Source organism: Vibrio sp. TRT 21S02 (assembly GCF_050113675.1).
Taxonomy (GTDB): Bacteria; Pseudomonadota; Gammaproteobacteria; order Enterobacterales; family Vibrionaceae; genus Vibrio.
Window position 1 is genome coordinate 285020 of the sequence record NZ_JBNJOI010000001.1, and the last position, 115343, is coordinate 400362.

96 protein-coding genes (1 of these 96 cut by a window edge) are annotated in these 115343 nt (G+C 44.1%); 46 read left to right on the top strand and 50 right to left on the bottom strand.

Features of this window, described 5'->3' with window-relative positions; translation table 11 throughout:
- From ACQEXU_RS01375 to ACQEXU_RS01385, 3 genes are all read right to left on the bottom strand, one after another.
- Positions 1-834, bottom strand: partial view of an ABC transporter permease gene (locus tag ACQEXU_RS01375; RefSeq protein WP_427009366.1) — the beginning only. 864 nt of this gene lie to the left of the window's left edge; the window shows 834 of its 1698 coding nt (coding positions 1-834); the start codon lies at positions 832-834; its stop codon lies beyond the left edge, outside the window.
- A 28-nt stretch (positions 835-862) separates the two neighbouring features.
- Complete coding sequence (locus ACQEXU_RS01380; RefSeq protein WP_427009367.1) at positions 863-2011, bottom strand: ABC transporter substrate-binding protein; 1149 nt, start codon at positions 2009-2011, stop codon at positions 863-865.
- A gap of 192 nt (positions 2012-2203) precedes the next feature.
- Entirely contained in the window at positions 2204-2650 is a 447-nt protein-coding gene (locus ACQEXU_RS01385; RefSeq protein WP_367986661.1) for an META domain-containing protein, read from the bottom strand.
- A 201-nt stretch (positions 2651-2851) separates the two neighbouring features.
- Between ACQEXU_RS01385 and ACQEXU_RS01390 the strand changes: the two genes are divergently transcribed.
- Complete coding sequence (locus tag ACQEXU_RS01390; protein WP_427009368.1) at positions 2852-3100, top strand: DUF1289 domain-containing protein; 249 nt, start codon at positions 2852-2854, stop codon at positions 3098-3100.
- 14 nt (positions 3101-3114) lie between these two features.
- Here ACQEXU_RS01390 and ACQEXU_RS01395 read toward each other — a convergent pair whose 3' ends face one another.
- Together ACQEXU_RS01395 and rarD are read right to left on the bottom strand one after the other, a co-directional pair.
- A complete protein-coding gene (locus tag ACQEXU_RS01395) occupies positions 3115-3336 on the bottom strand; it encodes a hypothetical protein (protein WP_427009369.1) in 222 nt (73 codons plus the stop codon).
- A gap of 231 nt (positions 3337-3567) precedes the next feature.
- The gene (rarD, locus tag ACQEXU_RS01400; protein ID WP_427009370.1) at positions 3568-4467 is read right to left on the bottom strand and encodes an EamA family transporter RarD; all 900 of its coding nucleotides are present in this window, start codon (positions 4465-4467) and stop codon (positions 3568-3570) included.
- 287 nt (positions 4468-4754) lie between these two features.
- Here rarD and ACQEXU_RS01405 point away from each other — a divergent pair, with 287 nt between their 5' ends.
- The 3 genes from ACQEXU_RS01405 (at position 4755) to ACQEXU_RS01415 (ending at position 6011) form a co-directional block, all read left to right on the top strand.
- Entirely contained in the window at positions 4755-5117 is a 363-nt protein-coding gene (locus ACQEXU_RS01405; RefSeq protein ID WP_367986657.1) for a PilZ domain-containing protein, read from the top strand.
- Between the two features lie 70 nt (positions 5118-5187).
- Positions 5188-5658 (top strand): OsmC family protein, encoded by a 471-nt coding sequence (locus ACQEXU_RS01410; protein ID WP_367986656.1) that lies wholly within the window; start codon positions 5188-5190, stop codon positions 5656-5658.
- 32 nt (positions 5659-5690) lie between these two features.
- Positions 5691-6011 (top strand): heavy metal-binding domain-containing protein, encoded by a 321-nt coding sequence (locus ACQEXU_RS01415; protein ID WP_367986655.1) that lies wholly within the window; start codon positions 5691-5693, stop codon positions 6009-6011.
- Positions 6012-6136: 125 nt separating this feature from the next.
- On the opposite strand, the gene ACQEXU_RS01420 is transcribed toward ACQEXU_RS01415, so the two are convergent.
- Complete coding sequence (locus ACQEXU_RS01420) at positions 6137-8497, bottom strand: cytochrome c peroxidase (protein ID WP_427009371.1); 2361 nt, start codon at positions 8495-8497, stop codon at positions 6137-6139.
- A gap of 443 nt (positions 8498-8940) precedes the next feature.
- Here ACQEXU_RS01420 and rplY point away from each other — a divergent pair, with 443 nt between their 5' ends.
- Complete coding sequence (gene rplY / locus ACQEXU_RS01425) at positions 8941-9219, top strand: 50S ribosomal protein L25 (RefSeq protein WP_367986653.1); 279 nt, start codon at positions 8941-8943, stop codon at positions 9217-9219.
- Positions 9220-9411: 192 nt separating this feature from the next.
- Here rplY and ACQEXU_RS01430 read toward each other — a convergent pair whose 3' ends face one another.
- Both ACQEXU_RS01430 and ACQEXU_RS01435 read right to left on the bottom strand, forming a co-directional pair.
- A complete protein-coding gene (locus tag ACQEXU_RS01430) occupies positions 9412-11418 on the bottom strand; it encodes an HD domain-containing phosphohydrolase (protein WP_427009372.1) in 2007 nt (668 codons plus the stop codon).
- Between the two features lie 110 nt (positions 11419-11528).
- Entirely contained in the window at positions 11529-12341 is an 813-nt protein-coding gene (locus ACQEXU_RS01435) for a nickel-binding protein (protein ID WP_427009373.1), read from the bottom strand.
- 304 nt (positions 12342-12645) lie between these two features.
- Here ACQEXU_RS01435 and ACQEXU_RS01440 point away from each other — a divergent pair, with 304 nt between their 5' ends.
- Complete coding sequence (locus ACQEXU_RS01440; protein WP_427009374.1) at positions 12646-15420, top strand: DUF1565 domain-containing protein; 2775 nt, start codon at positions 12646-12648, stop codon at positions 15418-15420.
- Between the two features lie 117 nt (positions 15421-15537).
- Here ACQEXU_RS01440 and ACQEXU_RS01445 read toward each other — a convergent pair whose 3' ends face one another.
- Entirely contained in the window at positions 15538-16422 is an 885-nt protein-coding gene (locus ACQEXU_RS01445) for an alpha/beta hydrolase (protein ID WP_427009375.1), read from the bottom strand.
- 123 nt (positions 16423-16545) lie between these two features.
- Here ACQEXU_RS01445 and ACQEXU_RS01450 point away from each other — a divergent pair, with 123 nt between their 5' ends.
- From ACQEXU_RS01450 to ACQEXU_RS01460, 3 genes are all read left to right on the top strand, one after another.
- Positions 16546-17427 carry a LysR substrate-binding domain-containing protein gene (locus ACQEXU_RS01450; protein WP_427009376.1) on the top strand — a complete coding sequence of 294 codons (882 nt, stop codon included), beginning with the start codon at positions 16546-16548 and terminating at the stop codon, positions 17425-17427.
- 252 nt (positions 17428-17679) lie between these two features.
- Positions 17680-17850 (top strand): hypothetical protein, encoded by a 171-nt coding sequence (locus ACQEXU_RS01455; RefSeq protein WP_427009377.1) that lies wholly within the window; start codon positions 17680-17682, stop codon positions 17848-17850.
- A 127-nt stretch (positions 17851-17977) separates the two neighbouring features.
- On the top strand, positions 17978-18814 hold the full coding sequence (locus tag ACQEXU_RS01460; protein ID WP_427009378.1) for a DMT family transporter: 837 nt from the start codon (positions 17978-17980) through the stop codon (positions 18812-18814).
- Positions 18815-18864: 50 nt separating this feature from the next.
- Here ACQEXU_RS01460 and ACQEXU_RS01465 read toward each other — a convergent pair whose 3' ends face one another.
- Positions 18865-20310: a mannitol dehydrogenase family protein gene (locus ACQEXU_RS01465; protein WP_427009379.1), complete on the bottom strand. Its 1446-nt coding sequence runs from the start codon at positions 20308-20310 to the stop codon at positions 18865-18867.
- Between the two features lie 187 nt (positions 20311-20497).
- Here ACQEXU_RS01465 and manD point away from each other — a divergent pair, with 187 nt between their 5' ends.
- The 10 genes from manD to ACQEXU_RS01515 all read left to right on the top strand — a co-directional run bounded on the left by manD (position 20498) and on the right by ACQEXU_RS01515 (position 30257).
- Positions 20498-21706, top strand: coding sequence for a D-mannonate dehydratase ManD (gene manD, locus ACQEXU_RS01470; protein ID WP_427009380.1), 1209 nt, complete (start codon positions 20498-20500; stop codon positions 21704-21706).
- A gap of 18 nt (positions 21707-21724) precedes the next feature.
- Positions 21725-22411 (top strand): FadR/GntR family transcriptional regulator, encoded by a 687-nt coding sequence (locus ACQEXU_RS01475; RefSeq protein ID WP_427009381.1) that lies wholly within the window; start codon positions 21725-21727, stop codon positions 22409-22411.
- Positions 22412-22418: 7 nt separating this feature from the next.
- Positions 22419-23432 carry a Zn-dependent oxidoreductase gene (locus tag ACQEXU_RS01480; protein ID WP_427009382.1) on the top strand — a complete coding sequence of 338 codons (1014 nt, stop codon included), beginning with the start codon at positions 22419-22421 and terminating at the stop codon, positions 23430-23432.
- Between the two features lie 38 nt (positions 23433-23470).
- A complete protein-coding gene (locus ACQEXU_RS01485; protein ID WP_427009383.1) occupies positions 23471-24433 on the top strand; it encodes a TRAP transporter substrate-binding protein in 963 nt (320 codons plus the stop codon).
- A 125-nt stretch (positions 24434-24558) separates the two neighbouring features.
- On the top strand, positions 24559-25146 hold the full coding sequence (locus ACQEXU_RS01490) for a TRAP transporter small permease (protein WP_427009384.1): 588 nt from the start codon (positions 24559-24561) through the stop codon (positions 25144-25146).
- Positions 25146-26420: a TRAP transporter large permease gene (locus tag ACQEXU_RS01495; protein ID WP_367986633.1), complete on the top strand. Its 1275-nt coding sequence runs from the start codon at positions 25146-25148 to the stop codon at positions 26418-26420. Before ACQEXU_RS01490 ends, ACQEXU_RS01495 begins: the two co-directional genes overlap by 1 nt.
- Before the next feature lie 16 nt (positions 26421-26436).
- Positions 26437-27372 (top strand): sugar kinase, encoded by a 936-nt coding sequence (locus tag ACQEXU_RS01500; RefSeq protein ID WP_427009385.1) that lies wholly within the window; start codon positions 26437-26439, stop codon positions 27370-27372.
- 10 nt (positions 27373-27382) lie between these two features.
- Complete coding sequence (locus ACQEXU_RS01505; protein ID WP_367986631.1) at positions 27383-28012, top strand: bifunctional 4-hydroxy-2-oxoglutarate aldolase/2-dehydro-3-deoxy-phosphogluconate aldolase; 630 nt, start codon at positions 27383-27385, stop codon at positions 28010-28012.
- 170 nt (positions 28013-28182) lie between these two features.
- Positions 28183-28914: a glycosyltransferase family 2 protein gene (locus ACQEXU_RS01510; RefSeq protein ID WP_427009386.1), complete on the top strand. Its 732-nt coding sequence runs from the start codon at positions 28183-28185 to the stop codon at positions 28912-28914.
- A gap of 17 nt (positions 28915-28931) precedes the next feature.
- The gene (locus tag ACQEXU_RS01515) at positions 28932-30257 is read left to right on the top strand and encodes an LssY C-terminal domain-containing protein (protein WP_427009387.1); all 1326 of its coding nucleotides are present in this window, start codon (positions 28932-28934) and stop codon (positions 30255-30257) included.
- 13 nt (positions 30258-30270) lie between these two features.
- Here ACQEXU_RS01515 and ACQEXU_RS01520 read toward each other — a convergent pair whose 3' ends face one another.
- From ACQEXU_RS01520 to ACQEXU_RS01570, 11 genes are all read right to left on the bottom strand, one after another.
- Positions 30271-31626 carry an ATP-binding protein gene (locus ACQEXU_RS01520; protein WP_427009388.1) on the bottom strand — a complete coding sequence of 452 codons (1356 nt, stop codon included), beginning with the start codon at positions 31624-31626 and terminating at the stop codon, positions 30271-30273.
- Complete coding sequence (locus ACQEXU_RS01525; protein ID WP_367986627.1) at positions 31616-32275, bottom strand: response regulator transcription factor; 660 nt, start codon at positions 32273-32275, stop codon at positions 31616-31618. Before ACQEXU_RS01525 ends, ACQEXU_RS01520 begins: the two co-directional genes overlap by 11 nt.
- A 9-nt stretch (positions 32276-32284) precedes the next feature.
- Positions 32285-32683 (bottom strand): PepSY domain-containing protein, encoded by a 399-nt coding sequence (locus ACQEXU_RS01530; protein WP_367986626.1) that lies wholly within the window; start codon positions 32681-32683, stop codon positions 32285-32287.
- 107 nt (positions 32684-32790) lie between these two features.
- Positions 32791-34527 carry a DEAD/DEAH box helicase gene (locus ACQEXU_RS01535; protein ID WP_427009492.1) on the bottom strand — a complete coding sequence of 579 codons (1737 nt, stop codon included), beginning with the start codon at positions 34525-34527 and terminating at the stop codon, positions 32791-32793.
- A 161-nt stretch (positions 34528-34688) separates the two neighbouring features.
- Positions 34689-35405, bottom strand: a complete 717-nt coding sequence (locus ACQEXU_RS01540) for a glutamine amidotransferase-related protein (protein ID WP_427009389.1) — start codon at positions 35403-35405, stop codon at positions 34689-34691.
- 15 nt (positions 35406-35420) lie between these two features.
- Positions 35421-36587: an iron-containing alcohol dehydrogenase gene (locus ACQEXU_RS01545; protein ID WP_427009390.1), complete on the bottom strand. Its 1167-nt coding sequence runs from the start codon at positions 36585-36587 to the stop codon at positions 35421-35423.
- Complete coding sequence (locus tag ACQEXU_RS01550; protein WP_427009391.1) at positions 36587-37978, bottom strand: aldehyde dehydrogenase family protein; 1392 nt, start codon at positions 37976-37978, stop codon at positions 36587-36589. The genes ACQEXU_RS01545 and ACQEXU_RS01550 overlap by 1 nt, the downstream gene beginning before the upstream one ends.
- Positions 37979-38009: 31 nt before the next feature.
- Positions 38010-39377: a glutamine synthetase family protein gene (locus ACQEXU_RS01555; protein ID WP_427009392.1), complete on the bottom strand. Its 1368-nt coding sequence runs from the start codon at positions 39375-39377 to the stop codon at positions 38010-38012.
- A gap of 44 nt (positions 39378-39421) precedes the next feature.
- Positions 39422-40474, bottom strand: coding sequence for a TRAP transporter substrate-binding protein DctP (gene dctP, locus ACQEXU_RS01560; RefSeq protein WP_427009393.1), 1053 nt, complete (start codon positions 40472-40474; stop codon positions 39422-39424).
- Between the two features lie 62 nt (positions 40475-40536).
- Positions 40537-41859, bottom strand: coding sequence for a TRAP transporter large permease (locus ACQEXU_RS01565; protein WP_367986620.1), 1323 nt, complete (start codon positions 41857-41859; stop codon positions 40537-40539).
- The gene (locus ACQEXU_RS01570) at positions 41856-42401 is read right to left on the bottom strand and encodes a TRAP transporter small permease subunit (protein ID WP_427009394.1); all 546 of its coding nucleotides are present in this window, start codon (positions 42399-42401) and stop codon (positions 41856-41858) included. Before ACQEXU_RS01570 ends, ACQEXU_RS01565 begins: the two co-directional genes overlap by 4 nt.
- Before the next feature lie 246 nt (positions 42402-42647).
- Here ACQEXU_RS01570 and ACQEXU_RS01575 point away from each other — a divergent pair, with 246 nt between their 5' ends.
- The 4 genes from ACQEXU_RS01575 (at position 42648) to ACQEXU_RS01590 (ending at position 46356) form a co-directional block, all read left to right on the top strand.
- Entirely contained in the window at positions 42648-43508 is an 861-nt protein-coding gene (locus ACQEXU_RS01575) for a MurR/RpiR family transcriptional regulator (protein WP_427009395.1), read from the top strand.
- 92 nt (positions 43509-43600) lie between these two features.
- Entirely contained in the window at positions 43601-44302 is a 702-nt protein-coding gene (rsuA, locus tag ACQEXU_RS01580; protein WP_427009396.1) for a 16S rRNA pseudouridine(516) synthase RsuA, read from the top strand.
- 180 nt (positions 44303-44482) lie between these two features.
- Positions 44483-45694, top strand: coding sequence for a Bcr/CflA family multidrug efflux MFS transporter (locus ACQEXU_RS01585; RefSeq protein WP_367986616.1), 1212 nt, complete (start codon positions 44483-44485; stop codon positions 45692-45694).
- Positions 45694-46356 carry a DUF2913 family protein gene (locus ACQEXU_RS01590; protein ID WP_367986615.1) on the top strand — a complete coding sequence of 221 codons (663 nt, stop codon included), beginning with the start codon at positions 45694-45696 and terminating at the stop codon, positions 46354-46356. The genes ACQEXU_RS01585 and ACQEXU_RS01590 overlap by 1 nt, the downstream gene beginning before the upstream one ends.
- Positions 46357-46394: 38 nt before the next feature.
- Here ACQEXU_RS01590 and ACQEXU_RS01595 read toward each other — a convergent pair whose 3' ends face one another.
- Complete coding sequence (locus tag ACQEXU_RS01595) at positions 46395-47831, bottom strand: DUF2867 domain-containing protein (protein WP_427009397.1); 1437 nt, start codon at positions 47829-47831, stop codon at positions 46395-46397.
- Between the two features lie 48 nt (positions 47832-47879).
- On the opposite strand from ACQEXU_RS01595, the gene ACQEXU_RS01600 reads away from it, so the two are divergent.
- The 5 genes from ACQEXU_RS01600 to nhaA all read left to right on the top strand — a co-directional run bounded on the left by ACQEXU_RS01600 (position 47880) and on the right by nhaA (position 55058).
- Entirely contained in the window at positions 47880-49310 is a 1431-nt protein-coding gene (locus tag ACQEXU_RS01600; RefSeq protein WP_427009398.1) for an MATE family efflux transporter, read from the top strand.
- 123 nt (positions 49311-49433) lie between these two features.
- Positions 49434-50105: an ABC transporter ATP-binding protein gene (locus ACQEXU_RS01605; RefSeq protein WP_367986612.1), complete on the top strand. Its 672-nt coding sequence runs from the start codon at positions 49434-49436 to the stop codon at positions 50103-50105.
- Complete coding sequence (locus tag ACQEXU_RS01610; protein WP_427009399.1) at positions 50086-52539, top strand: ABC transporter permease; 2454 nt, start codon at positions 50086-50088, stop codon at positions 52537-52539. The genes ACQEXU_RS01605 and ACQEXU_RS01610 overlap by 20 nt, the downstream gene beginning before the upstream one ends.
- Positions 52540-53664 carry a lipocalin-like domain-containing protein gene (locus ACQEXU_RS01615; RefSeq protein ID WP_427009400.1) on the top strand — a complete coding sequence of 375 codons (1125 nt, stop codon included), beginning with the start codon at positions 52540-52542 and terminating at the stop codon, positions 53662-53664.
- Positions 53665-53915: 251 nt separating this feature from the next.
- Positions 53916-55058 carry a Na+/H+ antiporter NhaA gene (gene nhaA, locus ACQEXU_RS01620; protein WP_367986606.1) on the top strand — a complete coding sequence of 381 codons (1143 nt, stop codon included), beginning with the start codon at positions 53916-53918 and terminating at the stop codon, positions 55056-55058.
- 44 nt (positions 55059-55102) lie between these two features.
- On the opposite strand, the gene ACQEXU_RS01625 is transcribed toward nhaA, so the two are convergent.
- Positions 55103-55717 (bottom strand): OmpA family protein, encoded by a 615-nt coding sequence (locus tag ACQEXU_RS01625; protein WP_367986604.1) that lies wholly within the window; start codon positions 55715-55717, stop codon positions 55103-55105.
- A gap of 2 nt (positions 55718-55719) precedes the next feature.
- Entirely contained in the window at positions 55720-57033 is a 1314-nt protein-coding gene (locus tag ACQEXU_RS01630; RefSeq protein WP_427009401.1) for a TolC family outer membrane protein, read from the bottom strand.
- A 285-nt stretch (positions 57034-57318) separates the two neighbouring features.
- Between ACQEXU_RS01630 and ACQEXU_RS01635 the strand changes: the two genes are divergently transcribed.
- The 4 genes from ACQEXU_RS01635 (at position 57319) to nspC (ending at position 67547) form a co-directional block, all read left to right on the top strand.
- Complete coding sequence (locus tag ACQEXU_RS01635; RefSeq protein WP_427009402.1) at positions 57319-61548, top strand: VCBS domain-containing protein; 4230 nt, start codon at positions 57319-57321, stop codon at positions 61546-61548.
- Positions 61549-62059: 511 nt separating this feature from the next.
- On the top strand, positions 62060-64939 hold the full coding sequence (locus tag ACQEXU_RS01640; RefSeq protein WP_427009403.1) for a pyridoxal phosphate-dependent class III aminotransferase: 2880 nt from the start codon (positions 62060-62062) through the stop codon (positions 64937-64939).
- A 15-nt stretch (positions 64940-64954) separates the two neighbouring features.
- Complete coding sequence (locus ACQEXU_RS01645; protein WP_427009404.1) at positions 64955-66208, top strand: carboxynorspermidine synthase; 1254 nt, start codon at positions 64955-64957, stop codon at positions 66206-66208.
- A gap of 199 nt (positions 66209-66407) precedes the next feature.
- Positions 66408-67547 (top strand): carboxynorspermidine decarboxylase, encoded by a 1140-nt coding sequence (nspC, locus tag ACQEXU_RS01650; RefSeq protein ID WP_427009405.1) that lies wholly within the window; start codon positions 66408-66410, stop codon positions 67545-67547.
- Between the two features lie 59 nt (positions 67548-67606).
- On the opposite strand, the gene ACQEXU_RS01655 is transcribed toward nspC, so the two are convergent.
- The gene (locus tag ACQEXU_RS01655) at positions 67607-68119 is read right to left on the bottom strand and encodes a glycine cleavage system protein R (RefSeq protein WP_367986593.1); all 513 of its coding nucleotides are present in this window, start codon (positions 68117-68119) and stop codon (positions 67607-67609) included.
- 195 nt (positions 68120-68314) lie between these two features.
- A complete protein-coding gene (locus ACQEXU_RS01660; RefSeq protein ID WP_367986592.1) occupies positions 68315-69211 on the bottom strand; it encodes a DUF3943 domain-containing protein in 897 nt (298 codons plus the stop codon).
- Positions 69212-69509: 298 nt separating this feature from the next.
- On the opposite strand from ACQEXU_RS01660, the gene ACQEXU_RS01665 reads away from it, so the two are divergent.
- Together ACQEXU_RS01665 and ACQEXU_RS01670 are read left to right on the top strand one after the other, a co-directional pair.
- Positions 69510-70751 carry a CinA family nicotinamide mononucleotide deamidase-related protein gene (locus ACQEXU_RS01665; protein WP_427009406.1) on the top strand — a complete coding sequence of 414 codons (1242 nt, stop codon included), beginning with the start codon at positions 69510-69512 and terminating at the stop codon, positions 70749-70751.
- Positions 70752-70999: 248 nt separating this feature from the next.
- Positions 71000-71254: a hypothetical protein gene (locus ACQEXU_RS01670; protein WP_367986591.1), complete on the top strand. Its 255-nt coding sequence runs from the start codon at positions 71000-71002 to the stop codon at positions 71252-71254.
- 38 nt (positions 71255-71292) lie between these two features.
- Here ACQEXU_RS01670 and yfaE read toward each other — a convergent pair whose 3' ends face one another.
- The 4 genes from yfaE to ubiG form a co-directional block, all read right to left on the bottom strand.
- Positions 71293-71571, bottom strand: coding sequence for a class I ribonucleotide reductase maintenance protein YfaE (yfaE, locus tag ACQEXU_RS01675; protein ID WP_367986590.1), 279 nt, complete (start codon positions 71569-71571; stop codon positions 71293-71295).
- A complete protein-coding gene (nrdB, locus tag ACQEXU_RS01680) occupies positions 71571-72704 on the bottom strand; it encodes a class Ia ribonucleoside-diphosphate reductase subunit beta (RefSeq protein ID WP_427009407.1) in 1134 nt (377 codons plus the stop codon). Before nrdB ends, yfaE begins: the two co-directional genes overlap by 1 nt.
- A 63-nt stretch (positions 72705-72767) precedes the next feature.
- Positions 72768-75050, bottom strand: a complete 2283-nt coding sequence (gene nrdA / locus ACQEXU_RS01685) for a class 1a ribonucleoside-diphosphate reductase subunit alpha (protein ID WP_427009408.1) — start codon at positions 75048-75050, stop codon at positions 72768-72770.
- A gap of 456 nt (positions 75051-75506) precedes the next feature.
- Positions 75507-76214, bottom strand: a complete 708-nt coding sequence (gene ubiG, locus ACQEXU_RS01690; RefSeq protein ID WP_367986586.1) for a bifunctional 2-polyprenyl-6-hydroxyphenol methylase/3-demethylubiquinol 3-O-methyltransferase UbiG — start codon at positions 76212-76214, stop codon at positions 75507-75509.
- Positions 76215-76501: 287 nt separating this feature from the next.
- Between ubiG and gyrA the strand changes: the two genes are divergently transcribed.
- The 6 genes from gyrA (at position 76502) to ACQEXU_RS01720 (ending at position 84898) form a co-directional block, all read left to right on the top strand.
- Positions 76502-79132, top strand: coding sequence for a DNA topoisomerase (ATP-hydrolyzing) subunit A (gene gyrA, locus ACQEXU_RS01695; protein WP_427009409.1), 2631 nt, complete (start codon positions 76502-76504; stop codon positions 79130-79132).
- Positions 79133-79265: 133 nt separating this feature from the next.
- A complete protein-coding gene (locus ACQEXU_RS01700; protein WP_427009410.1) occupies positions 79266-79895 on the top strand; it encodes a LysE family translocator in 630 nt (209 codons plus the stop codon).
- A 68-nt stretch (positions 79896-79963) separates the two neighbouring features.
- Complete coding sequence (locus ACQEXU_RS01705) at positions 79964-80224, top strand: hypothetical protein (protein WP_367986583.1); 261 nt, start codon at positions 79964-79966, stop codon at positions 80222-80224.
- A gap of 208 nt (positions 80225-80432) precedes the next feature.
- A complete protein-coding gene (locus tag ACQEXU_RS01710) occupies positions 80433-82316 on the top strand; it encodes a methyl-accepting chemotaxis protein (RefSeq protein WP_427009411.1) in 1884 nt (627 codons plus the stop codon).
- A 160-nt stretch (positions 82317-82476) separates the two neighbouring features.
- Positions 82477-84018, top strand: a complete 1542-nt coding sequence (locus tag ACQEXU_RS01715; protein ID WP_427009412.1) for a YjjI family glycine radical enzyme — start codon at positions 82477-82479, stop codon at positions 84016-84018.
- Between the two features lie 10 nt (positions 84019-84028).
- On the top strand, positions 84029-84898 hold the full coding sequence (locus tag ACQEXU_RS01720) for a YjjW family glycine radical enzyme activase (protein WP_427009413.1): 870 nt from the start codon (positions 84029-84031) through the stop codon (positions 84896-84898).
- Here the strand turns inward: ACQEXU_RS01720 and ACQEXU_RS01725 are convergent.
- The 3 genes from ACQEXU_RS01725 to ACQEXU_RS01735 form a co-directional block, all read right to left on the bottom strand.
- Positions 84895-85812 carry a LysR substrate-binding domain-containing protein gene (locus tag ACQEXU_RS01725; protein WP_427009414.1) on the bottom strand — a complete coding sequence of 306 codons (918 nt, stop codon included), beginning with the start codon at positions 85810-85812 and terminating at the stop codon, positions 84895-84897. The genes ACQEXU_RS01720 and ACQEXU_RS01725 overlap by 4 nt on opposite strands.
- A 154-nt stretch (positions 85813-85966) precedes the next feature.
- Entirely contained in the window at positions 85967-87070 is a 1104-nt protein-coding gene (locus tag ACQEXU_RS01730) for a phosphoribosylaminoimidazolesuccinocarboxamide synthase (protein ID WP_427009415.1), read from the bottom strand.
- 280 nt (positions 87071-87350) lie between these two features.
- Positions 87351-87740, bottom strand: a complete 390-nt coding sequence (locus ACQEXU_RS01735) for a hypothetical protein (protein WP_427009416.1) — start codon at positions 87738-87740, stop codon at positions 87351-87353.
- 580 nt (positions 87741-88320) lie between these two features.
- On the opposite strand from ACQEXU_RS01735, the gene ACQEXU_RS01740 reads away from it, so the two are divergent.
- Positions 88321-89505 (top strand): hypothetical protein, encoded by a 1185-nt coding sequence (locus ACQEXU_RS01740; RefSeq protein ID WP_427009417.1) that lies wholly within the window; start codon positions 88321-88323, stop codon positions 89503-89505.
- Between the two features lie 115 nt (positions 89506-89620).
- On the opposite strand, the gene ACQEXU_RS01745 is transcribed toward ACQEXU_RS01740, so the two are convergent.
- Positions 89621-89866, bottom strand: a complete 246-nt coding sequence (locus tag ACQEXU_RS01745) for a hypothetical protein (protein WP_427009418.1) — start codon at positions 89864-89866, stop codon at positions 89621-89623.
- 379 nt (positions 89867-90245) lie between these two features.
- On the opposite strand from ACQEXU_RS01745, the gene ACQEXU_RS01750 reads away from it, so the two are divergent.
- Positions 90246-90617 carry a VOC family protein gene (locus ACQEXU_RS01750; protein WP_367986575.1) on the top strand — a complete coding sequence of 124 codons (372 nt, stop codon included), beginning with the start codon at positions 90246-90248 and terminating at the stop codon, positions 90615-90617.
- 57 nt (positions 90618-90674) lie between these two features.
- Positions 90675-91163: a hypothetical protein gene (locus ACQEXU_RS01755; protein WP_427009419.1), complete on the top strand. Its 489-nt coding sequence runs from the start codon at positions 90675-90677 to the stop codon at positions 91161-91163.
- Between the two features lie 56 nt (positions 91164-91219).
- Here the strand turns inward: ACQEXU_RS01755 and ACQEXU_RS01760 are convergent, their stop codons facing one another.
- The 7 genes from ACQEXU_RS01760 to murQ all read right to left on the bottom strand — a co-directional run bounded on the left by ACQEXU_RS01760 (position 91220) and on the right by murQ (position 96503).
- The gene (locus ACQEXU_RS01760; RefSeq protein ID WP_427009420.1) at positions 91220-92071 is read right to left on the bottom strand and encodes a MurR/RpiR family transcriptional regulator; all 852 of its coding nucleotides are present in this window, start codon (positions 92069-92071) and stop codon (positions 91220-91222) included.
- A 27-nt stretch (positions 92072-92098) separates the two neighbouring features.
- On the bottom strand, positions 92099-92935 hold the full coding sequence (locus tag ACQEXU_RS01765; RefSeq protein ID WP_427009421.1) for a sulfite exporter TauE/SafE family protein: 837 nt from the start codon (positions 92933-92935) through the stop codon (positions 92099-92101).
- Positions 92936-92952: 17 nt separating this feature from the next.
- Positions 92953-93387, bottom strand: a complete 435-nt coding sequence (gene agaF, locus ACQEXU_RS01770) for a PTS galactosamine/N-acetylgalactosamine transporter subunit IIA (protein ID WP_427009422.1) — start codon at positions 93385-93387, stop codon at positions 92953-92955.
- Positions 93388-93454: 67 nt separating this feature from the next.
- The gene (locus tag ACQEXU_RS01775) at positions 93455-94291 is read right to left on the bottom strand and encodes a PTS system mannose/fructose/sorbose family transporter subunit IID (protein ID WP_427009423.1); all 837 of its coding nucleotides are present in this window, start codon (positions 94289-94291) and stop codon (positions 93455-93457) included.
- A 1-nt stretch (position 94292) separates the two neighbouring features.
- Entirely contained in the window at positions 94293-95066 is a 774-nt protein-coding gene (gene agaW / locus ACQEXU_RS01780; protein ID WP_426953077.1) for a PTS N-acetylgalactosamine transporter subunit IIC, read from the bottom strand.
- A 2-nt stretch (positions 95067-95068) separates the two neighbouring features.
- The gene (gene agaV / locus ACQEXU_RS01785; protein ID WP_427009424.1) at positions 95069-95551 is read right to left on the bottom strand and encodes a PTS N-acetylgalactosamine transporter subunit IIB; all 483 of its coding nucleotides are present in this window, start codon (positions 95549-95551) and stop codon (positions 95069-95071) included.
- Between the two features lie 25 nt (positions 95552-95576).
- A complete protein-coding gene (murQ, locus tag ACQEXU_RS01790) occupies positions 95577-96503 on the bottom strand; it encodes an N-acetylmuramic acid 6-phosphate etherase (RefSeq protein ID WP_427009425.1) in 927 nt (308 codons plus the stop codon).
- Between the two features lie 303 nt (positions 96504-96806).
- Here murQ and ACQEXU_RS01795 point away from each other — a divergent pair, with 303 nt between their 5' ends.
- From ACQEXU_RS01795 to ACQEXU_RS01805, 3 genes are all read left to right on the top strand, one after another.
- Positions 96807-99992 (top strand): DUF7594 domain-containing protein, encoded by a 3186-nt coding sequence (locus tag ACQEXU_RS01795; protein WP_427009426.1) that lies wholly within the window; start codon positions 96807-96809, stop codon positions 99990-99992.
- Positions 99993-100535: 543 nt separating this feature from the next.
- Positions 100536-103097, top strand: a complete 2562-nt coding sequence (locus ACQEXU_RS01800; protein ID WP_427009427.1) for a polysaccharide lyase family 8 super-sandwich domain-containing protein — start codon at positions 100536-100538, stop codon at positions 103095-103097.
- Positions 103098-103183: 86 nt separating this feature from the next.
- Entirely contained in the window at positions 103184-103888 is a 705-nt protein-coding gene (locus ACQEXU_RS01805) for an HAD family hydrolase (RefSeq protein ID WP_427009428.1), read from the top strand.
- Positions 103889-103929: 41 nt separating this feature from the next.
- On the opposite strand, the gene ACQEXU_RS01810 is transcribed toward ACQEXU_RS01805, so the two are convergent.
- The 9 genes from ACQEXU_RS01810 to ACQEXU_RS01850 form a co-directional block, all read right to left on the bottom strand.
- On the bottom strand, positions 103930-104388 hold the full coding sequence (locus ACQEXU_RS01810; protein ID WP_427009429.1) for a cytochrome c3 family protein: 459 nt from the start codon (positions 104386-104388) through the stop codon (positions 103930-103932).
- A 4-nt stretch (positions 104389-104392) separates the two neighbouring features.
- Positions 104393-104953, bottom strand: a complete 561-nt coding sequence (locus ACQEXU_RS01815; RefSeq protein ID WP_427009430.1) for a cytochrome C — start codon at positions 104951-104953, stop codon at positions 104393-104395.
- A 57-nt stretch (positions 104954-105010) separates the two neighbouring features.
- A complete protein-coding gene (locus ACQEXU_RS01820; protein ID WP_427009431.1) occupies positions 105011-106054 on the bottom strand; it encodes an ethylbenzene dehydrogenase-related protein in 1044 nt (347 codons plus the stop codon).
- Between the two features lie 143 nt (positions 106055-106197).
- Positions 106198-106734 (bottom strand): copper-resistant cuproprotein CopI, encoded by a 537-nt coding sequence (copI, locus tag ACQEXU_RS01825; RefSeq protein ID WP_427009432.1) that lies wholly within the window; start codon positions 106732-106734, stop codon positions 106198-106200.
- Positions 106735-106811: 77 nt separating this feature from the next.
- On the bottom strand, positions 106812-109949 hold the full coding sequence (locus ACQEXU_RS01830) for an efflux RND transporter permease subunit (RefSeq protein WP_427009433.1): 3138 nt from the start codon (positions 109947-109949) through the stop codon (positions 106812-106814).
- Complete coding sequence (locus ACQEXU_RS01835; RefSeq protein WP_427009434.1) at positions 109946-111655, bottom strand: efflux RND transporter periplasmic adaptor subunit; 1710 nt, start codon at positions 111653-111655, stop codon at positions 109946-109948. The genes ACQEXU_RS01830 and ACQEXU_RS01835 overlap by 4 nt, the downstream gene beginning before the upstream one ends.
- Before the next feature lie 18 nt (positions 111656-111673).
- Positions 111674-113047, bottom strand: a complete 1374-nt coding sequence (locus ACQEXU_RS01840; protein WP_427009435.1) for a TolC family protein — start codon at positions 113045-113047, stop codon at positions 111674-111676.
- A gap of 89 nt (positions 113048-113136) precedes the next feature.
- Positions 113137-113538 carry a hypothetical protein gene (locus ACQEXU_RS01845; protein WP_427009436.1) on the bottom strand — a complete coding sequence of 134 codons (402 nt, stop codon included), beginning with the start codon at positions 113536-113538 and terminating at the stop codon, positions 113137-113139.
- Positions 113539-113984: 446 nt separating this feature from the next.
- Positions 113985-115091: a M20/M25/M40 family metallo-hydrolase gene (locus tag ACQEXU_RS01850; RefSeq protein WP_427009437.1), complete on the bottom strand. Its 1107-nt coding sequence runs from the start codon at positions 115089-115091 to the stop codon at positions 113985-113987.
- Positions 115092-115343 lie beyond the last annotated feature (252 nt).

Sequence of the window (115343 nt, forward strand, 5' to 3'; positions counted from 1 at the left end):
AATGAGCTTTTCGAGCACAATAATCACAAGCATAAGCAGGCTAGCAGTGATAAACAGGATGACCGCACCAGCTGCTGCGCGAGGTAATAGTGATAGATCTGGGTCGTTAAACCATTGCCAAACCAAGACGGCAAAGGTTGGTGGATTATTAGGTCCTAAGATGAGGCTGAGGTCGACCACAGAAACGCCATAAGCCATCACGGCAAACAAGGCAAAGCGCATTTTAACTAACCATTGTGGGAATACCGCTTTCCACCACATTTGGTTCGGTGTGTAACCCAAAGAGGCGCTGACTTTGGCAACGTTCTCTATTTTCAGCTGTTGCAATACTGGAATGCTCATCAAAAGCAAAAAGGGCACTTCCTTAAAGGAGAGTGCGATGGTTAATCCAAGCGCGTAAGGGTCGTTGACTAACCACGCGGTATCTTGAGTATTCAATTCAATGCCAAAGCTTTGGCTGATCAAGCGTGCAAGCATGCCTGTTGGAGCGAATAGAAAAGCAAAACCGATAGCAAAAGCCACGTGAGGCATCGCTAATAAAGGGGACAAAAGGTTTTCTACTTTTCGCCAGTGACGATTGAGCCATAGCTGCTGCAATATCGCAAAGCAAAACAGACAGGATAAATAGGTACTAAAAAATGCGCTGGCGATAGTGAGTAAGAGAGATTGCTCATACCCAACCCAATTGAACACTTGTAAATAGCCTGCTAATGAAAGCTGATCTAATCCAATTGGGGGAATATAACTAAGCGAAGACGCCAGTACACCAACTAACCCAGGAATGGTTGGTGTAATGCAGAGGATGATCAAAAATAAGTACGCCGCTCGAAACATCTGGCTTTGTCTCTCTTAGTTATTCTAATTAATTGCCGTAGCGCTTTTGCCACTCGGTCTCTAACGCGGTTTGCCAGCTTGGATGTGGCTCTGCAACCGATTTAAACAGCTTGGTATTTTTTGCGCTGCCAGTGACGTATTGGTTTTCTAACACTGCAGGGTCACCCCAGATAGACAAATCGCCTTTACGTGATTGAGCGTCAGGGCTTAGCAGGAAGTTAATCGCAACGAGTGCTCCTTCTTTTGCCTTTGCATTCCAAGGTATGGCGAGGAAATGGATGTTAGACAGTGCGCCTTTTTCCATGGCGTAGGCACGCGTGGTTTCTGCTAGAGTGCCATTGGCTTGAGCTGAAAATACCGCATTTGGATTAAAAGTTACGGCAAGGTCAACTTGGCCATCATCAAGCAGTTGAACCATTTCTGAGCTGCCCGCAGGGAACTGTTTGCCTTGACGCCAAGCTACCTTATGGAAAGCATCTAAGTATTGCCAAAGTGGTTTGGTGATCATCGCGAAATCGACATCACTAGCCGGTTTCTGAAGTACAGGATCGTTACCTGTGAGTTCAATCAATAGTGCTTTAAGGAAACTGGTGCCATGGAACTCAGGAGGGCGAGGGTAGCTAAGGCGGTTTGGAAACGCCTGTGCGTAGCTCAGCATTTCAGCAAAGGAAGCGGGTGGGTTATTTAGCTTCTTCTCATCATAAATAAAGACAAGTTGTCCTACACCCCAAGGGGCTTCTAACCCTTCTGTCGGCTCAGAAAAATCGCTATCAACCGGAAGGGATTTATCAACGTATTTCCAGCTCGGTAAATCAGTGACAAATGGGCCGTGAAGCAGCTGGTTAGCTTTCATCGATTTAAAGTTTTCACCATTTATCCAAACCATATCAACGCTGCCACCACTATTTTTCCCCGCGGCTTTTTCAGCGATAAGGCGTGTTGTTGTTTCGGCGATATCCGTGACTTTTACGTGAACGAGTTTAATACCGTATTGCTTTTGCAGCTCATTGCCCGCCCAGCGAATGTAGTTGTTAATCTCCTGACTACCGCCCCATGCATGGAAGTAAACGGTTTGTCCTTGTGCTTTGTCAGTGATCTGTGGCCACTCGGCAGAGGGTTGTGAGAAGGCTTGAAACGAAAAAATGAGCGCGAAAAATGAGGTAATCAACCTTATCATAATGATCCTTTCCATGAATAAATTCGGTAACTTTTGTTGTAGACCGGACTTCGTCCGTAATCTATTCATTATGACGTAAATTTTTGCTTTTTTTTAACTAATAGGTCTATTTGTTATCTGTTTGTTTAAAAGTCCGGCATGCGGGCACAAAAAAAGCAGCCATTGGCTGCTTTTTTAAGAGGAATGAGCGACTTAGTTTTTCCAGTCGTTCAGTTTAAATGTCAATGTGTGTGCATCATTCTTAAGCACCAACCCGTCTTTAGTTAGGGTCATGTCACTCCATTCCATTAGAGTGTTTGCCACAGTTTGCTCTACGTCCATGATGTCACCAATACACATCTTCATGGTCATGCCCATTTTTTCAATGCGGAATTGGTTGTTTTTAAGCTCTGCTTGGCCAAAGAAGTTGTTACAACCTGCGTTGCCGTTAGCCGTCATTTTTTCGCCAACTTCAAGGCGAGGTGCTTTTTGGCGTTCGCTAGTTTCGATTGCTTTGCCATCAATGCTGACGAGTTCCCAGTTATGGTGTTGTAGATCTTGAGCTGTAATTTGTTTCACATCGCCTCCATTGCTTGCGCACGCTGTCATCAGTACAGGTAGTGTGATTGCTGCAAGTAATGTTTTTGAACTAAGCTTCATATTAATAAACTCCAGTATTTGGAAACCACTGCCAAATCGATAGTTTGGCTGTTAATGGGCGCATTATATAGTTAATAAAACAGTGTTTTTGTCAGCGTAAAGTCATAGTTTATGACTATGGAAATATTCAAAGTATTGATTACATTTAATTTATGGGTATTGTATAACTTAGCTATACGGTTTAAATAGTAAGAGGCAAGCATGGAGCAGCTCGAGTTTTTTACTGTCCCTAATCCTTGTGTAGGTGTTTGTACAGTAGACGAAAAAGGCTACTGTCAGGGCTGCATGCGCAAGCGTGAAGAACGTTTCCAATGGTTGGAGATGACGCCAGCTCAGCAGCTACATGTGATAAAGCTATGCCGTCAGCGTTATCGCCGAAAAATCGCGCAAGGCAAATTGGCTCCAGAAATGACTCCAGAGCCACAAAATCCTCAACAAGACCTTTTTTAAAGTAGCGTCAACGCTTACTTCAAGCCCCATTTATCGCTAACCCAGCCACCAGCATGGTCATCGAAATGGTTCCCTACAAAGCGATTATTTTGCTCGATGTTTTGCTCGCATTCCGGTTTGGAGTCCAACAGCTCTTGAATATAACTAGCCATCGGATCGCCACTACTTAACCGCTCTTGTCTTACTGCGACTTCTTTAATGAGTTGAAGACGAAAAGTGTTGCTTGCACGTTTCATGTAATGACCCTCCTAGTTGGAATGACTAATAGGAAAAATTAGGACTAGAGAGGTAAAACGTCAACCTGTTTAGAGGGTGGTTTAGATAAATTTTCTTTTTCGAGATTAAAATGTGACCAGTTATTGAAACTAAATCTGGATAAAAGATAATATTATCCAGATAATTAGCTAATTTTATGTGCCACAATACTGTCACATAAAGTTCATATTTGTCATTTGTAACGATGGATGTCAGGTCGAGTTTCGTGCGCTACGTTTTGCTCGGCGGATAATCGCTTCAATCACAATCAGAAATAAACCAGCCCAAATCATTGAAAAACTGATTAGTTTCACTTCATCAAAAATCTCACCAAATATAAATACAGCGAGTAAGAACTGGATTGATGGTTCGATATATTGCATCAGGCCAACATTTGACATGTCTGTCATACGTATAGCAATGGAGTAAAACACCAGAGGAATGAGCGTTGCAGGCGCCGCTCCTATATATAATGCAAGTACTTCCCACCCTTGGGATAGGGATTCTGCGCCAAAGGTGTATGACTTGTATGTCATGTAAGCAAGTGCAAAAGGTGCGAGTACGAGTGCTTCAACAAATAAACACGTGCTCCAGTCGTAAGTGATTTTCCTCTTATACCAACCGTATAACGTAAAAAATACCGCCATTAATAGCGCAATCACAGGTACTTGACCGTATTGGTAAACCTGATATCCAAGCCCAACGGTCGCTAAAACCAAAGCGACACGTTTGCCGAGCGAAAGATGTTCACCTAATACAAGAACGCCAAGCGCAATCATAGTGATTGGACTGATGAAAAATCCAAGACTTGCGTCAATCACTCGGTCATGAGTCATCGCCCAAGTAAATGCAGCCCAAGAAATAGACATAAGTGAGCTGGCAAGAAATGTCAGCTTTAATGCCTGCTTGTTGGCCCAAATCTTTTTGAAATCGGGCAGTTTTTTTGTGATTAACAAAACAATCAATGCACCGAAAGGCACAGAAGCAAGTAATCTTACCGCTAGCAGTTCGTCTGTCGCTGCTTGAGGAAGAAACTGGTAATACAATGGTAACAATCCCCACAAGACAAAGGAGAAAGCTGCCATTGAGTTTCCAAGGCGTGGATTGTTCATGGTGTTCAAATATAAGAGGGAAAGATGTTCGATTTTAGGGCTAATCTGGCACAAGTAAAGTGAATTGTAGCACGAAGATTATACTTTATAGTTTTATGGTCTGTTGTTTGGTCTGAAGACACTGTTGAACCTTTGGTTGCTGTTCAAGTTTCATGATTTTACACACGAATTTAAAGTTGTTAATTCAATTGTCGATACTTATAGTTAACTGGTTTAGAATTAAAGAGTATTAAACGCATTTATATTTCAACGTTCGTTTGGAGCGGTGCGGAAAGGAGTCATCAGGCATGAGTGAAATGTCATTTGAGCAAAAGCGACAGTATTATCGGTTGAAATACCCTCGCCGAGCACGTCCGTATGTTCGAATTGAAGAGCGTTTGTTCTCTGTAACGGAAGTTTCTGAGAAAGGGCTAAGAGTGCTAATGGGGGATTTACCTGCACTCTATCGAGGGCTGAGCCTGTCTGGTAAGTTAAGTTTATCTGGTAATCGGACCATTCACTTTGAAGGGGCCATACTACGTTTTGACAAAGATGAAGTGATCCTTCAGCTTTCAAAAGGGCCAAGCTTCAAAAATATGGTAGAAGAGCAGCGCCGTATACGTCAGAAATACCCATCCTATTTCGCTCGACTTCGTCAGCAAGCAGCATAATCATAATTAACACAAAGGCAGGTTTTACCTGCCTTTGTTGTCTTTGTACAACGTGTCTAAGGAAAGGACTATGTCAGAATACACGGCGGTGGTCAGTTGGCAGCGTCAAGCCGCAGAAACTTTTACAGATAATAAATACAGTCGAGCACACCAATGGGAGTTTGATGGTGGCGTGATTGTACCGGCTTCTGCATCGCCTCATATCGTCCCATTACCCTTGTCGGTGGAAGAAAATGTGGATCCTGAAGAGGCATTTATTGCGGCCTTATCAAGCTGTCATATGTTGGTGTTCTTATCGATTGCAGCCAAAAGAAATTATGTGGTTGAACAATATGTTGATAGTGCGGTCGGAGTATTAGAACCCGATGAAAATGGAAAAACCGCAGTGACAAAGGTTGCACTGCGTCCAAGTATTCGTTTTTCTGGCGAGCGTAAACCGACGTACGAGCAGCTGGAGAAAATGCACCATGTCGCTCACGAAAACTGTTTTATTGCGAACTCAGTAAAAACAGACGTAACAACAGAGATAATCTTTAACTAGTGATAGCTCTTAGCCATACATAAGGAGTCACAATGCTCAAGACAACAACATCCACTGTGGACGGAAAACAAATTGACCAATACCTCGATGTGGTCGTGGGTGAAGCCATTCTTGGTGCCAATATTTTTAAAGATCTATTTGGTGCGATTCGCGATGTAGTTGGCGGGCGCTCCGGAGCGTATGAACGTGAAATGGGAAAAGCGCGTCAAATTGCTTTTGATGAAATGGAAGCGAGAGCAAAAGAGCTTGGCGCCGATGGTATTGTTGGCATCGATATCGATTATGAGGTCGTTGGGCAGGGTGGCAGCATGATGATGGTAAGTGTCAGCGGTACCGCCGTTCGTTTCAAATAAGTAGGCCTAACTCAAAACTAAAACAGCCATGATGATCCATGGCTGTTTTCTTTATGGCTTAATATGCCGTTATTGTCTGATAGTCCGTGGCACTTTGTTCTGTATTTTGAGCTCTCTCTACTGAATTAGTGAGCAATGCCCATTTCTTCGGCAGAAGCACTGTCTGTGCGCACATCGCTAGAGACTGCTGACATGAAAGCATTCAGTGCCATTAACTCCTTGTCTGTCATACCCAGACGTTGAATTAAAGGTGACACTTCAGGGAAGTTTTTGTCATATTTTCCAGCGTATTGAGGGAAGTTACCACTGCGATTTCGCGTCATCCCATTGTTATACATCGCTAATAAACCAACGACACGGTCGGCTTTTGGGATCACCGTGGCAAGCTTAAACAAACCAAGGTGTGTAGTTGGGTCAGTGGCTTTGATGTCTCTTAGCATAGGTACACGGAACTTGCCCATGTCTTCAGGGCGATAAGTCACGTTGAAGCGACCTCTGTCTTCAAGGCTACGACCGTAATAAGTTAATCCAATGTTCTCAAATTGCTGGTTACTCATCATTGGGCCGCTGTGACAGTTCATACAACGTGCTTTTGTTCGGTACAAATGCAATCCATGTAGCTGCTCATCATTTAAAGCAGTAGCGTCGCCTTTTAGAAAACGGTCAAAGTCGCTTTCTTTGCTAATGATTGTACGTTCAAACGTGGCAATTGCTTTCGCAATTCGATCTAAAGTGATCACATTATCGCCGAACGCAGCTTCAAACAGTGGGGCGTATTCAGCGGCATCATCCAGCTTCGTTACCAGCTCATTATGAGGAAGTCCCATTTCAATCGGGTTCGCAATTGGATGGAGTGATTGTTCTTCCAAGGATGCGACTCGGCCATCTAGAAACAGCGTTTGATAATAAGCTGTATTAATGATCGTCGGTGTATTGCGTGGTCCTTTCTGCCCGTTAATTCCGACCGCTTGTCTTATCCCATCAGCCCATCCTTTAGCAGGATCGTGACAGCTGGCACAAGAAAGTGAATTATCTTTTGAAAGCCGTGGGTCAAAAAACAGTTTTTTCCCTAACGCAACTTTTTCACTGGAATATGGATTGTCTTGAGGAAAAGGTACCGCTGGCTTTAATCCTAGCTCTTGCCATGCGACACCGTCATCAACCGTAGGAGCGGGCCATTGTGAAGGATCTTGGCTGTAATCGGTTCGCAACTTGGCCATATCCACAGGAGTATCCGTGGCAGGAATATTGAACCACATTTCATAAGGGGTGAAGCTGTGGAGCAATATTTGAGCTTTATCTTCTCTGGTTGCAGGGGAGATTTGAAGTGCTCCAGAGTTGACATTAGCAATCGCAATCTCATGATTTTCATCGACAACCCAAAAATTACTCTGACCGTTTACTGCAGGGAATGTTAGGGGAAAACCAAACTCTGCTTCTTTAAACAACTTACTTAGCTCTTTAACAGTTGGAAGTTTCCAATTGTTTACCTGACATAGGTACGATTGATTGATGGAAGACACTAAGTTTGTGGCTGTGTCAGCATCAATGTCCGCCACAGAATCATTGTTCGAATACCAAAGGCGCGTACCATAGTCACGGCTAGAGACTCGGCGAATATCGTCAACACAGGTCCAAGGCGTTTCCTGATAGCTCAGTGTTTGCGCTTGTATCGGCCATGCGCGTTCATCTAAACGCAGAAAACTGGTTGACTCAGGGTTCTCTGGTTCTTCGATGTTAAACAGATCTCGTTTCGCCTGATGGATCTCATCACTGTTTGTGGCGAAAAACGCACGCTTTACGGCTTCATCTTTCACGAAGTCTGCCATCATGTCATAGCTCGATGGATAGTAGAGCTTGGATGGGTGCTGGTGGATAACCTCCGTCGCGACCATGAGGTCTTGCACATTCTGTTGGTAGGAACCAAGTGCACTATCCGATGTCATTTGCGCAATTTCTTCGTCAGATAAGGCTTGATCGAAGTTCTTATCGGCAAGCGCGTATTCTGCGGTGGACTGTAACGTGATTTGAGCAAGGGGAGTGTCAACTTCATTACTGCGATATACATTGGGCTCTGCCGAGTGAGACATCGCCTTACGCTCAGAGATGGTTTCTAGGGTATCAACATCCTCACTAAGGTATTTATAGGTATCGACACTCATCGCTACGGAAACTTGAAGAGGGGAGTCTAACGCAACTCCGGGTGGGATCTCCGCTTGTATTTCCCCGGCATTGTCAACCGTTCCACTGAGCGTCCAGTTGGTTTGAGGTTGTTGAATGACATAGTCGCTACCAGCAGCTTCGTTGTGATCAACATGTGCGCGAAACAAGAAACTATGTTGGGTTTCGGCTGGTTTTTCTGGTGGGATCACGTCAACAGGTTGAGAAGAGGTGTTGTGATCATGGCAGCCAGAAAGGAGAGCAAGTGAGCTAATTATCACGGCTTGCGTGACAACCACTGAATGTAATTTTATTTTGTTTTTCATAATGCAAATGATAGTGATTACTGTTACGTTTACTTTCGCGGAGGAAGGTAACCATTTCCACGGGGTGCTTCAAATATTTGATATAAGTAATGATGTTTTTCTCATATTTGAACCCGATTAATATTGGGTGGAATGGGCCATGAGGAGAGGGAAATTGAATAAATATGAGGTTGAGAGCTGCGAGGTTATGGGAGAAATTTAACACTGAGTAGGTGGTCTAAAAATAGTCAAAACCGACTCTTTGATTACTTTGTTAGCACAAAGAGTCAAAACACAGTGTTAAAAGAGATTTCCTTTGCCAGTTTCTCTTGTTTTGGAGCTGATTGAATGATAGTATCCGCGCTCGTTTTGACAGTAATAACTTATTACTTGTTGAAACCATACCACATCACAAGGTCGCATTGTGACGTGAAGTTTTTTACTATTTTTTTGAGAGTAATACTATGAAATTTGAAGCAGTAGTACGTACTGAACTAGGTAAAGGTGCGAGCCGCCGCCTACGTCACGCTGGTCAATTCCCTGCTATCGTTTACGGTGGTGAGGCTGCGCCAGTATCAATCGCTCTAAACCACGACAACGTTGTTAACCAAATGGACAAGCCTGAGTTCTACGAAGGTATCGTTCTAGTGATCGACGGCGCTGAAGTAAAAGTTAAGCCACAAGACGTTCAACGTCACGCTTACAAGCCAAAAGTTGAGCACATGGACTTCATCCGTATCTAATTCCCCACCAAGGAATTATTCGGATTTAATCCAAACCTTTTGCATATAAGATAATCGGCTTTACCAACCGAGACATCTAAAAATTCGAAACCCCGATGCTACCAACATCGGGGTTTCACCGTTTTTGAGCCCTCAAAATACTCTCAACGTCCCTTTGGTGCTTATTTTAAGAGTCTAAGCATTCGATGATATTTAGCTATGATCAAGTAGATCAAAATCACACACATGGTGATGGAAATTACCGCACTCATTACAGTCATTTTTGTACTGCTTATTTTTGATTGTGAGATAGGCTTTTGTATCAATAAATAGCTTCACTAAATCACCATTTAGCTGACCTTTTTCAGCCTCATTGAATAGAATCTTAAACGCAATATCGTTGGGAAGTGCGTTTTTGTACGGTCTATCAGAGGCAGTTAGCGCGTCATAGATATCACACACGGTCATAATTTGGGAAGCGAGTGGAATTTGTTGACCCGTTAAGCCTCTTGGATAACCACTACCATCTATTTTTTCATGATGTGCACCAGCAATGTGAGGTATGTCTTGAAGGTCTTGCGTCCAAGGGATCTGTTTTAAGAATGTTTCAGTGTGGATGACGTGAGAGCGTATCTCTTCCATCTCACTCAAGGTCAGGCTCCCTTTAGGAATCGATAATGCGTGTAGCTCATCTTCAGTGATGAGTGGTGCCAGCATACCACGGTCATCAACAGCATGATAAGCATGGATCTGTTGCAGATTATCTGAGACCGACTCTGGCAACACAGCTGGTTCATTGGCTTGTAAAATGTCGAGCCAAAACTGTTCTAGTTGAGAGATTTGTTGTTGAATGTCTTCTAATTTTCTAAGGGTAGAGTGCGAGTTCTGAGCGGGCATTTTACCAAACAACTTAAGTTCGATTTCGGCTCGCTGACGAAGCAAGGTTTGTTGTGTGAGGCGAATACGATATTTAATAATATCCAATTGATGGTCAGTTAGCTTTTTCGCTTTGGTTAACACGGACTCTTTAACACCTACTTTACCAAAATCATGCAGTAGGGCGGCGTACTTTAGTTGGCGCAACTCTTTTTTACTCAGATGCTGATTTTGATACTGCTTAAGGTTTGAGTTGGCTAAGCTGTGGGCTAAAGCAATCGAGAGGTCAGCGACGCGGAACGAGTGACCACTGGTGGTTGGATCTCGTTGCTCAATGGCAGTAACGGAAGCTTGCACAAAACCTTCAAATAAGCGGTGAATACTTTCAATCAAGCGCCGGTTTTCTATCGCAATTGCAGACTGACTGGCTAATGCGCGCAGCAAGGGGCAAATATCTGGCTCAAAAGGAATGACATTTTCTTTGGTCACCGAGTGGGAAGAGAGTAATACCTCTGCACGCCTAGTGTGATTAATAAACTGCAATACACCAATGATCTCTTGCTGGTGATTGAAGATGGGGATTGCCAATAATGATTGGCAGCGGTATCCAGTCACATGGTCAAAAATAGGGTTGAATTGGTAGGGTTTATCGTGAATATCGTAGACATCAGTAATATTTACTTCATGGCCATGGATAGCCACATACCCAGAGATGCTACTGTCATTAAGTTCAAACCGTTGCTCCTTAAAATCAAACTCAATAGATGCATTCTGAGTGAGTTTGAGTACTAAGTGGCGATTTTGTTTGTCTTGATCATCAAGTAAGAATAGCGAAGCTGCATCACAAATCGCCAGTTTTCTCCCTTCATCTAAAATCCGATTCAACAAGGCGCTCAAACTCTTTTCAGCGGAGAGTGCAATGCCAATCTCAGTAAGCCGAGTCAAGCTAGTACTTTTACTACTTAGCAGCTGCTTAAGTTCTTGCTGCTGAACCTGTTGAGTATGAAGTAGTAGGGCTGACTCGATATGCTTAAGGGTAATTCTTTTGTTAAAGCCACTAGGCACGTATAGGTCCGCTTCAACCTCAAGGTGTTGCTCTGCAAGGATGATGAGAAACTGTTGGTTACGCCATTGATTGATGGTTGATAATGTCAAAGTCTCAATAAGAGTTTGATCTAAGATAAGTAGGGTAGGCGTAAGATTAAGGATTTCGTGCTCACTACTGACTTCGACGCAACGCAAACATCTGCGATTTAACTCACGCGGTATGACGGTTGAAGCAAAGCCGCTACCGTGTGCGATCAGCAGTTTGCCAAGTGCGTTCTTATCATCGGTTAGCTTCATGACAACTCCCATTTGAACTGATGTCGACTCATTCAGTTTGCGCCAATAGACTCTGCCGCATAGAGAGGTTGTGATAAAGGGTTAATGAGAGTAGAGCCTAATTTAACTTGTTAGATGACCTGATAAACCATAGTAGGTTCGTTAAATCCTTTAAATTGCTTTTCACCAAATTCGCGAAACTGGAATTGACCGTTAGAACAACTTTGCCTAACTAAGTCGACCACCAGTATTTGGTCTGATTCAGTAGCATCACAAACCCTTGACGCCATTTGTACTGCGCTTCCAAATAGATCGTTGTTTTCTTCGACAGGTTCACCTGCGCTTAATCCGATACGGACATGCATACTTTGTTCAGGCTTGCTTATGTTGTGTTGATTGAACGCCAACTGAATGTCTTTCGCACATTCAACAGCATTGTCGGCTGAAGTAAAGGAGACCATGAACCCATCGCCAGTATGCTTAATTTCACGCCCATCATGTGCTTTGATGGCATTGCGAGTGATAACGTTGTGAATACGTAACAAGTGCATTGATTTTTGGTCGCCTAACTCGGTCGTCATGGCGGTAGAGCCGGCAAGGTCTGTAAACATGATGATGCGAAACGCACTGTCTATTTCTGTTGATTGGTGCGGCTCAGAGGCGACTGGGTCTTCGATGCGACCCAAAAATAGTTTAACCACATCAGCATCAACGGGAATGATTTCTCCGGGGATATCGCCATGCGCCTCTTGGTGGACTTGTTTTATTACCGATTCACTTTCCGCTTCGACTAAGCAAAAGGTGGTGCCTCGCGTTTCATCAAACCAATATGTGACAAATTTGACGCCATACTTATCTTGAATGTCTAAGTCTTTTTGATGAGCTAATTCAATCGCTTCTCGGGTGGGATTTTCTGAAAAGTGGCGATCCATAAATAGAGGCATACTGAAGAACTCCCGATGCTGACTGTTGAATTAACCATAGCACAAGTAAATACGCTGTGATGAGTTTGCTCGTATTATGCAAAAACCTGTCAAGATTAATAAAATGAGAGCTCAAAACAACTCTTGGTCTTCTTAACGGTTACATATGCGCTGTAATTGTTGTACCACACCGAACAGTGAACCAATATCCCAACTGAAAAATGGGATATTAGAAGCGCCTCGCATGGGTAAACTTTCGTTCGATTTGTTTTGCTGTGTATAACTACTCTTTTTGTTGATTTTATTATCAAAAAAAGGAAGCAGTATGAAGATTAATGCGCTGAGCTCGGCCATTCTGATACTTTTTGTTAGCACTCAAGCGTCTGCCGATGACATCGTGTGGATACCCGGAGAGACGACGGTATCAAATGGTGACGTTGTTATTTATCAAGGGGAGTGTTACCAAGCTCAAAATAACCCCGGTAAGTGGGAAACACCTTCACAACAATCGAGTTGGTTTTGGATTCCAACTACCTGTTCGGGCAATGTTGAAGCACCAACTTGCCCCGAAGGTACGGTATTGGATAATGGCCAATGTGTTGAGCAACCACTGGTTTGCCCAGAAGGTACGACACTTGAAAATGGCGAATGCATTGCTGAGCCACCGATGCAAGACACCTCTGCAACGCCATGGGTCGCAGGAGAAACAAAAGTCTCGAATGGAGAGATTGTTGTGTATCAATCTCAATGCTACGAGGCACAAAACAGCCCGGGAGTTTGGGAAACACCAAGCAATAGTTCTTGGTTTTGGTCAGAAGTGAGTTGTCCGACGTCAGAACCAAGTACACCCGTTACGTGTGATGATGGCTCTGAAGCACCTTCGTTAGACTTATGCTCAACTGAGAGTCTTGCTCACTTATTTGTTAGCCCTTTGGGGAATGACAATAACGAAGGTACACAAGCGGCACCGTTGTTAACGTTGAAAAAGGCCTTAGCAAAAGCTCAACCTGGTAACGTGGTGGAGTTGATGCCGGGTGTGTATCAGTCTGCACAGATCATTGATAAAGTCCGTGGCACGTTAGACAAGCCGGTCACGATTCAGGGTAATGCCGCCACGTTTGATGGCACTGTCGCCATCAATACGCCTTGGGTGCAGCATGCTGGTAATATCTATAAAACACAATTCAACCAAGACATTTGGCAACTGTTTATCGACGACAAAGTGGTGATGTCTGCACGTTGGCCCAATGCACAGTTTGATGACGGTTCTCTTTGGGATATGAAGAAAACTTGGCGTCATCAAGCTCCTGAAAGTACGTTTGGACTGATGATTGATGAGCGTCCTTATCAAAGTATTACCGTCAAATCGAGTGGGAACGAATATGTGCATTTACCAGTAGGGGTTAATGAACAATCACTCGCTGAATCAGGAATCGATGCCACCGGAGCCATTGCCATTATGAACATTGGCTCGTGGTTAAACTGGGCGCAAGTGGTTGATAGCCACGTTGTTGGCTCCAATCAGTTTAGCTACAGTACTGATTTTTCAGGTTCAGGAACTGCAATGAGTAAAGCGGCCAATTCGATGTTGGCTACAGGGACTTTCTGGCAGAATAAGAATGGCAAATATGAAGAGGGTCATTACTACCTTGAAGGAAAACTGGAGCTGCTAGACAGTGAAAATGAATGGTTTTTTGATAAGTCTACCAAAACGGTATACCTGTGGGCACCAAATGGCACAGACCCGAACACACTTAACGTGAAAGGCAAGGTTCAAACCTATGGTCTGACGGTACGTAACTCTGCGCATGTCACTTTTAAAAATATTAACTTTTTTGCCACGGCGTTTACGGTTATCAGCTCAAACAACATCACTTTTGATTATATTGATGCAAAATACTACGCATATTCAAAAAGGATGCTTGGCAGTTTAACACGTCCAGATACCATTAAGTTCATCAACAACAATCCAGAAATTACTCAAACCAACAATATGATCATCAATAGTCATCTAGCCTATACGGATGGCCCAGCATTGGAGATGATCAAAGAAACAGGGAATAGCATTGACAATAACCTGATCCATGACATCGACTATTCCAACCTAGGAACTGGTGGTGAAGGCTCGATTAATATGGCTTCGCAGAGTAAACAGATTGCCTTCACTAACAATACGTTCCACACCGCAGGGAATTCTGAAGGTGTCCGGGTCGGGGCGGAATCTGTTGTGTCAGGCAACCATGTTTATAATACAAGCTTACTCCAGCATGACGGTGCAGCCATCAATGTTGGGGTTTCAGAACAAGCAGGGACAGAGATTGCGTATAACTGGGTCCACGACAGCGACAAAGCGGGTATCCGTTTTGATGGTGTCGAAGGTGCATCAAAGATGGGGCAGGATGGGCAAGTACACCATAATGTGGTGTGGAATACTCAGTTCTCAATCATCAAAGGTGATAGACAAGCAACTTATAACAACACAATGTTCAATAACCAGATTGTTGATCTAATCATATTCAACAAAGAATCGGCTGGTGGTGTGAATCATCAATCAGAAACGTTAAATAACTTGATCGAAACGCTCCAAGGACGCAAATCGGGGACACAAGAACAACTGGTTGTTCCAGGAACCGTCAGCAGCAATATAGAAGTACCCAACCAAGTAGAATCGTATTTGCGTGGAGCAATATGGGGAGATTTCCGACCTATATCGGATCTGTTGATTGATAAAGGAACCGCCAATAGTGTGCTTGCCAACATTACATATCAAGGCGTGGCTCCAGATATTGGCGCTTATGAAGATGGGGAGGCGTATTGGGTGCCGGGTCATGTTACCCAAGTTGCGACTAATCCTGTGCCGTTTAATAACTCCGCTAATGTTGCGACTAGTGTAGAACTGCTGTTCAACATTGATAAAAACTCAAGTTACACTGTTTTGTTTGGGACAGAGCTAGGGGGATTGACGGAGTTAACACCGCAAGAAGGCCGATATTTCGTGACGGCGTTGAACCCAAACACTACTTACTTGTGGAGAGTGGACTCCCAAGCTAACGGTGGAAGCGATGAAGGTACAACATGGCGCTTTACGACTGCACCTTAAATACCGCACTGTAATTAATTAAGACAAAAATGGCTGCCATTTGGCAGCCATGGTATATCTAAAAAGCTCAAAGATCTTCAGCTTAGGTTCCCTTATCTGATAATACTTCCTATGGCTTTAACGGTAGAACTTCACCAATTTCTCAACAGCTTGATCTACATATTCAGGTACATCGTATAGCCCAATGTGGTTTGCTCCTTTGATGTACGTTAACGCTTTAGGTTCGTTAGCCGCATCAAACATCTGTTTGCTTTCATATGCTGAATCCGCCTGTGTTCCAACAATCATTAACAGTGGGGTTGGTGCTATCTGATCTGCGATATCTAAAGCAGAAAAGTTAACGAGACTCTCATATGACCAAGGGAGGAATTTACTTTCATAGAGGCCTTTAGCACCACGATCGGTCATGTAGTATTCATAGAACTCACGGAAGAGGCGAGGCATTTCTGGATCATCAGATTGAGGTGCATGAGGTAGGTAGTCAATTTTCCCTGTCGTTAAGTAACGTTCTCTTGTTTTATTCGCTAGTGCGAGAAGTTCTAAGATACCTTCACGTCCCATAATGCTGTGATAAAACCCTCGATGATCGAAATAAGCGCTTACCGTGGCGAGCGATTTTACGCGTCTATCCGTGGCGACGGTATGTGCCAAATACCCACCACCAGAACAAACACCTAATGCATGAATCTCTTTGACATAGTCGAGCGCTGCCAAAAATGTGATGGCATTTCGGCAGTCTTCCGCTTTATTGAATGGATTTTCATGGAATCTGGGCTCGCCTTCACTTGCTCCAAAAGTAGCATGGTCAAACGTTAGTGCAACAAATCCTTGTTCAGCAAGCTTTTGTGCGTAAATTTGAACCGTTTGCTCTTTTACTCCCGCCTGCGGTGCCGCAATGATCACGGCAGGACGTTTGTCATGAATTTCTTTCGGCTGATGAAGTTCTGCTGCAATTCGGTTGCCATTGCTAAAAAAGAACACATTTGTTTTTAATGCAGTCATTGTGAAATATCTCTTGTTCATAATCATGTAGGTAGTCTGAGGTCTCCCTCTTCACTTTGACTATGATAAGTAGCCATATTAGTGTGATATATACATCCATTACAAAATGACTGTTAACTAAAAATGAACAATATCTCTTGGAGAGGCATTCGCGCATTTATATATGTTGTTGAGCAGGGCAGTTTCACGGCGGCTGCTGATGCTTTAGGAGGGTCAAAAGCCAATATTAGTCAGTTAGTTACCGAATTAGAGAGTGCGTTAGGTGTTCCTTTGTTATATCGCACCACTCGACGATTGCGTTTGACGGATCTTGGCGAAGGCTACTATCAGCGATGCAAAATTGCGATGTCACAACTAGATGCCGCATCTGAATGGGCAACAGAATCGAGAAGCGAATTGAAAGGGCGCATTCGTATGAATTCGGTTGGTGGTCCTATTGGTGAAGATTTGATTGCACCTTTGGTCATGAGCTTTCAAAAGCAGTATCCGGATATAGAGGTTGAGCTGGACTTTTCAAATCAGCGCGTTGACTTAATTGAAGAACAATATGATTTGGTATTACGGGTAGGAACAATGCCCGATTCCACTTTAATTGCGCGTCATTTATGTCACCTAACAACGCACTATGTCGCAAGCCCAGACTTTATCAAGCAATATGGCCCCATAGTGACTCCGGAAGATCTAAGGTCGTGTCCATTGATTCATGGAAGTGTTGAACATTGGATACTAAATAAAGGGGCAGAGCAGCGCATTATTCACACCAATAAAGGGATGAAAACGGCGACAGGAAGGACAATGAGGCAGGCTGCTATTGCTGGCTTAGGTGTGACACGGCTGACAGATGTTTATTGTCATTCTGATATTGAAAACGGCAGACTCGTAGAAGTATTACCTGAATGGAAAGAACAAACGCCTTTGTCGTTAGTTTGTCCACCAACAAAATATCAATTGCAACGCATTCGAACATTAATAGATTGGATTATTGAGCGATTTGAGAAGAAGTAAATGAAGATAAAGCCTATGCATTATTGTTTGGCGGACTGACTATGCGTCTTCTAGATGGTAAGCAAACTAAAATCAATGACATTGTGAAATGGATTCTTGAACTTACTGATGCTAAGTAAAATTAAGTAGTAGGTTCATAAGCGTTGAATGTGTGCATACCAGATAACCGTTTCGAGCCACCGTCATACCATATAACCCTGAGTATATCCGCAAACTATACTTATTAAGGGTGATTGATTTGAGGGTTTGAAAATGGATTTCACCGAGAAACTCAAGCTACGGGGCAAAGCTGAAGAAGATATTTACTTTGCAAAGCTAGATAGGGAACTGATTGAAGCAATGCACGAAAAACAAAAGCGTGAAGAGGAGTTACAACCAGAAGGGGGAAGTGAGTTTCGTGTTCCATCTGGGGCAAATAAATAACCTCTTTTGAAGTGAGTGAGGGTTTAAGTAGAGATTGTAGAGCTGAGTAAGACGCCGTAGACTGCGTTGTGGAAAGCAACCACATAAGAGTGCAGGGAGGTGCCTTATTATTAAAGCCGTATTCTGGATGCTGGGCACACTTGCGTCATTTTGTCTAATGGCTGTAGGAGCAAGAGAACTAAGTGGAGTGGTTGGTACGTTCCAGATTCTGTTTTTCCGCAGCGTGATTGGTTTATTCGTCGTTAGTGTGGTGATTCTTAGCCTTGGTAATTTTGCGCTGTTTAGTTCCCGACGAATGAAACTTCATAGCACCCGCAACATCTTTCACTTTGCCGGGCAATATGGCTGGTTCGTGGGGATTGGTTTATTGCCGCTTGCGGAAGTGTTTGCGCTTGAGTTTACGGTTCCCTTATGGACACTACTTATTGCCTGCATGTTTTTGAATGAAGCGTTAACTAAACGAAAACTGTTGTCCATCGTGATGGGCATTTTGGGCGTGATTATCATTGTTCAACCCGGTGTTGAGGTGATGAATATCGCGTCGTTGATTGTGTTAGGGGCAGCGGTAGCCTATGCCGTTTCTCATGCCTCAACCAAATCACTGGCTTCTACCGAACATCCATTAACGATCTTGTTTTACATGTGTGCTATCCAATTACCCATTGGTTTTAGTTTTGCCATTTTTGATTGGCAGTTTCCTAATCAAACGCAATGGTTGTGGATTGTTGTGATCGGTCTCACCGCCATGTCAGCTCACTACTGCATGACCAAAGCGATGCAGTTTGCGGAAGTCAGCACTGTGGTGACGATGGATTTTCTACGCCTACCTTTGATAGCGGTTGTTGGCGTTCTACTTTACTCAGAACCGTTTGAATTGTCGCTGTTGATCGGTGCTGCTTTGATGTTGGCAGGGAATCTGATTGGTTTATACAAGGGGCGGGCGGCAAAAGTGACTCAATCCTGACTGGACCAGAAATAAGGCCGCTAGATGATGCGGCCTTATTATGTTGTAGTTTATTGCTGCACCAAAAAAGCCACCGCTTTTTTAGCGCCAACACGGTCCAATAATAAAGAGCTTTCAGTAATGGCCTTGATGAAAGAAACATTGGTGCCAATTTCACAAGGAAAGATACTTTGATTGCTTAGCATATGAGTAACACGTGCGTCGACATGAGTGTGTCGATCAAAATCCGCTTTTAACTGTGTGGCCTGAGGATCTCGTACATCAATCACATTACCTTGTTCATCAACGCCACCCACGTATTTTATCCAAGCTGCGATGGCGAGAGCGGTAAAAGGATAAGCTCTATCTGCCTTTAGGTGTTGTTGGACTGATTCCAACAAACGTTGAGGAAGTTTCTGACTGCCATCCATGGCAATCTGCCAAGTTCGATGCTTGATATTTGGGTTGCAATAGCGCTCTATTAAAGAGTGGGCATACGCGCTCAAGTTAACGTTATCAGGCATGTTGAGTGTGACAGCTTGTTCGCTCATCATCAGTCGATAGGCGGCTTGTTTAAATTGTTCGTCTTCCATGCAATCAGCAATGTGCTCGTAGCCAGCTAAATACCCCAAATAGGCTAAGAACGAATGTGACCCATTGAGCATGCGCAACTTCATCTCTTCATAAGGAAGCACATTTTCTACCAATTCTGCGCCGACCAATTCCCATTCTGGTCTACCTGCGGCGAAGTTGTCTTCAATGACCCATTGTCTGAACGGCTCACAGATGATCCCGCAAGGTTCGTGAAAGGCAAGTAAAGTATCAATTTCCTGTTGTGATTCAGGAGTTAGCGCGGGCACAATTCGGTCAACCATGGTTGATGGAAAAGTAACATATTGTTCAATCCATATCGCAAGCTCGGGGTCAACGGTTTGGGCAAAATCGACCACTGCATTACGTGTAATTACCCCATTTTCTGGCATGTTGTCGCAAGATAAGACACTAATAGGAGATAAGTTTCTCCGTTTTCTAAGTTGTAACCCTTTCACAATACAGCCAATTGCTGACTTAGGAGAATTGAAATTGTCTAGGTCAATTCTGATGAAGTCACAAGTGGGATCTAACCGCTTTGTTTGTAGGCTAATCCCATACCCTTTTTCAGTAATGGTAATAGAGACAATACGGGTTGTTGGTGCCGCAATTTGCTCAACGACCGCCTCGCTGCCGTCGAGGGCAATATGCAATGAACCACAAACACTATTCACCGTTTTGATCACTGGAACATTGCTGCCTTTTTCTATCACATGAAACTGATGACCCTGTGCTCTCAGGTTCTTGATAAGCTCTTGGCCCCCAAGCAAATTGATTTCACATATTCCCCAATTAGAGTTGCCAAGTCGTGCCAGTTCGTCGGTATAAAGGGCTTGATGAGCGCGGTGAAATGCGCCAAATCCAATATGGACGATCTGTGGGGTGAGTTTTTCCTTTCTATAAGTTTCTGATTCTGTCGGCTGCATGTTGTGATCTCTTTACCTGTTAGATTGATGACCATTTTGATTTCAAATTTATAAAAATTAGTGATCAAGATCGTTAAAATTGTACAGACCAATTTTTGATTGTTGGTTTTACAATATTGATCACAAAATAAACCACAAGATCGGTATTTAATAGTTTCATCAATTAAATGCTTGGAAACGCCACTCAATGAAAATTACAAATGCGAAGGTCATCGTCTGTTCACCTGGTAGAAACTTTGTCACCTTGAAAATAGAAACAGAATCCGGAATTTATGGCATTGGTGATGCGACAGTTAATGGACGTGAGTTGGTGGTGGCCAAGTATTTGGAAGAGTATGTGATTCCATCACTTATTGGCCGAGATGCTGGACGAATTGAAGATATCTGGCAGTTTTTCTTCAGAGGGTATTACTGGAGAAAGGGCGTAATCGATATGAGCGCCATTGCTGCCGTTGATATGGCACTTTGGGACATTAAAGCCAAAGCTGCTGGTATGCCGTTGTACCAATTACTCGGTGGTAAGAGTCGTGAATATGTGAATGCCTATACTCACGTAAATGGTGAAACGGTAGAAGACGTCTTAAATGGCGTAGAAAAAGCGATAGCGCAAGGTTATCGATACATTCGTATTCAATGTGGTGTGCGTGGACTGGCTAAAACTTACGGTGTGGCGAAGAAGGGTGAAGCGTATGAACCCGCCAGTGCCAGCTTGCCAGAAGAACATGTCTGGAATACCACAAAATACTTCAATTGCGTTGAAGAGGCTTTTAAAGCCGTACGAGAAAAATTTGGTTGGGAGATTGAGTTACTAACGGATGTTCATCACCGCTTAACGCCAATCGAAGCCGCGCGTTTAGGTAAGTTACTTGAACCCTACCAGCTCTTCTGGATGGAAGATGCAACGCCAATTGATAACCAAGAGAGCTTCCGCTTAATACGCGAACACACCACGACTAAATTGGCAGTCGGTGAGGTTACTAGCTCTATTTATGATGTCAAAGATCTCATTACTAACCAATTAATCGACTATATCCGAACCACTATTGTTCATGGTGGTGGCATTACCCATGTTCGTCAGATCGCCCATTTGGCAGCTTTGTACCAGATCAAAACCGGTTTCCACGGTGCGACCGACCTTTCTCCTGTCACGATGGGATGTGCGCTTCATTTAGGTACGGCGATCAATAACTTCGGCATTCAAGAGCACATGGCGCATTGTGAATTGACCGAATCGGTGTTCTCTCATGCCTATCGTTTCGAAAATGGTGCGTTTGAACCGGGAGAAATAGCGGGACATGGAGTAGACATTAACGAGGAGCTTGCCGCACAATATCCATACAAACGAGCGGCTTTACCAGTCAACCGCTTAGAAGATGGAACGCTCTACCCTTGGTAATGAAGAAAGAGGTTAATTGTGTCGGTTAATGAACGCCTGTACATCAAAGTTGCGTCAGATATTTTGGCGAAAATTCAACAAAAAGAAATAGAAGTGGGTACACGAATTCCCCCAGAAAGAAAGCTTTCTGATGAGCTGGGGGTGAGCCGGACGGTCATTCGCGAGGCGATGGTGTATTTAGAGCTTATCGGCGTTGCGGAGATCAAAAAAGGATCGGGCGTCTACGTGGTCAATGATAAGCCGATTCAACTGCCAAGTGATTTGCCAGAAGTAACGCCGTATGAAGTGACGTTTGCGCGTCGCAGTTTGGAATCTCAGTTAGCAGCTTTAGCGGCTGAGCACGCAACAGACAAATTGATCGGCGAGTTAGAAAATTGCTTAGTTTTAATGGAATCTGCGAAATGTTTTTCCACTGCTGAACTTAGAAAAAGTGCTTCTGTGGATGCGGATATGCAATTTCATAAATTGATCGCACAGGCAAGTAACAACCCATTTTTAATTAAGTTTCATGAAGAACTGATGAAGCATCACATGGGTGGAACTATGTGGAACCGACTCAACATCATGGCAGATGAACCCGCAGAGCGAGGCATTTGGACAACTGATCATCGCGTCATATTTGAGGCGATTAAGGCCAGAGACCCGAAAGCGGCGTTTGAGGCGATGGAAAACCATCTAAATAATGTAATCACTGAAATTACATAGGAAAATTATGAAAGCGCTTGTTATCGAGAAACCAAACCAGAGCAACTTCCATCAAAGAGAGCTTCCTCATTGTGGGGCAGACGAAGTTGTCATTAAAGTGGCTTATGCCGGGATATGTGGCTCTGATATGCATATCCTTCACGGAGATAATCCGTTTGTGGTGTATCCGCGTGTCAGTGGACACGAATTTGCTGGTGAGGTAGTAGAAACAGGCGAACAAGTGACCCACTTAGCGAAAGGTGATCAAGTTGCGATTGATCCGGTGATCAACTGCAACGAGTGCCCTCAATGTCGTCGCGGTCGCGCAAACTGTTGTATCAATCTTCAAGTAATAGGTGTGCATCGAGATGGTGGTTTTTGCCACTATCAGGTTGTTCCGGCCAGTAATGCTTATAAAGTTGCTAGCCACATACCGCTGCGCAAAGCCGCCCTTATTGAACCATACACCATTGCCGCAAATGTATTTGAAAGGCTCAATCCCAGCTCAGGTGACTCCATTCTTATTTACGGTTCAGGCGTAATCGGCCTGACCTTAGTTCAGGTTGCGAAAGTCCTTAATATTCCTTCAATTGTGGTGGATTTGGTCGATGAGAAACTCGCTAAAGCCACCCAGTTAGGTGCATCTCATGTGATTAATGCGAGTCGCCAAGATGTCGAACAGGAAGTGTTGAAACTGACCGACGGGCAAGGTGTTCCATTGATTGCTGATGCTGCGTGTATACCATCTTTGTTGCCCCAAATTCTCAAGCTCGCTGCGCCTGCTGGCAGTGTCTGCTTACTGGGCTTTTCGAGTGAACCAAGTGCACTAGCACAAATTGAAGTGATCAAAAAAGAGCTCACCATTGTTGGCTCACGGCTGAATAACAAGATGTTTCCCCGAGTGATATCGTGGTTAGAAGAAGGGAAGCTCAATACAGAAGAAATCATTAGTCATGAGTTTGAATTTGAAAACTTTTCCGAGGCGTTTGCTCAAATAGAACAACGCCCGGAGAGCACGATGAAGGCATTAATTTGCTTCTGAAGAACCTCTTACCCTCTATAACTTAAGAGATTATAACTATGAAATTGATTTCGACTATATCGCTTGTTGCTGCGTCAATACTTTCGGTTTCCACTTTTGCAGCGGATTACACCTTAAAGCTTGGTCATGTAGCAAATGAAGAGCATGTATGGCACAAGGCATTTGAGCAATTTGCTCAAAACGTGGATGAAAAATCGAAAGGTCGCTTGAACATCGAGATTTACCCGAACTCTCAGCTTGGCGCTGAGCGTGATGTGATCAGTGGTATTCAGTTAGGTACCGTTGATATGACCATGAGTGGCGAGACTCTGCAAAACTGGGCGCCTAAGGCGGCATTACTTGCAGTGCCATACGCACTACGAGACAGCGAGCATCTGGCTAAAGTGGCAAATGGTGAAATTGGCCAAAGTATTGAGAAAGAAATCACTGCTCGAACAGGGTTAGTGCCAATTGCTTGGTTTGAGCGTGGCGCGCGTAATTTAACCAGTAACAAACCGGTGAAAACGCCAGAAGATCTTAAAGGGATGACGGTACGTGTGCCGAATGTGCCAATCTTTGTGTCAGTATGGAGCAAACTTGGTGCGAAACCGACACCAATGGCGTTCAGCGAGGTGTTTACTGCGCTGCAACAGGGCACAGTTGATGCACAAGAGAACCCACTTTCATTGATCAAAAGTGCATCGTTTTTTGAAGTACAGAAATACGTCAATAAAACAGAGCATGTCAGAAGTTGGATTTACGTGTTAATCGGTCAGCAGCAACTCAACAAACTCCCTAAAGATCTGCAAGAGATTTTGTTGCAGAGCGCTAAAGACATGCAGAGCTACGAGCAGAAGCTGGCGACAGAAGCGGAAACAAAATTGGTTGGAGAACTGCAAGCTAGCGGCATGACATTTGTCGATGTGGATCAAGACAAGTTCCGTGAAAAAGCCCTACCAGCGGTCAAAGCGAGCCTAAAAGGCGAAGTTTTAGACCTATTTGAGAAAATTCAGAAACTATAATCAATAAAATAAGGGGAGTATTTGCTCCCCTTGTTATTCGTAATAATAAAAACTCTATCTAATTAAATATAAATAATTGTTTGATTTTTAATGGGAAATAGCTAAGCCCTAGCGTAGGGCTATATATGCTAAATTTTGTTTGCTTGTTATTTTATAGGCAGCAATGGAATGGAACAATGAATATAACTGAGCCCGAAAAATTGCCAAATCAATCTCGAGGAATGGGCATTATTGCTTCTCTGAGTATTGGCATTGAAAAGTTTCTGAGTGTCATTTCAGTGACCACGCTGGTTTTATTATGTGGCGTGGTACTGCTACAAATCTTTGCGCGGCTATTTCTGGAAACGCCCCCAGTATGGACGGAAGAGCTTTCGCGCTACTTATTTATTTTTCTGGTTGCTTCTTCGGTTGGTATTGCTTATCGAAGAGGGGAACTTGTTTCTGTCGATCTTTTTTACAATGCGCTTTCTGACAGAGGTGCATTGATATATCGATTTACCTCTGCACTCTTTATTGCCTCCTTTTGTATTATCTTAATTCCTTATGCAATTCAGTTTGCCATGATCGGTAAATTTCAATCATCACCAACCATGTATTTTCCAATGAGTTATGTGTTTTATTGCACGGTTATTATCTTGGGGAATATCGCTTTGTTTGCAACGCTTTCATTTATTAAAGCTTGCCTTGAATTATTGGTTAAGAGGGTCAGCTAATGGAAGTGTGGATCTTATTTCTCGTCTTTTTTGCCTTACTCGCTTTAGGTGTGCCGATTGCGATTACATTAGGGGCTGCGTCATTAACGTATTTGTTTTTGATGGAGATACCCTTCACCGTGGTGCCTCAAAAAATGTATGCCGGCATGGATAGTTTTGTTTTGCTGTGTGTACCGGGATTTATCCTTGCGGGTAACTTGATGAACCGTGGCAACATTACCGAACAAATCATTAATTTAAGCAACGCAATGGTTGGCCATATCCGTGGTGGTTTGGGGCTGGCTAACGTTGCCGGTTCAATGCTGTTTGGTGGTGTTTCTGGAACCGCTGTTGCGGATACCGCAAGCATTGGTGGGGTGATGATCCCGGGAATGTCGAAAGCAGGCTATGACACACCGTTTTCAGCGGCGGTGACTGCTGCGTCTTCGACCATCGGGCCGATTATCCCTCCAAGTGTGCCGATGATCATTGTAGGAACGCTAACGGGTATCTCTGTCGGACAAATGTTTTTAGCTGGCGCTATCCCCGGTGTGTTACTTGGGGTAGGTATGATGATCACGGTTTATATCTTGGCCATCAAACGAAATTATCCTAAAGAGCAAAAGGTTGGCTTTAAGCAACTCTTGGTAGAGATGCGTAAAAGCAGTTGGGCAGTATCACTTACCTTATTGATTCTGGTTGGCATCATCGGTGGTTTCTTTACCCCAACGGAAGCATCAGTGGTTGCGGCTTTCTATGCATTAATCATTGGGTTATATGTTTACCGTGGTTTGAAATGGCGTGACGTTCCACAAGTATTGGTCGCGACAGCCGTCACCAGCTCGTCTTTGTTGATTTTAGTTGGGTTAGCCAATGTGTTTGGCTGGATTTTAACCTCAGAACGCATTCCACAGATGATTGCTGATGCCATTTTAAGCCTCAGTGAAAACAAAATTGTAGTGTTGCTCATCATCAACTTGGTGCTGCTGTTAGTGGGTTCATTTATGGAGACCATTGCGGCGCTAATCATTTTGTTCCCAACCCTGCTTGGGGTTGCGACATCAGTTGGTGTGAATCCGGTGCATTTCGGCATTATTGCTGTATTGAATTTGATGATTGGTTTATCAACACCTCCGGTGGGCGTCTGCCTCTTTGTTGCTTCATCCATCGGTAATATTTCGATGGAGAAAGTCGCCAAAGCCATCATTCCTTTCCTTGTATGTAACATCATTGTGTTGTTGCTTGTCACGTATATTCCGGCATTGTCACTCTGGCTGCCTGGACTATTTTATTGAGCATAGGAGAGCAGCAATGGAGCCGTTTAAAATCGCAATCATTGGTGAGTGTATGGTAGAGCTGCAGCGTCGAGGCGTCAGCCTTAAGCAGAGTTTTGGCGGTGATACGCTAAATACTGCGTTGTACCTTGCAAGGCTTGCTGATACGAAAAAACTGGGTGTGAGTTATGTGACCGCACTGGGTGAAGATCCATTTTCACAGCAAATGCTGCAAGCGTGGCAAGCGGAGGGCGTTGACACACATTTAGTGCTGCGTTTGAAAGATAAAATGCCCGGGCTTTACCACATTGAAACAGATGATAACGGCGAGCGTCGTTTTTTCTATTGGCGGAGCGATTCGACCGCCAAATATATGTTTGAGCAACCTGAGTCGATATATCTGATCGAAGCACTTATGACTTACCATGCCGTTTATTTAAGTGGTATTACACTTGCCATATTGACAAAACAAGGGCGTGATACGCTTTTTGAAGTGCTACAAACCTTTAAGCAGCGTGGCGGTAAGGTATTTTTTGATAACAATTATCGGCCGTTATTATGGGCGTCAAAAGATGAAGCAGAAAAATACCATCGTGAGATACTGAAGCTGACGGATATCGCTTTACTGACTTTTGATGATGAGCAAGCGCTATTTGGTGATGAGAAAGTCGAGCAATGCATCACCAGAGCGAAGCAGCTAGGCGTCGCAGAAGTGGTGGTTAAGCAAGGAGACAAAGCTTGTATCGTGGTGAGTGAAAACGGAATGGATCATATCTCGCCAAACAAAGTGGAGAGTGTCATCGATACGACCGCTGCGGGAGATTCGTTTAGCGCTGGGTATCTTGCTCGGCGGCTTACCGGTGGCAATCCTGCTCAGTCAGCGATAATGGGCCATAAATTAGCGGGTGAAGTAATTCAGCATCGTGGGGCGATTATTCCCAAGTTTGCTACCCCAACTATTGATGAAGTGTAGGGAGATTGTAATGAGTACTTTAGATGAACAACTTGCCCGATTTAAGGTAATCCCAGTAATTGCGATTAATCATATCGAGCATGCCATCCCACTGGGGAAGGCATTGATGGATAACGGCCTTCCTTGCGCTGAAATTACGTTTCGTACGGAATGTGCTGCCGAAGCCATTGCCATCATGCGCCGTGAGTTTCCTGATATGGTTATCGGGGCGGGGACAGTGTTGACGAATGAACAAGTCGATCAAGCCGTGGAAGCCGGAGTGGATTTTATTGTCAGCCCTGGTTTTAACCCAAGAACGGTGCGCTACTGCCTAGAAAAGGGCGTGCCGATCGTTCCTGGGGTAAATAACCCAAGCCTCGTTGAGCAGGCAATGGAGATGGGGCTGCGTACCCTCAAATTTTTCCCGGCAGAGCCTTCTGGCGGTGTTGCCATGCTAAAAGCACTAAGTGCCGTTTATCCGGTTAAGTTCATGCCAACAGGTGGTGTGAGTATCAATAATGTGGCGGATTATTTGTCAATCTCTTCCGTGTTAGCTTGTGGTGGGACTTGGATGGTGCCAAGCCAGTTAATGGAAGAGGGCAATTGGCAAGAGCTCGGACAATTGGTGAGTGATGCCGTACATTTGGCAGAACAACTTTAATTTTCTATGACAGCGCTCCCGCTCACACCTGAGAGGGAGCATCTTATTTTTCCCTTCTGCGTTGCCGTTTCTCACGGCTGAACTGAATCTGAACAGATAACTCAGTCTTAATTAAGCCACACCATTTTATTCTTGTGTTGAATATTAAACATGAGCACAAGGAGTCTATTATGGGACCGTTAAGTATTGTTGTTATTACACTAAATGAAGAAAAACGAATTGGACGATTGCTGGACGATCTAAGCAAGCAAATGTATCGAGATTTTGAGGTTATCTTAGTTGACTCAAATAGTGACGATGCAACCTGCGATATTGCTAAAGCGTATGCTGCGTCACTACCGAAGTTAGTGATCCATAAAATGGAAGAGCGTGGTGTAAGTCTCGGGCGTAATACTGGTGCGACGCTGGCAGAGCATCAGAGATTATTGTTTCTAGATGCGGATGTGCGATTGGCACCTGACTTTCTTTCTCGTTCAATCACTTTGTTGGAAGAGAAGAAGCTGGAAGTTGCTGGCGTTTACATGAGTGCAAAATCACTCCCGTTAAATCACAAGCTGGGTTATGGACTGTTTAATCTCGGCTTTTTCGCCACACAATTTGTTTTCCCTACCGCGGTGGGTGCGTGTTTATTCTCGACACGTCGAGTTCATGATGAAATTGGCGGTTTTGATGAGCAAATCGTGCTGTGTGAAGATTGTGATTACGTTAAACGTGCTTCAAAGACATGGCGTTTTCGTTTTCTGCCCGTCAGCTTTGAATTTGACCCTCGCCGACTAGAGCAAGAAGGTTCACTAAAAATGGGGGCGACCTACCTTAAGGCGAATCTACGTCGAATGTTCTTTGGTGAAATGCGTAATAGCGAAATGGAATATCAGTTCGGCCATTACAAAGAACAGAAATAAGGTAGAAGGGCAATAAGATGGTAGAAGGATTCGGCCTATTTTTCGGCGCATTGTTTGATGCGCTGATTGGCCCCAATTTATTTGTTCCCGGTGAGCCATTCTTCCTTGCAGCGGGCTACCAGCTCTTTCAGGGGATCTGGACAGGTGTCATCGCAGTTGTGCTTGGTGCATGGCTGGGTGATCAACTCAGTTATTTAGCGGGCCGACGATTTGGCTTGAATGGTCAAAAACGTTTAGTGCGTTGGCAACCTAAATTGCGCCGCGTGTTTGCGCGGTGTCGCCTGCTCTTGCACAAGAGAGCGAATTATATTTTGGCCTTTTCTCGTTTATTAGGGCCATTGGCTTGGGTCGTTCCATTTATTGCAGGAAGTTACAAAGTGACATGGTCACGTTTCTCGCTGTTCTCCATGATTGGTCTGATACTTGGTGTGGGGCAGTTTGTGTTGTGGGGTTATCTGCTTGCACTTGGCGTGGGCTCGTTCACATGGTGGGATACCGCATGGGCATTTGCGCAGGAGCATTGGTTATTGCTCGTGAGTGCTGGCGCTTCTCTTCTGTGTTATTGGTATGGCCGACGTAAGCAATGGCGATTCACTTTACTAAAAAGTAGCGCTGTATTTGTACTCGGTGTGGCGTTTGCTAATTACAGTTACTTTTTCTGGTACGCCGATGACAATATAGCGCCGCAGAGCGCGGCTGTGGATGTTTTTAATCGTGATTTAAGCTCGGACCCGAGTCATTTCAAAGTGTATGCCGGGCAAGCGTCATACTTCAATGCACAGCCTATCAATGTCGCGTATGTTGGTGACAATCCTGCTGATTTAATGCGGAGCTTAGGTTGGATTGAAAACAAAACGTTTTCACGAAACGAAATTGAATGGAAAGATTACCTTGCTTTGCTGAAAGCCAGTACGCCACCTGTATCTGACCTATTTTGGCGTGGTGTACCTCAAGAGTCTGCTTACCAGAGACCGGGAGATTTGTTGACGAGAAGCCACATTCGCTGGTGGCAAAGTGGTTTGGATTCAGCGACAGGCGAACGCATTTGGCTCGGTGCGGTCAGCTATGATGATGGCTTAAAGATCACGCCGTACTCTGGCATCGTGACGATTCTGCATAGCATCGATCCGAATGTTGATAAGGAGCGTGATTTGCTTGCTCAGAGCATAACAGGTGATTTGAGAAGTGGCTGGGAAATGGGCTATTACAGTGCCAACTCAGTGGCTGTATTAGATAAAGATCACGACTATTTTTCAGATGGGAGAGTACTCGTGGTAGGGAAATCACTGGCCCAAACACAATTAGCTGCAAATGTTGAGATTGCAGGAATTGAGAGTTATTAGCCAAGCCCAGCGCTTAACGCTGGGCTTTGGTGACCTTCTTAAGTTTTAAAGTTGCTTGTAAGCCCCCCATACTACTGTCACTGAGTGACAGATCACCTCGGTAACTGTGGGCCATTTCACACACAATGTTTAAGCCAAGGCCAGTTCCTGGTGTGGTTTCATCCAGGCGAACACCACGTTGAATGGCATGCTTTCTTTGCTGCTGCGGAATGCCCGGGCCATCGTCACACACATGGATGTTGATAAAGTCATTACCCAGTTCTTCGCTGTACACACGAATAATTGAGCCCGCCCATTTATAGCCGTTTTCCAGTAGGTTCCCGATCATTTCATCAAAATCAGTTGGATCGACAGCGACTTCAAGGTCAGTATCCAGCTCATTAATTAACACCACTTCACGCTGGGCATACACTTTATCAAAGGCCATAGAGATGGTATCGACGCGATCGGATGGGTTTACTTTCACTGAGAGAATATTGGCCGATCCTGCCATACGAGCGCGCCCTAAGTGGTAATCAATTTGGCTCTGGATTTGCTCGACAGGAACAGACAGACGCTGTTTCTCTTCATCACTAAGTGCGGTGATATCATTTTTCAATACCGATAGTGGCGTTTTCAGCGCATGAGATAAGTTTCCTGCGTGCTGACGAGCTCGTTCCAATAACTCTTGATAGTGGAAGAGTAACGCATTGAGATCCGACACCAATGGCGAAACTTCGCTTGGATAATCTTCCTCTAAGCTATCTCGTTTACCTAACCGAAGTTGGGACAGTTCATTGTGCATTTTGTTGAGTGGTCTTAAAGACCAACGCACCTGCAATTCAACAAAGATAAGCACCCCAGCAAACAGCAAACCGAGAATGATCCAAAGTTGGCTCACCAAACTGGTTAACGTGTGTTCGAGCGGGTCTTCATCTAAACCAATAATGATTTCAACGGGGTGTGTAAAATCAGGTAGATAAATGGCTTGGCTGATATAGATCAGTTTTTCATTCTTTGCGCCACGGACAATTTCCTTCAATCCTTTTTGTTCCACTTGGATATCACGGTCCCAAAGTGAACGTGATCGTAGAACCTGATTGTCTGTTGAGGCGGACCAATAAAGGCCACTGTATGGGCGGTTAAATCGTGGGTCTGAGAGTCGACTGTCTAGCGTGAGGCGTCCATTTTTATCCACTTCAATGTTCGCAGTAATCTCATCCATGGATAAGTTCAGCTGGCTTTTGACATCATTGATCAGGTAATCGTTAACTAATCGTGGAATACCAATACCAGCGGCGAGGATCATAGCGCTTAACCATAGAACAGCCGCCAAGAAAAGGCGGCTTTTTAAACTGAGTCGTTTGAATCGAGAGCGGTTAATTTGCATTGAGTTGATACCCTAAACCACGCACTGTCTTGATGATTTTCGGGGCGATTTTCTTACGAATGCGGCCAATAAATACTTCGATAGTATTGGAATCGCGGTCGAAATCTTGTTTATAGATGTGTTCTACCAGTTCGGTTCGGGAAATGACCTTTTCAGGGTTATGCATAAAATAGGCAACGACCTTATATTCCAGAGCCGTCAGGCTAATGGCTTGTCCTTGCCACATCACTTTTGAGCTGCGAGTATCAAGGCTTAAATCGCCAATTTGCATGATAGGAGATGCATTTCCTGAGGCTCGGCGTAGTTGAGCGCGAATGCGGGCAATAAGTTCAACCACTTCAAAGGGCTTAGTCAGATAATCATCGGCACCAGCATTTAAGCCCTCAACGCGCTGGGTTAAGGTCTCGCGAGCGCTGAGTATGATGACCGGAGTATTGATGTTTTCGTCTCGGATACTTTTTAGTACGGTGAGGCCATCGAGTTTTGGTAGGCCTAAATCAAGTACAATGACGTCCCATTCTTCAGAGGTAGCGCGATAGAGTGCGTCGATACCATCCTGCGATAACTCTGGAACCCAGCCTGCTTGCTCCAATGTTTCACAAATTTGTTCCCCTAGGCGAGGGTCATCTTCTACTACGAGTATTTTCATTATTATTCTCTATTTTTTGATTACGTTGCGAAGGTTACGGCCTTTAATTTCGATCATTTCTAACGTGGCAGCATTGTATTCCACTTTAATGACGTTGTTGTCATGCACTAGTTTAAGTTCATAGACCCATTCATCATCGTCTTCATCCAACTCGACCTTAATAAGGCGGCCATTAAGCTCTTGGTCGATGGTAGCGTAGAGTTCAGAAAACGGTTTAATCAAGCCACTTTGCACGGCTTGATACACTTCGTCTTGATCTTCATCGATCTCCACGCGAGTTCCTGATTTATAGGCATCTTGCACCAGCTCGTGACCGTCTGGCTGATGCTGTGGCTCGGCAAACACCGGTGAAGCGATAAGCCCAATGAGTAGCAGAGACACAATACTTTTTACCTTGTTAATCAGCATATTGATACCTTCAGGGGAAAGACACTCTGAGTATAAATGAACGAGAATGAATAGAAAGTGAACGGTGCCTATTAATTGCTAGGGTCCCTTCACTTTGGCCTCAAAAATTAACGTAGCTCGTCTTCAAAGATTTTATCGCGCATTTTCCAAAACCGTCCGACCTTTCTGGCAATGACAAATTGAGGTGGACGAAAGCGATGTTGATGGGAGACCACCTTGGTTGGGGAGGCTTCTTCGAAAGGACGATGTTTATCAGCAAGGTGAGGGCGGACAAATTGATCTTTGAAGGTCTGTTTCTGTTTTTTTGTCGTCAGAGGCCAGAACTCATGGACTTGGGCTTGATTATCGCCGATGTAAGTCACTTTGAGCTGTGACTTGCCATTTTGGTCTTTATGCACGTTTAAATCCATTTCTAGGCACTCAAATACCAGTGCGTCTTTAAGGTTTAACGCTTCCTTAAGCTTTTTATCTGGGTCAACAAGTGTGGCGTCACATTCATGACATATACGAGCGGCAATGTCATTGTCTGCACCACATTCGCCGCAATATTTCGCTCTGAAGCGATAGCCACAGTGCTCTCGCTCGCCGGTTTCTTCATCGGTAAAAAAGCCCTGGCAACGGCGGCCAAAATGTTCCAGTAAGAAACCGTTCGAATCTAATTTTCCCCAGAAGTTATTATTAAACCCGCAAGCAGGGCAGGGAATAGTAATGATTTCACTGTCTGAGTCAGGTTTTGGGTCGCCCACTTCAGGTTGGTATAAATCATAGCTGTTGCCTGCGTAATCAAGCACCAAGCATTCCGTTTTCCCGGGAGAAAGTCGTAAACCGCGTCCGACAATTTGTTGATACAAACTGATCGACTCCGTCGGACGGAGTATTGCGATCAAATCTACGTGTGGTGCATCGAAACCCGTCGTTAAAACCGAGACGTTGACAAGGAATTTGACCTCGCGGTTTTTAAAGCGAGAGATGATGTCATCACGTTCTTGGGTCGGCGTATCGCCAATAACTAAGGCAGTTTCTCCCACAGGCAACAGGCCAAATATCTCTTGAGCATGGCGTACGGTTGCGGCGAATACCATAATGCCTTGTTTGTCTTTCGCAAGGTGGATGATCTGCTCAACAATTTGAGGGGTGGCACGCTTGGCTTGGTCGATCACCATATCCAGTTCCGCTTCTTTATAGCGTCCTGTACTTGCTGGCTTGAGTTGTGAGAAGTCATAACTCAGCACTGGAGCATCCATCATTTTTGCTGGGGTAAGGAAGCCTTCATCAAGTAAGTAGCGAATCGGCAGTTCAAAAATACAGTCTCGGAAAAAACGAGTGTCTTCAGAGCGAACTAACCCACGTGTGTGGTATTGGTAAATCCAGCCCATGCCAAGACGATAGGGCGTTGCAGTGAGGCCCAAAACCTTCATTCCGGGGTTGAGCTCGCTTAAATGGCTGATGACTTTTTGATAGCTGCTGTTTTTTTCGTCCGGGACACGGTGACATTCGTCAATAACCAATAAGGAAAACTGGTTTTTGAAAGCATCTAGGTTACGAACGACCGATTGTACAGAGGCAAACACCACTTGTTGATCGGTCTCTTTTCGGCCAAGTCCGGCGGAAAAAATCGCGCCTGTTAATCCATAGCCTTCATACTTTGCATGGTTTTGTTCTACAAGCTCTTTTACATGAGCCAGCACCAACACGCGTCCTTTAGCAAGCCTTGCTAACTCGGCGATAACCAGACTTTTTCCCGCACCCGTTGGCAGAACAATCACCGCTGGCGTAGTGTGTTTACGAAAGTAATGGATAACCGCTTTGACTGAGTCGGCTTGATAGGGGCGTAAGGTGTACATTGGGAGTGTGGATTCATTCAACAACAGGGACATCGGCATTCATCATACCTGACCAAAGCGTGATGAGGTATCCACATTGCTGACAAATCTATCTTAAAGCCCCATTTTTGTATCGGCTGTTTTTGTGATTCTTTCTGCGATTATGCTTCGCGAGGGTATTATCATGGCGTTTGTTTGGCCTCATTGATAAAGTTCAACATCCACTGGGTGACCAATAACCCGTCGGTGGGCAGTTTCAACGAGGTTACGCCTTTGGCTTGAACAGCTAATGGAATGGCGTCTTTCCTTACCTCAATCAATGCTTTGGAGTAGGGGGCGCAAAATTCAGGATGGGCTTGAATACCCAACGCCTTTGAACCGACTTGCATCATTGATATAGGACAAAAGTCATTTCCTGCTAATACCACTCCGTCTTCTGGCAATGAGAGCACTTGATCTTGGTGGCTAACCAGTAAGTTGACCTGTGTTTGAAACGGCACCATCCATGTTTTCGGTGTGAGGATTGGGGTGGTAGCAGCGCCAACACCCCAACCAACTTGTGCTTTTGCAACCATTCCTCCGAGGGCTTTTGCTAACATCTGATGACCAAAACAGATCCCGATGAAGGGAATATGCGCATGATAAATCTGGCGAATTAACTGCTCCAGTTCATTTATCCATTGTTCGCTATCCAGTACGCTGGACTTACTGCCAGACGTGATATAAGCATCACATTCATGAATATCAGTTGGAAACTCTCGCTTATTGACCCAATAAAACCGTAAATTGAGCTGGTTATCTACAGCGTGCAATAGTTTCTGGAACATGTCTTTATAGCTACCATATTCGCCTTCTAATGCTGGATTTACGTTGTCGCAGATTAATACGCCAATTTTCATTGCCATCACCATTTATTATTGTTGTGATTTTTGACCTGTCAGTGCATACATAAACAGTTGCGTGTACTCTTCCGCCGTAAACGGTATTGGATTACCACCTGCCGCCGCGTCTAGTACCGCGAGCTCACCTACTTTATTAGCCTCATCGGCGTTAATTCCTATTTCGGTAAGTGTGTGAGGAATATCTAGGATTTCTCGCATGCTTAGGACCCACTGATGAACCGCTTCAAACCCCGGTGACTGAAGTGATAACGCTCTGGCGAGCACCACCATTTTGTCTTCAATCTCTGAGCGATTGGCCTCCAGCACATAGGGCATCAAAATGGCGTTGAGTAAGCCATGATGTTTGTCGTACAGACCACCTAATGTATGAGCCAGCGCGTGCATCGCTCCCAGTCCCTTTTGAAAGGCTGTAGCGCCCATGCTTGATGCGACCAGTAGCTGAGTACGGGCGTTGATGTCGTTACCGTCAAGAAAGGCGGGGTATAAGAAGTGTTTTATCAGCTTCATTGACTCGATCGCGATGCCATCTGCCATTGGGTGATAACCCGGTGCACAATAAGCTTCCAAGCTATGGGACAGCGCATCCATTCCCGTTGCTGCTGTGATGTGAGCCGGTAGTCCAATGGTAACAAGCGGGTCTAAGAGTACTTGTACAGGCATCATTTTCGGATGGAAAATAATTTTTTTAACGTGGGTAGTTGCATCCGTAATCACCGACGCTCGACCAACTTCAGACCCCGTTCCTGCGGTGGTAGGAATCGCGATCACCGGGACAATTTTTGACTCGTCAGCTTGTGCCCAATTGTCACCAACATCTTCAAAATTCCAAAGAGGTAGAGTTTGGCAAGCGCATAAAGCAATGGCTTTGGCGGCATCCAAACTCGAACCACCACCAAAAGCGATGATGCCATCATGAGCGTTGGCATTGTAGGCATCGATTCCGTGATTGATATTGGTATCGGTTGGGTTGCCTTGAATGTCGGAAAAAACCTGTATCTTGATATCTTGCTGCTGACATTGCGTGACGAGGTTAGTCACGATGTCGAGTCCGGCTAGAAACGGGTCTGTGACCAGCAAAGGTGCATGCATATTGAGCCTTTTACAATGCTCAGGCAGAGCATCTAATACGCCTTCGCCGACACTGATTGACGTGGGATAGTTCCAGTTTGTGAAAGTCATCAGCCTTCTCCCAATGTTTTAATATGGAATGATTTTGGACGAGTTAACATGTCAAAGCCGATCTGAGAAAGCGTGCAACCTCTACCTGAGTTTTTGATACCGGTCCATGCTAGTTCTGGGTCGAGATAGTCACAGCGATTGACAAAAAAGGTGCCGGTTTCGACTTGTTCTCCCAGTTTCACACCAAGTGCTTCATCAGAGGTAAAAATAGAAGCGGTGAGGCCAAATTCTGAATCGTTCATTAATCGGATGGCTTCATCATCATCGGCGACGGCTTGAATACCAACGACAGGGCCGAAGGATTCCTCCGTCATTACACGCATTGAATGGTTCACCTGAGTTAGGATTTGCGGTGCGAGATAAGGCGTGCCAATCGCACTGGCTGGAAACAATGCTTCATCGATATGAGGCTCGGCCCCTTGACTGATCGCTTCTGCAATTTGCTCTCTCACAAAATCAGCCGCTTCAGTGCGAACCAGTGGACCCAGAGTGATGTGACTGTCGGTTGGGTTGCCAAGTTTATACTGCTTAGCTAGTGTTACCGCTTTTTGCACAAACTCGTCATGGATAGATTGATGAACATAAATTCGCTCGATGCCGCAACAAGATTGTCCTGAATTGAAAAATGCACCATCAACCAACGTGGCGACCGCGTGTTCAAGATCTGCATCTTGACGTACATAGGCTGGGTCTTTGCCACCCAGCTCTAAGCCAACACCAATGAAACGGCCTGCCGCATTTCGTTCAACCATCGCACCACCTGCTACAGAGCCAGTAAAGGCAACGTAGTTGATTTTGGGGTGTTGGATCAGTTTTTCCGTTGAAGGATGATCGGTGTGCAGATATTGAAACACACCGTTTGGAATTCCCGTATTTTTAAAGGCTTCAACTAAACGTTCTGCACATAATGGGGTTTGTGCTGAATGCTTAAGCACCACACTATTGCCTGCCAATAAGGCTGGAATTACTGCATTGATCGCTGTTAAGTAGGGGTAGTTCCACGGTGCGATAACCAATACAGTGCCAACAGGGACCCGTTTGATGTAGCGCTGAAAGCCAGATTTTTGTGGCAATTGAATATCAGCAAGTGCGGCTTCAGCTTGCTCAATCATCGAAAGGGCGCGCTCTGCGACACCATGGACTTCCCCTTGGGTGTAGCTAATGGGCCTGCCCATCATCATTGTGATCTCTTGAGCAATCTGCTCTTTTTGAGCGACAAAGTTTTCAATCGCTTGTGTGCAAATGGCTTTGCGTGTATCCAGCGGTAAATTTTGCCACTGCTTTTGACTTAATGACGCTGTGCTCACGGTGGCTTCAATCTGCTCGGCAGTGGCTAGCGGGCGTGTTACACAGACCTTATTGTCGATTGGCGATAGGGTATTTTGTTCCATGCGTTTTTAACCTATTCAGTCGTGTCATTGATCAGATGATTTCGAAGTAGCGTTTCAGTTCCCAGTCGGTCACAGCTTTTCTAAACTCTCGTTCTTCCCATTCACGGCTGGCTGCAAAGTGGTCAACGAATTCATCACCTAAGACTTCTCTGGCATGTGAAGAGGCTTTTAGCCGTTGAGCAGCATCCCATAATGTAGGTGGAAGTTTTAGTTCTTCAGGAATCTCTTGGTCGTAAGCGTTACCTACAATAGGTTCGCCCGGCTCCCATTTGTTGATGATGCCGCACAAGCCACTGGCCAGCGCGGCAGCGAGTGCGAGATACGGATTCCCGTCAGCCGCCCCGATGCGATATTCCACACGTTGGCTTTTGGAAGAGCCGGGGATCACGCGAAGGGACGTCGTGCGGTTTTCAACCGCCCAAGTGGCATGTGTAGGAGCCCAGAAGCCCGGGATCATGCGTCGATAACTATTGACGGTTGGGGCGACCATGCATAAAAAATCGGGCATTAAGCGCTGTAATCCTGCAACAAAGTGACGTTGAAGAGCACTCATATTGTGTTGGCCATTCGGATCGTAGAAAGCAGAGCTGCCATCTTTGTTTTGCAGCGAAATATGAATGTGGCCGCTTTGGCCGGGACAGTCATTACTCCATTTCGCCATAAAGGTCGCCATCAAATCATTTCGTTGGGCCAGTACTTTTGTGTAGGTTTTGAAAAGGGCCGCTTTATCTGACGCGTTCATTGCCGAGTCTACCGATAGTGCTGCTTCAATCACACCGGGGCCGGTCTCAGAGTGGATCCCTTCGATAGGGAAGTCCATGGTCTGGCTTAAGTCTAAGAGTTGTTGATAGAGCTCTAGGTACGTCGAGTTTCGGATCATGGAATAGCCGAACCAGTCGGGTGTAATTGGTTCAAGATCGTGATAATGCTTTTCCCTAACCGAGTGAGGTGTTTCGTTGAACACAAAAAATTCATATTCGAAGGCAGCAAAAGCATTCAGGCCTAAATCATCATATTGTTTTAATACGCGGTTCAAGGTTGCTCTTGGGCATACTAGTGACGCTTTGTCATCGAATTCTGCAATAAAAAGCAGCATGCCTTCTTCATCCAAAACATCGCGGCAGGTGTCTGGAAGAATCACTACAGGCGCGTCGGGGTAGCCTGTGTGCCAGCCGGTGTAGGTGGTGTTGTCGTAGAGCTGGTCCTTTGCATCCCAGCCTAAAACCACATCGCAAAACGCAAAGCCGTTATCCAGTGAAGAAAAGAACTTGTCTTTCGACATGTACTTTCCGCGCATAATCCCATCGTTATCGAACAGACCAACTTTGACATGGCTTAAGCCACGTTCTTCAACAATTTTTTTGGCGTCTTCGATGGTTTTAACTGATCTTGCATCCATTTTATTGTCCTCTGGGCACCGGCATGATGCCGGTGCATTCCCTATTAGCTGTAGCGGTACGGTTTTCCTGCTTTTTCCATATCGGCGGCATACTGCTTAAAGATGTCGACGACACGCTTCGCTCTGGGGCTGGTTTTGGCAATCTCATCCCAAAACACCAGAGCTTCTTGTTCAACAGTTTTCCATTCGTCATCCGGAATGGTGGTTAACTCAAGTTTTGTTCCTTCTACACGAAGCTTAGCTTCTCCGCCCCAATACCAATGTTGTCGGTAGTAGTGCGAACTATCCATGCATAAACGCCATAGTGTTTTCAGGTGTTCAGGAAGTGCATTCCAGCGCTCACTATTGGCAAAGAACGATCCGCACCATGCTCCGGAGATGTTGTTGGTCAAAAAGTACTTAGTCACATCAGCCCAGCCGACGGTGTAATCCTCGGTGATACCTGACCACGCAATGCCATCGAGCTCTCCCGTTTGGATCGCCACTTCGACGTCTTCCCACGGTAAGGTCACGGGAATAACGCCAAAGCGAGACAAAAAGCGACCAGCTGTTGGGAAGGTAAACACGCGTTTCCCTTTGAGGTCAGCTAGGCTTCGAATCGGTTTGACGGTGGCAAAGTGGCATGGATCCCACGCCCCAGCGGACAACCAAGTTACACCTTTGACTTCGCCATAGGCTTCCTGCCAGATCTCTTTTAAGCCGTATTGCTCAAACAGGACGGGAACATCAAGGCTGTAGCGAGTTGCAAATGGGAAGTAGCCACCAAATACAGAGACATCAACCGGAGCAGCAATGGAGTCATCGTCACTTTGTACTGCGTCAATGGTTCCGCGTTGCATTGCTCGGAACAACTCACCGGTTGGTACAAGTTGATCGGCGTAAAACAGCTCGATGACCATTTCACCATTGGCAGCTTTGTTAAACGCATCCACAGCAGGCTTAATGACATGTTCGCCAAGTGCAGGTCCGGCATAGGTTTGCAAGCGCCATTTTATGGTTTTCTTGCTGTTAGCGATGGCGGGAGCACCGACAATTGCGGTCGCACCAACGGCCGAAACCGCTCCTGCTTTTTTAAGGAAATCTCTTCTACTAGACATGGTTTATTCCTCCGTGGAATGCGTTTGCTTGTCCAAGTTAAAGGTCGTTACTTAGGTCATAGTTATTGGCCGTAGTGGTACTGCGGAAGCCATAAAGCCAATTGTGGGAAAGCCATCACCAGAATCAGCCCGAATATCATGATGAGCACGAAGGGGATGATTGAGACGTAGATGTCTTTCAGCGAAATTTCTGGGGGTGCCATAGCACGCATGAGGAACAAGTTGTAACCGAAAGGCGGAGTCATATAAGCAATCTGACAGGTAATGGTGTAAAGCACGCCATACCAAAGCAAATCAAAGCCTAATGCACCGACCAAAGGCACGTATAAAGGCGCGACGATCACCAGCATTGCTGTGTCATCGAGAAATGTTCCCATGATGAGATAAGACAATTGCATCAAAAGCAGCACTTGCCATGGCGTGAGATTTAATCGCTCAATAAAGAATGCTTCGATGGCTTTAACTGCGCCAATACCATCAAACACTGCGCCAAAACATAATGCTGCTAGTATGATCCACATAAACATGCAGCTAATGGCAAGGGTCTTTCTTAAGGTTTCTTCCATGACATTTCGAGTCAGGCGCTTCTTTGCGATCGCAGCGATGGTAGCGGCAACCGCGCCCACAGCGGAGCTCTCAACCAAGCTTGTGACTCCCAGCAGAAACAGCCCCGTCATGGAAACAAAAATCAAAAGTGGTGTGATGCCTGCGCGCAATAGCAATAGCTTCTCTTTCAAGCTAACGTTTCGTTCTTCTTCTGGTAGCGCAGGACCCAGCTCCGGGCGTAGCTTACAGCGTATGACGATATAGATAATGAACAGGGTGGCCATAAGCAACCCGGGAAATACACCGGCAAGCCAGAGTTGTCCAACGGGTTGGCGCGCAATCATGCCATAAAGAACCAACACCACGCTGGGGGGCACTAAAATACCAAGCGAGCTGCCTGCTTGAATGACACCGGTGACCATAATTTTGTCGTAACCACGTCGAAGCAGTTCGGGCAACGCAATGCTTGCGCCAATCGCCATACCTGCGACACTGAGTCCATTCATTGCAGAGATAATCACCATCAGTCCAATGGTGCCGATAGCGAGGCCGCCATTTAGGTTGCCTGTCCATACGTGGAACATGCGATAGAGGTCTTCAGCAATGCCAGATTCCGACAACATGTATCCCATGTAAATAAAGAGTGGGAGTGTGAGCAGTGGGTACCATTTCATGAGCTTAATAGCTGAACTGAAAGCAATTTCAGAGCCACCATTCCCCCAAAGCAAAAGGGCTGCGATCACTGCAATTGACCCAATGACGGCAAACACACGCTGACCCGTCAGCAGCATTAGCATCATCGCTGAAAACATAAGAAGTGCGATCATTTCGTAGCTCATGAGTTTGCCTCCGTCTTATTTCCATAAACAACGGTGGCGATATCTCTCAACCAAACTGCGATTGCTTGAAGTAACATGAGAAATACGCTGACGCACATTATGATTTTTATCGGTGCCATGTAAGGCCGCCATGCTGAGTAGCTACGTTCACCATACTCAAGGGCATAACTGGTACTGGATAACCCTCCGTAGAGAAGGATCGCAAGGTAGGTGATTAACATGATCACCGTAATGCTATCGATGATGGCTTTTTTGCGGACACTCCAATTGCCATAAATAAGATCCATGCGAACATGGCTATGCAGCTGCATGGAATAAGGGCCACCCAACATATAAAAAGCCACCATGACGAATTGGGCCATTTCAAGTGTCCACAAAGAAGGGTAGAAAAACGTTTTGGACACGGATGAGTAGAGCAAAATACCGATCATTACGAAAATGAGGTACATGGCAAAACGGCCAACTTTACGATTAATCGCCTCGACAACCTTCACAAACTTAATGATGGGTTTAGGCAATGAATTGATGGGATCTGGCTTCATTAACAACTCCATTTTCTTACTGATAGCACAAGAAACTACATGGCTTCTCTCTATGCTTTTCTGAACTTAAATTGATCATTTTTTGTTAATGAAAGGTTAAATATTGATCAATTTGTATCCATAATTACAGAAATTATAATTCTGTCAATATAATTACAGAAAATATTTTTTTAATTTTTGATAGGGTGTAATTTTTGTTACAATCCTACTGTTGGCGAGTCATATTCATTAGGTGGCATGAGAAATATGTTGAAAGTTTCGGAAAGAATTAAAGCGGGTTTTGCTTCGCTCACTCGGGCAGAAAGACAGTTAGCGAATGTGATGTTAGAGAATTACCCGGCATCCAGTTTGGGGACGGTTGTATCGCTGTCGGAGGCGGCAAAGGTTTCTTCTCCAACCGTGGTTCGTTTGGCGAAGAAGCTTGGGTTTTCAGGTTTTCCAGACATGCAGCGCAGTATTCATGAAGAAATAGGGGATACCTTAAAAAGCCCAATTGAGAAGCATGCATCAATCCAAAATGTGGATGAAAAACTGCATTTACTCGATAGGTTTGCCGACATGGCCGTCAATAATATACGCCAAACCGTTGGCCAAATTGATGAAGCCATGTTCAACCAAGTGGTTGATATGTTGAGTGATCAAGAACGTTCACTTTACATCGTGGGCGGCCGGATCAGCCACTCCATTGCTGAATATATGTTTACTCATATGCAGGTAGTGAGAGCGAATGTCACCATGGTGGGGCCGAATGCAAATTGTTGGTCACATTATGTGATTAATATGAAACCCGGAGATACCTTAGTCGTGTTCGATGTTCGCCGTTATGAGAATGATATTCTTACCTTGGCAGAGCTCGTACGAAGCCGTGGTGTAAGTGTGATTCTGTTTACGGATCAGTGGGGATCTCCGGTTGGAAAACTGGCGCAACATGTTTTTCATGCACGGATAGAAGCGCCATCAGCATGGGACTCAACCATTGCGATTACATTTTTGGTTGAAGCCTTAGTAGAAGCGGTTCAATCAGCGACGTGGTCTGAAACCAGCAATCGAATGCGAGATCTGGAAGGATTGCTCGATAAAGCAAAATTGTTCAAAAAGTTTGTGTGACTTAAACAATCAATAATCAGTTGTATCGCGAAACCATTCAACTAAATAAAGAAAGGTGTCTATAATACCTGCCCTGATGAGATGAGGTATTCATGCGTTTAGATAAATATTTGTGTGACGCGTTAGGCGCAACACGTAAAGAAGCCACCAAGATCATTAAAAGTGGTGATGTCACCGTTAACGATGTGATGCAAAAAAGTGGCTCTTATAAAGTCACGGAGTCCTGCGTTGTTGAGTGGCAAGGGCGCGAGCTCGCAAAGCCGGGGCCACGCTATATCATGTTGTTCAAGCCTGATGGTTTTGTGTGTTCGCATGAAGATGGATTCAACCACACTGCGTTTGTTTTGCTCGATGAAGTGAAGATGGAAGACCTGCACTTTGCTGGCCGTTTAGATGTGGATACCACGGGTCTTGTACTGATCACAGATGATGGTCAATGGTCTCATCGAATCACCTCGCCAAAACACAAATGTGAGAAAACATATCGTGTGTGGTTAGCTGATCCTATTCAGCCTGATTATTGCGAGAAATTTGCCGAAGGCATCGAGCTTCGTAATGAAAAAGAGCCGACTCTACCTGCGCAATTAACCATCATTGATGAGGAAGAGAAAGAGGTCTTGCTGACCATTCATGAAGGAAAATATCACCAAGTAAAACGGATGTTTGCAGCTTTGGGGAACAAAGTAGAGCATCTGCATCGTGAGCGTATTGGTGAGATTATTTTGGATGAAAATCTAGAACCGGGTGAGTACCGTAACCTTACTCAAGAAGAAATTGATTCGGTGTGGAAATAATCATTCTTAAGCAAGAATAACTCTTGTAGGAAATACTTTAATTCCTATTGGGAACTAGTCAATAGCACGAAAATACGTCAAGATCGCATAGTGACTATCAGCATATTGAGCATGCTGATTTTTATTTCGTTTGGTTGCAGCAGGGAGCGCTGCATTCACACGCAACCAATCAGGAGACTTATGTCAGATAACTCTGCGGCAATGAACCCTTCTTCGGCACCTAAAATCAGTTTTTTGCTCTTCCTTGTGCTTGGTGCCATTGGTGCACTCACACCTCTAGCGATTGATATGTATCTTCCGGCGATGCCAACCATCGCAAAAGATCTTGGTGTGACTGCGGGCCAAGTTCAGATCACGTTAACAGCATATACAGCTGGTTTTGCTCTTGGTCAGCTTATTCATGGTCCGCTTGCCGACAGCTTTGGCCGTCGCCCTGTATTAATCGGCGGTGTGTTTTTCTTTGGTATTGCCGCCATTGTCAGTGCAACAACGCAAGATATCGAATCACTTACGTATGTGCGTGCCGCACAAGGTTTTGCTGGTGCCGCGGCAGCAGTGATCATCCAAGCGGTGGTGCGAGACATGTTTGACCGCGAGGACTTTGCTCGCGCTATGTCGTTTGTCACTTTGGTTATTACCATTGCACCACTTGTGGCTCCAATGATCGGTGGACACGTAGCAATTTGGTTTGGTTGGCGTTCTATTTTTTGGATTCTAGCTGCGTTTGCGGTTGTCGTTATTATGCTGGTTTTCTGGAAAATTCCAGAAACCTTAGCGGTAGAGAAACGCCAACCGTTACGTTTAGGGGCAACCATACGTAACTACACCAGTTTGTTTCGCAATCCTGTTGCCATGGGACTGATCCTTTCTGGGGCGTTCTCTTTTGCAGGCATGTTTGCATTTTTAACCGCTGGTTCTTTTGTATATATCGATTTATATGGGGTTCAACCGGATCAGTTTGGTTATTTATTTGGCTTGAACATCGTTGCGATGATCATCATGACCAGTATTAACGGTCGAATGGTGAAAAAAGTGGGTTCACATGCCATGCTTCGATTTGGCTTAGCTGTGCAGTTGCTTGCGGGTGTCGGGTTGTTTGTTGGCTGGCTACTTGATCTTGGATTGTGGGGCACCGTACCATTTGTCGTTTTATTCATTGGTACCTTATCTACTATTGGCAGTAACTCAATGGGGCTGTTGCTGAGTGGTTATCCGCATATGGCGGGCACCGCATCGTCTTTGGCAGGCACATTGCGTTTTGGTACAGGGTCACTAATTGGTGCTATCGTGGCTGCCATGCCAAATGGGGTCGCGTGGCCAATGATTGTTGTTATGTCTGCCTGTTCTGTAATATCGGCAGCTTGGTATTGGATTTTTGGAAGAAAGGCTTAATGTCTGTATACACAATTGAAATACAAAAACTTGTAAATAGCGCATTAGCTGAGCTACGTGCTGAGCATCAATCAGGGAAACTGGCCGATGCACCAGTCTCTAATAACCATTTTCTGGTTCGTTGGGTTACAAAGGCTTTAAAAGGACAGCGTTTTGATCGCTCTGTGGTCGGGGATTTAACTCGCTGGCAAAAAGCAGGACGTTCAAAAGGTAACGATGCTGGGTTAATTTTTATCTTCAAGCGTATTTCTGCCTTTTACGCCAGTTTCTTTACGGAAGGAGAAACACCAGCAGCAATCACCGATAAACAAATCGAAGCTTTCTTGGATGCTATGGAAGCATCAGAATGGGAAGTTTCAACAGGTGAGCCTTTGGTGAATTGTGGCAAAGTTCAGATTTTTACGGAAGGTCAAAACTCATTAGCCCTTTGCTCGGAGCAGTGTGAAGATTGCTTCGATAATGAAACGCTGGTAAAACCGATGAGTTGGTTTGTCCGTGGCAACCATGCAGAGTTTGTGGAAAAGGCAACCGCAGCGGGCTTTATGGTGCATAAGGTAACGGATTATAAATCGAACGTTAAATATCACGGTGAATACCTTATTTTCCCAGCAAATATGGGAACACAATTGGCTGAAATTCCATTGTCGTTTAAAGCGGATTAAGGCTCGTTTACGAGTCGTTGAACAACCAGCAGTGCCTTTTACTGGGGCTGCTGGTTTGCTTTTTGTGCAATTGCTTTGACCATACCTTTAAAAATAAACAAGTGTGCAGGCATCATGGCAAACCAGTAGAGCAGACCAAGAAACCCTTGCGGGTGCCACCAAGCTTTTACGGTTAACTCGGTTCCTTCGTCGCACTCTTCTAATGTAAATTCCAGCCTCCCCAGTCCCGGTCCTTTCATTCCAAATAATAGGGAAAGAAACTGGTTCTCTTCACAGCGAATCACTTTCCAAGAGTCGATATGATCACCCACTTTCAACTCTGGTCCAGGTGGTGAGCAACGAACGGGTCTTTGTCCGCCAAACAATACATCAAGCCACTCTCGAGTCCGCCACAACGCATTAGCAAAAAAATAGCCTTCTTTGGGGCTGCCGATCTGTTTCACTACTTGCCATAACTGCGCCTTACTCAAACCTGTTTTAATACTGGCTCCAGTTTGTTTTGGATAATACCCGTATCCGGGTTGCCAACGGCTGAGCGCAGCAGGATCGAACCCCCATACATTACTACGAATGAATTTACCTTCATGTGCAATGCTTTGTTCGACCATCTCTTTATAGGAAATGAGTGGCTGGGGGTACTTTTCTTCTAGCTCTTGGCTGTTCGCCACATAATCATGCTCAAGCCCGGCAAGGAGCGCTTGACCAATGCTGGAGGGGACAGAAGTCACCATTCCAAGCCAATGAGAGGCCATTTTTGGGGTAAGTAATGCCGTTGACCATAACCTGAAAGGGCGCTTTGCTGTATCACAAATGATTTTAAATTGTTGTCGATAGCTAAGGGTATCTGGGCCACCTGCTTCATAGATGTGGTGGCATGTTGGATTTTCTTTGGCAAGCTCTAACAGGTAATGGTTTAGGTTATCTAAGGCGATTGGATTTGCTTTGGAGTCGACCCACTTAGGCGCTATCAAAATAGGGAGGTTGTAGACAAAATCCCGCATGATTTCGAAAGCCGCCGATCCTGGACCAATAATGACACCAGCGCGCACTTCAGTGATAGGAATACCAGCCTGACGAATGATCTCGCCTGTCATTCGGCGTGCTTTTAAATGTTCTGAGTTTCCAGTTTGGGGTTGAATCGCACTGAGGTAAATCACATGTTTGACCGAGCTTCCTTGAAGAGCAAGCTTAAAGTTTTCTGCCAAAGAAAGTTCGTAGTCGATAAAATCATACCCATGAGCCATGCCATGAACGAGGAAAAACACCAGCTCAAACTGAGGGATAAGTTGCTGGGTTTCTGAAAGGTCAGCTAAGTCGAGGTATTGAATGTTGATATTGGCATGCGGTTCGGTTCGTGCTTGTAAATAGTTGACGTGACGGGAAGCTGCAGTGACACAATAGCCTTGCTGTGCGAGTTTTTTTAAAAGTTGTGAGCCAACGTAGCCTGATGCTCCCAATACCAGCACTTTTTTCATCAATATCCCTTATGAAACTCGTGGTTGTTTTATAATCTACACCGTATAATGGTTAACTTGCTTTTCTCAATATTTTCAAGGCGTTGTACGCTAGGTGGTGTTCAAGTGTTAGCTTCTCAAGTTCTCTTCCATACTCGAGGTGATTTTTTACGCCGCCTCATTGCTATCGCACTGCCTATTACATTGCAAAGTATCATGTTTTCTAGCCGTGGTCTTGTTGATGTACTCATGCTGGGTCAGTTAGGTGAAGCTGAAATTGCAGCAGTTGGTGTTGCTGCTCGGGCAACTTTTGTTACGACAATTATGTTAGTAGGCGTGACAACGGGGGGAGCCATGCTCACCGCGCAATATTGGGGAGCATCTGATAGAAACGGTGTACGAGAAAGTACCGCGTTAACCTGGCTAGTCGCGATGTTCTTTGCGGCCTTTACGGTTGCGTTATTTGTTCTCTTTCCTAGTCAAATTATGGCGTTAACAACGGATGATGCTGAAGTCATTGCGTTAGGAAGTGAATACCTTGTTGTAACTGCGGTAACAATGTTTGCTGTGGCTTGCGTTGCGAGTATGGCAGTCGGCTTACGGGCGATGCACAAGCCAGGTATCAGTACCTTCTTTAGTGGTATTGGTATTGTGTCTAACATTTTCCTTAACTGGGTGTTTATTTTCGGTAAGTTGGGCTTCCCACCTATGGGGATCAAAGGCGCTGCGATTGCGACAGTATGCAGTGGTGCTATTGAAGTCGGTACCTTATATGGCTACTTATATCTGAAAAAACATTTGCTGGCTTTTGGTTGGGCTGACATTCGTGCGGTGATGTTGTGGAGCAAGGTTACCCGTTTCCTTAAGTTATCAATGCCAACAACATTTAATTTTTTAGCATGGGCTGGGGGGTTATTTGTTTACCATGCCATTATGGGGCACTCTGGTGTTCAAGGGTTGGCTGCCTTATCGGTGATGACACCTGTTGAATCCATTGCTTTAGCAATGATGATAGGGCTTTCGAATGCGGCTGCGGTATTAGTTGGAAACCAGTTAGGTGCTAAGAATTATGACCAAGTGTATTACCAAGCACTTGGTATGACTGTGCTTAATTTAATCGTTGCGATTGTTGTTGCGATCCTGCTTTATCTTTGCCATAGCTTAGTTTTAGACGCCTTTAGTGCGTTGACAGCGGAAACGCGTGCATTGTCTGAAAAATTTATTGTCATTCTAAGTGTTGGTATCGTTCTTCGCGCTATTCCCATGATGGTGATCGTTGGGGTGCTGAGAGCGGGAGGCGATGTGAAGTTCTGTCTCTATCAAGATTTGATTGCACAGTGGGTCATTGGTATTCCCGTAGCAGCATTTGCTGCAATGAGCTTGGGGTGGAAGCCTGAATGGATTTATGTTCTGTTTCTCACTGAAGAAGTGATCAAATGGGGTGGCTCGCTATACCGTATGAAAAGCAAGAAGTGGATGCGAAATTTGATTGAAAATTAGACATCGCACGACCAGTTATTGCAAATAAATGCATATCTTGTGATCTAGTATCCAAAAAGCTTCCTACTGTGCGTGATTTAGTGTAGATTCTCATACCTCTTTGAAGCAATTGTGAGACAGTTAATGTTACAGCTGACAGACCTGTGTAAAGGCTATGTAGATGGCGGTGAATTTCATCCAGTTTTACAAGGTGCTGAACTGTCTCTTAAGCAAGGTGAACAAATTGCGTTGATGGGAGAAAGTGGGTCAGGCAAGAGTACATTACTGAACCTTATCGCTGGCTTAGACACGGTCGATTCTGGTGAAATTTGCTTTCCAAAATTTACCATGCATCAAGTCTCAGAAAGCAAACGTACCGCCTACCGCCGTAATAACATCGGTCTTATCTTTCAACAGTTTAACTTGCTTCCTACCTTAAATATTGCTGATAACATTCGCTTTTGTCGCCAACTCAAAGGTCTACCTGATGATCAAGGGTTATGGCGTCAGATTTTGTCCGCGTTAGATTTAATGCCACTCCTAGGCCGTTATCCTGAAGAAGCCTCTGGTGGGCAGCAACAGCGCGCAGCTATCGCTCGTGCTCTCTACATGGAACCCAAATTGTTGTTAGCGGATGAGCCAACAGGAAGTTTGGATGAACGTAATGCTGAAGCCGTGATGCGTTTGCTCACCACACTTACTCGCCAATTAGAGTGCACTCTATTGCTTGTCACCCACAGTGAGAAAGTTGCCGAACACATGGAAGGTCGCGTGCGCCTGCAAGGAGGGCAGCTGCATGTTATGGCCCGTAATTAAAGCATTACTTGGCCATTACAGACGTTATCCTTTTCAAATTCTTCTTGTCTGGCTAGGTCTTACTCTTGGTGTCTCTTTACTCGTTGGAGTGACGGCAATCAATGATCACGCTCGGCAAAGCTACGAGCACGGCGAAAAGCTATTTTCTAATCCACTTCCTTATCGCATTCGCTCTAAACACGAAAACAATAAAATTCCTCAGGGCTTCTATATTCAGTTACGCAGGGATGGCTTTAACCAATGTGCGCCATTTTCCAGTCTTCGATTGAATAATAATGACGGTCATGACTTGACCTTGGTGGGTATTGATCCTGTTGCGATGCTGCAGCTTCAACCCGGCATCCATCTTGATGATTTATCAACATTAGAGTTGATGAATCCCCCATACCCCATTTTAGTCAGTAACGATTTAGCGAACCATATGGGGTGGGAAGACAACGACTTTATCACTCTGGAAGATGGTAGCCGCTTAGGTCCATTGTATGTTGATCAAAAACACATGCTTAATGGGACGCGTATTATCGCTGATATCTCGTTACTGCGTATGCTTGATCGGACATCGGGCATCTCTGTTATTGCTTGTGGCGAAATGTCGCAGAAAAAACTCAATAAACTAAAAGACAGCTTGCCAAATGGCATGCTGATGTCACGCAGCTCACGTGCAGAGCTTGAGTCTTTGACGGAAGCTTTCCATATGAATTTAAGTGCGATGGGGATGCTAGCGTTTCTTGTTGGACTGTTTATTTTCTATCAAGCGATGTCTTTGTCTCTTATCCAGCGTCAGCCATTGGTCGGTACGCTTCGCCAAACTGGGGTTTCAGGTTGGCAATTAACTCAGGCTTTGTCTTGTGAGTTGGTGGTATTGGTTTTATTAAGCTGGGCATGCGGGAATATTTTAGGCACCTTGCTTGCAAACCAACTTCTCCCTTCAGTATCTGCGAGTCTTGGTGATCTTTATGACGCGAACGTTGGGCTAGCCATTCAGTGGAGCTGGCGTTCATCCGGATACAGTTTGGGAATGACAATCATTGGTGCCTTTGTCGCGTGTGCATGGCCGTTGGTGCGTTTACTGCGCTCGCAACCAATTCGACTGACGGCTCGTTTGTCGCTAGTACGATTTGCAGGTACGGAATTTACACTTCAGGCGTTGTTATCGTGTGCGCTTTGTGTGGCTGCGATTGCTATCTATCAAGCACCGCAAAGCCAAGAGTCTGGTTTTGCCATTATCGGCTTAATGCTACTCAGTGTTGCATTGTTTACCCCGTATATTATTTGGAAAGTGTTCAATAGTTTCTCTTATTCACTGCGTTGGGTAAAAGTACGTTGGTTTTTCGCTGATGCAGCAGCCAGCATGAGCTATCGTGGTATTGCAACGATGGCATTTATGCTGGCTATGGCGGCTAATATTGGTGTTGAAACCATGGTTGGCAGTTTCCGCGATACGACAGACAAATGGCTGAGTCAAAGGCTGGCTGCGGATCTTTATATCTACCCGAATAATAATGCGGCAGCACGAATGAGCGGCTGGCTTTCAAATCAACCTGAAGTGTCATCAGTGTGGTGGCGCTGGGAAGATGAAGTTCAAACAGACCAAGGCCCGCTACAGGTAGTGAGCTCTGGTGCGTCTGAGGGTGAATTAGACTCTCTTACTGTAAAATTAGGCGTGCCAAATTACTGGTACCATTTACACCATTCAAAAGGGGTGATGGTCAGTGAGTCGATGGCGATTAAGCTGGATATCCGACCTGGTGACTATATTGATTTAGGTGAACAACTTGGCGGTGGTTGGCAGGTTGTTGGTGTGTATTACGACTATGGAAATCCTTACCATCAAGTTCTATTGTCTCACCGAAATTGGCTGTATTCGTTAGCAGGAAGTGGCAGCGTTGCGCTTGGCGCAGTACTCAAAGATGGAGTTAATCCAGATGGGCTTAAACGTCGATTAGAATCCGTGTTCCGAATCGATTCTGATCGCGTGTTTGATAATAGCCACATTCATAAGCAAGCTATGCGGGTGTTTGATCGTACATTCTCTATTGCGGATACCTTAGGTAATATCACGCTGGTTATCGCCGTGTTTGGCATTTTCTTTGCGACCTTGGCTGGTGAAGTCTCGCGGCAAAGGCACATTGCCTTGTTACGCTGTTTAGGAATGTCAGGCAGAGAGCTCTTGTTGATGGGTGGTTTGCAACTGTTTGTATTTGGCGCAATTGCTGTCGTAATTGCGATGCCCTTAGGTTTGCTACTTGCTCAATTAGTGGTTGATATCGTCATCAAGCAATCATTTGGTTGGACGTTGCAACTGCAGTTTATTCCACACCAGTATTTGCAATCGATCATTTTGGCAATGGTTGCACTCATGATTGCTGGTGCGATTCCCGTGACTCGTTTAATTAAAAATACCCCAATGAAGCTATTAAGAGATGCGCTGTAAATGAAGGCTAGGCAAAACATAAAATCAGTGCTGGTGTTAGTTTTTGTATTTGCATTGCTAGGAGCGTGTCTCGCAATCTATCACGCATGGGACAAGGTCTTTGCGAAAGCGGGGAGCTCTGATGATGTGACGGCGGTATTCTCACAGGCCCAGAAGAAAGTATTTGAACCAGTACTACCCAATGAACCCGTGGTCTTGCCTGATGACTTTCAATTTCAAAATGAATATCAGCATGAATGGTGGCACTTTTTTGCAAATGTGACAGATCAGTTTGGTGAATCTTACGGTATTCAGTGGAGTTATTTCCGCATCGCGAATGATGAACATCAGCGAACTGGGTGGCAAAACCCTCAGCTCTATGTCTCTCACGTTGTGATTTCAAACCAGTATAAAACATGGAAGGAACAACGCATTGCTCGAGGTGGTATTGGCCAAGCGGGAATGACACAAAAACCGTTTCGTATTTGGATCGATAACTGGAGCTGGCGTTCACTTGGTATGACCCCATTTCCAGGGCAATTACAAGCGGCTACAGATACGTTCCGCTTAGATCTTCGAACCATGGCGTCAGGGCCATTTGTCTTGCCCGGTGACAGAGGTTATGTCGAGAAGCATGACTTACTACCTATTGCATCATATAACCTTTCCGTTCCCTTCTTGAATGTAAACGGTTACCTGCAACTGACCAATGGGAAAGTATTGAAAGTTCAAGGTTCGGGTTGGATGAGCAAGGAATGGGGCAGTGGTCTGATGGCAGAAGGTCAGCAGGGTTGGGATTGGTTTGTGATCCATTTAGATGGTGAAAGAACGTTGTCAGTCAATCGCTATCGCCATGAAATGCAACTTCCCCATGTATTTGGCACACTCTCTACCAATGATGGCAAGGTGATTACACTTACGGAAGAGCAACTACAAGTGAATCCGTTGCGTAATACGACGTTATCCAATGGCAAAGTGCTTCCATTGGATTGGGAGATAAAAGTGCCAGCCTATGGGATTGATGTGACCACAAAACCAATGAACACAGAAAGTTGGCTGCCATTTGTGATCCCGTACTGGGAAGGGGCAATTGTGACGGAAGGTTCCCACCAAGCTAAGGGCTTTATGCAATCAACAGGCTATTAAGCATAAATAATTGAGACATGAGTCTAAATAACTTTGAACGCAGCTTTTGACAGGATCAGGAGCTGCGTTTTTAATATTAAGTAATATAAGGATAACTGGATAAGGAATATACGCACTATGATGGTGTTTTTATCGGAAAAACCGAAATATATACTCCGAACAAGCGATTTTTCCTGTAGAAAGGTTATCGATACACTCATCACTATTCTTGGTTAATCGTTTATTAACACAATAAATATAAGGGCGATATCATGAGCGATATTATTCGCGATTTCTTCAAAATGGAGTCTGCTGGTGGCATTCTTCTGGTAATTGCAGCAGCAATTGCGATGACCATTGCAAACACTCCTCTTAATGAAACTTATCAAGCTTTCTTACATTCTTATGTGTTTGGTATGTCTGTCTCGCATTGGATCAATGATGGTCTAATGGCGGTCTTCTTTTTACTTATTGGTCTTGAAGTTAAACGTGAGTTACTTGAAGGCGCATTGAAGTCAAAAGAGACAGCAATCTTCCCAGCGATTGCCGCTGTCGGTGGTATGTTAGCACCGGCACTTGTCTACATCTTGTTTAATGCTGGTGATGCTCAAGCGATTCAAGGGTGGGCGATCCCAGCAGCTACCGACATTGCTTTTGCACTTGGTATTATGGCGCTACTCGGTAAGCGTGTTCCAGTCAGCTTAAAAGTGTTCTTGCTTGCACTTGCGATTATTGATGACCTTGGTGTTGTCGTTATCATTGCACTGTTCTACACCGGTGACCTATCAACAATGGCGTTGATGGTTGGCTTTGCAATGACCGCGGCGCTGTTTGTGTTAAACGCCAAACATGTGACGAAACTGACGCCCTATATGATCGTAGGTGCCATCCTTTGGTTTGCAGTACTGAAATCTGGTGTTCACGCGACACTGGCGGGTGTGGTGATTGGTTTTGCTATTCCATTGAAAGGGAATGCAGGAGAGAAGTCGCCACTAAAACACATGGAGCATGCATTACACCCATATGTAGCGTTTTTCATTCTACCTTTGTTCGCATTCGCTAACGCAGGTATTTCACTAGAGGGTGTCTCAATGTCAGGCTTAACCTCTATGCTACCGCTAGGTATTGCGCTTGGACTATTGGTTGGTAAACCATTAGGGATCTTCTCGTTCAGCTGGGCGGCAGTTAAGTTTGGTGTGGCGAAGCTACCTGAAGGCATCAACTTTAAACATATATTTGCTGTGTCAGTGTTATGTGGTATCGGCTTTACTATGTCGATCTTCATCTCTTCACTGGCATTTGGTCAGGTAAATGTTGAGTTTGATACTTACGCTCGACTAGGTATTTTGATGGGCTCAACTACCGCAGCAATATTGGGATATATCCTTCTCCATATATCATTACCTAAAAAGTAAACTAAAAAGCGCTCCCAAATGGGAGCGCTTTTACATTCGACGACTTATTTTTCAATTTTGGAGAAAATAGTCCACTCATCAATAACCCTTTCAGTTAAACCAACAACCGTCGCAGTTACTTTTCTATTAACGGCATGAGAAGCAGGATCATCACCCTCTGCTTCTAATCGTGTTTCTCCATAACCTACAATACGAACACGTTTAGGGTCGACACCGTAATCGAGAAGCAGCGTTTCGACTGCATGGGCTCTACGTTTGGAAAGCGCCAAGTTATATTCTGGAGAGCCGACTTTGCTGGCAAACCCCTGAATTTCAATCGATGCGGATGTATATTGTTCAAGAAAATCTGCCATTGTTGCAATTTGTTCAGTGAAGACAGGGTTAATTTCATCTGAGTCGTGGGAGAACAGAATACGCAGCTGTCGCTCATCTTCTTCTCTAACTGTTTCACCACAACCCTCATTGTCCACTTGCGCACCTTGTGGTGTTGCAGGACATATATCACGAGCATTAACCACACCATCTCGATCATCATCTTGCAAATCCGCAATCTGATCTGCAGCTGGGGTATCGATGTAAGTGTACTCTTCCTCTGCATTGGCTGTTGCCAGTAGGAGAGAGCAAAGAGTACAAGTGGTGACAAAAAAGGCATTAGTCATAATTAGTACTCCATTGGTCTTGTCCATTCTTCAGGTATATCGACAAGGAGTGCATCCAGTAACCCTCCTGTCGCGTTCATTACGCGGTATTTTGCATACTGTTCAGCGTAATGTGCATCTAAATAGTCTTTCCGTGCTTCAAACAATTCATTTTCGGTGTTGAGTAAGTCCAGTAAGGTACGCTGGCCAATTTGGTATTGCTTTTCGTAAGCAATCACTGTGTCTGATGCGGCATCAACATGGTCAGCAAGGAAGTTTTTCTGTTGTAGAGTTAGGTCGAGAGCACTCCACGACAGGCGCAAGCTTTCTTCAACTTGACGGTACGCGTTTTCCCTTAAATCTTTTGCACGATTCAGTTGGTATGCAGAACGCTCAGATAAGGCACTATCACTTCCACCATTGTACAAGTTGTATCGCATGCGCAGCATCGCAAGGGTTTCTTCACGAGTACCCTCATCACCGGCGGCGTCGTTACGCCATGTCTGACTGGCTTCAATTGAGAAGGTTGGGTAGTAGTTACCTTTCGACTGTTTATATTGGAAGCGGGCTGAATCAACATCGGCTTTTGCAATTTTAATAACAGGGTGATTATCGAATGCATCATCAAGCGCATCTGTTAATGATAGAGGAATCTTTGAAGCATCAGCGCGAGGATAGATCAGGCCAATGGGCTCTTGACCCACAAGACGTCGGAATTGGGTATGGGTGTCAACTAGGTTATTTTGTGCTGCAAGCAAGTTACCATGAGCTTTGGCAACACGAGCTTCAACTTGCGTCAAGTCTGCTGTTGAACCTATTCCTGAATCGGCTCTGCGTTTTATATCTCTGTAAATATCTTTATGAACGGCAAGGTTACTCTCCGAGAGGGCCAGTACTTCGGTTGCTTTCACGGCATCTAAATAAACCTCTGTGACTTGTAATGCGATGTCAGAAGCATCTGCGAGGATTTGAAGGCGGATGGATTCGGCATCCGCGGCAGTACGGTCCATGTCGTTCAACGTTGCTGAACCATCCCATATCAGTTGAGTCAGCGTTATTGACGCCTCTTTACGGGTTAAATCAGTATTTTCTCGTCCGCTTGAACTTACTGGGTCAATACCCTCGTAACCTATACCTGCATCTAAATCTAAGCTGGGTAGGTATGCACCGCTTGCGGCATCATGTTGTTTAACGACGCTGGCATATTCATTAAAGATGCCTTTGATTTCAGGGTTAGTCGCCAAAGTGATCGCGACGGCTTGTTCGAGTGTTTGAGCCTGAGTATGTAGGCTGAAGGCCACCGAACAGCTTAGCAATATGGATGATTTCCAGTTCACTGTTCTTCCCTCGTTCGTTTATGGATTTGAGTCGGTCAGCGTGTAATGAAATGACCATGCATTCTTGTTATTTAATGGAAGCTTAGATTACTTGAGAGATATTTGAGAATTTAATCACGCGATATAATAGAAAAGATTATTGACTTTGCATTTATTTCGTTTGGACTTTCTTATTATCGAGTTGAATGTCGGTATTTGCTGCCCTAGTTTTACAAGTAGGATAGGTGGTGAAGCTGTGTCTGTTTGTCTGTGAAGATGCGACTCACCTTAATAGGGACAGACGCTATGAATACTGCAACTCTCGCTCCATTCGTGCTTGCGAACACGACGATTGTGATTGATACGAACGGACAAATTCGTCCATTGCTGCCTGGCGAAATTCCGGGACCGGGAGAGGTCATTGTTACTGTAGGGCGTGGAGCTACTGCGGCAACAGAGTCTTCAACAGAAGGGGCTTCTTTTCCTGATATAAGCGCTGAATTTGTGCAGGATGGAGGTACAGGTTTACCGTTGGATCTCGACAGTGAAATTGCGTCGATCATTGAACAAATTGAAGAAGGGGTCGACCCGACTCAAAATGAAGACTTCGCAACAGCCGCTGGTGGACAAAATGGTTCAAGCTTGACTGGTTCAGGCGATATTGACCGAACTGGGGCTGAAACTCAGGCCGAGACCTTCTTCGATACGTCAGGTCTGGAATCTCAAGGATTGTCTGAAACTCAAAGTTTGGCACTCATCGATGTTGTTGAAGAAAGTTTGGTTAGCTCGCAAGCAGTTATTATTGGTGACGATAACGTTGCAGTATTTGAAACTGACGAACCTGTTGTTGTTGAAGGCACGCTTATCGCAACGGATACCGATGATCCTACCTTTATCCCGCAAACAGACACTCCCGGAACCAATGGTCTGTTTTCGATTGATGAATTTGGTAACTGGACTTTTGTCGCAAACAGCGCATTCGATGAATTGAATGTTGGTGATGCTTTAAGTGAAGATTTTGAAGTGACCGCCAGCGATGGAACCGTTAGTACGGTGACTGTCACTATTAATGGTACCAATGACTTACCAGAATTCAGTCCTAACGATGGTGACCAGTATTCCTTTAGCTATGAGGAAGGTACAGCAGAAGGTGTCACTGTAGGGCAGGTATCTGCGACTGACCCAGACAATGAAGTATTAGCTTTCAGCATTAGCAGCAATATTACCGATGGTGAAGGTAATGATCTTTACCAAATTGATCCGGTAACAGGAGAGATCAGCTTAACCGCTGAAGGTGCAGCTGCATTTACAAACGACTTTGAAGTACTAAATAATGCTCACAACTTAGTGGTAACTGTTATTGAAGTTGATGGACTGGGAACCCCTCAGTCGGTTGATGTTGACGTTGTATTGAATGAATTAAATATAGACGACAATGCCCCAATCTTTAACGACACTAATGGTGATGGAGACTACGTCTTTAGCTACGATGAAAACTCCTCTGATGCTTACGTGATAGGTACCGTTTCTGCAACCGATGCGGATGGTGAAGACGTCACCTACAGCATTAAAACCAACGTTTATGATGCGAGCAATAACCCCCTCTTTGAAATCGATGAACTGACTGGTGAAATCAGTCTGACAGAAGATGGTGTAGCTGCATTTAGCAACGATTACGAAACACTGGCGAATACTCATAACCTAGTCGTGACCGCGACTGAAGTGGATGGGTTAGGTGAGGTTAAAACCAGCGATGTTGATGTGATCCTTAATGAACAGAACCTTGACGACAATGGCCCAATCTTTAACGACACCAACGGTGATGGAGACTACGTCTTCAATTATGACGAAAACTCCACTGATGCTTACGTAATAGGTACTGTCTCAGCAACCGATGCAGATGGAGAAGATGTCACCTACAGCATTAAAACCAACGTTTATGATGTTGATAACAAACCATTATTTGAAATTGATGAGCTGACCGGCGAAATCAGCCTGACAGAAGATGGTGTAGCTGCATTCAGCAACGATTACGAAACGCTGGCGAATACTCATAACTTAGTCGTGACCGCAACCGAAGTGGACGGATTAGGTGAGGTTAAAACCACCGATGTTGATGTGATCCTTAATGAACAGAACCTTGACGATAATGGCCCAATCTTTAACGACACTAATGGTGATGGAGACTACGTCTTCAACTACGATGAAAACTCCTCTGATGCTTATGTGATAGGTACTGTCTCAGCAACCGATGCGGATGGTGAAGACGTCACCTACAGCATTAAAACCAATGTGTTTGATGCTGATGATAATCCATTGTTTGAAATCGATGAGCTGACTGGTGAAATCAGTCTGACAGAAGATGGTGTAGCTGCATTCAGCAACGATTACGAAACACTGGCGAATACCCATAACCTAGTCGTGACCGCGACCGAAGTGGATGGGTTTGGTGAGGTTAAAACCAGCGATGTTGATGTGATCCTTAACGAACAGAACCTAGACGACAATGGCCCAATCTTTAACGACACCAACGGTGATGGAGACTACGTCTTCAACTACGATGAAAACTCCTCTGATGCTTACGTGATAGGTACCGTTTCAGCAACCGATGCGGATGGTGAAAACGTCACCTACAGCATTAAAACCAATGTTTATGATGCGAGCAATAACCCCCTCTTTGAAATCGATGAACTGACCGGTGAAATCAGTCTGACAGAAGATGGCGTAGCTGCATTCAGTAATGATTACGAAACACTGGCGAATACTCATAACCTAGTCGTGACCGCGACTGAAGTGGATGGGTTAGGTGAGGTTAAAACCAGCGATGTTGATGTGATCCTTAATGAACAGAACCTCGACGATAATGCACCAGTGTTTGACCCAAATGATGGCGATCAGTATGCATTTACCTATGAAGAAAATAATACTTCTGATCACATTATAGGAACGGTGTCTGCAACCGATGCTGATGGTGAAGACGTTACGTATAGCATCAAAACTAATATTAAAGATGGTGATGGTAACGATCTGTTTGCTATTAACAGCACAACTGGCGCAATCACGTTAACAACATTTGGTGCCTTAGCTTTCACGAACAATTATGAAGCGTTGGCAAATGTTCACACCTTAGTTGTGACAGCGACAGAGGTTGATGGTTTTGGTATTCAGAAATTTACTGATATCAATGTTGAGCTTAGTGAGCTCAATGTCAATGAACTGCCTATGGCTGAAGACTTTTTGGTTGATGCGGGAAGTGAAGCCATTGTACCCATTGTGTTCGACTCGGATATAGAGAGTGAAGACCATATTTCAGATGAGGATGATGACTTCACGGGAACTCAAGTCAATATCATGCTTACCTCATTACCTCAATATGGTGTGCTTTTATACACCGATGATATGGGCGTGACTAGAGAGTTAACTGAAGCGGATTTACATGTCGTTGGAGAAGCCATTGATGCCAACAAGCTATTGGATCCGAACAATATTGTTTATGTTCCCGGTGCCGGTGACCCATTTGAGTTGGGGTATAGCGGCGATCCTAACGATGTTGTTGTTGGTGAAGATGGCTTCTATAACTGGGGTGACTATGTAAGTGACTCAGAACGGCTTATTACACTAGACAATGGCAATACTATCACTATTACACTCGTAGATAATAATGACAAACCTTTGACACAGTACGATGGCCAGCAACCCCATGTCGGCTTTGGTATTGGCGATAGTGATGGTCAGGGAATGAATAAAGAAGAACGCTTGATTATTGATTTATCTAATAATCCGCTTGAGGTTGTGACGTTTGGCTTAGATGGTATGGGAGCTGAGTTTAACGCAAACAGTGATGTCTATATTGAGGTTACGTTTACTTTAGCTGATGGTTCGACTCACACCGAGCAGTATCAAAAAGATCCTGGTGATACTGGTCATGACCAGATTCTTTATGAGTTCACTTACTCTTCGCCAGACAACCCTATAGTATCGATGGAAATGTCATCAACGGGTGGGAATTGGGAACTACGGTATATTACAGGTACTCAGGATATTACTGAAGATGTGACCTTTGATTACCTCGCTGTTGATTCTGAACTCGCTTTAAGTGAGGAAGCTACGGTCACTATTGATGTATCAGAATCACCAGCATATCAAGTGTTGTCAGCTGCGAATGGTGATGCATTGAACTCCGAACTAGGTAATGAAGTGATGGTTGGTGATGACAATGCAAACGTCTTCAGTTGGTTGGACGACACTTTAGATAGTGGTACTGACATCATCAAAGACTTTGTCCTCGATGAAGATATTATCGATTTAGATGATGTGCTTGATGATACAGATAGCCTTGATGTTGATGAGCTGATCACCAATATGGATGTGGAAATTGTTGATGACGATCTTGCGCTTATCATTGAGCATGAAGATGGCGAGCAAACCATAATCTTGGAAGATGGTGCCAATATATTAGGGGATTATATAGCGCCAGATAACACCTTTGACTCAGTAGAGTTGTTGTCACAAATCATAAAGAACGATGCAGCATAGGAGTAACTTGAGGCCGTTCAGTTGAATGGCCTCTTTTTTAATTTGCATCAACATTCTGGACTCGCATCACTAAAAATCCTTTGCAATTTTAATGATTATTATGTTATTTTCGCGCGCAATCTCGGATGTGAGCCCATAAAGTGGCGCTCTGGGGGATACGCGTATAAATATTCGGGCTGAGTAATTATACGTAGGGTAGGTATCGGCAAGTCCTTTTGTCGATAGACGGGATACTTAATGTCGTGGAATCGGCATGTGAATGGGAAACCCAACATTGAACTCATTTAACAAACACACATTAATCAGCTTCATACTTCCAAAATGCCCTGTTCTGCAAAACAGTTGCATCACTGAACCTTGAATTCCTGAAATAGAATTAACCATCTATAACTGATGGTCGTTTTCTCGTACCCGTAATTTACGCTACGAGGGATTAAGTGTATCTGCACGTCATATCTTAACTACAAGAGATAAGCGTGTTGTATGTATTGATTGTTTCAAGGGGCATAATATGAGCACCGCCTTTGAAGTCGATAACAACGCTATCGCAAATGTTTTCTCCACTCAAATCCCTGTTGTGGATGGAGTATATGATTTAACGCCAGATCAGGTTTTACTGGATCAGGCAGAGCATGAGTCAGAAGTACGTTCGTACCCAAGACGATTACCCATTGCAATTAAGCAAGCCTACGGCGCACTAGTTGAAGATACTCGTGGGCAGGTTTTCTTAGACTGTCTTGCTGGTGCAGGCACATTAGCTTTGGGTTACAACCATCCAGAGATCAACCAAGCATTAAAAGAGCAGTTGGATTCTGGTTTGCCTTATCAAACGCTTGATATTACAACCAACGCAAAAGATAAATTCATTAAGCAGGTTAAAGCGTTTTTACCGCAAGATTTTGCCCAAAATTCGGCAATACAATTTTGTGGACCGTCAGGGGCAGATGCTGTGGAAGCGGCGATCAAGCTTGCAAAACAAACCACCGGTCGCAATACCATGTTTGCTTTCCGTGGTGCGTATCATGGTATGACCAATGGCACCATGGGTATGATGGGCAATTTAGGCACAAAAGCTCGTCGTACAGGGCTTATGTCTGATGTTCACTTCATGCCATTCCCATACAACCTTCGTTGCCCATTTGGTTTAGGTGGTGATGAAGGGGCAAAAGCCAGTATTCGTTATATCGATCGCCTTTTGAACGACGATGAAGCGGGAATTATGAAACCCGCGGCTATTGTCGTAGAGCCTGTACAAGGTGAAGGTGGCGTGATTCCTGCTCCTGCATTCTGGTTACGTGAATTACGACGTATTTGTGATGAACACGGTATCTTACTGATTTTCGATGAAATTCAGTGTGGCGTTGGTAAATCAGGTTACCGATTTGCGTTTGAAGAATCTGGCATTAATCCAGATATACTTTGTTTGTCTAAAGCCATTGGTGGTGGTCTACCAATGTCGATTCTGGTGTTTAATAAATCGATAGATACTTGGAAGGCGGGTGAACACACCGGGACCTTCCGTGGTAATCAATTGGCGATGGTCTCTGGTGCAAAGGCATTGGAAATTATCGAGCGTGATCACCTTGTCGACCATGCCAATGTTGCAGGTCAATACCTTCGTCATGGATTGGAAAAAATTCAACAGCGCGTGAACTGCATTGCAGAAGTTCGTGGTAAAGGCTTAATGCTAGGTGTTGAGATAAAAAATCCAAATGGTGATAAAAACAAGTTTGGAGAGCCGCTTGCCGATGGTGAAATGACGCTACGAATCCAGCGTGCGGCACTTGAGCGCGGGCTAATGGTTGAGAAAGGAGGCAGAGAGGGATCTGTGATCCGTTTTTTGCCTCCACTGATCATTTCATTCGAACAAATTGACTTTGCACTGCGTGTGATGGAAGAGGCGATTTTGATTGCTGGTGGAAGTTTAGTTGAGCCTCTACCTAACTCAGAGTGGAAAAAACATTTTGTTCACACTGGTGAAGATGGTGCGAATGAGTTTGCTTCTGTAATGAACCACACCACAGTGGCGATGAAACAGTTATTTGAAATGGTGGATAAACCATATTCAGGTATGGATCCTAAGCTTCTTGAAGCTCAGATAAATGCGGCGAATCTAGATGCCTCGACAACTAGCCTCAAAGAGGTGATTGACGGTACGACCGAGCTTGTGGCGAAAAATGCCATTTTCACCCAACACCCAAATTGTATTGCTCACCTTCATACACCACCTCTGATGCCTGCAATTGCAGCAGAAGCAATGATTGCAGCATTGAACCAATCAATGGACTCATGGGATCAAGCCTCTTCAGCAACCTATGTTGAACAAAAGGTGGTGAATTGGTTGTGCGATAAGTATCAACTTGGTGAAAAGGCAGACGGCATTTTTACCAGTGGCGGTACTCAGAGCAACCAAATGGGCCTGATGCTCGCAAGAGATTGGATTGCTGATAAGTTGAGTGGTCATTCTATCCAGAAGCTAGGTTTACCTGAGTATGCAGACAAACTGCGTATTGTATGTTCTGAGAATGCACATTTTACCGTTCAAAAATCAGCATCGTGGATGGGGTTGGGTGAGAAAGCCGTACTGACGGTTACTGCTAATCCTGACGGTACGATGGATGCTTCGCAACTTGATGCGGTAGTCGCTGATGCAAAAGCGCAAGGTTTGATTCCATTTGCCGTTGTTGGTACTGCGGGCACCACGGATCATGGCGCAATTGATGACCTTACTACCATTGCGAATGTTGCTGAAAAGCACCAGTTGTGGATGCATGTAGACGGTGCCTATGGCGGCGCACTCATTCTCAGTAAGCAAAAATCTCGTTTAGCAGGAATAGAGCGTGCCGATTCTGTCAGCGTTGATTTTCATAAGTTGTTTTACCAAACAATCAGTTGTGGTGCTGTGCTGGTTAAAGACAAGGCGAACTTTAAATTCTTACTTCACCACGCAGAATATCTAAATCGCGAGCACGATGAGCTGCCTAATTTGGTGGACAAATCAATCGCAACCACCAAACGCTTTGACGCATTAAAAGTCTTTATGACGATGCAAAGTGTAGGTCCGACAGCGCTCGGAGAGATGTACGATCATCTGCTTGTTCAAACACAGGACGTAGCGGAGCTTGTACGTAACCACCAAAGCTTTGAGTTGTTAGCCGAACCTTCACTTTCAACCGTACTGTTCCGCACTACATTCAACGGTCAAGATCTGGATAAGTTGAATCAGCAAGTCCGTATTGAAGCCTTGGTGCGCGGTATTGCTGTGCTTGGTGAAACAACCGTCGATGGGAAATCGGCGCTGAAATTTACGATCTTAAATCCATGTCTGGCTCTGTCAGACTTTGAAAAACTTTTAAATGATATCAACCAGCTAGCAGTTGAGCTGGCGTAATAAGGGTAGGGAATAATGGCAATTCTTCAAATTGGTGCAGGTGGTGTTGGTTGGGTTGTTGCGCATAAAGCAGCACAGAACAATGACGTATTGGGTGATATCACCATTGCGTCACGTACGGTTGGAAAATGTGAAAAGATCATTGAATCGATTCAAAAGAAAAACAACCTGAAAGACCCATCTAAGAAGCTAGAATCTCGTGCTGTTAACGCTGACGATGTTGATGCACTGGTTGCTCTTATTAAAGATGTTCAGCCTGACTTGGTTATTAATGCAGGCCCTCCTTGGGTTAACATGACCATTATGGAAGCATGTTACCAAGCGAAAGTTTCATACTTAGATACATCCGTCGCTGTTGACCTGTGTTCTGAAGGTCAGCAAGTACCGCAAGCTTATGATTGGCAATGGGGTTACCGTGAGAAGTTTAAAGAAGCGGGCATTACAGGTATTTTAGGTGCTGGTTTCGATCCAGGCGTAGTATCCGTATTCGCAGCGTATGCGGTGAAACACTTGTTCGATGAAATTGATACCATCGACGTAATGGACGTTAACGCAGGTGACCATGGTAAGAAGTTCGCGACTAACTTTGATCCTGAAACCAACATGCTGGAAATTCAAGGCGACTCGTTCTACTGGGAAAACGAAGAGTGGAAACAAGTACCTTGTCATTCCCGCATGCTAGAGTTTGATTTCCCGAACTGTGGGTCACACAAAGTGTACTCAATGGCGCACGATGAAGTTCGTTCAATGCAAGAATTCATCCCAGCCAAACGCATTGAATTCTGGATGGGTTTTGGTGACCGTTACCTTAACTACTTCAACGTAATGCGTGATATCGGTCTATTAAGCCCAGACCCGCTTACTCTGCACGACGGTACAGTGGTACAACCGCTACACGTACTAAAAGCACTATTGCCAGATCCAACATCACTAGCACCGGGCTACACGGGTTTAACGTGTATCGGTACTTGGGTGCAAGGCAAGAAAGATGGCAAAGAGCGTAGTGTGTTTATCTACAATAATGCGGATCACGAAGTTGCATACGAAGATGTTGAGCACCAAGCGATCTCTTACACGACAGGTGTACCAGCGATCACAGCTGCGCTTCAGTTCTTCCGTGGTGAATGGGCAGATAAAGGTGTGTTCAACATGGAGCAGCTAAACCCAGACCCATTCCTAGAAACTATGCCTAGCATTGGTCTAGATTGGCATGTTCAGGAGCTTGAAGCGGGTCAAGGATTACCATTGATCCACGAGCTTAATAAATAAGAACTGGCCTTTGGTCTGATTACTTATTAAAGGGGACAAGGACTGTTCCCTTTTTAGCGATTGCTACCTTAAGGTGTTGGTATCATTTAGTTTGATTTTGTAACTCACTGCGTTCGGACAGGACAAAATTAAACTAAATCACACCAATCAACTAATTTTCCTTATCCATCTGTTAGATGCTGCTTGAGTGCGTATAGAAATGACATTTAAGAAAGAAGAACTTAAAACCCCATACTTTATGATCAACGAAGATAAGTTGATTGAGAACCTAGAGAAAGCGAAGCAGCTCAAAGAGATTTCTGGCGTTAAGCTAGTGCTTGCGCTGAAGTGTTTCTCGACGTGGGGTGTGTTTGACATCATTAAGCCTTACTTAGACGGCACGACAAGTTCAGGCCCGTTTGAAGTAAAACTTGGCTATGAAACATTCGGTGGTGAAACCCACGCATACAGTGTGGGCTACAGCGAAGATGACGTACGCGAAGTGGCGGATATCTGTGACAAAATGATTTTCAACTCGCAGTCACAGCTAGCGGCTTACCGCCATATCGTTGAAGGCAAAGCGTCTATCGGTCTTCGCCTTAACCCGGGTGTAAGCTACGCGGGTCAAGACTTGGCAAACCCTGCACGTCAGTTTTCTCGTTTAGGCGTTCAAGCCGATCATATCAAACCAGAAATCTTCGATGGTATTGATGGTGTGATGTTCCACATGAACTGCGAGAACAAAGATGTGGATGCGTTTATCGGTCTATTGGATTCGATCTCTGAACAGTTTGGTGAATACCTAGATAAGTTGGATTGGGTCAGTATGGGAGGCGGTGTGTTCTTCACATGGCCTGGTTATGGCGTCGAAAAACTAGGGCTAACGCTGAAATCGTTCTCTGAAAAGCATGGGGTACAAATGTACCTAGAGCCGGGTGAAGCCATCATTACTAAGACTACGGATCTTGTAGTTACTGTGGTTGATATTGTTGAAAACGTGAAGAAGACTGCGATTGTGGATTCGGCAACCGAAGCGCACCGCTTGGATACTCTGATTTATAACGAGCCAGCGTCGATTTTTGAAGCATCAGAAAACGGCGAGCACGAATATGTCATTGGTTCATGCTCTTGTTTGGCTGGCGATCAATTCTGTGTGGCGAACTTTGACCAACCACTAGAGATTGGTCAGCGTCTGCATATTCTAGATAGTGCAGGTTACACCATGGTAAAGCTTAATTGGTTTAATGGCCTTCGTATGCCGTCGGTGTATTGTGAGCGCTCAAATGGCGATATCCAAAAACTGAATGAGTTTGACTATTCAGACTTTAAACGCTCACTGTCTCAGTGGACTATCAAATAATTGGATTAACATACAAAAAGAGCAGCCTATTGGCTGCTCTTTGTTTATCTTTTGTTTAATTAAGCTTCGAGCATTACTCGCGTATCTTCACTCAAAGACTCTAGTTCATTTGCTACATCTTGAATATCGACTTCGCTTGGCAATTTAATGGCCATGTTTGCGGTGAATAGGCTAGAGCTAACGCCACCACCACCGGCGATGAAAACTCGCTGACAGTCCATATCAAGAATACTAATGCCTTGGCCATCTAAGACGTGAGTGATTTCATTCACAATCCCAGCTCGGTCATTGGAGTCAAGACGAAGTTGATAAATTGTATCTTCGTGGTGCCCATGAAGATCAGAATCGACAAACTGCACGAGAAGTTCAGGTTGATTACGAAAGGCCTCTTTTACCGTTTCTTCATTGTCTTGGGGGAGTTCAATCTTGATAACGGCCGCGACTTGATCTTCAATAAAGTTCACTTTACTGATTAACCATTTCCCGTCGTTTTCATGAGTTGTGGCAGCAAGTTGCTTAATGGTGGCTGGCGTCGCTTTACCGACGAAATTGACGATAAAAGTGCTGTTCATAGCAGGCCTCCTGAATTGTAGGGACTTATTTTTATTAAGTTTCTGGTTTCAGTGTAGAAGTTGAGTGGTTATAAGATTTGATACAGGTCAATTTTTTAACCTAATTAGTAAGCCAATTATTGAATATTAAACCTTGGACACAAAAAAAGCGGCTTAGCCGCTTTTTTGTATTCTAAAGAAGACAAATTACTTTGATTAAAAAGCAATTTTTAGTTCTACACCATAGAACTGAGAATCGTAGCTTGCGCCAGCATCCATGGCAAATTGAGCGGCATCTTGATTACCAAACCAAGGTTTGCTGCTGAACTGGAAGTCTGCACTGCCACCCCAAGAGTCAGTCACCCAACCATGAATATGGCCAACTGGGTTTAAGAAAAATAATGTTACATCACCCATTGTTTCTGAGCCCCAAACTTCACCGCCTGTCGAAACGATGTTTTGCTCAGCTTCAAACATCAATTCACCCACGACCGCACCGAAAAACGGCGTGATGAAGATATCTTGCCATGAAGGAACTTCTGCGAATGCTTCTACGCCATACTCCCAGAAGAATGTCGACATGGTTGCAGAGTAAACGAAAGATTCAAACTCATTGAATCCAGCGTGACGAGCAGCAGTGTAGTACACACCGCCAAAATATGGGTGCATGATGTAGTTTAGAAAGTGCTCATCGCGATCCCATACTGGGCCTTCAGAAACATTATCTTTCCACTTACTACCAAGTTTACTTAAGTCACGGGACTCTTCATCCCATTTGGTGATTGATTCAGGCAATAGCGTCATCAAACCTACTGTAGCAACACTTAACCCCAAAATCGTGTAGGTTTGCCCCATAAGATAATCCCAATCTTTCCCATCCTGAACTTGCAGGTATTTAGGTAAAGATGGCTCTTCTAATTTTAAATCACCTTCAGTTAAACCCAAGATATAACTTGGTTGAGCCTCATACTGATATGAGTGATTGTAAATCTCGAAAGTATCTGGTTGATCTACCGTGTATGAAAATTCGATATGTTGGTTGGAATCAAATGTACTTGCATTAGCGCAGGTTGAAACAGACAACATCAGGGCAGCGATGTGTTTTTTATACACGGAAAACTCCACAATCTTATAGTTTTAATGATCAGGTTCACAATTATCATACAAAGCCAAAAGAATGGAAACCGGAAAATTGATGAAAAATGAAATATGTACCGTGAACTTTGTTTAAGATAGTTTTAACAATGTATATAACAGAAGTAATAAACCGAGTTTTGAGTGATAATTTTTGGGTATAAGAATGAGCCTATACAAGGCTTCGCTCAATCTTTTTAAACCAGCATACTTACTGCATGTTGGCGGAAGTTAGGTATATAATCTTGGTCTAAATAAGTATAAAAAGGAAACAATGATGTTGAAGATCGCAATGCTTAGTACAGGAGAAGAAGTTCTCCATGGAGATATTTTAGATACCAATGCTGCATGGTTGTCTGAGCGTTTCTTTGTTCACGGTTTCTCGCTTATTAAACGTTCTACGGTTGGCGATGCAATGGCATCGTTAATGGAAGAGCTGTTAATGCTTAGTTTCAATACCGATGTTGTGATTGTTAATGGCGGTCTTGGGCCGACAAGTGATGATCTCAGTGCAGAAGCTGCCGCAAACGTTGCGGAGCAGGAGCTTGTGGTCTTTCCCGAATGGCGCGACAGATTAGAAGCGTTTTTCGCTCAGCGCGGTGTCACCATGCCGGAAAGCAATATAAAACAAGCAACCTTACCGAAGTCGTGCCAGATTTTAGATAACCCAATAGGCACAGCGTGTGGGTTCAAGATGCACATCAATGATTGTTTGTTCTATTTTACGCCGGGCGTGCCAAAAGAATTTAAGCGCATGGTCGATGAACAAATCTTGCCAGATTTAAAAAATTTATTTCCACATGTAACTGGCGAGGAGTGTAGTCGTCTCTATACTTTTGGCACATCAGAGTCTGCATTGTCGGATAAGTTAGATAAAGTTGAACTACCGGCGGGTTATACTCTTGGCTATCGCTCTTACCTCCCATTCATTGAAGTAAAGCTGTTCGGTCCTGTGAACGATGTTGAAAATCGATCTAAGTTAATGCAGCTCCTATTTAATTTAATTGAAACACACGTCGTGAGTGTTGATGAGCCGATGTTAGCTCACCTTGGTAGTTTGATTGAACATAGAAAACAATCACTGGCGATCACCGAACAGTCGACATTCGGTTGGTTATCAAATTGGTTACATGAAGATGATCATGTTGCGACATACTGTGGCCATGGCTGGGTATTGGGGCACCGAGTGCAACTAGGCAATGAAGAAAGTGATCATCTGGCTGCAACCTTTGCGCTTGCCGGCGCCACTCGTGAAAAGTGTGCGACTGATCTGGCTCTGGTGACAGGGAAAGTAGTGGAAGATACGTTTACTGTAGCACTAGCAGCTCCAGAAGGTGAGTGGGGACAAAAGCTACAATTTAATCGAACGTATTCGAAAAAAGAACAGAGGTTAGTGATTTCAACAGTCGCAGCGGATATGTTGCGTCGTTACCTTTCATCAAAGCCCATTTTTGTGCGTTACAGTTCTTTAAAATCAGAAAAAGAAATGTTTGTGCCGCAAAGTGTTATTGGATCATAGTGTTAGAAAGCGGTATATGAAAAGCGAGCGGGTGTCAAATGACACCCGCTTTGCGTTTGACAATAAGTGAATGAATATGCTCTATATTACCAATTGGGTTTCATATGTTTTTTTTATGACAATTTGGTCTAAGTGCTAAACGAATGATTTTTAATGGAAGGCTAAAATGTCTTCACTTTGCGACGTGCATTTAATACAAATCTGCTTAAACTGAGAGTTCATCAGTGGTTCTATTGTGAGGAGCGGGCATGTTTCATCAGTCAAAGATTCAAGTTCAGTATCAAGTGTCAAGTCAAAAAGTTGTTTTGGGAGAGGCACTTAGTAGCGAGTTTTTTGATGTGATTTCAATGTGGCGTCGTGCGCCAGAACTTGGCTCCCGCATGAGTAATCAAGGCTATCGATTATCGTTATTCGATGATGATGGACGAGAGATCGCGGCCAAACCCGTATCAATGTTGACTGCAGACGAGTTTCTATCAGGTATTAAAAAGGCCAGCACATAGTCTGGCCTTCGTTATTATTGGTTTCTTATAGTGCATAACTATGCACGTTTTTCCTTAAGCTTATAGATGACGTCATCTAACTCGATGTCGGTCTTTGCTTTGCATATACAAGGAAGAATTTCTTGGCCTTGAGTGTAAGCCATTGCAAAACCAACGTATTCAACTTCACCTGAAATAAGGGTGCAGCGACAAGCGCCACAGTGACCATCGCGGCAATTATATTCAGGTTGGACTCCCGCACTCTCTAAGGTTTCTAAGATAGTATTAGACGGGTTTGATTCGATAGTCGTAATACGATTGATTTTGATTGTTGGCATTACAGTTCGAAGTCCTTAAAGTCATCTACTTTGACATCACTTTCAATTTGGCCAACCAAGTAAGAAGAAATTTCAGCTTCTTGAGGGGCTACTTGAACATTGTCAGATGATAACCATGAGTTTATCCAAGGAATAGGGTTTGATGTTGCGTCAGGATAAGCGACACCTAAGCCTACAGCTTGCATACGAATGTTTGTAATGTATTCAACGTATTGGCATAAAATGTCTTTGTTTAGGCCAATCATTGAACCATCTTTGAATAGGTATTCTGCCCATTCTTTTTCTTGTTCAGCCGCTGCTTTAAACAGGTCGAAACACTCTTGTTTACACTCTTCAGCAACTTGCATGAATGAGAAGTCATCTTGACCGTTACGCAGTAAGTTAATCATGTGCTGCGTGCCTGTTAGGTGAAGCGCTTCGTCACGTGCAATAAGCTTGATGATCTTCGCATTACCTTCCATCAACTCACGCTCTGCAAACGCAAAAGAGCAAGCGAAACTGACATAAAAACGAATCGCTTCTAGTGCGTTAACGGACATTAAGCAAAGGTATAGCTTTTTCTTTAGGTCATGAAGCTTGATAGAGACTTCTTCACCATTGATATGGTGAGTACCTTCACCGTAGCGATGGTAATCGTTCGTTAGCTTAATCAGATCATCGTAATAGTGAGAAATGTCTTCTGCACGTTTTAAGATGTGTTCATTCTCTACGATATCATCAAAGACGATACCTGGATCATTCACGATATTACGGATGATGTGAGTGTATGAGCGTGAGTGGATTGTCTCTGAGAAAGACCATGTCTCAATCCATGTTTCAACTTCAGGCAGAGAAACGAGTGGTAGTAGCGCTACGTTTGGGCTACGACCTTGAATTGAATCCAGTAGTGTTTGGTATTTTAAGTTAGAGATGAAAATGTGTTTTTCGTGATCAGGTAACTTGTTGTAGTCGATACGGTCGCTAGATACATCTACTTCTTCCGGACGCCAGAAAAAAGAAAGTTGCTTCTCAATAAGTTTTTCGAAGATCTCGAATTTCTGTTGGTCGTAACGTGCAACGTTGACTGATTGACCAAGAAACATTGGTTCTTTTAGTTGGTCATTTTTATTTCTGTTAAAAGTACTGTAAGCCATGGTGCCTCAATTCCTTTAAAGCCTCCCTAATGTGGGAGGCTGTCATTCTGTTAAGCTTGGTGATTAGATCTTACAACCGCCGCCTGCACAATCATCGTCTTGTGCTTGTACTGCGTCTTTTTGATCGTCTTTCGCGCCGTCACGAGTGTTATGGTAATAAAGCGTTTTTACACCAAACTTATAGGCGGTCAGAAGATCTTGCAGCAGTTTCTTCATCGGTACTTTACCGGTTTCGAAACGGCTAGGGTCGTAGTTGGTATTGGCAGAGATAGCTTGGTCGACAAACTTCTGCATGATGCCAACAAGGTGCAAATAACCGTTGTTAGACCCAATATCCCAAAGTAGCTCGTAGTTGTCTTTCAACTCAGTAAAGTCCGGTACAACCTGCTTCAGAATACCATCTTTTGATGCCTTCACAGATACGTAACCACGTGGTGGTTCAATGCCGTTTGTCGCGTTTGAAATCTGAGAAGAAGTTTCAGAAGGCATTAGCGCAGTTAATGTTGAGTTGCGCAGACCATGTTCCATGATATCTTGACGTAGGCCATCCCAATCATAATGAAGTTCTTCTTCACAAATTAGATCGATATCCTTTTTGTAAGTATCGATAGGTAATAGGCCTTTCGCATAGTTAGTTTCATCAAACGATGGGCATTTACCTTGTTCTTTCGCAAGTTCAACAGATGCTTTCAATAAGTAGTACTGGATGGCTTCAAACGTACGGTGGGTTAGGCCATTTGCACTACCATCGGAATACTTCACACCATTTTTCGCTAAGTAGTAAGCGAAGTTAATCACACCAACCCCAAGCGTACGACGGTTCATGGACGATTTGTATGCAGCTGGCAGTGGGTAGTCTTGGTAATCAAGCAGTGCATCCAGTGCCCGAACCACAAGCTCAGAAAGTTCTTCAAAGTCATCTAGAGACTTAATGACACCCAAGTTAAATGCAGACAGTGTACACAATGCAATTTCGCCTGAATCGTCTTCAACGTTCGTTAGAGGCTTAGTCGGCAATGCGATTTCCAAACATAGGTTTGACTGACGAACTGGTGCAACTTCTGAATCGAATGGGCTGTGCGTGTTACAGTGGTCCACATTCTGAATGTAGATACGACCTGTTGATGCACGTTCTTGCATCAACAATGTGAACATTTCAACAGCTTTAACCGTCTCTTTCTTAATAGACGGATCGTTTTCGTATTTCACGTATAGACGTTCGAATTCTTCTTGGTTTTCGAAGAATGCGTCGTACAGACCCGGAACATCTGATGGTGAGAATAGTGTGATGTTGCCACCTTCAACTAAACGTTGGTACATCAGTTTGTTCAACTGCACACCGTAGTCCATGTGACGTACACGGTTCTCTTCAACACCACGGTTGTTCTTAAGAACTAAGAGTGAACGAGCTTCACCGTGCCATAGTGGGTAGAACACAGTAGCTGCACCACCACGCACACCGCCTTGAGAACAGCATTTAACCGCTGTTTGGAAGTATTTGTAGAAAGGAATACAGCCAGTGTGGAATGCTTCACCACCACGGATTTCAGAACCTAGTGCACGAATACGACCCGCGTTGATACCAATACCCGCACGTTGAGAAACGTAACGTACAATTGAGCTTGCTGTCGCATTAATAGAGTCAAGGCTGTCACCACACTCGATCAGCACACATGAGCTGAACTGACGAGTAGGGGTACGTACACCAGACATGATTGGTGTTGGTAGCGAAATCTTAAATGTAGATGTCGCATCATAGAAACGCTTGATGTAGCTAAGGCGCGTTTCTTTCGGGTAATTTGCAAACAGGCACGCTGAAACGAGGATGTACAGGAACTGAGCACTTTCGTAGATTTCACCCGATACGCGGTTTTGAACAAAGTACTTACCTTCTAACTGCTTTACTGCCGCGTAAGAGAAGTCTAAGTCGCGCTTGTGGTCGATGTACGCATCAAGCTCGTCCAATTCTGCTTTTGTATAGTCTTCGAGAATATGCTTGTCGTATTTACCCATGTCTACCAAACGCGCTACGTGATCATAAAGCGTTGGTGGCTCATATTGGCCATAGGCTTTTTTACGTAGGTGGAAGACAGCAAGGCGAGCAGCAAGATATTGGTAATCAGGCGTCTCTTCTGAGATCAGATCCGCAGCAGATTTAATGATGGTTTCATGAATATCTGTTGTGGTGATGCCATCGTAGAACTGAATGTGAGCACGTAGTTCAACTTGAGAAACGGACACGTTATCTAGGCCTTCTGCGGCCCAAGTGATTACGCGATGAAGTTTCTCCAGATCAATACTTTCTTTTCGTCCATCACGCTTAGTGACGGTTAGTTGTTGGTTCATTCTGCTTCATTTCCCTAACAAAACTGATGAAAGCCGTGTTTTTGTGTAATTCTTGTAAATTAGATAGCGGCTTTGTGATCAAAATCTATCTTTATATTGTAGTGCAAACACAACATATAGGGGTGATTTGGTTTTCGGGTTACAAGATAGTGCTATGAGAGTAGTTTTTCAAGGAACAGATCTTGGAAGACTTGTGGATAACTAACAAAATTAAAAAAAACAGTAAGTATCTACTAACTTAAGATCTACGGTGGTATTTAGCAGCAGAAAAGCGTTCCTTTTAGATCGGTTTTTTCTTAACCATAAACAAAAAAAAATTTCTTGATCTTTAGGGAAAATTGGTAGTGATGATCGAGCTGATTATTTTGGAATCAAAGCCTCGAAATTGTGATTCAAATAACTAAAAAAGGCGGCCACTTTGTGCTACCGCCTTCGATTGAATTGCATATATTGAGATCAGAATTTTTGTGTATGGACAATGTAATTTACATCGACATTCCGACCAAGTTTATACGTGTCATTCAATGGGTTGTAGTGCAACCCTGTGATACCTTGCTCAATAAGATCAGTTTGATCGATCATTTTGATCAATTCTGAAGGGCGAATAAATTTTTCATGGTCATGTGTACCTTCAGGAACAATCTTCAATAGCTTTTCTGCGCCAACAATTGCGAACAGATATGATTTAAAATTTCGGTTTAGCGTTGAGAAGAAAACATGACCTTCAGGTTTTACTAGCTGAGCACATGAACGAATGACAGAGAGTGGGTCAGGAACGTGCTCCAACATTTCCATACAGGTAACCACATCGTATTTACCCGCATTTTCTTTAGCGTGCTCTTCAATGGTGCTTTGTATGTATTCGAGCTTAGTGCCGGTTTCTAAAGCATGGAGGCGAGCAACTTCTAATGGCTCTTTGCCCATGTCTAATCCGGTTACAGTGGCGCCTTCCTTTGCCATGCTTTCTGCCAAGATGCCACCACCACAACCTACGTCTAGTACTGTCTTACCAAATAAGCCATCTGCTTTTTGTAAAACGTAACCCAGCCGCAATGGGTTAATTTGGTGAAGGGGCTTGAACTCGCCTTCTAAATCCCACCAACGTGAGGCCATATCTTCAAATTTTTTAATTTCGTTTGGGTCTACGTTTTGTGTATTTGTCATAACGTCTTCTGATAGTTAGTGCTTCCCTGAATCGGAGTTCGCATTATAGCGTCTGGGTTGGCTCATACCATAGGTTGTTAGATTTTTATTATGCATTGGTGCAAATATAACCAATAATCAGCAAGATAAGATCAAAGTGTGCATTTTCTCGTCATTTGATTCACAACCAAGCTCACAACCTGATAAAAGGAGAGGGAAAGTAATGCCGAACTGGCGAATTGTGTGTTATATTTTTGCACCTTAAACGTATTGTACATACGATCTACAGATAGAGGGATAATGGCTCTATGAGCGATCTAGCTAAAGAGATCACGCCCGTAAACATTGAAGATGAGCTACGAGGTTCATACCTAGACTATGCGATGTCCGTCATCGTTGGTCGTGCTCTTCCAGATGTGCGTGATGGCCTAAAACCAGTACATCGACGCGTTCTTTTCGCGATGAACGTACTAGGCAACGATTGGAACAAACCATATAAAAAATCTGCTCGTGTTGTCGGCGACGTAATCGGTAAATATCACCCACATGGTGATAGTGCTGTATACGACACAATTGTACGTATGGCTCAGCCGTTCTCATTACGTTACATGCTAGTCGATGGTCAAGGTAACTTTGGCTCGATCGATGGCGATTCCGCAGCGGCAATGCGTTATACCGAAGTTCGCATGGCAAAAATTGCCCATGAACTTTTGGCAGATCTAGATAAAGAAACTGTGGATTACGTACCTAACTATGATGGTACGGAACAAATCCCAGCAGTTCTTCCTACAAAAATTCCTAACCTATTGGTTAACGGTGCTTCTGGTATCGCAGTAGGTATGGCAACCAACATTCCACCTCATAACCTAACTGAGGTGATTGATGGCTGTCTTGCATACATCAATAATGAAGAGATCACTATTGATGAGCTAATGGACTACATTCCTGGTCCTGACTTCCCGACGGCAGCACTAATCAGTGGCCGTAAAGGCATCGTAGACGCGTACAAAACTGGCCGCGGCAAAATCTACATGCGCTCTAAAGCGGAAGTAGAAACAGACAAGAATGGTAAAGAAACCATTATTGTTACTGAGATTCCTTACCAAGTTAACAAAGCACGTCTGATCGAAAAGATTGCTGAACTGGTTAAAGATAAGAAAGTAGAAGGCATCAGTGCACTACGTGATGAGTCTGATAAAGACGGTATGCGTATTGTTATTGAATGTAAGCGTGATGCAGTAGGTGAAGTGGTTCTAAACAACCTATACGCACAAACTCAGCTGCAAACGACTTTCGGCATCAACATGGTTGCACTGAACAATGGTCAGCCTCAGCTATTCAACCTAAAAGATATGTTGAAGTGCTTCGTTGATCACCGCCGTGAAGTTGTTACACGTCGTACTATCTTCGAACTTAAGAAAGCACGTGATCGCGCTCATATCCTTGAAGCTCTTGCTCTTGCTCTTGCGAACATCGATGAAATCATCGAACTGATTCGTAATGCAGCAACACCTGCTGAAGCAAAAGCTGGTTTAGTTGCTCGTGGCTGGGATCTTGGTAACGTTGCTGCAATGCTTGAAAGTGCAGGTACTGATGCTGCTCGCCCAGATTGGCTAGAAGAGCAATACGGTATCCGTGATGGTCAATACTTCCTAACGGAAACTCAAGCGCAAGCAATTCTTGATCTACGCCTACACAAACTGACAGGCCTAGAGCATGAGAAGATCTTAGACGAATACAAAGCGCTGTTAGACGAAATTAAAGAGCTGATGCATATTCTTGCAAGCACAGAGCGTCTAATGGAAGTGATTCGTGAAGAGTTAGAATCTGTTCGTGATGCATTTGGTGATGTTCGCCGCACTGAAATCACTGCAGCGAGCCATGACATCGACATGGAAGAGCTGATTGCACGTGAAGACGTAGTTGTGACTCTTTCTCACGAAGGTTACGTTAAGTACCAAATCCTAAGCGATTACGAAGCACAGCGTCGTGGTGGTAAAGGTAAGAGTGCAACTAAGATGAAAGAAGAGGATTACATCGAGCGCTTGCTTGTTGCGAATACTCACGACAACATCTTATGTTTCTCTACACGTGGTAAGACTTACCGCCTGAAAGTGTATCAATTACCATTAGCGAGCCGTACTGCTCGTGGTAAGCCAATCGTGAATATTCTTCCACTTGAAGAAGGTGAGCGTATTACTGCGATCCTACCTGTGGATGAATTCTCTGAAGATAAATTCATCTTTATGGCGACGGGCGATGGTACTGTTAAGAAAACGCCACTTAACCAGTTTGCGAATGTTCGTTCAAACGGTCTGATTGCAGTTAACCTACGTGATGATGATTCTCTCATCGGCGTTGATATTACTAACGGCGAAAGCGACATCATGCTGTTCTCGAAAGCGGGTAAAGTGGTTCGCTTTAGTGAAGATAAAGTTCGTGCGATGGGTCGTACCGCTGCTGGTGTACGCGGTATGAAACTGGCGGATGAAGACCAAGTGGTATCATTGATTGTACCTTCAAACGAAGGTGACATTCTGACAGTGACACAAAACGGTTACGGTAAACGTACTGAACTTGCTGAATACCCAACAAAAGGTCGTGCGACTCAGGGCGTTGTGTCTATCAAGGTTTCTGAGCGTAATGGTCCTGTTGTTGGCGCGGTACAAGTAGAAGAAGGCGACGAGATGATGATGATCACCGACGCTGGTACTCTGGTTCGTACCCGTGTGGCTGAAGTAAGTCAAGTGGGTCGTAATACTCAAGGTGTCACGTTAATTCGTACCGCTGAAGACGAGAACGTTGTTGGTTTACAACGAATCGATGAAGTTGAAGAAGTAGAATTACCAGAAGGTGAAGAAGGCGAGGAAGTTGCAGCAGCAACAACTGATGCTGAAACTTCCTCTGAAGGTTCAGATGATGTGACATCTGAAGAATAATCTTCTTAGCTAGTCATAAAAACCGAGCGAAATGCTCGGTTTTTTTATGCTTTAAGAAAAAAATGTTTACATAATGTTGGAAATTTGTTCAATTAAAGATTCGTGAAATCATAGTGTTAATGGAGGAACACTAATGAGTGTAGATACTTGGATTCTTTATTTTTTAGCTGTCTTAATCTTAACAGCGTCACCAGGCCCTAGCTCCTTATTGTGTATGACAAAAGGGGTGACGCAGGGGATGCGCAGTGGTACCTATACGGCGTTAGGGAGCTTAACAGCAATTACCATCATTCTTAGCCTTTCATTTACTGGCTTAGGGGTCGTGATTGCTTCTTCTGAATTGGTCTTCAATATCATCAAATATACGGGAGCTGCATACCTAATTTATTTGGGGGCAAAAGCGATTTTCTCTAAAGAGGAGCAATATGAACTGTCAAAGCAAGGAGAAGTTCAGGAGAAAAACGCTTTAGAGCACTATGTCAGTGGCTTTATTGTTGGTGCGAGTAACCCCAAAGCCATCTTGTTTTTTACAGCACTTTTCCCTCAGTTCATTTCACCGACGGAACCTATGTTCCAACAGTATCTGATTTTTGCTAGCACCTTCATGGTGATGGAGTTAAGTTGGTTGTTACTCTACGCTTCTCTTGGCGCGAAGTCATCAAACTGGATCCTAGCAAAAGGCCGAGCTAAGTTATTTAATCGCTTATCTGGTAGCGTTTTTGTGAGTGCGGGCGCTTTACTGTCGACGACGTCTCGGACTTAAGATGAAAACTTATATAAATTGAGGTTATCGTTTTTGCTAATTGATTAAGTGGATTTAAGGAGGGCGTTATGGGCATGGACACACCTATGGCAATATCCAATTATCTTGCAGGTTTGCTAGCAATGCTTTTTATTTATCCATTTGTTCTTGTTGGTATTTCTATTGCTATTTATTCTGAGCAGCGACGTAAAGTGGTGATAAGTCGAGTGAACCTGATTTGTGGAATACTCACGCTGTTATTGTTTGTTTTCCACATGCAAACAGAAGTCTATTATGGCAAAGAACTGCTTGATGCTTATTACCTTAATAATTCTGACAAAAATTCCTGATTCAAAGCCCGGCTATTACCGGGCTTTTTCTATTTCTCAAGTTAGAACAGTTGCGTAGATTGTTTATATCCGACAAACGTCTGACGTCAATATTTTGCCTATAATACAATGGCTTACTTTTCAAGTGATTTTATAAAAAAATGCGTGCAACATTTGTTTGTTGTCTATAACATGCGCGCTTTCATATAAATATTGTATCTATCGCAACATGAAACTAACGCTTAAACAGAAATTAATCGGTGCGAGCCTATTAGCAGTTGTGCTAATGGCTGGTGCTCTTACATGGTTGTCTGCTGATCAGTTGTTCAAGCAAACTCGAAATGGGGTGTATTCTCGCGCAGAAAGCTTATCTACGGCAGCTTCTGAAGGGATCTCGGATTGGATTTCGATCAGAAAAGACATCGCTCGAGCCTTTAATGATTACAGTTTAGAAAGTGATGTCGTGCCATACCTGCAGCAAGCACGCAAGGCTGGTGGCTTTGATGATATTTTTCTAGGGACACCCGCTGGAGAAATGCATCGCTCTCACCCAGAGCGTAATCGTGCTGGTTATGATCCTCGTTCTCGTCCGTGGTACAAAGATGCTGACAGCGCAGGAAAGCAAATCATTACGACTGCATACCAAGATGCTATTACCAATGCTCTTTTAGTGACAATTGCAGAGCCTGTAAGGAAGAACGGTCAGTTTGTTGGGGTTGTTGGTGCCGATGTTCTTATCGATCAGCTGATCAACGACGTTATCAACTTAGATGCTGGTGCAAATGCTTATGCAATGTTGATTGATGCTCAAGACGGCACGTTTTTAGCCCATCCTAGTAAAGATCTACTATTAAAGCCTGTAACAGATCTAGACAATCGATTGACACTAAGTTTGATCAGTAAATCAGCGAAATCAGGTCGAATTGAAACTACGGAACGTAATGGGAAAGAAAAACTCTACTTCTTCAAAGAAGTGCCTGGAACGGAGTGGATATTCGCTATTGAGATGGATCGCGCAACTGAAGAGGCTGCGCATACAGAACTATTACAAGGCCTGTTTATTGCTGCAGTTGTGATCACTCTTTTAGTGATTGCCGTTGTGTCGTGGTTAGTGAACTTCCTATTCCGTGATCTTGGCCATGTGTCAAAAGCTTTGGAAGAAATTGCTTCTGGAGAAGGGGATCTAACTCAACGTTTAGAACCACGCAGTAACGATGAAGTCGGTCAACTGGCGACGAATTTCAACACTTTTGTCGGCAACATGCACACTATGGTATCCAAACTAAGTTTGGTGTCGGCATCACTATCTGAACAAGCGCAGCAAACGGCGCAACATGCAGAAGAGCGCAGCGCACGAATCCGTCATCAGCAAGATGAAATCAATATGGTTGCTACGGCGATCAACGAAATGGCGGCCGCGACTCAAGAGATAGCGGGCAATGCCGACCACACAGCTCAGAGCTCATCTGAAGCGGTGTCGGCATGTGTCCACGGTGGTGAACAGGTAGTACAAACACAAAGTTCGATCCAAAACCTTGCTCAAGAGGTGCAGGTCGCAACTGAAGTGATCCAAGAATTGGAAGCTCATGGAAACAGTATCAGTACTATTTTGTCGACTATTCAAGATATTGCAGAGCAAACCAATCTTCTGGCGTTGAACGCTGCGATCGAAGCGGCACGTGCAGGAGAGCAAGGGCGCGGCTTTGCGGTTGTTGCTGATGAAGTTCGTGTTTTGAGCCAACGTACCCATGCTTCGACAAAAGAAATTCAGCAAATGATCGAAACATTGCAAGGTACAACAGGGAAAGCTGTCGGTATTATGGGCGATAGTCGCCAGTTGGCAGGTACCAGTGTCAATGATGCTGACTCAGCAGCTGTTAGCCTGACTCAAATTCAGGCAGCAGTAGAGCGCATCAGTGATATGGCGACTCAAATTGCCTCTGCGGCAGAAGAGCAAGCTTCTGTTACTTCGGAGATCACGCGTAATACGGTTGGTATCCGCGATGTATCTAACGATCTTGCCGATGAAGCGCACGACGCAGCATCACAAGCGGCACAGCTTTCTGAATTGTCACATGAATTAGAGCAAGAAATTAATCGCTTTAAACTTTAATCACAGCTATCCGACGATGCTTTGTTCAAGCCCAGTTATTGTACTGGGCTTTCTTTTGACTATAAATTTCCAATTTGGAAAAATGTTCTTGTCTATATTTCATTTGTAGAAACCTTTGGTCAGTACTTAAAATCCTTATGAATAATAAGGAATATGCGTTATGCCAACTCTACTTAATAGTTTCCAACAACGTATCCAAGAGATCGTTACCGATTCCCATCTCAATCCTAAACAGAAAAATCAATTTCTGGCATTAGAAGCGGAGGCAAACTTACCATATTTGGAGCTTTCCGAGCCTATAACCGCCGCGATGGCACAGGGAATCTTGTGTGACATGTTCGAAGGCCACGCACCATTTAAGCCGCGCTACGTATTACCTGACTATGCCAAGTACCTTAAGCAAGGTTCCACATACCTTGAAGTTGGCCCGGCGGAAGATTTTGATGATGCGCTAAATTTATTGACGATTCTTTACCATCACGTGCCTTCAGTCACTAATATTCCGGTCTACCTTGGTCAACTTGATGATGTGCTCCTTCCATACGTAGGAAAACTGACTGAAGAGCAAGTTTACGTGAAGCTCAAGCGTTTCTGGATCATGCTGGATCGAACTTTGCCAGATGCCTTTATGCACGTAAACATCGGCCCGTCAGACAATGTTATCTGTCGTACGATTCTAAAGGTGGATGCTGAGCTGAAGCAAATTGCACCAAATTTAACTTTTATGTACGACCCAGCGGTCACGCCAGATGATTTGCTGCGCCATGCTTGCTCAAATATCTGTGAATGTAGCAAACCACATATTGCGAATTACCCAGTTCATGCGGCAAGTTACGGCGATAAACGCTTTGGTATTGTGAGTTGTTACAATTCGCTTCCTTTAGGTGGCGGAGCCAATACGCTAGTACGAATGAACCTGAAAGAAGTTGCCAAGCTAGCGACTGGCGTAGAAGATTTCTTAACCCATCTTCTTCCGAAATACAGTGCTTTGATGGCCGAGTTAATTGATGTGCGTAGTTGCCATTTGCATGAAGAATCAAACTTCTTTAAAGGTTTTTTGACTCAAGAAGGATTGATTGAAGAGCAGCGCTTTGCACCCATGTTTGGTATTTATGGCATGGCAGAAGCGGTGAATATTCTGATGCATAAACAGGGTGACTTAACAAAGTATGGTCATGATGAAAAAGCGAATCAGCTGGGCCACAGGATCTCTCAGACTTTGCATCAGATTGTTGAAAGCACACCTGTTAAATATGGCCTTGAAGGCAAAGCATTGTTGCATGCTCAAGGTGGAATTAGTCTAGATAAAGATGTTACACCGGGTGTTCGTATTCCTTATGGAACAAAACCTGACCCTGTAACTTATATTCAGGCAACGGCGCAACATCACCAATATTACACCTCAGGTATCAGTGATATTTTGACCATTGATGAAACGGTAAAATCCAACCCTGAAGCGATGTTCAACTTATGTAAAGGCGCGATCACATTTGGGTATCGAGAATTCACAGCGAATGTGGCCTCGAATGATTTAGTTCGCGTAACGGGCTATATGGTTAAGCTATCAGATATTGAAAAGTTTGCTGAAGAAGGGTCGCGAAGCAATACCACCTTCTTGGGGGCAGAAGCGGCAAACAACACTGGCATACTCGACAGGATGCCACGAGTTGTCAGTATGGAATCGAAACCAATCTATAAGTAAGGCGAGTGTCATGGAAAAAAGCGCATTCGTGAGTCGAATCCTCAATTTTTCATGTGTTGATGGGCCAGGCAATCGTCTGGTCATTTTTCTTCAAGGGTGCAATTTCAATTGTAAAAACTGCCATAACCCACATACCATCAAGCATTGTAATCATTGTGGTGACTGCGTCTCTGGATGCCCAAGCCAAGCCTTAACGGTGAGCAGCAATGGTCGAAAAGTAATGTGGGATGAAACGAAATGCATTCATTGCGATCACTGTATTGAGGTTTGCGCTCATCATGCTAGTCCCAAGGTTAAGCGTTATTCCGTGGGAGAGATGCTGCAAGTTATCAGGAAGCAGCACTACTTCATCGCTGGCATTACTGTGTCTGGCGGAGAAGCAACGATGCAGCTACCTTTTATTGTTGAGCTGTTTCGTGCCATTAAAGTGGACGAACAGCTTCAGCATCTTACCTGTTTTATTGACAGTAATGGCTATCTCTCGGAGCAAGGCTGGCAAAAAGTGATGCCTTACTTGGATGGCGCGATGATTGACCTTAAATCGTGGCAAAACGAAACACATCAGTGGTTGGTGGGGAGGGACAACCATAAAGTCATCAACTCCATTCGTTTATTAGCAGATCATCGCAAGTTACATGAACTGCGTTTACTGCATATTCCAAGCAAAAGTGATTTGGATATGGAGGTAGTGCAAGTGGCTCGCCTTATTAACCAATTGCCTCAAAATATAAACGTGAGATTGAATGCATTTCAGCATCATGGAGTGGTGGGGGAAGCATTAAATTGGCCCAAGTGCAGTGAATTGCAAATGGATACGTTTTACCAATCACTACGTGAGTTGATTTCACACCCGATTCTCTTACCCAGCGTATATATTTAACTAACAACCAATAATTGTTGATGAAGCCAACGCAGTGCAGGATGATTTAAACTGGCTTCATTCCAGACTAAGCTGTATCCCACTTGTCCATAGTCAAAGGGTAGTGCTTTTTGTACCAGCCCTTGTGCTTGAAATGCTTTGTCTGCCCAAGCTTTTGAACATGTCAATATTCGATCGGACTGATGGCATAACACAGCACCAGAGCCAAAGTCTGAGACTGAAATCGTCACATGGCGCGAGCGGTACTGTTGGGTCAGGTTTTGTTCGAAGTAAGGTTCAGAGAGATCGTTATCTTGAATGCCAATGTGCTGGTAAGCCAGATAGTCATCGATTGAAATGACTTCTTTCTGGGCCAACGGATGATTCGGTGACATCAAACAGATCATTTTATCGGTAAGTATTTGTTGCCACATTAGTTCTCGGCTACGTGTTGGGGGTTGGCTAATATCATGCGGTAGTAGCATAAAATCAACTTGCCCTCGGCTCAATGCATCAAAGTTCATCTGTTCTTTGGCATAAAGATGAATCTGTTTTGCTGTACTTAATTGCTGGCATATGTGGTCAATTTTATTCGCAAATAACTCAAAGGTACTTTCTCGCATCGACAGTGAGATAGTGCCAGTGTAGGTGTGTGGATCGAACTCACCCTGATGAAGGATCCCGTTCATGCTCGATAGAATACCGTGAATTTGAGGTGCAATGTTTAAAGCAAAAGAGGTGGGTAACAGTAGGGCACCTTCGCGGTAAAAAAGCTCATCATCGAGCTGAACTCTCAACTGAGACAAGGTTTTGCTGACACTTGATGGCGTCACACATAGCCTAGCCGCAGTACGGGTAACACTGTTTGTAGAGAGCATAACGTGAAGCACGGTTAGGTGTTTTAAACTAATACGCGATAAGGCGACAAAATCCATAATTGGCTACAGTCTGCGAATAAGTGCGCTTATTATATCTTTGTTTGCTCACAAGAGTGATAGCCAAAGAAACAATAGCGTGAGATAAAGCCAGATAGTTGCTGCAGTCTTCAACAAAAAAACGCCCTAAGTTAGGGCGTTTTAAATATATGAATTAGTCAATTAAACCGTATTGTGAGCCAAGAATGTCGATAATTTCTTGCTTTGGATTGTCACTAAGTTGAATCGGTTGTCCGGTAATTTTTTCTGCGATACTTGTATAGGTTGTCGAGATATCCATTAGGGCTTGAAGTGGTAACTCATTGTCGCGAGCAAGCGCTTCGCGCTCAGGCATACGTTCTTTATTTAACAGAATATCTGGGTCAGGAAAGTGGTTAAGGAGAAACTGGCGGAAGCCTTCCTTGGAATTTTCCACGATCTTACCTGCTTGGTATTCTTCGTTATCCCAAATACGAGAGGAGTCTGGTGTGCCGACTTCATCCATATAAATCAATTTTTCGTTACCCGCAGCATCATGAACATAGCCAAATTCAAACTTGGTATCGACAAAGATTTGATCGACTTTCTCAAGTGCTTCGCTAATGACACCAAAGCCATCGCTCAGTAGCTTCTCGTACAGTGCTATATCTTCTTGTTTAGAGAAATTAAACGCCGCGTAGTTATCTTCAATATTTTTACGAGTGATGTTGACGTCGTCCGCTTCCGGTACGCCTGGAATACCTTTCAGAATGCCTTTGGTAGATGGTGTCATCAATAGGTTAGGTAAGGCTTTATCTCTTTCCAAACCTTCAGGTAATTGAATGCCACAAAACTCACGTTCGCCTTTTTCATAAGCGCGCCACATAGAGCCAGTAATGTACTTACGACAAATAGCTTCGATCATGATTGGTTTTGCTTTTTGAACAATCCAAACCAGTGGGTGAGGGATGTCGAGAATATGGCTGTCCGCTAGGCCATTTTCTTTAAACAGTTTAAACCAGTGATTAGAGATCGCATTAAGCGCAGCACCTTTACCAGGTACGCCTTTTAACCCACCTTCAGCATGCCAAATACAGTCAAATGCAGAAATGCGATCGCTGATCACCATAATTGCGAGTGGTGCATCTGGTGAAACGTCGTAACCCTTTTCTTCAATAAGGCGACGGCTATCTTCTTCAGTTAGCCAGTAAACAGAGCGTACTTTTCCACTATGTACAGGTTTGTGAGTGCGAATGGGTAGATCGTCGTTAACGGCGAGAACTTGATTCGAGAGGCTCATGAGGCAATCCTATCAGTCAAACGGCAAATAAACGTGTTTCTTCTCTCAGAAGCACGGATTTGACAGGCATCATACCAGAACTAATCTTAGCTTCCAGATAAAAAGCAAACGATTGCTTAAATTAATTGATGATGCTTCCTATGTTGTACACTTGGTTGATCTAAACATGTCATAAGTTTATGAGCTATAGGTAACAACATAGAGAACGAGAAGGGAATGATAAGCAAAAAAAACCTCCCATTTGGGAGGTATAAGACAGTAGTTTTTTTGTTGAGCTTAATTAATGGTACTGGGTCTCTCTGCCCTCAACGAAAAAGACTTCACACTCGTACTGCTCACCTAACTGGCGAAGTAACTCCTGGTTGACATAATCGATATTATTAGAGGCAACCACTGCACTCGCATTTCCTGACTTAATGGCTTTAATGGCAATTTCCATTTCGCTATGCGAGAGGGATGGTTTCATCTGAATGATGTTTTGACAGCGAACGTTTGAGGCAGAAAGCTGCGCGTAGTCAGGGCGTAAACACTCTGAGGTAAACAAAATCCATTGATGTTGCATCGATAGGTGAGCCCAACGAGACAACGTACTATCAGCGACATTCATTGGTTGAGTCGGCTGAGCCAGAATATTGTGTTTAGAAAATGTTTGAGTACGTGCTTGCGTCATTTTACTGTCTCTCTATACATGCTGTATGCTTATACAGTAGTTTTTAATTGGTAATTGATCAAGCTTTTTTTTGATGTTTTTTTGGACGATATTGTTCGATGTTTACAGTTAAAAATATTTAACTAGTTGAAAATTAAGAAAATGAATAACGTTGGGGCAAATGACAATAATTGTACTAAACGTCATGATTGTGAACTTGATCCATTTGTTATTTTGATTGATAGATGGCTTTTTAGTCATGTTTGTTTGCAAGAGCTCAGGGCTGAATTCAAGTTAGGCTGGTCTGAAGTGCTGGTCTAGTGGGGGGCACGGTTGAATTTTGGTCGAACTGTTTTGGCAAGAGGGTGGCGAGTGACAGCTTTCCTCGTCAGAATTGGAGCGTAATATCTTTTTGTATTTAATGATAATGTTACTAACAATGTTTCAAAACAATTCGACATGCATCTAGTAATTCTGATCCGATCATTATTTTCTTATCCTTACCGTTGAGCGTGCACTAACTACATTCTAAGTTTACAGTTACAACAAAGAATTAACACAAAAGTAAAGTTAGCAACTTCATTTGAATAAGGATGTGAGGATGGAAATTGGTGGTTACGATGAGTATCGCTACGAGCAGCTTAAAGCGTTAGGGGTGCAAAACCTTGATAAACGCCTTAAGTACTTGAAAATCAATGAAGCAGCTGAAAAAGAGTGTATGGATTCGCTTCATCAAATGGCCTTGAAACTAACACAAGCTTCATACAGTCGCTTTCGGCAAACCAATAGCCCAACGATATGGCTTGATATGCTCCGCGAATTCGTTAGCCAATATAAACACAGACAAGAACCACGGAAGATGTGGGGAGTACCTGAAAAGGTACGTCGTTTAGTGTCTTCTCAAGAAGAACAGCGGTTATTAGAACAAATTGAAATGGTTACGGCATTAGCGTTTTATACTTATAACTCCAGCCGGATCAATAATGCCATGACAGCATACACAACATCAGGCACGGCGCTTTCAACTAACGATGTGAATGTCTGGAATGCATATAAAAAGTGGAGCCAAAACTCCACAACAATCGCAGATGCTCCTGTTTATCGCCAAATGACGATACCAAGCCCGCAAAACTCAGCGTGGTGGAAGTACGCAAATGATATGGTGAATGGCGCAAACCCCCGAGGCTCAGTCGGTGTCATTAAGAGCAGCCGCTACATCTCATGCAGTTTCCATAAAGGTTTTATCGAAGGGGCGTGCTTCCCTGAGTACAAAAATACCGAAGGCATTCTGAATTTTGTTATCCGTAAAGCAAGAGGAATTAATATCAGTGCTTTTAGTGGATACAACAGTACTAACCAAGCCAAACAACTAGATACCTACGCGAAGATTTCTTTGGGCGTGTTGGAAGATCAAACCGTAAATGGTGTTGTGGATTACGAAAAGAAGTACGTCACTGATGTGATCGTAAAAAGTAAGGATTTATGGTTTGAGAAACGACGCATTAAAAAAATGAAAGCGGGTTATGAGAACCTTGCCAAGCTGATGGCGTTGAGGGGACATGAGAGTGTTGTCGCTGTTCAAGCCGAGTTCTTATTACCACCTAGTGCGCAGTTGTTAGTTAACAGAATAATTAAGAAACCAGCATACCCCGGAGCGGCCAATGTTCCAGTATTAGAAGTACATGCGACGTATGTTGATAGTCAGGTCAGAGAAAGTGGGACACCTCAAGGCTTAGTACCTACTGATCAATCAATGTTCCGAGGGCCTGTATCGCTATACCCATAATAAAAGGAGCTCATTGAGCTCCTTTTTACTCTCTGCTTAGGTTACCAACCATTTTCGTACCCACTAAAAAAGGCAATGCATTGGCATTGCCTCATGTTTTTGGGGCAGCATCTATTTAATGCGTTAGGTACTCTTCACCCTGACAGTCCTTGATGAAATGCCTTAATACGTCGTAATCATGTTTTTGCAGCTTAATACTCTCAGTGTGGCTGAGTTGAATAGAACGCTGTTTATCGTCACATTTGACGTGACATAACGGTGCTCGGCAGTTGATATTCTGGTTACAAAAACATAAAAATTGACTTCTTAATACGACGACAATTTTTGATTCTTCAAGAAAGGTGTGGTTATTTTTTAGCATAATAAAACATCCAGTTCAGCAAGGGGATTTCCATTCGTATTTTTTGTTTACTTACAGTCTAGATGGCATTTTTGTGATCGAGACATAGGCTTTATGGTTTGTGACAGGTCTCTTGAATAACTTGTTTTTTGATAATAAAAATGTAAGTAAAAAGTTGAGTAGGGTAGTTCACAACAACAAATACTTGAATAATGGTGGCTGAACGTTACGACACTTTTTGTTTTCAGATTATTTTGGTTTTAAAACGAGTCCCAAACCGAAAAATAGGTGTTTTATCAAGGTTAATATCACAGATAAATCAATAGCTTCAAAATGATGGTTGCTGATTAAGTAATATGTAGCTTGCTATATTTGTTCCGCAAGAAAGGTAAAAGGCAATATGATCATTAATCATGTCTCTGTTGGCGTAAGAGACTTAAATACGGCAATGTCTTTTTATGATGCATTATTCGCGTCGTTAAACATAAAGCGCTCTCACACCATAGACAATGTTGCAGCATGTTATGGCGAGCAATTTGAATTTTGGATCGGTTGTCCGTGTAGCGATAAAGCAACGTCAGGGAACGGTTCTCATATTGCTTTCAATGCACCAAGTAAGGCTTCAGTTGACGAATTCTATCGCATCGCTATGCAGCATGGAGCGACGTGTAATGGTAAACCAGGTTTAAGAGCGGAATATGCTGAAGGTTATTACGCCGCTTATATCATTGATTTAGATGGGAACAAATTAGAAGCGGTGACTCAGCTGTAATGCTTGGCATTCAAGCAGCCTTGTAGCCATTGTTTTAAAGATATTTTGGGAGATGTGATGATACGATATTGTTTGGCTTTCATTTTCTCGACCCTGATTCTTGGGTGTGCCTCGACGCAAAGTGAATCTGTGGTTGAAGAAGTCGTCGTTAGTTACGACAAAGACACACTACTTGGTACATGGAATTGCCAGTCGCCTGATGAGCAGTTCGATAAAATGTTTCAACTTGATGCGACGACGACCTTCTTAGCCGATGGAAAATTATCGGGTCACGCTTTAATGTCTGGTCGAATACCTGACTTTGATGGTGATATAAATATTGAAATTGATATCGCAGGACGTTGGGAGTTAGAAAAGAATAAGTTAAAGCAAGTCATTGATAAATTTGAGGCCACACCATTAAATAACGACTCAAAGTTCTTTGCCTACAACTTACGTAAAGACATAAGAACTGGTAGCTGGACTGAGTACACTATCGCTGAGTTAACCGATTCTTTGTTATTAAAAATACAACCAAATCAAGAGCAGCAGACGTGTACGAAATGATGTAGCTAACAAGATTTCAGTAATAAAAAAGCCGAACCCAGTGTTCGGCTTTTTTATTATTTTGATGTGAGATTTGAAAAGGTGTTACGGATTCGTTTTAAGGAAGAGGTTGCACTGTCACCCATCAAGGCGGTGACTCTAAAGAACAAAATATCAAACAGCATCATTTGAGATAATTGAGGAGTGATCATGCCTAATTCGTGGTGACGCTCTCGGTAAGCAAATGGCAACACCAGATCAGCCATTTTGGTTGTTGGTGTTTTGCCATAACGAGTGATCGCAGACACCGTGCAACCTGATTGTTGAGCAATTTCGAGTGACTGAAGGACTTCTTTAGTTTGCCCTCGGGTAGTAAAAGCCAGAGCAAGATCGTTTTCCGTCAACATACTCGCGTAGGCACGTTGAACATGCGTGTCTGAATTAAAGAGTACGTTTTTATTAATTCGAATGAGCTTTTGGCAAGCATCAGATGCTACGACACCGGATGAGCCTACGCCAAATAACGCAATTTTTTCAGCGTTGACGATAGCATTTGCAAGCTGGTCTAACACTTCAGGTTCAACAACTTTAATGGAATTTTCAACATTTTTGCTAAATAGATATCCTGCTTTTTGGATCACCTCAGAAGGGGAGTCATCTAAGCGGACGTCGCTGTATAGAATTTCTCCTACATCGTGTTTTTGAATCGCTAAATATTCTAGCTTGAATTCGGAGTATCCTTTGTATCCAAGATGTTGTGCGAAGCGGATGACAGACGCATTACTCACACCACACTGTTTCCCTAGAGCGATGGCGCTAAGTGTAGAGATGTTGTTTTTTTTATCGTTCAGAAGAAATCCAGAAATTTTCTTTTCTGCTTCACTTCCATGTACCGATAGTGTTTCCAACCTAGGAATAAGATCTGACATATAGACGCCTGAAATATATGTTGAAGTTTAAAGAATGTTGCTTAACATCATAATCAATATGCTTACACATATCACGCTTAACGTCGTTAAATACAACTTGGCTTCAGAGAGTTGTTTAAGCAACACCGTTGAAAGAGGAACACCAAGCAAAGACCCAACAACCAAGGTAAACGCAGTAGGGATATCACTTTGGCCTCCTTTCGCATAAATGAAAGAAGTACTGGCCGATAAAGCCAATGCAATAACAATAGACGAGCCAACGGCTTTTTTTATCCCGATACCTAGATAAGAATTGAGTACCGGAAGAAGTAACACGCCGCCACCAATGCCAGTCGTTCCTATGATAAGCCCACAAAAAGCTCCCGAACTGGAAGCGCGACGATAAGACCAACTTGATGTAGCAGATAACGGCATTGTTTGCTGCTGAGGGTGTTGGCTTTTCATATATTTGCGCATGAGTGAAAAAAGGGCATAAAACATCATCAACACAATGAGAGCCTGTGTGGTGGTGGAAATCAGTCGGTTATAGTCTTCATGTTGATGCAAATACACGACCGTTGAAGCACTTAACATTCCAATAGGAATCGCCCCCAACAGAATGCCTTTAACACTGCGCCAGTCGACATTGGCGGCTTTGATATGGCAAAAGCTCGCATTCACTTTTACTAATGATGCAATCAGGCTTGCGGTTCCGACCGCAAGCACTGGTTCCATATTAAATACGAACTGAAGAAGTGGGATGATAAGAATTCCACCGCCCACACCGGTTAACCCCATTGCTAGCCCAAGCACTAATCCCATCGCAAGCTGAAGTAATATGCTATAGAAGGTAGCGTTGTTGAGTAAGAGTGAAATGAATTCCATGCGTCCAACCTCAGTCGTTAGATACCATCTTCTGATGAATTATCTTGGCGTGAGGCTTCTAGTGCGTCGGCTAATCGTGTCAGTCCGTTATGTCCACTGACTACTGCTGTTTTGGCAAATTCAACTAGATCTAAATCTTCTCGCTCTAACAACATCTCGACACACAGTTGTAAGTTCGTACCTGAAATCACTTCGACATCATCCCGTTGCAGGGCGATTTGTGAGGCCACTCGGAATGGGCTACCACCTAATAAATCGGTGAAGAAAACCACGCCGTCTGTGGTGTCTAGTTTGTCGACTTCTTTCAGCATCAGGGTTTCGAGTTCCGGAACAGAAATGCCTTCAACAAAATCAATGGTTGAGAAATTAGGTTGGGCACCAATAATTTGGTGAATTGCTTGGCCTAAACCTGAGCCAAAATGACCGTGACCAACGAGAATTACAGCTATCATATTTCGTCCTATGAATGAATTAGGTTAAGAATGCGGGCAAAGCCCGCATTAGAGGCCACAAGAGCCGTTATAAAATGCCGATGTAATGACCACCGATACCGAACAAAATCATCAGGAATATGATCTTCGTTGGAGAGAGGCCTTTCATAAGTAGGCGGTAAGTCAGGAGTACGAATAGCACTGGTAGAATGTTAGGGACAATTTTATCCAGTAAATCGGTTTGGATATTAAAGGTTGTATCCGCATAACCAATGGTGGCTGTTGTCTTCAGTTTTACAAACTGGGCAGACATGGCACCAATTACCATAATACCGACGATGGTTGCAGAGCGAGCCATCGCAACGGTGTGGTCTTTCAGCTTGTCCAGTGCTTTCAAGCCAGACTCGTATCCGTACTTGAATAATGGAATTTGTATGCTTAGTCGGGTCACGTTCAGTAGCAACAGATAGAAAATGGGCGCTAATGCCACATTATCCAGTGCTAAAGAAGCCGCAATAGCTGCACTAATCGGTTTTAACGTAAGGTTAAACATTGCATCGCCAATACCTGCAATGGGACCCATTGCCGCCACTTTAAACGCACGAATGGTTTCTACTTTTTGTTTGCTCTGCTCCATTGCAAGGACAAGGCCCAGAATAAACGTCACCAAATATGTGTGCGAGTTAAAGAAGTCCATGTGAGCGCGCATTGACTCGCCCAAACGTTCTTTTTGCTTGTGGATATGCTTTAAACCCGGCGAAATTGCCCAGAGAAAGCCACACGCTTGCATCCGCTCGTAGTTAAAAGAAGCCTGAATAAAGAGTTGTCGCCACAATATTTTTCTAACCACACTCTTTGGCAGTGCATTTGAGCTTGTCTCATTTTGTTCGGCAACAGATGCTTGTTGAGTTAGTTGTTCTGACATCTTAAATACCTCCGCCTTGGTTTTGGTTTGACGTAACAGCTGGCTTGTTTTCTTCGATTCGTTGGCGCGTCATGTAGTCAATAACAGCGATACATGTAGCGAAAATAGCGATAGCAAGTACTGGAAGATTCAAATATGTCATGGCTGCAAACCCGGCAACAAAGTAGGGAATGAATGCCTTTTTAAACATGATTTTAAGTAGCATCGCGAAGCCAAGTGCAGGCATTAAACCACCCGCTATTTTAAGGCCAGTGATGATGCCTTCAGGAACGTAGGTAATAATGGTGTTAGCAACTTCTTCACCAAAGTAAACAGGCAGTACCGCGGTGATAAAATAAAGACACCCTAAAGAGAGCATGCCTAAATGGTTGATACGGGCGATCCCTTTATCATCACCTTGTTGTGCTAAGTCGTCAGCTTTGTGCATTAAGCCTGAGAACACGGTAAATTGAAGAACAATCAGTTGCTGCATCAAGATAGCGAACGGTAGTGCAATACCCACTACGACTTCTGGTGCAAAACCGCCTTGAATTGCGAATGCTGTACCTACCACAGCACCGATGGTGACATTGGGTGGCTGCGCGCCAGCAATCGGTACCAAGCCAAGCCATGCAAGCTCAAGTGCAGCACCTACTGCTAGGCCCGTTTGGTAATCACCTAAGATCAAACCAACAACAGGGCCGGTTACGATAGGGCGTCCAAAATAAAACTGCCCGCTATAAAAGTCGACGCCTGCAAAGGCCGCCCACAGTCCGATTAATAGTATTTCAAACATATCTATCCCTTATATGCGTCGTAGAGTTCAAAGATATCCAGCTTGTCTTCATCAGGCATACGCTGGATGGCAAAACGTACTCCGAGTTCTTTAAGGCGCTTGAACGCTTGCATGTCGTTGTCATCAACCGATACGGTGACATGAATTTGTTTTTTGCCTTCGGAGAAGTGCATGTTGCCAATGTTGATGTCATTGAGTGGCACACCACCTTCAACCAAGCGAACCACGTCTTGAGGTGTTCTTACGACAAGAATGATGTGCTGCTCTGGCGAGGCGTTGTGGATGACATCGATGGTTTTTTGAATGGAGAAAAATCGTACGCCCATGTTTCCTGCTGACATAGTCATCAGGTTTTGTTGTACTGAGTCTTGTGCAACATCATCATTGGCGATGACGATCAAATTGGCACCGGAGTGATGGCTCCATGCCACCGCAACTTGACCATGGAGCAAACGATTGTCGACTCGAGTTAGATTGATACCCATAGTGTTCTCTCTTTCTAATGTTTTTTTAGTTACTGGTGTAGCGCTGTTTAGCGGTAATAAGTTGTTCTTCTAGTGTTTGGAATTCGTTCTCAATGCACTTAAGTGCTTGCTCATAGGAGACTTTTCCTAGGCACATAAGTGCTGCAACTCGTGGGCTGTATTGAGCTTTTTCGAGAAATTCTTTGGCTTTCTCCACTGGGATTTGGCAGATGGAGGCGACCATATTCTCTGCGCGATAAATCAGCTTTTCGTTGTTGGGAATAAGATCGATCATCTGGTTGTTGTAGACTTTGCCTAAACGGGTCATAACGGTGGTACTGATCATGCCCAGCAGCATTTTTTGTGCAGTACCACTTTTCATTCTCGAAGAACCGCTTAGCACTTCAGGGCCAACGTCAGGTGCAATTGCAATGTTAGCTTCTTGTTCCATTGGGGATGTGCCACGAGTACAAATGGCAATGGTTAAGCAACCCATTTCATTGGCGTATTTCAGTGCTGAAAGTGCAAACGGCGTTCGTCCACTGGCCGAAATACCGATGACTACATCGACAGGCTTGAGGTTTCGGTATTCTAATGCGCTGATCGATAAGGTATCACTGTCTTCCACATCTTCGACAGCGGCTAGCATGGCATCTAACCCGCCAGCGATGATCGACTGAACCAGTTCTGGATTGGTGCCAAAGGTAGGGGGACATTCAGCACTATCCAGAACGGCCAGACGACCACTCGTTCCGGCGCCGACATAAAATATCCGACCACCGTTGAGTAGTTGCATACAAATCGTATCCACGGCTTTTTCTACAGCAGGAAGTTGTTTTTCAATGGCTCTAGCGACCGTTTTATCGTGTGTATTGATGGTTTGTAGGATTTCAAACGTACTCATTTTTGAAAGCCCTAATGTTTTTGAATTCATTTCATTTTCAATCAATGCATCAATCTTGGTGTCTCGCATAAATTCAAATCCTTATTTATAAACTTATCTGTAGTTTCATTACCGTATCTTCTTTTTGGTGTGTAATGAAAGTACATTTGTGATTTTATAAATAGAAGTGTGAGTTATGTCATAAGAGTACAATTATTAAATGCATTTATGTATTAATGTTACATACTGATGTTGTTGATTATGGGAAAGGGGGTTTTTGTAGTCAGCATTTAGATTCTCGCAGGTAACAGGTAGGGGGCTATTTAGGGTTCGTGTTCGAGAATAGTGTTCAACCATTTAATCCTTACTTTATAGAAGGAATTGGTGACAAACATGAAAAAAATGACAGTACTTAAGTTAAGCGCTCTTACGGTGAGTTTGGGGCTTTTAGCGACGCCGATAGCAAGCGCGACGCCTTTAAATACAACGTCTGCCGTTACTGCCTCGGTTCAGAGTGACGCAGATATTCGCGATGGTGTAGCACAGCAAATGGCAGCGTATATCGATGCCACAAAGCCTAGTGTGACTGAAGTAGGCAATTGGATTGTTCCGATATCGGAAGGCGGAGAGTTTAATCCAGAGACTGGTCAATGGTCGGATATTGACTATGTATCCTCAACCGCAGCGGCTTTTCCTGTGACCGAACATCTAGATCGCTTGCTGGCTTTAGCGCGCTGTTACACCAATACTCAATGTAACGAAAGTACATCTCCGGCACTGCTTACAACCATTTCAACAGGAATGAAACACTTTGCAGAGGCTCAATATAGCCATAGCAACTGGTGGTTTAATTACATTGGCATTCCCCACAAGGTAGGTGAATTGGTGGTGTATGTCAGAGCGAATCAAATCCCGGTCAATGCGGCAAATTACCAAGCCTTAGTTGACGCGAAATACCTGAATGCCCGAAGTCACTGGAGCTATGGTCGAGGAGCCAATGCGATTGATATTGCCATAGCAAACATGTATAGCGGCGTGGTAAGAGACAACTCAGAAAGGTTGAGTTATTACAGTAATGAAGCGCTGAATGAAATTGGTCGTAATGATATTGGGATTAATGCAGATCAGAGCTTCTTTGCTCATGGCCCGATGCTTAATACCAACTCTTATGGGTGGGTTTTGGTCATGCGTACACTGCAGGTTGAAGCGTTTACACGCGGTTATTATTCGATGAATACCAATAGCCAAAACTCGTTAGAAGGTTTTATGGATCAAGGCATGTATCCCACATTCCGTGGTCGTTATCATGACTATCTAACGGGTGGACGAGGTGGTGTTTCAAGAGAAAACAACCTTGGTCGCGGGTTCTCTACGGACGCATTACAACGACTCAATCCTGATAGAGCTGAACATTTTGAACTGGTTAATAAAGTGACCAGTGGGCAGGTATCTGCAGATCAAATGCCGTACCGGGGTGTGAAAGGGTATTGGAATGGCGACTATTTGCTTAAAAATGAACAGGCTTATCAATATTCTGCACTCACACATTCTGATCGGACCATGGCGATTGAGCAGGGCAATGGTGAAAACTTGCTAGGCGCTTTGATGTCTATGGGATCGCACTCCATCCGTTTGTCAGGAGATGAGTACTACAACATCTTTCCTTTGTGGAACTGGTTGAAAATCCCCGGCGTGACTGGAAGAGAAGGCCAGTCGATGAACGTAGGTTGGAACAGCAAAGGTATTGCATTTTCTGGTGTTATGTCGGCTGCAAACAACGCCATCATGGTACATAGCCAAAATAAATTTGGGGTCACAGTTAAGAAGGCGAACTTCGTTTTCTCCGATGCTATTGTTGCGATGGCCTCAGAGGTCACTTCCAGTAAAGCAGGTTTGGTTACCACATCCCTTGAGCAAAATTGGTTTCGCGATAATGTGACCATTGGGCTTAGTAATGGGAGTACAGACTCTTTAACTTCGGGTGAAAATAGCTATAGTGGCGAAGAGCTGGCCTACCTGCTGCATAATGGCACGGCTTATATGCCGTTGGACAACAATACCTATAAGGTCAGTGTTGAAGAGCGTACAGGCAAGTGGACGCGAGTAAACAACTCAGAAAGTGACCGTGATATTACAGGCATGGTGTTTACTAGCTGGGTTGATCATGGTGCTTATCCTGCAAACGCAACCTTTAGTTACGCTATCTATCCGGGAGTCACTTCTAATTCAGTATCAAACTTAAACCCTCGTGACCGGTTTGTGACCTATCAAGAAGGGAACACATTGGCGGTATATGATAAGCGTGATGACGTTTTGCAACTTGTACTGCGAGAAGCGGGTCAATGGAGTAATACGGAGCTGACGTTGGTGTCTGATCAAGCTGGCATGTTTGTGGTCACGGGTGTCAGTTCGCAGCAACCAACACTGTATTTTGCTGATCCGGATCAGGCGTATACCGCTGCAACGGTAAGCTTATACAATTCGCACGGTGGGGCATCATCCCAATTGAGTGCGCCGAATTACCAGCAAACCAATGTTTCATCGGACTCCTTGGCTATGGGTGACATTCAACTCACTCCCGATCTCGTGTTGCAAGCTGCATCAGATACCTTTGTCCGTTACGGAGGCTACTCTGATGACAACTACGGTACCTCTGAAAAAATCGCGGTTAAAGCAGATTCTAATTCCGCATATCGACGTCATGCTTACCTTCAATTTCCAATCGATCAGGTAAGTGCCTCTGCATTAAATACCGCTAAGCTTGAGTTATCTGTTTTCAATGTCGGCGCAGCTCAGCCCGTTGTTGCTTATTTGGTGAATGATAACTCGTGGGATGAGTCTGCAATAACTGCGAATACTGCACCTGCAACCGGCGTGCAAGTGGCAACGGCAACGAACAACAATGGTATATTCCAATGGGATATCACGGATGCTGTACGTACTGCTGCCCAACAGGGCTTAAACGCGATTAGCCTGAAACTTGAAATCGCCAATAATGGTGCAAATAATTGGGTGACGTTTAACAGTAAAGAAAGTGCAGCTGCGGGCCCTGTGATTAACATCGATTATAATCCGATAGAAGAGCAGGCTAATGCCGTTGAAGATGCATTTGTTCAAGGTGGCACTTCTGCTGATGGGAATTTTGGTCAGGATTCACGCTTGATCGTAAAACTGGATCCAAACTCGCCAAGCTATACACGGGAAAGTGTGCTTAAGTTCCCTATTGGGCATTTAAGAGCTGATGCGTTGAGTCGTGCTGAAGTTGTACTTGAGGTGAAATCAATTGGCCAAGCCATGACGTTCAATATTGCAGAAATTGACTCTAATTGGAGTGAAAGTAATGTGACTTTTAATTCACTCTCGAGAGGAAATGGCACGCCGATTACGGTTGCAGTAAATACTACGGATCAGACGGTGGCGGTTGATGTAACTGGGTTGGTGAAATCAGCATTAGAGCAGGGTAAACAACAGATCTCATTGCGATTGTACAGTGGTGATTCAGGAGGGCAAAAATACGTAACTTTCTATAGTAAAGACAGTGATTTTACGGCGCCTTCATTAAGCACTTCAAGCTATTAATACACTTATCTGCCACTTTTGCTCTTTTGTAGTAAAAAGTGTCATCTGCTAATAAAGTCTCTACTTAGGTAGAGACTTTTTACATCCTCTTTTTATAGCACTCCAATATGAAAGTAGCTTAACGTGATTAATCGCGGCTTTATTTATTATTTCCTATTCATCTTTATGCACTGAACGTGATTATTGTCATGTTATTACATTAATTATATTAAAAATGTATTATTGCTACCATTGTAATGTATGGTGTTCCTAATGTTTGTTTTTTAATTTAATAATTTTAATGTTAATAATTAAATATTATCTCTATATAAATAATGCTTATCACTTTAGTCATAATTCTGTTAATTATTAACTTGTTACATTTAATTTTAAGATAGTTTCTGTTTATGTGAATAAGGAGTTTATGATGAGGTTTTAATAAATATATCTTTAACTAAGTCTGTTCAGTTTCTTAGTTAATATTAGATATAGTCAAATCTAATTTGTTTGGTCTTGTTGGTAGGGGAAAGGCCTGTTTTCTATAGATAATAAAAAGGTAAGGTTATGAAGAAATACACCTTTATCAAAAGTACAATATTAGCAGCAATGGTTTCTATGAGTTTCACATCTTATGCTAGTGAACAAATAGAGTTATTAAAAAGCCGTATAGTCCCCGATTTAGCACAGCAAGAAGCCGATAGATTTCCGCAGTCAGGCACTAGCTTTCAAGATACCGTGTCTCAACTTATTTCAAGCATGAATCCAGACGGTACTTGGAGTGACATCGATTATGAGTATCAAACAAATGCGGATGAGTTGATGAAACACGGTGAGCGAATGTTAACGCTTGCCGCCGGCGCACATTATGACGTACACCCTGAAGCACAGAATGCCCTTTTGATCAGCTTGCAATTTTGGGCACATGAGAACCGCGAAAATAGCAGTTGGTGGTGGAATGATATTGGGATTCCACGACTATTAGGTCCAATTTTGCTCATTTTGGGTGATAAGGTCCCAGAACAAGTTAAGAGTAACATTGTTCGTTATATGCCTGATTTTCCGAGTAAAACGGGTGCGAACAAATCTGATATTTCGACCAGTGTGATTTACAAAGGTTTGCTAAATGACAACGAACAATTAGTTGACCGAGGCATCAATGGATTGCTCGATGTTATTGAGATCACAAACGGTGAAGGTATCCAAAAAGATTATTCTTTTCATCAACATGGCAAGCAGCTATATAGCGGTGGATATGGCGAAACATTTATTAAATCCCTAACGTTTTGGGCTTATCACGTCCGAGATTTGCAATGGGCTTTCCCGGCTGAGAAACAAGATATTGTGGTCAATTACTTCCTTGATGGCGTGCGTTGGTTAAATTGGAATGGTGTCTTAGATTATAACGTCGAAGGTCGAGGAATTAGCCGAAAAGTCCCGCTAGATAACCCGATACTAAGAGCGCAAACGCAATATGTACAAGGGTTGACAGAGCAAAGAAAAGCAGAAGCGGAAGCGTTCCAACAACATGTCAACGGTGGTGTGTCCGGGCTGAATGGTTTTAAATCATTCTGGCGCTCAGACTATGTCACCAAACTCGCGGATGATCATTTTATTGGCATTAAAATGAATTCAAACCGAACAGAACCGAATGAATATGGAAATGGTGAAAATAAGTTAGGTTTTTGGCTCGGTTTTGGCAGCATGTTTTTGATGCAAGATGGCGATGAATATCATGAAATCTTTCCAGTTTGGGATTGGAAATTTGTTCCCGGCGTAACCGCTCCGGTGTTGGTTAATCGTCCGGCACTTTGGGGTAAGGTGGTTCAAAGTACCACGTTTACTGGCGGGGTGACGGATGGCAACGTTGGTGTTGGCGTTTTTGATATGAACTACTACAGCACGCAAGCCAAAAAAGCGTGGTTTAGCTTTAATGATGAGGTAGTTGCGTTAGGGGCTGGAATCACTTCTCAACGTGATGAGCACATTAACACAACGGTAAACCAAACTTCATTGGATGGGCCGGTTACGGTAGATGGTCGCGTTTATCAAAATGGTGCGCGCCAGCTGGTGAATGCCAAGTGGGTACATCACGATAATGTCGGATACGTTTTTCCAGAAAACTGGTATGGTCAAATGAGCAATAATACCCATTCTGGCAACTGGAACCGCATCAACAGCAAGTATTCAAATGAGCTTGTGCAAAAAGAGGTATTTACTTTGCGAATCGGGCACGGGATTAAACCTACCGATGGACAATATCAATACATCATACTGCCGAATTCAGATGTCGATCGAACTACGCAATATGCACAAAATTCACCAGTACAGGTGGTTTCAAATACGTCAGAGCTTCAGTCAGTTACGCATTCTGGTCTTGGTGTCACTGGCGCAGTCTTCTATCAGCCTGGTTTAGTTCAGTTGGCTGATGGTACAAGTCTGTCTGTCGATCATCAGAGTGTGGTTATGTTTGATGAAACCAATGGAACGTTGTCGGTTTCTACTCCTGGAGTGGCAGGTGCTGAAGTGAATATTTCGTTGTCTTCTCCTAAATTAGGTCATCGCAATATCACTGTTGTCACTCCAAGCTTGGTGGAAGATTTAGGCAAGAGTGTTGTTGTGAGTCTCAATGTCGCGGAAGTCTACGCGCAAGAAGATGCATTTGTTCGTGGAGGAAGATACGCCAATACGAACTACAGCGACATGAATTACCTCGTGGTCAAAAATGACAATGACAGCTACGACAGAAAAGCGGTGCTTAAGTTTGACCTAAGTGATGTGGATACAACGGATTTATCATCCTCTATTCTGAAAATGAAAGTCCGGGCATCGAATACAGACTCGAGTCGTCAAATTACCGTATCTCGATTAAGTCATAATGATTGGACGCAAGAGTCTATTACATGGAACTCATTGCCGACTCCAGAGCTCGTCGGCCCAACGGTGAATGTGTCATCAGCACACGTTGGAGAGTGGGTCGAATTTGATGTTTCTTCTCTGTTAACCGACACCAGTCATGGGGTTGTGAGCTTACTGCTTGAAAACCGAGGAGAGCAATCGGGTCGATCGGATGTGAGTTTCTTTAGCACCGAATCTGACGCCAAACCAACATTAATTTTAAATCACTAAATTTGATCGAATGGAAACCTGCTATCTGATGATAGCAGGTTTTAAATGCGCGTTATTTCCGTAATGTATTTAATAAGGATTAGCTAATGTTTTCTATGCCGTATGAAAAGGATTGTGCATTATTATTTGATATGAATGGGTTAATATTTGAAACTGAGTTAGCCTATCAACGGAGTTGGTATTATGCTGCATTTGAACAGGGTATTTTTATCAACGAATATCAATATACTGAACTTATCGGCATTAGTGAGGAAGAAAGCTACAAAATTATAGAGAACTTATATAGAAGTAAAATAGATATGGTCCGATTTAAAGCGGTTCGTGAAGCGTATTATTTAAACCTAACTAGCACAGTTCCTGTTTTTAAACGAGGATTTAGAGATTTATTTGATCAGGCTATTGAAAATGGTATTCCATGTGTTCTTGTGACGTCTTCACCTTATCAATGTATAGAATTTAACTTCTCAAAAACGGATTTATTGGAGAAGTTTGAATTGATTATTAGCGGAGAGGATTTAAGGTTTCAGAAAGTCACTTCTGAGACGTATCACTTTATTAGTACCAAACTGAAGCTTCCGACAAGAAAGTGCATTGTTTTTGAGCGAAGCAATTATCGGATCAAAGCAAGCAGAATGGCTGGGTGTACAACGATAATGGTTCCAGATCTCGAAGCTCCTTGTCATTACTCGAAAAAATATGCACATCGTATCTTTCTCTCATTGGCAGAGGTTAACTTGCAAGGTTTGCGTGATAGTTTGAAAATGAGTTCTTACGCCATGTCTTTCCAATAATAATGTTGGTAACTCGTTGTTTTATAATTGATAACTGACTTTTAGAGTGAGGCTTGATCGCTTTGGGATAAAGTTTGGTTGTTAAATCGTTTAAAAATAAACTGAAAATAGGAAGGCTGAGCTTTGATATGAACGTGGGATAACTCACTTGATATCGCTTCATCCTCTTCATCGTGGCAATCAATGCAACCTTCTTTTGGGGCATAGGCTTCATGTGGTACGTGGCAGTCCACACAGACCATCTGTTCGTCATCTTGGTGTTTTATGTTGTGTGCTTTACCGTCAAGGTTCACCATCAAATCATGGCATTCAATGCAGCTTTGATACTCAAATTCCAAATCATCAGAGACTTCCTCCCCTTCATGACACTGCCCAGCACAAGCCTCATCTTGCAAATGCCGGTTGGCAAGGTTGTCTTGCTCTGGATTTGGTAATTCGTCAGCCGCTGAATAAACAGCGCTGGTAAGCAGGAACACCATTAATATCAACGTTTTCTTCATGATCTTATTCCTCGCTTTTCAATCGTTTGTAATGCTTTATCTGTTTCATGCTTTCATGACAGGTCGCGCATAACCCAATTCTAAAACGGGGTTGTATGCCAATAATCGGGTCGTGGGAGCGATGAAGTTGATGACAATTAGAACAGGTTAACTTGGCGGCATGTACATCATGGGTCCAGTCTGACTGTCGTAACAGAATAGGGGAGTGACATGAAACACAACGCTGGTTTTGCTCCCAAACACTAAAGAGCAGGCTGTCTCGTTGGGGAATGATGGTGTGGTCATCTTTTGGGTGTTTTTCTTTATCGCCGTGGCAGGCCGTACAGTTGTTCTCGTACTCACTACTTGCGTGTTTCCCTACGGAATGAATCGCACTAATCTGTTTCAATAAACGTTCTTTCTGGTGGCATCGAATACAGCGTTTGTTCTCTTTTTGAATATGTTCAAGAGTGTTGCTAGGGGACAATTGAGCGCTAAACGTCTCTTCGGCGTGAGCATAGAACATGCAGCCACTGAAAGTTGTAAATAGGACAATACAAACGGCACGAACAGACCATGTGTGCATATCGCCTCCCAAAGGTTCGAAGAGGTAGGCCGACATTGGCCCACCTCAGCCCGAGCATCATTTGAATTGAAGGTTGATCACACCAAGGTGATAGATGTGATTTATCTGGGTGTTGTCAAACACAGCCACGCCAAATGGATATGGCTTGGTGAGGTCATTAAACTGGACATCTTGTGTATCTGCGTTTTCACCCGTGGTCACCAGTTTTCGTCTCATTTCTAGTGTCCAGATCCCATTGTTCCACTGTGCATAAACATCAATGTCACCACGTGATCCCGTAAATGGTGCGCCTGTTAATCCCGGAATGCGATTGGATTGATTGTACTCTTGGGTGAAAGGTTTTTTCTCAGATTCAAGGATCAGTAGAGTTGTGTCAGTTAGGTTGTCTGCCACAAAAGCAGGTTGACCATCTTTGATGTTATTGACATAGCCGCCGCCAGTTTTACTGTCGCCTTTTCGACCCCAACCTTTGTTTTTCTTAGGATCGGTATTGCTATCGACATATTGATCATCAAGTTGATTGTGAGGGGAAGTTCGCACGCCTTTCCAATGCCACATATCGATATATTGACCGTCTACCTTGGTAAATTTTCGCGCTGGGTTTTTATCTTTACGGCCTTCGATCATGCCATCTTTGGCTCGGTGGCAAGCTGCGTTACAGCCTTTTTGGTCAAAACCGTCGGCATTGATGTTCCAGTACAGGGCAAATTTGTCTTCGTAGTAGGTATTCTCATGGCCTGTGCTGTCTTTATTGATCAATTGTTTCCAACTGCCGTCGGCTTGTTTCATCCAAGGAAAACGTTCAATGCTAAGGGTTGGGTCTGCGTACTGAACCAGAAAGTAGATATATGTGTCATCATAAAATGAACGCATCACGACATTGGTTTTCTTGATCCCTTCATAACCATTGTTGGGTTTGTAAGGGAGTTTGTTTACTTTAACTTTCAGGGATTTAGCCTTGTTCCATACCTCATCAACTTGCCCATCCAAATTAAGGTTGGTGTTAAGTTTGGTTGTTTCTAAGGTCATGGTTTTTGCAGCAAGAGCGGTTGTGCAGACGAAAATAGCCGCAATCCCTAATGCTATGGTTGTGGTTTTCATGGGGAGCCTCCAGCTTTCGTTTAGTCCTTATTATCAGTAAGCGTAGGAAGCAGAGTGGTGTTGTTCAATTGATCAAAATCAAATTTAATCGCATTGTGTTCGAAATCTCTGAGCTAAGCCAAACTTAGCTCAGAGAAGCGTAATTATAGGCGAATAGACTTCACCATGCCGGCCTCAGCGTGGCCAGGAATATTGCACGCAAACTCGACGTTATTGTCGCCGTGGAAATGCCAAAGTAGTTGCTTAGCTTTCCCCGGTTTTACCGTAACCGTGCTGCCACTATCGTGTGCATGCGCACTCATGGTTTTCATCATCTCGCGATGTTTTAACTGTTCAGCTGCAGAACCGATGGAAAATTCATGGTCAATTTTGCCAGTGTTCATCACCACAAATTGAACGACGTCATTTGGCTCGATCTTTACTTCTTTTTTGAAAGTGATCTTCATGTCATCGCTAAGAAGAACATGCACAACTTTATCTGGTTTAGCTCCTTTTGCTGGCATACCGACATCAGACATGCCTTCCATATTCATCATGCCTGAGTGATCCATCTTGCTGTGATCCATTTTCATTGAACCGTGGTCCATATTGCCATGATCCATATTTGAATGGTCCATTTTGTCAGCAAATGCAGTGGTTGTAGTAAGCGCTAGTGCCAGAGTAATCAGTGTTTTTTTCATGGTTTGTTCCTTTTTAATAAGGTTCCCTAGGGCAACAAAATGTTTCTTTTGTTGGGACAGCCCTAGGGAGAGTTGAATTAGTGTTTGTTTAAGCTTTTTTTCACTTCTCTGGATTTCCATAATTTGAAAATGGCAGGAAGTACTAACAAAGTAAGAAGTAGGGCAGAAGCCATACCGCCGATCATGGGGGCTGCGATACGTTGCATCACTTCAGAACCCGTTCCTTCACCGTACATAATTGGGATCAAGCCGATAATGACGGTCAGTACGGTCATCATTACGGGACGGACACGTAAGCCGGCACCTTCACGAATGGCCTCGGTGAGATCCTCATGATTGAGTGATTGCTGGTTTTCGCTCGCATGCAGTTTTCGGTAATGCCAAGCTTGGTTTAGATACACCAACATGATCACACCGATTTCTACAGCAACCCCCGCAAGGGCGATGAAGCCCACGCCAACGGCAATGGAGAAGTTGTAACCGAGGTAATGCATTAGCCACAGGCCGCCAACCATTGCCAGCGGTAATGTCGCCATGATGATCAGTACTTCACCAATGCGGCGGAAGCTGAAGTAGAGCAGCAACATGATGATGGCCAGCGTGATAGGGACCACAACACTTAAGCGCTCTTTCGCACGTTCCATGTATTCATATTGCCCAGACCAAGCAAGTGAGTATCCCGCGGGCAACACAAGTTGGTCAGCAACGACCTGCTGCGCTTCAACGACGTAGGAGCCAAGGTCTCTGCCATCGATGTCGACAAACACCCAGCCATTAGGACGCGCGTTTTCGGTCTTGATCATTGGTGGGCCATCTTCGTAACGGATATCGGCAACGTCAGCGAGTGCAATGCGAGCCCCATTTGGCGTGACAAGTGGCAAGTTCTGCAACTTCACAACCGAATCACGGTAGTCTTGTGGGTAGCGAACGTTAATTGGGTAACGTTCAAGCCCTTCAATGGTTTCTCCGACGTTCATACCGCCAACGGCCGTTGAAATCACTTGCTGAACATCTTTGATGCTCAACCCATAACGAGCAGCCGCACGACGCTTGATGTCTATTGTCACATAGCGACCCCCTGCGACACGTTCTGCATAAACAGAGGCTGTGCCGTTGATGCCATCTAGAATCGGCTCTAAATCTGCCCCGATTTTCTCAATGACTTTTAAGTCTGGGCCTGCGATCTTGATACCAATCGGTGTCTTGATCCCAGTCGCTAGCATGTCGATACGCGTTTTAATTGGCATCACCCAAGCATTGGTTAACCCGGGGAACTGTACTAAGTCGTCGAACTCCTTACGTAATGATTCGGTGGTGACGCCGTCACGCCATTGGTCGCGTGGTTTTAGTTGGATGACAGTTTCAATCATAGTCAGCGGCGCTGGATCGGTTGCGGTTTCAGCACGGCCAATTTTGCCCCATACCGTTTGTACTTCCGGTACGGTTTTGATCAGCTTGTTGGTTTGTTGCAGCAACTCGCGTGCTTTACCAATTGAGATCCCCGGATAGGTCGTTGGCATGTACATTAAATCGCCTTCATCCAATGGTGGGATGAACTCACTGCCCAGTTTTGTTGTCGGGTAGTAAGCTGATGCCATTAAACCTAGAGCGAGTATGATCATCGTTTTTGGGTAGCTGAGGCTAAGGTTGAGCAGCGGACGATAAAGTGCGACCAAGCCTTTATTCACCGGGTTTTTATGTTCAGGTAGCACGTTACCGCGAATAAAGTAGCCCATCAGCACAGGGACTAAGGTGATGGCTAAACCAGCCGCGGCCGCCATCGCATAGGTTTTTGTGAAGGCAAGAGGAGAGAACATTTTGCCTTCTTGTCCTTCCAATGCGAACACAGGAACAAAACTTAACGTAATGATAAGGAGTGAGAAGAATAGTGGCGCGCCCACTTCTTCCGCGGCTTTGCCTATTACTTGCCAGCGATTTTTATCGGTCAGTGGCGTTCGTTCAATATGCTTGTGAACGTTTTCAATCATCACGATTGCGCCGTCCACCATAGCGCCAATGGCTATCGCAATACCGCCAAGAGACATGATGTTGGCGTTGATCCCTTGCCAGTGCATGACGATAAAGGCAGATAAGATCCCAACAGGCAAGCTCAAGGCGATAACAAGCGAAGAACGAATATGGAACAAGAACAGCGCACACACTATCGCGACCACGATGAATTCTTCAGCGAGCTTTTTCCATAAGTTTTCGACGGCTGCATTGATCAACGTTGAGCGATCGTAGGTCGCAACAATCTCAACGCCTTCCGGTAGGCCGCGTTGAAGTTCGCTGAGCTTTGCTTTCACGTTATCGATGACTTCACTGGCGTTTTTACCAAAGCGCATCACGATAACACCACCGACGGCTTCACCTTCACCGTTAAATTCAGAAATACCACGGCGCATTTGTGGGCCGATGTTGATGTCAGCAATGTCGCCGAGTAACAACGGCGTTCCTTTCTTCGTGACTTTTAACGGCAGGGACTTGATGTCTTCAATATCGGTTAAGTAACCTGTTGTACGGACCATGTGTTCCGCTTCGGCCACTTCGATAACCGAGGCTCCCGTTTCTTGGTTACCGTTTTGAATCGCCATATTGACTTGTTGCAGTGTCAAATCGTAAGCACGTAGCTTTGCTGGATCGATCTGGACTTGATACTGTTTCACCATACCACCAACGGTAGCGACTTCAGAAACCCCTTCAACGGTTTGCAACTCGTATTTTAAGAACCAATCTTGCAGCGTGCGCAGCTGCGCTAAGTCATGTTTGCCCGTTTTATCTTGCAATACATAACTGTAAATCCAGCCCACACCGGTTGCATCCGGCCCCAAGGTTGGTTTTGCGCTTGGTGGCAGCTTAGGGGCAACTTGGCTTAAGTATTCAAGCACACGAGAACGTGCCCAATACATGTCGGTATCATCGTTAAAGATGATGTAAACGTATGAGTCGCCAAAGAAGGAATAACCTCGAACTGTTTCCGCACCCGGTACCGCCAACATGGCGGTTGTGAGCGGATAAGTCACTTGGTCTTCAACCACTTGAGGAGCTTGACCCGGGTAGCTTGTCTTGATGATCACCTGAACATCTGACAAGTCGGGAAGGGCATCAACTGGCGTATTTTTTACGCTGTACAACCCAGCTAACGTGAGAAATAACGTGGCAATCAATACCATGAATCGGTTGTTGATTGACCAACGGATAATCGCGCCAATCATTGTTCACCCTCCAATGCTTTCAAAGCTTTTAGGGCGTATTCGGAACCATTTTTGCTGATCAGAAACCGAACTTTTTGGCCTTCTTGAAAGCCGCTTAGATCGACCTCCTCACCAACAGAGAAGTTCATTTCGCCAGCGTCCCAGTTCCACTCGGCAACAGGCAAGTGTGAAAGGGTGATCATGCCAAAATCAGCCATTAGCATGGAGATATCTCCAGTCACCCAAATCTCTGGTGTGATGATGCTGTCATTGGCTTTGAAGTCGACAACTTCATATTGACCATCTGGTGTTTTTTGCATCTCAAATTCAATCGCTTGGCCTTTGGTCAACGATGAAATATCCAGTGTTTTTGAGGCATTGAAGTTCATCGTCATACCGGGCCAATCCCATTCCGGTACGGGTTGGTGATTGATGGTCAGCATGCCGTGGTCGGCCATGATGTCGGTGATTTCACCTTTTGCCCAAACTGTTTCTGCTGGTGGCTCAATGCCGTTGATTCTTGATAAATCTGCAGACTGGCTAGATTCAGAATCCAGCATGAAGTGGGCAGAAGTCACAACGCGGTCTTGGTCTGTTAGGCCTTGCAGTACTTCGATTTTGTCACCCGCTTCACGTCCAACTTCAATGCGGGCTGAGCGATATTTACCATTACCTTCAGCTAAAACAACACGTGTCATACCACCGGATCGAATAACCGACGCTTTTGGAATGGTCAAAACGGATTGCTCACTGACAGGCTGCAGCGCAATGTTGGCAAACATGTTTGGCTTCAAGGCACCATCTGGATTGGTAAATTTAAGCCTTACGCGCAGGGTTCGAGTACTCGGGTCTAGAATAGGGTAAACATAATCGACCGCGCCAACCCATTGTTTACCGGGTAGGGCGTCTAATGTCATAGTGGCTTTGCTACCAGCGTTAATCCAATGTGCTTGGCGTTCAAACACTTCCGCATCGACCCAAACTTCTTCCAGTGGTCCGGCACTGATCACGGCTTGCGCAGGAGACAAGTAACCCCCTTCGCGAATGTTAAGGCTGGCAATAACACCATCGGCCAACGCTTTTACTTCAATGGTTTGTGAAGCCTTTCCACGCTTAACAATTTGTTTTATCTGGGCGCGGTCTACACCGAGTGAAACCAAGCGCTCTGTTGCGCCTTTCACTAAGCCACTGCGACCCGTTCGGTAAGCATTGAGTAACTCTTCTTGTGCTTTCACAAGCTCAGGTGAGTAGAGTGTGAAAAGCACATCACCACGTCGCACCTGTTCCCCAACTGCATTGATGTAGAGTTTTTCTACCCAACCAGCAACACGAACGTTGGTTTGCCAAAGTAGACTTTCATCAAAGGCAATATAGCCAACGGTTTCAATGCGAGGAGAAAGCTGTGCTGACGTCACTGACGCGGTTTTTACACCGAGATTGTTTTCCACCGCTGGGTCAATTTTAACCGTGCCCGGCTTATCATTTTCGCCAGCCAAATCTTCTGCATAAACAGGGATAAGATCCATGCCCATTGGCGATTTGCCGGGCTTGTCACGTTTGTAGTTCGGGTCCATTGGGGCAACCCAATAAAGTGGCTCGTTCGATGCGCTGCTGTTATCCGCATTGGCCATTGTGGTCATGTCGTGGCCGTTGATAAATGTGTTTGCACCGAAGCCAATGGCTCCACCAATCAGCAAAGCGATGGTGGCGACTTGCATTGTTTTCATAATTTTTCCTTGCAGAGATTAGTCGTTTGCTGATGATGTTTGCGTGATAACAGGCGTTTGAGTCGAAAATTCAAAACCGTTCAGTAGTGAAGCTAAATTACTCTGAACAATATTGAGATCCGTCACGAGACGCAGCTCTTCAAGTTGGAGGCTGAGCTCATCACGTGCTGCCAGAATCACATCATTAAATTGAGAGGTATTGTTTTGATACCCTCGTTCAACAGCCTTGGTTCGTGCTTTTGCTTGTGTGAGCAAGGTTCCTTGATAACGAGCCAATCGCTGTTCAAGGTTGTGTTTGTCAACGAGTAAAGCGTTCACCTGCGCATTCATCTGCGCTAGTAGCTGATCTTTTTGAGATTTTGCGGCTCCGACTTGATATTGCGCAGCCGCATGATTTTTATCCTGACGATTCCCAGTGAAAAGAGGAATATCCATGGTGAGGTAGGCACTGACCAAGTCAGATGCGGGTTCTCCACGCATGTTATTGGCTTGGCGATAGGCGTACATGACTTCAACACCGAATTGCGGGTTGTAAGCCTGTTCGGCGATTTCAACCTGAGTTTGATTGGTTTTTATTGTCACATCGGCCATTTTGATCAGCGGATGTTGGCTAAGCTGTGCGTAATGCTTGGTTTGATTGCCTTCACTTAATCGTTGATTTAGCAACGCCCAGTTGAGTTGGTTTGAAGCTTGAATGTGTTGGTTGGTTGCAAGCCATTCAGAGCCAAGCCACTCAGAGAGCTGGGAGATTATGCGGTTTTGTACTTGTAAGTTAGCTTGTAACTTCTCATCAAGCTTGCTGACTTGAAGTTGAGCGTTGAGCAGATCTTGAGCTTCACTCTTACCAATTGAATAATTAGTTTGAATGTAGCGTGCAAGTTCTGACATCAGCTGTTTATTCTGAGTCAGGATTTTTCTTGCTTGTTGTTGATAGCCAAGTTCAAGCCATAGCTTGGTCATGTTATTAGCCACGTCAAGCTCTCTTGCAGAAACCTTCAGCGCAATACCATCAGCTTGTTGATTGGTTTTTTTCGCTTGTAAATCGAGAGTGTCGCCTCTTTCAAATTGCTGCATCAATCCAACTGAAATATTGGTCATCGGATCGTCATCAAATTTGAAGCTATCAACGGGTAGGCCACCAAAACCGACTTTTAGCTTTGGATCCATGAGTGTTGAACTCGCAACACCCGTTTCCCTCATTGCCTGAGATTGTGCGTAAAACTGCTTTCTACTTGCATCGTGAGCCAGTGCTTGCTCGATGAGAAGCGTTAAGGAATCGACATTAGTTGCTGACTGCGTAGTCTGGGCCGCTTGTACCGCAGAAAATACGGGTGAGCTGACCAATGCCATAGCACTTATAGAAAGTGCCAGTAAGCTTGGGGTCATTTTCACAAATAAATCCACTTTATATGCGCTGAAAAATAGCGTGCTAAAACTCTTCGCAACCTAATTAGGGCGAAATGATGAATAAAGTAAGGAATTTATAGTATAGGAGGACGGTAAAGGGATCGGCCGCGACTCACTGCAACCAGCAAAGGCTCATGGGGGATGAGTGCCAATCGGGCAGGGAGTAAGGCTGAATTCGCGGTAACAGGAACAAAACCGAGAACGCTGACACAGGTTGCACCGCAGCAGTTGTGTTGCATGTCTACATCACCAGCACACGCTATAAAACTGCTTTGGTGTTTCATCGTGTGGCTTGTGTCGGGATGTTGCATTGTGTCTGAACTTGGCTCGCCGCAATGACTAGACATCATTTGAGTCTGGTTATTGCTGAGCATGTGAAAGGTCATTAGTGGGGCGCTGGATACAACAGACGACACCAGCATTGTCATAATGCTGAGTGCTGTAATCCAAAAAATGCGAAGTCGTGAGTAACGCATTGCAAGCCCTAACTAAATGAAGTTTCGACATAATAAAGTTTGCCCTAGGGGTAAGGTCAAGAGGGTAAATCGTATTGTAAGCGGCAAATTTAGCAGCTCAACATCAACAGTACACATAAATCTAACAGGGGAATATCAACCTGATTGAGATGAGGTTGAAACAGAATTAAAGGAATTAATGTTGGAGTAGGAGAAGTAGAAAGAAAAAATCATTAAAGATACGTCGGAAGTGAAAATAACACCGCAGAAGCGATATAAAAATGGTTATCCGGCATATACGTAGAGAAGGGACGTATAACGTATCTTTAATGATAAACGTTAAATACTATAAAGGGTTCCCCTAGGGGAAGGTCAATAGCGTAAATGTATGAAAATAAATAAATTACCAATAAAAAGGCCGCTCCTGAGAGCAGCCTCACGCAATCAACAGATTTAACCACAACTAATTAGTTAGTTAAGTAATGCTTAACAAATTCAGTGATTTTTACCATATCTGAGACAGCAATATGCTCTTCCGTAGTATGAACTTTTGCCATTCCCGTAGAAAGGTTTACTGTGGTTAACCCTTTTTCGTTGAAGTTATTCGCGTCACTACCACCACCCGTACGTTTAGTGAATGGTTCTAGGCCAACCGCTTCAAAAGACGATTTGATGGCTAGAATGTGAGGGTGATCATCTGCGATAACGAACGCATTGTATGCTCGGCTTGATTCAATCTCGACTTCTGCACCATGTTTTTCTGCAGTTGCTTGGAAAGTTTCAATCATATGAGCGACTTGCTGATCAAGTTTATCAGCATTCAATGAGCGTGCTTCAGCCACAATTTCAAGTGCTGGCATGACAATATTCGTTGCCTGACCACCGCGTACAACACCAATGTTTGCTGTCGTTTCTTCATCAATACGAAGCAGCTTCATTTGCGTGATGGCATCAGCCGCCACTTGGATTGCACTGATCCCTTCTTCTGGCGCTAGACCAGCGTGAGCAGGGCGGCCTTTAATGTTAGCAACAATTTTTTGTTGGCCTGGTGCTGAGTTCACGATGGTACCGATTGGACCGCCTGTATCAAGAACGATCGCTTTATCTGACTGAATGTAATTCATATCGAAGTGAAGCGAGCCAAATAAACCGCCTTCTTCGTGAACCGTAAATGCGATCTCGATGGTTTTGTGTTCTTTGTTTTCCGCTTGGATACAACGAACAGCTTCCATTACAGCTGCAATACCTGATTTATCATCACCACCTAAGATAGTGTCGCCTTTTGAGCGAATGATGCCATCTTCAATGATAGGTTCGATGCCGATTCCCGGAGTTACCGTATCCATATGGCAGCTAAATACGATGCTGTCATCAAGCTTACCTTCAAGGCGAGCATAGACGTTAAAGCCGTTAGAAACGTCTTCAGGTACTGGAAGTTTGTGTACAGTAAAGCCCATTTCACCTAGCTGTTCAGCCAGTGTCTCGGCGATTTGTTTTTCGTTGCGTGATTCGCTGTCGATTTTTACTAGCTGGATAAAGTGTTCAACTAAGCGTTCTTGATTCACTTGAGTCATGGTTATACCTCATGAGGGAACAGAGGCCGATACCATACCGCCGTTTGATGCGCTTTAACACTGAGTTAAATCAATAAATATGTCTCTATTTGTGTCTGATTGTTGGTGATAATTATTGAATTTGATGTTTTGTTTGGAATTAATCACTGCTTCTGATGTGAGCTGTTCATTTGTTTATGAATTGGTTAGAGATGCATTGAATAGATGAGATGTTAATGAAATGTACACTGTAAGCGTGGGAATACTCTAAAA

What these genes read in the sequence shown, in the direction of transcription:
- ACQEXU_RS01380 (WP_427009367.1), bottom strand. Translation starts at nt 2,011, where the DNA reads ATGATAAGGTTGATTACCTCATTTTTCGCGCTCATTTTTTCGTTTCAA.
- ACQEXU_RS01385 (WP_367986661.1), bottom strand. Translation starts at nt 2,650, where the DNA reads ATGAAGCTTAGTTCAAAAACATTACTTGCAGCAATCACACTACCTGTA.
- ACQEXU_RS01390 (WP_427009368.1), top strand. Translation starts at nt 2,852, where the DNA reads ATGGAGCAGCTCGAGTTTTTTACTGTCCCTAATCCTTGTGTAGGTGTT.
- ACQEXU_RS01395 (WP_427009369.1), bottom strand. Translation starts at nt 3,336, where the DNA reads ATGAAACGTGCAAGCAACACTTTTCGTCTTCAACTCATTAAAGAAGTC.
- rarD (WP_427009370.1), bottom strand. Translation starts at nt 4,467, where the DNA reads ATGAACAATCCACGCCTTGGAAACTCAATGGCAGCTTTCTCCTTTGTC.
- ACQEXU_RS01405 (WP_367986657.1), top strand. Translation starts at nt 4,755, where the DNA reads ATGAGTGAAATGTCATTTGAGCAAAAGCGACAGTATTATCGGTTGAAA.
- ACQEXU_RS01410 (WP_367986656.1), top strand. Translation starts at nt 5,188, where the DNA reads ATGTCAGAATACACGGCGGTGGTCAGTTGGCAGCGTCAAGCCGCAGAA.
- ACQEXU_RS01415 (WP_367986655.1), top strand. Translation starts at nt 5,691, where the DNA reads ATGCTCAAGACAACAACATCCACTGTGGACGGAAAACAAATTGACCAA.
- ACQEXU_RS01420 (WP_427009371.1), bottom strand. Translation starts at nt 8,497, where the DNA reads ATGAAAAACAAAATAAAATTACATTCAGTGGTTGTCACGCAAGCCGTG.
- rplY (WP_367986653.1), top strand. Translation starts at nt 8,941, where the DNA reads ATGAAATTTGAAGCAGTAGTACGTACTGAACTAGGTAAAGGTGCGAGC.
- ACQEXU_RS01430 (WP_427009372.1), bottom strand. Translation starts at nt 11,418, where the DNA reads ATGAAGCTAACCGATGATAAGAACGCACTTGGCAAACTGCTGATCGCA.
- ACQEXU_RS01435 (WP_427009373.1), bottom strand. Translation starts at nt 12,341, where the DNA reads ATGCCTCTATTTATGGATCGCCACTTTTCAGAAAATCCCACCCGAGAA.
- ACQEXU_RS01440 (WP_427009374.1), top strand. Translation starts at nt 12,646, where the DNA reads ATGAAGATTAATGCGCTGAGCTCGGCCATTCTGATACTTTTTGTTAGC.
- ACQEXU_RS01445 (WP_427009375.1), bottom strand. Translation starts at nt 16,422, where the DNA reads ATGACTGCATTAAAAACAAATGTGTTCTTTTTTAGCAATGGCAACCGA.
- ACQEXU_RS01450 (WP_427009376.1), top strand. Translation starts at nt 16,546, where the DNA reads ATGAACAATATCTCTTGGAGAGGCATTCGCGCATTTATATATGTTGTT.
- ACQEXU_RS01455 (WP_427009377.1), top strand. Translation starts at nt 17,680, where the DNA reads ATGGATTTCACCGAGAAACTCAAGCTACGGGGCAAAGCTGAAGAAGAT.
- ACQEXU_RS01460 (WP_427009378.1), top strand. Translation starts at nt 17,978, where the DNA reads ATGCTGGGCACACTTGCGTCATTTTGTCTAATGGCTGTAGGAGCAAGA.
- ACQEXU_RS01465 (WP_427009379.1), bottom strand. Translation starts at nt 20,310, where the DNA reads ATGCAGCCGACAGAATCAGAAACTTATAGAAAGGAAAAACTCACCCCA.
- manD (WP_427009380.1), top strand. Translation starts at nt 20,498, where the DNA reads ATGAAAATTACAAATGCGAAGGTCATCGTCTGTTCACCTGGTAGAAAC.
- ACQEXU_RS01480 (WP_427009382.1), top strand. Translation starts at nt 22,419, where the DNA reads ATGAAAGCGCTTGTTATCGAGAAACCAAACCAGAGCAACTTCCATCAA.
- ACQEXU_RS01485 (WP_427009383.1), top strand. Translation starts at nt 23,471, where the DNA reads ATGAAATTGATTTCGACTATATCGCTTGTTGCTGCGTCAATACTTTCG.
- ACQEXU_RS01490 (WP_427009384.1), top strand. Translation starts at nt 24,559, where the DNA reads ATGCTAAATTTTGTTTGCTTGTTATTTTATAGGCAGCAATGGAATGGA.
- ACQEXU_RS01495 (WP_367986633.1), top strand. Translation starts at nt 25,146, where the DNA reads ATGGAAGTGTGGATCTTATTTCTCGTCTTTTTTGCCTTACTCGCTTTA.
- ACQEXU_RS01500 (WP_427009385.1), top strand. Translation starts at nt 26,437, where the DNA reads ATGGAGCCGTTTAAAATCGCAATCATTGGTGAGTGTATGGTAGAGCTG.
- ACQEXU_RS01505 (WP_367986631.1), top strand. Translation starts at nt 27,383, where the DNA reads ATGAGTACTTTAGATGAACAACTTGCCCGATTTAAGGTAATCCCAGTA.
- ACQEXU_RS01510 (WP_427009386.1), top strand. Translation starts at nt 28,183, where the DNA reads ATGGGACCGTTAAGTATTGTTGTTATTACACTAAATGAAGAAAAACGA.
- ACQEXU_RS01515 (WP_427009387.1), top strand. Translation starts at nt 28,932, where the DNA reads ATGGTAGAAGGATTCGGCCTATTTTTCGGCGCATTGTTTGATGCGCTG.
- ACQEXU_RS01520 (WP_427009388.1), bottom strand. Translation starts at nt 31,626, where the DNA reads ATGCAAATTAACCGCTCTCGATTCAAACGACTCAGTTTAAAAAGCCGC.
- ACQEXU_RS01525 (WP_367986627.1), bottom strand. Translation starts at nt 32,275, where the DNA reads ATGAAAATACTCGTAGTAGAAGATGACCCTCGCCTAGGGGAACAAATT.
- ACQEXU_RS01530 (WP_367986626.1), bottom strand. Translation starts at nt 32,683, where the DNA reads ATGCTGATTAACAAGGTAAAAAGTATTGTGTCTCTGCTACTCATTGGG.
- ACQEXU_RS01535 (WP_427009492.1), bottom strand. Translation starts at nt 34,527, where the DNA reads ATGTACACCTTACGCCCCTATCAAGCCGACTCAGTCAAAGCGGTTATC.
- ACQEXU_RS01540 (WP_427009389.1), bottom strand. Translation starts at nt 35,405, where the DNA reads ATGAAAATTGGCGTATTAATCTGCGACAACGTAAATCCAGCATTAGAA.
- ACQEXU_RS01545 (WP_427009390.1), bottom strand. Translation starts at nt 36,587, where the DNA reads ATGACTTTCACAAACTGGAACTATCCCACGTCAATCAGTGTCGGCGAA.
- ACQEXU_RS01550 (WP_427009391.1), bottom strand. Translation starts at nt 37,978, where the DNA reads ATGGAACAAAATACCCTATCGCCAATCGACAATAAGGTCTGTGTAACA.
- ACQEXU_RS01555 (WP_427009392.1), bottom strand. Translation starts at nt 39,377, where the DNA reads ATGGATGCAAGATCAGTTAAAACCATCGAAGACGCCAAAAAAATTGTT.
- dctP (WP_427009393.1), bottom strand. Translation starts at nt 40,474, where the DNA reads ATGTCTAGTAGAAGAGATTTCCTTAAAAAAGCAGGAGCGGTTTCGGCC.
- ACQEXU_RS01565 (WP_367986620.1), bottom strand. Translation starts at nt 41,859, where the DNA reads ATGAGCTACGAAATGATCGCACTTCTTATGTTTTCAGCGATGATGCTA.
- ACQEXU_RS01570 (WP_427009394.1), bottom strand. Translation starts at nt 42,401, where the DNA reads ATGAAGCCAGATCCCATCAATTCATTGCCTAAACCCATCATTAAGTTT.
- ACQEXU_RS01575 (WP_427009395.1), top strand. Translation starts at nt 42,648, where the DNA reads ATGTTGAAAGTTTCGGAAAGAATTAAAGCGGGTTTTGCTTCGCTCACT.
- rsuA (WP_427009396.1), top strand. Translation starts at nt 43,601, where the DNA reads ATGCGTTTAGATAAATATTTGTGTGACGCGTTAGGCGCAACACGTAAA.
- ACQEXU_RS01585 (WP_367986616.1), top strand. Translation starts at nt 44,483, where the DNA reads ATGTCAGATAACTCTGCGGCAATGAACCCTTCTTCGGCACCTAAAATC.
- ACQEXU_RS01590 (WP_367986615.1), top strand. Translation starts at nt 45,694, where the DNA reads ATGTCTGTATACACAATTGAAATACAAAAACTTGTAAATAGCGCATTA.
- ACQEXU_RS01595 (WP_427009397.1), bottom strand. Translation starts at nt 47,831, where the DNA reads ATGAAAAAAGTGCTGGTATTGGGAGCATCAGGCTACGTTGGCTCACAA.
- ACQEXU_RS01600 (WP_427009398.1), top strand. Translation starts at nt 47,880, where the DNA reads ATGGTTAACTTGCTTTTCTCAATATTTTCAAGGCGTTGTACGCTAGGT.
- ACQEXU_RS01605 (WP_367986612.1), top strand. Translation starts at nt 49,434, where the DNA reads ATGTTACAGCTGACAGACCTGTGTAAAGGCTATGTAGATGGCGGTGAA.
- ACQEXU_RS01610 (WP_427009399.1), top strand. Translation starts at nt 50,086, where the DNA reads ATGTTATGGCCCGTAATTAAAGCATTACTTGGCCATTACAGACGTTAT.
- ACQEXU_RS01615 (WP_427009400.1), top strand. Translation starts at nt 52,540, where the DNA reads ATGAAGGCTAGGCAAAACATAAAATCAGTGCTGGTGTTAGTTTTTGTA.
- nhaA (WP_367986606.1), top strand. Translation starts at nt 53,916, where the DNA reads ATGAGCGATATTATTCGCGATTTCTTCAAAATGGAGTCTGCTGGTGGC.
- ACQEXU_RS01625 (WP_367986604.1), bottom strand. Translation starts at nt 55,717, where the DNA reads ATGACTAATGCCTTTTTTGTCACCACTTGTACTCTTTGCTCTCTCCTA.
- ACQEXU_RS01635 (WP_427009402.1), top strand. Translation starts at nt 57,319, where the DNA reads ATGAATACTGCAACTCTCGCTCCATTCGTGCTTGCGAACACGACGATT.
- ACQEXU_RS01640 (WP_427009403.1), top strand. Translation starts at nt 62,060, where the DNA reads ATGAGCACCGCCTTTGAAGTCGATAACAACGCTATCGCAAATGTTTTC.
- ACQEXU_RS01645 (WP_427009404.1), top strand. Translation starts at nt 64,955, where the DNA reads ATGGCAATTCTTCAAATTGGTGCAGGTGGTGTTGGTTGGGTTGTTGCG.
- nspC (WP_427009405.1), top strand. Translation starts at nt 66,408, where the DNA reads ATGACATTTAAGAAAGAAGAACTTAAAACCCCATACTTTATGATCAAC.
- ACQEXU_RS01655 (WP_367986593.1), bottom strand. Translation starts at nt 68,119, where the DNA reads ATGAACAGCACTTTTATCGTCAATTTCGTCGGTAAAGCGACGCCAGCC.
- ACQEXU_RS01665 (WP_427009406.1), top strand. Translation starts at nt 69,510, where the DNA reads ATGTTGAAGATCGCAATGCTTAGTACAGGAGAAGAAGTTCTCCATGGA.
- ACQEXU_RS01670 (WP_367986591.1), top strand. Translation starts at nt 71,000, where the DNA reads ATGTTTCATCAGTCAAAGATTCAAGTTCAGTATCAAGTGTCAAGTCAA.
- yfaE (WP_367986590.1), bottom strand. Translation starts at nt 71,571, where the DNA reads ATGCCAACAATCAAAATCAATCGTATTACGACTATCGAATCAAACCCG.
- nrdB (WP_427009407.1), bottom strand. Translation starts at nt 72,704, where the DNA reads ATGGCTTACAGTACTTTTAACAGAAATAAAAATGACCAACTAAAAGAA.
- nrdA (WP_427009408.1), bottom strand. Translation starts at nt 75,050, where the DNA reads ATGAACCAACAACTAACCGTCACTAAGCGTGATGGACGAAAAGAAAGT.
- ubiG (WP_367986586.1), bottom strand. Translation starts at nt 76,214, where the DNA reads ATGACAAATACACAAAACGTAGACCCAAACGAAATTAAAAAATTTGAA.
- gyrA (WP_427009409.1), top strand. Translation starts at nt 76,502, where the DNA reads ATGAGCGATCTAGCTAAAGAGATCACGCCCGTAAACATTGAAGATGAG.
- ACQEXU_RS01700 (WP_427009410.1), top strand. Translation starts at nt 79,266, where the DNA reads ATGAGTGTAGATACTTGGATTCTTTATTTTTTAGCTGTCTTAATCTTA.
- ACQEXU_RS01705 (WP_367986583.1), top strand. Translation starts at nt 79,964, where the DNA reads ATGGGCATGGACACACCTATGGCAATATCCAATTATCTTGCAGGTTTG.
- ACQEXU_RS01710 (WP_427009411.1), top strand. Translation starts at nt 80,433, where the DNA reads ATGAAACTAACGCTTAAACAGAAATTAATCGGTGCGAGCCTATTAGCA.
- ACQEXU_RS01715 (WP_427009412.1), top strand. Translation starts at nt 82,477, where the DNA reads ATGCCAACTCTACTTAATAGTTTCCAACAACGTATCCAAGAGATCGTT.
- ACQEXU_RS01720 (WP_427009413.1), top strand. Translation starts at nt 84,029, where the DNA reads ATGGAAAAAAGCGCATTCGTGAGTCGAATCCTCAATTTTTCATGTGTT.
- ACQEXU_RS01725 (WP_427009414.1), bottom strand. Translation starts at nt 85,812, where the DNA reads ATGGATTTTGTCGCCTTATCGCGTATTAGTTTAAAACACCTAACCGTG.
- ACQEXU_RS01730 (WP_427009415.1), bottom strand. Translation starts at nt 87,070, where the DNA reads ATGAGCCTCTCGAATCAAGTTCTCGCCGTTAACGACGATCTACCCATT.
- ACQEXU_RS01735 (WP_427009416.1), bottom strand. Translation starts at nt 87,740, where the DNA reads ATGACGCAAGCACGTACTCAAACATTTTCTAAACACAATATTCTGGCT.
- ACQEXU_RS01740 (WP_427009417.1), top strand. Translation starts at nt 88,321, where the DNA reads ATGGAAATTGGTGGTTACGATGAGTATCGCTACGAGCAGCTTAAAGCG.
- ACQEXU_RS01745 (WP_427009418.1), bottom strand. Translation starts at nt 89,866, where the DNA reads ATGCTAAAAAATAACCACACCTTTCTTGAAGAATCAAAAATTGTCGTC.
- ACQEXU_RS01750 (WP_367986575.1), top strand. Translation starts at nt 90,246, where the DNA reads ATGATCATTAATCATGTCTCTGTTGGCGTAAGAGACTTAAATACGGCA.
- ACQEXU_RS01755 (WP_427009419.1), top strand. Translation starts at nt 90,675, where the DNA reads ATGATACGATATTGTTTGGCTTTCATTTTCTCGACCCTGATTCTTGGG.
- ACQEXU_RS01760 (WP_427009420.1), bottom strand. Translation starts at nt 92,071, where the DNA reads ATGTCAGATCTTATTCCTAGGTTGGAAACACTATCGGTACATGGAAGT.
- ACQEXU_RS01765 (WP_427009421.1), bottom strand. Translation starts at nt 92,935, where the DNA reads ATGGAATTCATTTCACTCTTACTCAACAACGCTACCTTCTATAGCATA.
- agaF (WP_427009422.1), bottom strand. Translation starts at nt 93,387, where the DNA reads ATGATAGCTGTAATTCTCGTTGGTCACGGTCATTTTGGCTCAGGTTTA.
- ACQEXU_RS01775 (WP_427009423.1), bottom strand. Translation starts at nt 94,291, where the DNA reads ATGTCAGAACAACTAACTCAACAAGCATCTGTTGCCGAACAAAATGAG.
- agaW (WP_426953077.1), bottom strand. Translation starts at nt 95,066, where the DNA reads ATGTTTGAAATACTATTAATCGGACTGTGGGCGGCCTTTGCAGGCGTC.
- agaV (WP_427009424.1), bottom strand. Translation starts at nt 95,551, where the DNA reads ATGGGTATCAATCTAACTCGAGTCGACAATCGTTTGCTCCATGGTCAA.
- murQ (WP_427009425.1), bottom strand. Translation starts at nt 96,503, where the DNA reads ATGCGAGACACCAAGATTGATGCATTGATTGAAAATGAAATGAATTCA.
- ACQEXU_RS01795 (WP_427009426.1), top strand. Translation starts at nt 96,807, where the DNA reads ATGAAAAAAATGACAGTACTTAAGTTAAGCGCTCTTACGGTGAGTTTG.
- ACQEXU_RS01800 (WP_427009427.1), top strand. Translation starts at nt 100,536, where the DNA reads ATGAAGAAATACACCTTTATCAAAAGTACAATATTAGCAGCAATGGTT.
- ACQEXU_RS01805 (WP_427009428.1), top strand. Translation starts at nt 103,184, where the DNA reads ATGTTTTCTATGCCGTATGAAAAGGATTGTGCATTATTATTTGATATG.
- ACQEXU_RS01810 (WP_427009429.1), bottom strand. Translation starts at nt 104,388, where the DNA reads ATGAAGAAAACGTTGATATTAATGGTGTTCCTGCTTACCAGCGCTGTT.
- ACQEXU_RS01815 (WP_427009430.1), bottom strand. Translation starts at nt 104,953, where the DNA reads ATGCACACATGGTCTGTTCGTGCCGTTTGTATTGTCCTATTTACAACT.
- ACQEXU_RS01820 (WP_427009431.1), bottom strand. Translation starts at nt 106,054, where the DNA reads ATGAAAACCACAACCATAGCATTAGGGATTGCGGCTATTTTCGTCTGC.
- copI (WP_427009432.1), bottom strand. Translation starts at nt 106,734, where the DNA reads ATGAAAAAAACACTGATTACTCTGGCACTAGCGCTTACTACAACCACT.
- ACQEXU_RS01830 (WP_427009433.1), bottom strand. Translation starts at nt 109,949, where the DNA reads ATGATTGGCGCGATTATCCGTTGGTCAATCAACAACCGATTCATGGTA.
- ACQEXU_RS01835 (WP_427009434.1), bottom strand. Translation starts at nt 111,655, where the DNA reads ATGAAAACAATGCAAGTCGCCACCATCGCTTTGCTGATTGGTGGAGCC.
- ACQEXU_RS01845 (WP_427009436.1), bottom strand. Translation starts at nt 113,538, where the DNA reads ATGCGTTACTCACGACTTCGCATTTTTTGGATTACAGCACTCAGCATT.
- ACQEXU_RS01850 (WP_427009437.1), bottom strand. Translation starts at nt 115,091, where the DNA reads ATGACTCAAGTGAATCAAGAACGCTTAGTTGAACACTTTATCCAGCTA.